The following is a 115343-nucleotide window of genomic DNA, read 5'->3' on the forward strand; positions in this document are numbered from 1 at the left end:
GATCGCCCAAGCGATGCGCGCCATCTTGTTGGCAACGGCAACGGCGACGAGCTTGGCCGGCTTCTTGGCCAGCAGCCTCATGACCCAGGGATGCTTTTGCGGATGGCCGGGCTTGATGCGTTCGATGGCGATGCCGAGCCTGAGCCACCAGACCGAGAGCTTTGAGAGATTGAACAGGGCATTGGGACTGGCAAAGGGCACGCCATTGTCGGAGCGGATGGCAAGCCGCGCTCGCGGAACAGCCGTTCGAAGGCCGTGCAAGCGGTGTCTTCACGGGTCGAATCGAGCGCCTCGCATAACAGCAGGAAGCGCGAAGCATGGTCGGTGACGGTCAGCGGATAGCAGTACCGCCCATTGCCGAGCTTGAACTCGCCCTTGAAGTCGGCGCACCACAGATCAATGGGTCCAGTGCCCGCAGACAGCGGCGTGCCGCGCGCGCGGTGGCGCGGCCCGCCGGCGCGCTTGACCAGGCCATGGCGGTCGAGGACCGCATGGATGGTACTTTTGCCCGGAACCCGGATATCGCCGTCGAGCCTCCTGACCAGCAATTCCCGGATCTTGCGCGCGCCCCAGTGCGGCTTCTCGGCCTTGAGGCGGACAATCAGGCTCTCGATCTGCTCCGGCAGCTGGTTGGCATAGCGCACCGGCCGCCTCGAGCGATCGCTCAGGGCCTCAAGCCCGTGCTCCTTGTAGCGATCGAGAATCTTGTATCCGGTCTTGCGGGACACGCCGAATTCCCGGCACGTCCGTCATAGCCTCCCCGTCGAGCAGGCGGGCGACAAAGCGAAGGCGTTCTTCCATAACCGAACTCGCTTTCCACGGCATCCACACCTCCCGCTTGCAAAAAAGCGAAAAGTGTAACCCATGTGTCCGGTACGAAATGTCACCTATGTCTCGGGCCGCTCACGACATTCCTTGATGGTGGCCATTTGAAGTGTGATCGGTCTTCATTCGACGACCTTTGACGGTGTCGAGTTGGGGCAAGATGTCCTAACGTGACTTGAATTGCCGCGGGGTCATTTGGCAATGGACCTGCGCCGCTCTATTGCGGCGGCGGCGCGGAGAACGTTCTCTTCTCCGCCCCACGGCCCAACAATCTGGACGCCGACAGGAAGTCCGGCCGCGGTGAAGCCGACCGGAACCGACGCCGCAGGCTGTCCCGTCATATTCCAGGGAAACGTGTATGGACACCATCGCCAGTCGTCGTCGGCAAATCCTTCGGGAACATCGTACGCCACAGGCCACGCGGCAGTCGCAACGACTGGACAGACAAGCAGGTCGAAACGATTGAAGAACGCTCGCGACGCGGCGGTTATTTCGAGTCTCTGTTCCATCGCACGCTGATAGGCCGAAATAGTCACCTTCCGCCCGGCTTCCGCGGCCTTCAGGATAGTCGGGTCGAGCAATGACCGCTTCTCCACGGCGAAGCCGTCGAGCGTCGCTGCGCAACCGGCATCCCAGAATATCTGGAAGGGTTCGACGGGATCGACTGGCCATGCTGGATCTTCTGCAAGGACCCGGGCGCCGGCGCGGGTGAGCGGAGGTATCGCCTCGAGCACGAGTTCGTCGACCTCGCGATCTTCCAGCGGAGCCTTGCAGCCCATGCGCGGAGAGATTGCCACGGCCAGCTCACGCAAATCAGGATCAGCCAAGTCGTCCGGCACGAAGAACGGGACGGGCCAGGCGAAAGGATCCCGTCGCTCCGGCCGACACATCACAGCCAACATCACGGCCGCATCCCGCACTGAACGCGACATCGGACCGACGACCGAATGGGGCATGTCGATATCTGGCGGGAAAGCCGGCACGCGGCCGAAGCCCGGTTTCAGTCCAAAGACGTTGGTAAGTGACGCCGGAATACGTATCGAACCGGCTCCGTCGCTCCCGACAGCGAGCGGGCCAAAGCCCATGGCAAGGGCAGCTGAAGCGCCTCCGGATGATCCTCCGGGTGTTTTCGTGAGATCATAAGGATTCAGAGTGACGCCATGCACTGCGCTCCGCGTTACAACCTTGCACCCAGAATCAGGAGTAGCGGTCTTGCCGAGAAGCACCGCGCCGGCTTCGCGCAAACGAGCAACACACGGCGTGTCCTCAGCGCAGGGAGATAGCCCATCAAATGCAAGTGAGCCGCGCCTTCGCGGCCAGCCTGCTATGGATGATAGGTCCTTCACCGTGACCGGAACGCCGTCCAGTGGAGAGAGCACGTTTCCAGCAGCATAACGTCGCTCAGCAGCCCGCGCCATTTCAAGCGTCTTCTCACGGTCGAGATGGACAATCGCATTAATTCGTGAATTGAGCCTTTCGATGCGATCCAATAGCGAACCGGCGACTTCGACCGGCGAGAGGTCACGATTGATGTAGGCTCTGGCGAGAGCGAGCGCGTCGAGAAAGGCGATTTCATCGTCTTCGTGAGTCGCACAAAGAGCCCCGAGAGCGCCCACTGTTTCCGTCTTTGCCATCAATAGAGCTCAAAATACTCGTTTATTTCCGCGGGCGGGATTTCATCTCTTAGGCGCGCCACCTCCTGCCGCTTCATCGAAAGGTACACCTTCACGAATTCCTCACCCAGCATTTCCCGGAGCGCGGTATCAGATTCAAATGCGTCGAGAGCATCGTGCATTTCGGTCGGAAGCTTGGCGTAGCGGTCGTCGTCTTCCTTGGGACCGGTGCCGGCCGGCATCAATTGCCGTTGCTGCTCGATGCCGAGCAACCCCGCTGCTATCGTCGTGGCGGCCACAAGATAAGGATTTGACATGGCCGATGGGACACGGACCTCCATGTGAGTCGATTGGTCACGGCTTGCCTTTACCCGAACGCTGGCGGAACGGTCCTGTACGCCCCAGGAAACATTCGATGGCGCGTAGGTCTTGGGACGAATCCGGCGATAGCAGTTAGGCGTGGGATTCCAAACCGCCATCGCCGCGGGCATATGATCCAGCACCCCTTGAATGAAGCGTTTAAACGTCTCCGACATTCCGTTCTCATCTTCGGGATCGAGGAAAGCGTTCGATCCCGTTTTGCTATCGAGGAGCGAGATATGGAAATGCGAGCAACTTCCCGATAACCCCTTGTAAGGCTTGGTCATGAACGTCGCGAGCAAACCGTGTTTGATAAGATATTCCTTGACGGTACCCTTGAACACGAAAGCCCGGTCGGAAGCGGCAACACCGTCAAGTGCACCGTAATTGATCTCGACCTGACCTGGTCCGTGCTCGACATTGTAAGTGATGATATCGATACCCTGACTCTGCAGAACGCGAATGAGGTCGTCGATCGCCGGCACGTGATGAGTGCGAGACGTCACGAAGATCGGTTGTCCTCCGAATATGGGCTCGCGGGTCTTTGCATCGACAACATAGAACTCGTATTCGTGGCCTATTTTTGCGGTGTAACCGAGCGCCGCCGCAAGGGAGAGCATCTTCTTGAGCAGAAGACGCGGCGAGGCCATTTGAAGCCGTCCGTCGTACCACATCGTATCGCAAATCACGCGGCCGGTTTTCTCCAGCCAGGGCACCGGCGTCAGTGTGTCCTGGTCAACAACCATGACGCAGTCCTGGTAGTTCATTTCTTCATTGTAGCCGGAATCGCGCACAGGAATCGAATAACTGTCGAGAGCGACGGCGCCGCCATAGAGGTTCAGGCCTGATTTCATATATCCGGCTATATGACCAACCGGGATCGTCTTTCCGCGGCTGAGACCAGCCATGTCCGGCAACTCAAAGCGGACGAACTCGAAGCCGCTGGATTTAACCTTTTCGACAAACGCATTTGCTTCCTCCGGCGAGGATAGCGCGAGTGTCGGCATCGCGTGATCGTGAGGTCCTTCTTCGACGACTTTCAGCATGGCTAAACTCCGTATCAGTCTGTCTTCTTCGACGTTATTTGTGAACCGTCGCGACCATGTCCTTCATGACCGCGAATAGATTTTGGCTGAGCAGCTCGGCGGAACCGCGAAAGTCAGGCAACCGCCGTGCGACGACGTCCCCTAGCCTGTCAGCTTCTTCCTCGCCGAGAGCCTGGATCAGACTCGCCTTGTAGGCAGGAATACGCTCCCAGTCGCCGACGGTCGTCGAAACGATCTCGCAATGATACTGAAAGCCGTAGGCATGGGGACCCCAGCGCATCGCCTGCACCGCGCAGGCTCCATTGGACGCGAGAACGACAGCGTCTTGCGGCAGCCGAGAAACTTCCGCGCCATGCCACTGGAAGGTATCAAAGCGCCGGTCGAAACAGGCGAGGAGCGCGTCCTGCCGACCGATCGCGGTAAGCTCGACTTCGGCGATCCCAACTTCGGGGCGCGACATCATCGTAACTTTGCCGCCGAGAGCTTCCGCAAGCAGTTGGTGGCCGAGGCAAATACCAAGATAGGGCCGCCTCAGCTCGACCACCCACCGGTGTATCGCGGCCTTTTCCGGCACCAGCCATGGATGGATATCCTCCTGCCAGACATCCATCGGCCCGCCCATCACGACCAGCAGATCATAAGGCAACAGATCGGGAATCCGGTCACCTTCGTCGAGTTCGATCTGCTTCAGAGAATGGCCGCCTCGCGACCACAGCTCCCGGAATACTCCAGGATGCTCGACGGCGACGTGCTGAAAAACCAAAATGCGCATGACTGCTGTCACCATCCTGTACAGATGGTCGACCGATGGTTAGTGGTCGGGCGCCAATCGGTTGTAGCGTTCTTTACTGCTCTCATCGTTTCCATCATCCTGATCTTGACCTCGGTGCCAGCGGGTTGAAAGGCCGTCTTGAATGTTTGAGGAAAAGCCATCATCGCTGAACGCCTTTGCTTGCTTTCAACCCAGTCGGACGCCGGAGACGGCATCGAAAGCCAGGAGGCCTCGATCGACCAGGTCAAGTCCCACCACATCGCCGGCACCATATCGACCAGCGACATCGGTATCGACAATCAGGCGCATCTCAGACCCCTCGTTTATGACCGTTACCATTGATTTCAGGCCGAGCGGTTCGATGTCGAAAACTCTGGCCTTGATCGGCGCTTCTTCTGGCGGCAACAATTTCAAATGCTCCGGGCGAATGCCGATCTCGAATGGGCCGCCGGCTTTGGGAAGCGCATTTCGCAGTTTTGTCAGCCCGGCGAACGACGCTCCGGCAACCCGGATCGACCCGAGGATTCCGGGTTCATAAAATGCCTTCAGCAGATTGATTTCCGGCGAGCCGACAAATCTCGCCACCTCCCGGTCCGCGGGATCATCATACAGCAATTGAGCCGTCGCGATCTGCACGATGTGACCGGCCCGCAACATGACGACGGTATCGGCGACCGCCATCGCTTCGGCGAAGTCCGGCGTGGCGAGTAGGAATGTCGCACCAAGATCGCGCTGCAATCGCTTGAGCTCGGCGCGCAATTCGATACGCAACATCGCGTCAAGACTGGACAAGGGCTCGTCCAGCAGGAAAAGAGCCGGCTTGCGGATCAGCGCTCGTCCCAATGCTACCCGCTGCCGCTCTCCGCCGCTCATGGTTTTGGGCAGGCGATTGAGCACGTGAGCTATCCGCAACCTGCTCGAGACTTCCGCTACCCGCTGCTCGATCTCTGCCTTCGCCGTGCCGCGAATGGTCAGTGAGCTGGCGATGTTGGCAAATCCTGTCTTGTTCGGGTAAAGGGCGAGGTTGTCGAAGATCATCGCGATATCTCGATCCTTCGGCTCGCACTCCGTCACATCGCGCCCGCGCATCAGAACTCGGCCGGCATTCGGTCGGTCGACACCCGCGATCAAGCGAAGTGTGGTGGTCTTGCCAGCACCTGCCGATCCCAGCAGAACCGTCACCCCCCCCTCGGGAATCGCAAAACCGAGATCGCAGAGGGCTGCCTTGTCTCCAAAGGCTTTGCAAAGTCCGCGGACTTCGAGCGCCGCTGGAGCGAGCATGGAGTCGATGCGCAAGGGCTTCAAACCGGGCTCCCTCAAGACGCAAGCCGGCGACCAGTTTCGCCGCTGAAGAAAACGAACGACGAGGGGTCAGCCAAGAGGCTGATGTCGGCACCTTCCTCGGGCCGCTCGGCGGTAGGGACAACGGCCTTGAGCGAGACGGTGCCGGCTTCAACGGTCACGACGGCTTCCGGTCCACGCGGCTCAACAACCGCTACCTTTCCGCAGATCGTGGCGTTGTTGGCAGCCGCGAGCGTCAGCGATTCCGGTCTCAAGCCAAGAATGATCGGCTGACCGACGTAATCGGTGGCGAGCGCCTCGCTCGAAGGAAGCCGGATAAAAAGCCCGTCACGCCGGAAACCCAACGACGTGCCGTCTCCAATAATCTCGCCACGAAGGAGATTCATCGGTGGTGAGCCCATGAACCCCGCGACGAAGACGTGATCCGGCTTCTTGCAGATAACCGATGTCCGCTCGATTTGCTGCAGCTTTCCGGCATTCATCACCGCAATTCGGTCCGCCAGGGATAGCGCCTCGATCTGATCGTGGGTCACATAGATGATTGTGAGCCCAATCTCCGACTGCAAACGCCTCAGCTCGCGGCGCATTGCGAGGCGCGCCGACGCCTCCAGGTTCGACAAGGGCTCGTCGAGCAACAGGATGGCCGGCTTGGTTACCAGCGTCCGTCCGATCGCCACTCTCTGCAGCTCGGAGCCGCCGAGCTCGGTAGCCGATAGGTTGAGGCTATTCCGCATGTCCAGCAATTCGGCAACGTCGTGAACTGCCTTAGCGATCTCCGCCTTGGGTCGACCACGAATGACCAGACCGAACGCTAGATTTTCGAACACCGTCATGTGGGTAAAAACAGCGTAGTCCTGAAACACCAGACCCACATTGCGCTTGCCGGGAGGAATACCGATGACCGAACGGCCGTCGATTCGGATATCGCCCGAGGTTGGCTGCTCCAGGCCGACGATCATATTGAGCGTTGTCGATTTGCCGCAACCGGAGGGCCCGAGCAGGGCGACGGTTTCGCCGGCCTCGACCGCGAAGTCGACGCCGTCCACAGCCACGAAGGACTCATTGCCAAACAGCTTTCGCAGGTTGACGATCTCAACCTTGGGGACGGTCATCGCTTCACCGCGCCAAACGTCATTCCCCGAGCCAGATGCGACTGGATGAGCAGGCCGGCCAGGATCAGAGGAATCATCGCCAGAACGGCAAGCGCCGCCTGAACACCGTAGAGCGTGCCCGCCGTCGCGGTGACGTATCGAGCGAGTTGAACCGGGATCGTCGTCACGTTGGAGTAGGACAGAACCAGCGCGAACATGAATTCCGACCAGTTCAAAATGAAGACAAACAAGGTCGTCGCCAACAGGCCGCCGCGAATGAGTGGAATGGTGACAAAAACATGCGCCATCAGCCGAGACCGCCCGTCAATCATGGCCGCCTCTTCGATTTCACGAGGCAGGTCATCGACGAAGCTTTTCAGCATCCAGGTCGAAAACGGCAGCGTACCAGCAACGTAGATCGCGATCAGCCCCCGGTACGTATCGATCAATCCCACGTTCGAGTAGATTATGACGAACGGCACCGCAATCGCCGCCGGAGGAAACATCCGTCCCGACAGGATAATCAAAGGCGTCGCCTTTCCCCCATTCGCGTACCGGGATATGCCGATAGCCGCGAAGAGGCCTATCGTCACGGATAGCGCCGTTCCGACAACCGAGGCCAGAAGGGAGCCGAACACTGAATTTGTTGCGGCTTGGCTTACGCCGCCGACGCCATAGGCGCGGATCGCGTCCGGGTCGAACAGCGTCTTGAAATTGACCAGGGTGGGATGCGATGGAAGCCAGATCGCCGGCGAGGCGTTCCAATCCGTCGGCGGCTTAATCGAGGTCATGACGATCCAGAATACCGGAAAAAGACTGACGATCAATGCGCCGAACAATACAAATGCTAGCGGCCAAGTGAGCTTGCGTCCCGTCATCGCCTCACCTCCAGCAGTTGGTTGCGGATCGGCGCAAGCAATAAGTGGATCAAGACAAGGGTACCGAGAAGAACGAGAAAGGCCGCAGCGGCACCGTAGGCAAGTTGAAAGTCCGCGAACGCGAGCTTGTAGATGTAGAGGCTAATGGTCTCGGTCGACGTTCCCGGTCCACCGCGTGTCAGCATGAACACCTCGTCGAACAGTTTTACGATTTCCATCGTGCGTATGACAAAAGCAACGATGATGACCGGCTTGAGCATAGGCAGCACGATCCGCCAGAATACCTGACGCGGCGTGGCCCCGAGGATTACCGCGGCACGCACTGGATTTTCCGGTATTGCATTCAGCCCGGATAGCAGGATCAGAAAGAACAGCGGTGTCCAATGCCAGACTTCCGTGATGATGACCGCCGAGATGGCGAGCGGCGCGCTCCTGAACCATTGCGGCCCTGCCCCTGATCCAAAGACAAGCATCAACAATTGATTGATCGGGCCGTTCGACTGGAACAGCATCCAGAAGGTATAGCCGACCACAACGGGAAGGATCATCATCGGCGTCAGAAAGGCTGAAAACAGGATTGCCTTGCCCCTGAATTCGCGAAGAAACAACACCGCCAACGAAAGACCCAATACGAATTCCAACGCCAAGCAGACCGTCGAGATAAGTAAGGTGCGCACGACCGCCTCAACGAACCTCGTGTCGTAAACCAGCAGTTCCTTGTAGTTGTCGAGTCCCACGAGCGTCGCCTGCCATAACGAGCCGTGGGTTGGCGTCCAGTCGGTGAAGCTCATGTAAAAGGCGACAGCAAGCGGAACGACCAGCACTAATAGCGAGACAATCTGGCCGGGAAGCATCAAAAGCTGTCCAAGCCGGTTGCTAGGCAGGCTGCCGCGCGCCGAGGTAACCTCCTGCACGTCCTCTCGCGTGAGGTCGGAACTGCCCGATGCTACCCGCAACTCGCTCAATTCGTTCACCGTGGCGGATCCGGGTAACGTTCACCGGCGCAAAACGGCACCGGTGAACGTTGTTGATGAAAACTCAGCTCCACTTGCTCGCGCCACTGGCTTTTCTGATCGGCTCGGCGAGATTCTTTGTGAGCGCCAGCCAGGACTGCTTCACCTTGTCCTTGCCGATACGGCGGGTAATGCGGTCAAACGCACGTGAAGCGTCGTCGAGCGCGACCTTCGGCTTCTTGTCTCCGGTCATGCAGGCATGCACCTCCTTGTCGAGTGCGTCCTGGTATTCGAATCCACCCGGTAGACAGAAGTCAGGCACGGTGTTGACCATGTTGTCGTACAGGGTCTGCAGGTATTCCGGCGAATACGCATCCTTCAACCGCTGCGTGGGGGCCAGCATATGGTTCTTGCGGTAGGGATCGGAATAGCCGCCAAGATACGGAATGGCATCAGCTGAGATGGTCGGCGACGTCATCCACTGGGCGTAAGCGTAAGCGAGCTCGGGATTCGCCGAATACTTGGAGACCGCGTAGCCGTAGCCCCAACAGAATAGACCCGCATAGAGCAGACTGCCGTCCTTGAGCTTATCGGCCGGCATGACCGTGGCAGCAATTTTGCCTGTCGTAGCCGGTCCGGTCGACGGCGCCTTCGAATATTTGAAGCCCGACGGCCAGACAATATTCATGAAGCCCTCGCCACGGCCGAACGAATTGTAGTTCGACGACCAGATGAAGCTGAACGCATCGGGATGAAGATACTGATTGACCGCCAGCATATCTTCCAGGGCGGCCAGACCTTCATCCGAATTAAACGTCGGATTCATATCCTGGTCGAAGTACAGCCGTCCCTTCGAGATCAGCCGCTGCATGAACATCCATTTGACATAGTAGCGCGACCGATATTCCAGACTGCCGTAGAACTTGTTGGCGGGGTCATGCATGAATTGTGCAAGATTGTAATACTCACCCCAGGTCTTCGGTACGCCCAGCGGATAGCCGAATTTGTCGGCAAACGCCTTCATTTTGGTCGGATTCTTCAGGTGATCGTCGCGGCACAATAGCGTGATCTGATCACCGTCGTTCAGAAGTCCGGCGACGCGACCGTTATAGAGTTGGGCATGATGACTAGCGGGAAAGACGACTCCCCATTCCTTATCGAAGATTTCGGGGTTGTGCTTCTCGACCCAGTCCGTCAGATCGAAAATGACACCAGAGTCGATCCAGTCCGGATAGGACATCGCCGTCGGCATCATCACGTCGTAGCGGCCGGTCTTGGCAACAGCCTCCTGCATGCCCTTGGTATGAACGACTTCATCGGGCTCCTCGATGAACTCCAGCGTGATGCCCAGCTCGTTCTTCCACTTCTCGACATAGGGCGTCATGTTGCCGATCGAACCGGTCGGGATCAACAACGTCAGCGTCTTCTTGGTTGCCTTCGCGGCCGCTTCCTTGGCGAGCGCCCACGCCCTCTCTTCCGATCCGCCGATGGCTGCGAACGCCTTCGACGCTCCGAGTGGCGACTGCAGCACGGCGTTGGCGACAAACGTCGAGACGCCAAGCATGGTCAGCGAACGCACGAAACTGCGTCGATCGATTTCGCCGGCCTCATACTTTCCAATCGTAGTTTTGATCTCATCAACGTTGCGGTTCATGTCATCCCCTGTCGATAGACTTCCGATAGTGGTTTGCACAACTTAGTGGCAACATGCTCAAATCATCACACATCCCGGCGAATGCGCCCATTTGATTATCCCGGCCGGAACACTTTCGGCCGAGCAACAGCTACGCTTCGGGCGCCGTGCCGGATCGCTCTCGATCAAAGCAAAATAAGTTGCTTGCGACAGGCCCTTAGCTCATCTTGTGAAGTCAACGTTAAGCGAAACAACAAACAGCGAGCAGAGCCATTTTGATTTTAAGATCGGTACCAATCAATTTGTACTCGCCGCCGATTTGCGGGGAAAGCACGATCGACGAGATTGATACGGTGGGATTTTCTTGATGTCTAAGACAGCAGTCACTGGATCGTTGATCGGATTTCAATTGGAAGACGGCTCTGCTCTTCCAAAGTATCAGCAGATCGCCGACCACCTGCGCGGTGCTATTGAGAGTGGACGCATACCGGCCGGCATTAAGTTGCCGTCGACTCGCGTTTTCGCCGAGGAGATCGGCGTATCGCGCAACGTGATCTTGCAGGCGTTCGATCGACTCATCGATGAGGGCTTCTTGTCCAGCCGTATTGGCGACGGGACTTATGTGCTGGAGCCCACCGGCGGGCATGGTCGGTCGCCACTTGAAACAAAGACTTCATCCGTGGGACAACGATATCCGTTCAGATCGTTGTCACGCAGGGGTAAGAGCCTTACGGCGTCGGCCACGGATGCTTTCCCGGAACGTCCCACGACATTCATGCCGGACCTTCCGGATCTGCGCGAGTTTCCGATCAAAACCTGGCTACGCCTGCTAAACGAGACGTCGGGTCGGCTTCGCGGTGAGATTCTCGCCGATACATCCAATGCTGGTTACGAGCCCCTGCGGCGGGCTATTGCGCGGCATCTCAACATCTTCCGCGGTATGACCTGCACGTCTGAGCAGATCATTATCACCACGGGTTCCCAGCAGAGTCTTGATCTGGTCAGCCGCATGCTGTTCGACCCTGGCGATCCGGTCTGGCTCGAAGAGCCCGGGTATGTCGGCACCCGTTCGATTTTTAAGGGCAATGGCGCTTCGCTGTGTCCTGTCGAGGTCGATGACCAAGGCCTCTGCATCGAAGAGGCACTTGCCAAACACCCATCGCCGCGCCTGATTTTTACGTCGTCTTCGCGTCACTATCCCTTGGGCGCAACGCTTTCGCTCCAACGACGCTCTGCCCTCATCGAACTCGCGAGCCGTTGCGGCGCCTGGATCGTCGAAGATGATTACGATAACGAATTTCGTTATGTCGGTCATACCCCAACCTCGATTCACGGGCTGGACATTGGACAACGCACCATCCATCTGGGGACGTTCTCGAAGATTCTGCTTCCGTCATTCCGCTTAGGCTACGTCGTGGTGCCGCCCGATCTTGCCGAACCCTTTGCCAAGGCGCGGGCGGTGGTCGATCGCCACGCCTCGCTCATTGAGCAAATGGTGCTTTCGGAATTCATGCACCGTGGTCTGTTCGTCGCCCATATCCGACGGATGCGGAGCCTTTATAGAGCGCGCCAGGTTAGGCTGATTGGTGGACTAAACGAAATTTTCGACAATGGGCTTCGTCTTTCTTCAACCGACACCGGCATGCACGTCATCATACCGCTCGACCAGGCCGCTGACGATCAGGAGATCGCGCGCAAAGCTATGGACTATGGCGTTGTGCTCCGTCCGCTGTCACCCTACTACGCAGGTCGAACGAAACGTCAGGGGCTTCTGCTTGGCTTTTCAGCTTACAACGTCGACGAAATCGAACAGGGACTCGCGCGCTTGTCCAAACTAAGAACGACAATAAATCCCGTGCTTGCGACTTAATAATGAGCTCGGCATCAATTGGCCCCGTTCATTTTTTGTAAATGGCTCCAAGGGGCGGACCGTGTTCTAGGTATATCAGTTTCGCGGGAATCGGCCCGTGATGGTGGTGTAGAACAAGATGAATGCCAGCAATGAAGCTTCCAAGCCCGTGGAACCATCGAGCGAGCGGACACGGCTGAAGAGGTATCATTGGTTAGCCAAGTACGATCGAGATACGATCAATGCGATTATCGACGCTGGTATCGTCTGCCAGATCGGCTATGTGATCGACTCGATGCCTTATGTGACGCCGACCAATCACTGGCGTATTGATGACTACATTTATTGGCATGGCTCCTCTGCCAGCCGGATGCTGAAAACGCATCAGGAAGGCATTCCAGTCTGCTTCAGCGTCACGCATTTGGATGGGATCGTCTTCTCCCGCGCGGCATTCAACCACAACGTCAATTTCCGTTCAGTGATGGCGTTCGGGAAGGCGGAATTCTGTGAGGACGAGGTCAAGCGTCATGCGCTCGAGATCTTTACCGACAGGCTGGCACCAGGTCTTTGGGACTATGCCCGAAAGCCAGCCGAGCAGGAATGGAAGGCGACCAAGGTGATCCGAATGAAACTGGATGAGGTATCGGCTAAGGTTAGCGACGGTCTTCCCGATGAGGAGCCAGAAGATTGCATTTCCAACAGGTGGGCCGGATCAGTCGGACTGCGGCTGGTACAGCTTCCGCCCGTTCCTGATCCGAAGCTGCGGAAAGGCATCGAAATGCCAAGCTTCATCAAGAACTTTCGCTATCTGAAATAGGCCCTGCCTGACGATTCGACCTTGAAAACAAAAACCCAATAATCCGTTTAGATTGCTGGGTTCTTAGTATCAATCTTGGTTGCGGGGGGACTCGCAACCACCGATACCGACATTCGCTGATGGTAGCCATTTGAGGTAACGGCCGGGGTATATTCAGCTTGGAAGTCTAGAAATATTGTAGTGTTTCAGCGGCCATTCTGACATTTTCGGCATTTTTGGCCCATTGAGATCATTACAGAATTTCCCGTTGTCAGAATGGCGGTTGCAAGCCCGGTGGTCGCAGAACATTCGGCCCGGACGCGAGAAAGGTTCAAATCCCGGACCCGCAACAAACGCCTCCCTAGACTCGCCTCGTAATATCCCTGAGTCTTTGAGAGGGCGCCAACGGTGCCGTGACTCAGGAAATCCCAAGTCGTACGCTGGGGATGTCCGCTTGCCGGCACTTTTCCACGGCAAGCGTCGCCGGCGACCTGCCGCACGTCAGTCGCGCGATACGGACAGCCCCGCGAGAAGCGGAGCGTGCGCGGCGAGACTGCGGGATACGAACTCCGTGAAGAGCCGCACGCGCTTCGTCTTGCGTGTCTCCCCCTGTGTGAGAAGCCAGAGCGTTCCATGCATGTGCAGGTCGGTGCCCGACACCCTCACCAATAGGGGGTCGGCATCTCCGACGAAGCACGGCAGTGTCGTCATCCCGAGCCCTTGCCGTACTGCAACGATCTGCGCCTCGCCGTCCGTGGTCCTGAACGGAACTCCTGTGGCACGAACCTCACCCTCGCGGGCCCATTCCGGGATGCCATAAATGCTTATCACGATCCACCGGATGGGGTCCGGCGCGCCCGCACGCCACGCGGCCAGTCGATCGCGGGACATGTAGACGCCGCCGAACAGCTCCGGTCCCTTCAGGCCATGAAGATTGAGCGGCAGGGTTTTGCGGTCGTAGACGACGCGGATCGCGACATCGGCCTCCCGGTTGGTCAGATTTGCCAACTCGCCGGACGCCAGGATTTCCATCTCGATGTCCGGATGCTGACGCGCGAAATCGGCGAGGTCCGGCATCAGCAGGTGTGTCGCGAGGGTGGGTGCCAATGTCACCCGCAGAAGTCCGCGCACGCTCTGGTCGCGACCCAAGACGCGCGTCTCCAATTTAAGCGACGACGCTTCCATCTGCTTCGCGAGTTCGAGGACCTCCTCGCCCGCAGCCGTCAGGCGGTAGCCCGCAGGCAGCTTTTCGAACATGAGCGCCCCAAGACGTTCCTCAAGCTGGGCGATGCGTCGCAGCACGGTCGCGTGGTTCACACCAAGGCTCTTGGCGGCAGCCCGAACAGAGCCTCCGCGCGAGACGGCAAGAAAGTAGCGAATGTCATCCCAGTCGATCATGGTGCAATCCAGCACCACGCGGTGCGCCTTCCAAAGCCCGTATCTAACGGATCGTATAGCAGTATTGGCGGAAATCATAGCTTGGGGCGACGAGCCCGGCCCAATTCCGACCGGCAACCACCGATCATCGCGGCCGGCATCAATCGTCACCCGGATCGTTTTCGCACCACCGATGTGCGCTTTTCCACACTCAACGCCTGACCCCGGCGGACCTATGTCGAGGTTCTCGGGGGCGTCCCCAAACGATTAGAGACGGAAGCCTGGAAGGAAGCAGTCATGGGAAAGCTTGAAGGTAAGGTTGCAGTCATCACGGGTGGATCGAGCGGCATGGCGCTGGCGAGCGCCCAGCGGTTCGTTGAAGAAGGCGCCTATGTTTTCATCACGGGCCGGAAACAGGAGGCGCTGGACCAGGCCGTCAAACTGATCGGCCGGAACGTGACCGGCGTGCGCGGCGACGCGGCCAATCTCGACGACCTCGACCGTCTGTTCGACACGGTCAAGCGGGAAAAGGGCAGGATCGACATCCTGTATCCTCCCGAAAACAGACGTGTATCGGACGTCGTCCCAAGGTGGGCTTTTCGGATTGGCAGCCGGAAATTTTGCGTATGAACCAGGACCACCGGTCCGCAGGGAAAAGCGCCTAGAGATTTGAGCACCCCACCCCTATTGATTGATGGTCGGCGGCAATATCGCGCGCTTTGTAAGCTGTTCCACAATGCAGGCGATCCCAGCGCCCCTTCGCTTCAATTCGGCTTCAGTGGCCGCGTTCTGAAGCTCCATGTCGAGAGCGTCGACTATGACGGCGTAAATCCAATTATACTCCTCAGGTCAGCTCGTCGAGCAACGCCTTTGTAGCTCTTAGATCGGCGGTTTCGAAGCCCTCAGTGAACCAGCCGAAGGCGGGCGCGAGTAGCGCGCAGGCGTCACTGTGCCGCCCCAGATCATGCCAGAGGCGCGCCAAGTCGCGGGTGGCGCGGAGTTCGAGCGACCTGGCGCCTTGTGTGCGGGTTATCGCTATGGCCCGCGCAAAGCAGGTTTCGATCTCAGTGGCCGATGCACCTTGCACGTGCTTGAGCTCCCCCTCGATGCGGTCGAGCTCACCCTCCCACATGTGTTCGTCATTGGCCGCGACGAGGGCCTTCGCCTCGGCGATGGCGCGCAGCCCCGGTTCGGCCTGCCCAACTCGCGCGTAGGCCGCAGCGAGCATGCAGAGATACCGGGCTTGATACCAACCGACGCCGAGTGCTGCGCGATCAGCAGCATTCTGGCGCATAAGCGCGATGCCTGCCTCTGTGGCACCCTGCTGCACCATCGCCCAGCCGCGAAGAATCAGGCCATTCACGCGCCAGTAGCCCAGGCTGTGCCGATCGGCCAGCTCAACGATCGCTTCGGCATGGGCTCGCACGCCCGGGACATCGCCGAGGAGTTCGTCCAAGCCCGCGCCGGCGAAATTGTGGACGTGCGCTGTTAGGTTCGCCTGATCCAACTCCGCCGCGCGGCGGAACGCCTCGTTACTCGAACGACGCGCTTGTTCGGGAAAGCCGAGGATCCAGAGGACGGGCGCGAGATAGGTGAGCGCCGAGACCTGCGGATCGTGAACGTAGTGCACCGGCTGTGATCGATGCTGGCGCGCGTCGTACAGCTGCAGGATCGCCTCGAACTCGGACCGTGCCTCGGGAAATGCCCCGAAGTGCATGGCCGTGATCCCGGCCAAGCGGTGGCTGGCAAGGCCAATCACCGGATTCGGCAGGCGTTCGGATACCTGCCGAGCCTCATCGGTCAGTCGCCGCATCATGCGATAGTCGCCGCGCACGAAGTAATAGACGAACTCGCCGCTGAGGGGCGCGACGAGAGGCTCCGCCTCGCCGAGACGCTCGCAGAGAACACGTGCCCGGCTGTAGGCGGCGCCCGTTTGCGCCGCGGAGTAGCCGTGCACGGCGATCAGGGGTGTGCCGACCGCGATTTGAAATGAGAGTTCCCGCCGATCCCGCTCTAGGCTTTCCGGAAGCGTTTTCAATGCTTCCAACCCCCTGGTCAGATGCCGGATGGCTTCGAGATTGGCCGAGCGTTCGGCGGCGCGCTCGCCGGCTTTTAGCCAATAGCCGATGGCACGCTCGATCTGGCGAGCTTCCGTCAAATGATGTGCCAGGAGTTCAGGCTCACGCGCGACCCGCTCGGAAAAGCGCCGCTCCACGACTTCGGCGATGCGTGCATGCAGCTGCTGCCGATCGCTGCGCAGAAGCGTGCTGTAGGCGGCATCCTGCACCAGAGCGTGCTTGAAGGTGTAAACGGACTCCGGCGGCGCTCCGCGTTGGAACACCAGTTCGGAAGTGACGAGCCGAGCCAGTTCGCTCTGAAGCTCCCGATCGTTTCGGCCGGCGACGGCGCCGAGCAACTCGTAAGAAAACTCACGGCCGATGACCGCTCCGGTCTGTGCCACCTGTTTGGCAGCCGGCCCGAGCCGGTCGAGCCGCGCCAGCAGGGACGCGTGCAGCGTCGCCGGCAGGGCGAGCGCTGATGTGGATGGCCCAGCGAGCGCGCCTTCGGCGTTGCTTCCGCCCGCGTGGGCCTCCAAAACAGCTTTTGTCAACTCTTCGACAAAGAGCGGCACGCCGTCGGTGCGCGTGACGATCTCTTCCACCGTATCGGCGGGCAGAGCCTTGTTGCCTGCGACCCGCTGCACGAGCATCGCGCCCTGGCGCCGGTCCAGCCGGCTGAGTGCCAACATCGTCACGTGCGATCGTCCGCTCCATGGCGGCTGAAACTCAGGCCGGAAGGTAATCAAAAGCAGCATTGGTAGTCCTGCCGCGCGGTCTATTACGCGATCCAACAGCTCGCGCGAGCTGGGGTCGATCCAGTGCACATCCTCGGAGATCATCAAGACCGGCTGGTGCTGGGCCAAGGCTACGAGTTGCCGGAGCAGCGCCTCGAATGTCTCCTCCTTCTTTCGCTGCGGATTGAGTTGGCGTGGGGCGTACAGATCGCCGCCGGGAATGTTCAGCAATTCGGCAAGGAGGATCACGTCCGCGATTGGCGACGAAGTCCGTGTGAGCAGCGCCTCTAGCTTGTGAAGCTTGGTCTCGGGCGTGTCGTCCCGCTCAAACCCGGCGGCTCGTTCGAGCTGCACGATTGTCGGGTGGAGAGCGCTGTCCTGGTGGTATGGCGAGCAGAAGTAGCGCAATCGGACGTGCGGCTCATCGAGCAGCCGCTCTTCGAGCGCAACGCTCAGGCGCGACTTTCCAATACCCGGCTCGCCCGTGAGCAACACGACCCGCCCTTCACCCTCCTTCGCCTGTGTCCAGCGCCGGAGCAGCAGCTGAATCTCCTCCCCGCGTCCGACGAGCGGGGCGAGGGCGGCGGCCGAATGCAAAGCCTCGAACCGGCTTTCGACTGCGCCTTCGCCTCGTACGCGCCACGCGGCCACTGGCGCGACGAAGCCTTTTAGCTCCACCTCGCCGAGTTCCTCGTACTCAAAGATCTCCCCTGTCAGCTTGTGCGTGCTTGCGGCGATTACGACGCTGCCTGGTTCCGCCAGGGTTTGCAGGCGTGCCGCGAGGTTGGGCGTCTCACCCACAACACCGCGCTCGTGGGCTTCGCCGGCACCGACAAGATCGCCCACAACGACGAGGCCTGTGGCAATCCCGACCCGCACCCGCAGTCTCCCGCCCGGCGCAACCTGCACCAGCCGCGCGGTCGTCACAATTTCCAGACCCGCGCGAATCGCCCGCTCGGCGTCGTCCTCATGTGCCTGCGGGTAGCCGAAGTAGGCCAATACCCCGTCGCCCATATACTTGGCGACGAAGCCATCGAAGCGGCCCACCACCCTCTCAACGTCTTTGTGGTAGTCGCCGATCACCTCGCGCAGGTCTTCCAGATCAAGCCGTGACGCGAGCGCGGTTGAGCCAACGAGGTCGCAGAACATGACCGTGAGTTGCCGACGCTCGGCACCTGGAGATACCGGCTTGGCAGGCGTGCCGACAGCTGATGATCTTTCCGGAAGAGCAGCACCGGTCAAAGGAGCGCCACAGTTGCCGCAGTAACTATTGCCACTCGGATTCTCGCGGCCGCAGGCGCGACAACACTGCGGCAGCGGCGATCCACAGTCCCCGCAGAATCGGCTGCCATCCTGATTGGCGCTTCCGCAGCTCGGGCACTCCATGCTCGCCCTCCCGCTCGGAACATCACAGCAGTCTAGACCAATATGCCGATGGCGGCGAGCATCGCCAAATGGGGTGCGACCGTCAGCGCGCGTCGCAATGCGCCGATGACCCGGGCCTACGCCATGCCGTCCAGTTGCCGTTGACGGTCGGACATCTCGGCCAGGTTCTCACGTTCCGTACAAGAGCCAGATTGAGCTTCGCGCCGCCTCCATGCCGGATGCCGCTTGGGCAGTCTCAGGACATCCCCCAAGCTAATCCCGGAGGAATGGCAATCCCCCGGTTTTGGTATCGCCTAATCCGCTTTCGACACGTCATCAGCGGTTCGCTTGCGCTCGCCTCTCTCAATCATGCCTGCCGAAATCTAGCTTCGACTTTTCCGCAACGTTCACCACCATCGTTTTTGACGACAGCAGCTTGCGGTGGCTTGAGATCAACACCTGATTGCCGACCTCGACGGGCCCTCCTTCATCTCTCATACAGTTGCGCACCGCGCGTGTGGACCGGCGATACTCGTGACACAATGCCATAAGCGGAAGTGGCAAGCCTTTTGATCGCTTCGTCCCCCCTTATTCATCAAACTCGTTGAACATGCGCCGTTCTGCGTAGCAGCCGTCGTCATTCAGGTTTGCTCATCGTCTTAATTGGGCCTTCGTACCCAACCAACTTCAATTTGTTGCCGCAGCTTGGGCACTCAAAATTGCGACGCTCATAGCCCGGAACTATTGGTTCGGCGATGCCGCGCAACATTTCGACGCTGCACTTCGAACAGGTTGGCCGGTCGTCGATGTTAGGGCTCATAGGCATCACTGCATAGGTGGATACCAGCCTGGCTATCTTTCCGTCGGTTCGTTTTCCGACAAATGCCGCTGTGGGTTTCGTTGTCACAGGACGTCACTTAGACATGAATGCGTTGCCGACCGGAGGGATGGCCAGCCGTATCAAGCAGCCGTAAGCAGCGGTTACGTGGATCACGGCGCAAGTCACCCCGATTATCAAAAAACTCCAATGCGAGAGTCGCAAACCGAACTGACGCCTCCGACTTTAGTCAGCCATATCTTGGTCGGACAGGTGCGAGGCGGTTAAGATCGGCACCTCGGAATTAGACCCGTTTCGCAGCTCAATACTTGGCCCGTGGTCTCCCCTGTGAACGCTTCACGTCGGCCCTCGCGGGACGCCGCGCATCACTCGGGGTCGGGGCGTTGGCTAGACCTTCTCCGTGGGGGACTTCCACCTCCTATTCTTTGCCAGCTTCCTGGCGCACTCCGAGTTGGGTCATCAACGGACCCGACCGCCCCGAAATCCAACGTCCGCTTCTACTGAGGACCAGCCCCCGCAATTGCTTCAGCGATTTTTGCAATTGCGTCAAAAAGCTAACTCTACCGAAACATCTCAAAACGTTAAGGCTAGCGCATCGGCAAAATGACTGAGAAGTTCGCTCCGCCACAACCGCGACAGCCAGAAGCGGAAAAAGTTCGGGCTGGCCATAACCGTAAAAGAACAAGCTAGCGATAACCAGCAACTGGATATGAAGCGTTCTAAGCGGCGGGACATAATAGGCCCCAAATACGATACCAACGAATATGCCGAACTGCCAAGATGTAAATGTCATGCCGCCCAAGCGCGCCGGCTGGGACGACTGCTTCCTCCTCGCCACGCTCGGTCATGTGCGATAGCCTTGGGGCAGAGGCGGCCCAAGACACCTGTTTGAACCAAGGCAACGAGAATTCTACGCGGCAGCAGCCTTGGCCGCCACAACCGGCTGAGGCGGGATATTCTGGAGTTGGAGATCAAAACGAAGTCCCGCCACCGAACTTGAATTGCTGCACAATGTCGTATTTGCCCTTCGTGATCGGCACTGCGTAATCGAAACGCAGAGGTCCGAACGGCGATTGCCAGATCAGGCCGACGCCGACGGAGGTGCGGATGACATTGGTATCATCGTACACCATTCCGCACTTACAAGGACTGCCGTTGACCAGACCGTTGACTTCGCCTGTGGCTGCCCAAGTCGTCGGCCCCTGATAGTCCCAAAGCGACCCCGCATCGGCATAGACAGCGCCTTTAAGGCCGACCTCCTTCGGCAGGAACCAGAACGGCATCTGCAATTCAGCAGACGCACCCCAATATTTGGTGCCGCCCAACGCATCGCCGGTCCCGGTATAAGGGAAGAAGGTCAGATCGCGCGGACCTATCCCGTTCGAAGCAAAGCCACGAACAAGATTTGGACCCATCTGGAATTGGTCAAGCATTCGAAGCTGAGTGTTGCCGATACTGTTGAGGATGCCGCTCTGGACGTGAACCAGCCCGACGATATCGGCGACCAGCGGTGCGTAGTATTTCGCGTCGATCGCTGATTTCAGGTAGCTGACGTCACCTCCAACGCCGGCGAAGTCCTGCTTGAAGTCGACGAGCAGACCGTCCGTCGGATTCTTCGTGTTATCCAGCGTGTTGTAGTCGAGCGAATAGCCTAGCGACGAAGTCCATGTCGGACCATTTGCCAATTCCTCCCGAACCGGCAACGAAGACTCACCATCGGACAAACAGCCCGGGAGCAGCCCGGCCTGGGCATTGCCGGTGGGGTCGACGCCACCCAAAACCGAATTGATATACGTCGGCGTCGGTAAAAATGCCGGTCCCGCGAGGTTATTACAATTGCCGAGCGTGGTGGGCAGCGTGATTGACTGCTGATAGAGCGAATACCGAAGCTGCAGCGACAGATCTTCGCGAAGGGCGAATCCAAGCCGCGGGCTGAAGCCCAGCGTCGTGGTGCCGTACGAAATGTAATCGTTGGCAAGCTGCTCGCGATAGGTCACGTCAAGACCAAGCGCGACCCGATAGTCGAGCAGGTAAGGCTCAACGAACGACAGCGAGGCGCCGCGGGCATACTGGCCATAGGTCACCGACGCCTTCGCGAACAGACCGCGTCCGAGGAAGTTGCGTTCGGAAACACTGACCTCGGCCAGCGCGCCGTCGGTGGTCGAATAACCGCCCGACACCGAGAAATCGCCGGTCGACTTCTCTTCAAGCTCGACGTTGAGAATGACCCGATCGCTCGACGAGCCCGGTTCGGTCGCGATCTTCACGCTCTTGAAGTAATCGAGGTTCTTCAGGCGGCGCTCGGCCCGATCGACCAATGCGCGATTGTAGGCATCGCCTTCCGAAATATCGAATTCGCGGCGGATCACGTATTCCCGGGTGCGAGTGTTGCCGCGCACGTTGATGCGCTCGATATAGGTCCGCGGACCCTCGTCGATGGCATAGGTGATGGTAACGGTGTGGTTCTCGAAATTGCGATCGCCGCGCGGGCGCACCACCGCGAAGGCGTAGCCGCGCCGCGACGCCTCGATCTGCATCTCCTCGACCGACTTCTCCAGCGCTTCGGCGTTGTAGGTCGACCCGACACTGACGCGGGAGAAGCTGCGAAGCGTGTTGGCGTCAAAGCTCGGGATGCTGGATTCGAGGTTCACCGCAGCCACGCGGTATTGCTGGCCTTCCTCGATCTTGAAGGTCACCAGAAAGCCCTTTTGCTGCGGATCGTATTCCGTCAGGGCGGCCACCACCTGCACGTCGGCGAAACCGTGCTTCAGATAGAAGCGGCGAATCAGATCGCGGTCGGCTTCGACCCGGTCCGGGTCGTAGACGTCGCCACCGCCGAGGAAGCTCAGCAGATTCGATTCGTGGGTCTTGATGATGTCCTTCAGCCGATACGACGAATAAGCGCTGTTACCGACGAACTCGACCGACCTGACCCCGGTCTTCTGGCCTTCGGTGATCTCGAAGACGAGATCGACGCGGTTGTTCGGTTGTTCAATGATCTGGGGATTGACGCTGACGTCATAGCGGCCGGCATGGCGGTAGATGTCGGCGATGCGCTGGGCGTCGGACTGCACCATGGGGCGCGACAGCGTGCCACGCGGTTTGGACTGCACCTCCGCCGAGAGTTGTTCGTCCTTGACCTTCTTGTTGCCCTCGAAGGCGACGCGCCCGATCACCGGGTTTTCCACCACGGTCACCAGGATGCCGCCGCGGGTCTGGCTGATCTTCACGTCCTGGAACAGGCCGGTCTCGATCAGCGCCTTCAGGCCGTCGTCGATTTGCGCCTGATCCAGGCGCCCGCCGGGACCCGGCTTGAAATAGGACCGGATGGTTTCGATCTCGACGCGCCGGTTGCCGTCAACCTCAATCGAAGCGACAGACTGGGCGACGGCGGGCCAAGATACCAGCATGATGGCCAGCGTGCTGGCGACCGGCATGACGAACATCATCAGGGCAGCCACCAAGCCCCCCCGGACTCCTATTCCAACATTCATCCGCAACTTGCCTTGGTTATTCCGAGTGGCACTTACGGTGCGGATGTGGCTAAAAAACCTCGGAAGTGTTTCGCATCATTTTGAATCGTTGCTCGATGGTACCAAGGCACATTCCGCGTTGGGTTTGCAGGCGGCGTTCTTGATGCCGATCAGTCAGCTACCCGCTTTCCATCCGCTTCTTCACCTTGAAATAGCATTCGAAACCAGGGGAGGGAAAACTATCCGAAGCGTTTCGCCCGTCACTCTACAAGTCCTATTTTGCGGAGACCTTCGAGATATGATTCAGAAAGTCGGGGACCCGCGTAGCATTTGTCGCAGTACTCAAATTCCTTGGAGTTTTTGCCATTTGTGATCTCGGGATTGTAACGGCATATTTCTGACATCGGACCTGTCCTTAATTCTGCCGGAAGCGACCGCGCTGATCGTAATTGCCACCGAGCGAAAACAGGGGAGAGACTTGTTAAGCACAACGTCCGTTCGCGGCATGGGCATCGCCGTGGGGTTGCTTCTCATGGTAGCATCCTATGCGTCAGCACAATCGGCTCCAGCTGGGGACGCCGCCCGTGGCACCCGATCAAGAGACGCCCCGTCGACGAACGGACTCGACACCTGGGACGCCAACCATGATGGCATCTACACTTGCGAGGAGTGGAAAAGTTACCTTGATCGACTCTTTACCCTGGCCGATCGCAACCGCGACGGGCATCTCGATCCATCCGAATTCCCAATAATCCGTCGGGCTGGAACAGCATTCGCCGACGCGGACTTCGGCTACTTTGACGAAAACCAGGATGGAAAGATCACCCGCAGCGAGTTCGTTGACAAGCCGAGTGAGTTTATCTTGCAGTTCGACAAGAACGGTGACTGCCGCGTCACGCAGGACGAAATGAAAGGCCCAAGCACTGATCAGAAGCCGCCGAGCGGCAGAGGCAGGAAATTCTGACAGCGAAAGGCCTGCCGATGCATGATCATCTGGAAACCGAGCACGCGCGAGATTCACGAAATCAACTGATGCCATGGTGCATGGCTTCGAAAAGTTTCATAGCTCGCGCCGGACTCTCGTGCGCACCTGCTCAATGTAGCGTGACATGGAAAGCCCAACGGAAGGGCGCCACCACAGCAATGTTCGGAAGCATACTCACGGACGTGTCAAGTCGCGTCACAGGATTGTAGGTTGGCGTTTATAACGCGCAAGATATACTGAGCGACGGGGAAATGACCCATGACTCCAAAGAGCCCCAATTTGATAATTTGGAAATCATGTCTCGTGAGCGCGGTACGCTTGCCAAAGGAAGCAGACGAATGGAAGCAACTCAGGGACTGATCCGGAAAGAATTGCGGACCCGCTGGCATCATGTTGCCGCGTTTTACGCGTGAAGCGTCGGAAAATACCCGAAAACAAAAATCCTCCGCCGAAACTCCCGAATCACTGACAAAGATCCGCATGGCCATGGCAACGCCGAACATTCTTGTCGTTGAAGACGACCGCAAGACGCGGGCGCTGATCGCGAAATATCTGCGCACCAATTCCTGCTATGTGACGACCGCAAACGACGGACGCGAAATGTCGCGGCTCATGACCGACCATCGCGTCGATCTCCTGATCCTCGACGTCATGCTGCCGGGCGAAGACGGCCTCAGCCTGTGCCGCAAGGTCAGCGCCGAATCGCAGACGCCGATCATCATGCTGACCGCGCGCGGCGAGGACGTCGACCGGATCCTCGGGCTTGAAATGGGAGCGGACGACTATCTCGCCAAGCCGTTCAACCCGCGCGAATTGCTGGCCCGGATCAACGCGGTGCTGCGTGGTCACGCTTCATCCCGTTTGCGTCAGAATGCGCTTCATGGTGCCCCCAATTGATGGAAAGCTTAACGATGCGCCGCCTCGCGCGCGTCAATGAGTTGCGTTTTTTGGAGATGATAGTTCGACCGACAAAAATGGCGACCTGCTTCAAAAACAATGCCTGCCGAAGGCACCCACGTTACCGACCGGACGGTGATTGCGGCATATCCCGTCGTGAAAACTAAGGCTACTTTACTTTTGCGTGCTCTGTAAAGCTGCCCCCTGCGGCTGCTTTACCGCCCAATGACCTCAGTTGTTTCGGGCGGGCGCAAAAATAGCGGCAGTTCTTCGTCGTGGTCCAGCCCGCTAAGTGGCTCAATCTCGGGCTCCGAAATAAGTGGTTCAATATCAGGCTGTGGAATTTTGTAGGACTTGCATTCCAGACGTGCATTGCCTGAGAATAGCTCGGGCAGCGGAGAACCATTTCCTGGCCCCGAACCAAAACCACGACGTCGCAAATCTCGGACGCTGTATGGCGTCGGATGAAAACCTGCGGGGGAGCGAACTTATCAATCATTTGCCGACGCCAAGCGCTACGACCCGTACAATCAAGGCTTGCGTCATGTCGCGGGTGGCGGCTCAATGTCCAGCGCTAGCGGCGTTATATCGAGCGGCGCGGCCGGTTCGTCAACTTTCGATTTAAGATCAGCCGCCTTGTCCATTAGAGCGGCGGAAATCACCCCCGAATTGTCACGAGGCTCTTTTCAGAAACGGGTGGCTGCCTGCTTCTTTCGGCTTTCGTGCCGTTGCCATTGCCGGGTCATTTTGTTTTGCTCTGGCTTACTTAAGCTCGCGCAAAGTCGACGCAATATTCAACGGAAGCGCGAGAACCTGATCGGGCACCTGTTAGCCACTGCCAGCGCGCCGTACTCGTAGGTCTCGAGAGCGATTTTTTGGGCAAGCATTACGTCGCCCACGACTAATGAACCTACTGGCATGAAGCACCAACCGACCGAGGGAAGGTCATCATCGCCAATCTCGTGGACGTTTGTGGTCTCTCCATAGTGAATGCGGTATCGCTTCCCACTGTCACAACCGATTACGTCGAAATATCTTTTGGCATCGAACTGCGCTCGTTGCTCGGGCGATAACCACTCGCGCAGTAGGTTTACGCCGCGCTCTTCACGAGTAGCGAAGCGCGCTCGGTAACGCTCGCGCGCGGCTTGGACTTCACGGAAATATTGAGCCAGCGAAGCACCAACCCGCCGCGACGCGATCAGCAAAGACCGCGCGGACATAGCGAGGACAATCAGCCGCCGACGAGCCGGGGAAAGAATAATGTTTCTTCCGCAGTTGGGTCGAACGAACGAGTTACTGCTGCGTCACCCGGACCGGTGCGGACAGCTGCCGTGAAGCCAGCGCCGGTCAGTTGTCGAAATCGTTCTTCGGCGTCAGCGACCGCCTCCCGGTCAGTCGCGTCGAAATGATGCCGAGCATCGCCACTCTGGTTCATCACGATCTGAGTTGCCATTGCTTCGTTCCTTGGGTTTGGGCCAGCCCCCTCCAACAACCCGCTTGCGCAACGTTTCGTGCCAGATCAGCGTTCCAAACTTTTATCGTATTCTTCGGAATAACCCACGAGCGTGATCTCACGCTCTTGCTGCAGCTCGATAATATGCACTGGCGGCGCGTGGGGAACTGCACAGACAATAGCTTTTCGCGCGTCATTCCCCTGAGCGATAGCTTGTAGCTTCGCTCTTCGATTGCAAAGATTATCCACCCTGGCTCGCATCCTTGCAAGTAATAATTCTGCGGATGACGTGCTGATGCCAGCGCGTCTGAGCATCTCAATCTCGTTTTGCTGGCGACGGTGAGCGACCCGGAACAATCGCGCGGAAAAGAGCCGTGAGCGTCACGTCCTCGCGCCCGTTCGGTAGCAAGGTGCAAAGGTAGAACGCCCTGCCCGCGTCTGGCCTCCCGATCTTTTGAAATGCCGTCAGAAGAAGTTAGCCTCTTCGAGATCGATCTTTCGATAGGCCACGGCATGCGTCCGGTGCATAATAGGTGTATGACTGCCCTCATCTATTTTGGCGAAATGCTAGTGGCGTCCTTGATCGCGATCGTTCTGCTAAGGATGTCGCCACTCGAAATGGGTTCTGCCGCCGCGGTATTCGTCAGCGGTGTAGTCTCTTAGACGCTTGCAGAATACGCAGTCCATCGCTTTGTGCTGCACGATCTCGCCCCAAGAGCACATGGGCTTCATCATGCCAACCCTGACGAGGCGGTCCTCACAATATTTTGGCAAATATGGATTTGTTTCGCTCTGGTCTATATTATAGCCGGAGGTGCCTTCCTTGCGGGAGCGCTAGTTGCCTATGCTTGGTACCTGTTCGTACATCACTGCGCACATCACGGTCCCGATAGGTTCCTTAAGCATCACCGAAGCCATCATCAATTCGCGACGAGAAACTACGGCGTCAGCACGACGCTGTGGGAATCACATATTTGGGACGCTGTTGCGCTAAATAACCCGCGAGGTAGAGCGCCCTCCCCGCGCGAAATTTGGATTTTTTGCGGTAGTCACTGGCCCCAGCGAAAGTACGCGCTTCGCGTTTCATTCTCGCATCCTGCGCTAGTTGTTGCATTTTAGTAACTCCCATTCCGCGAGAAAGCGATATGTTTGGTGCGGGCTGAGGGAGGCTGCATGTTCGACGTGTATCTCAACGAGAAGCGTGATCGCCTATTGGTGATCGCGAGAGGCCAACCGATCCCTGTCGTCGAGAACGCAAGAAGGTGGCGGAAGAAGAAAGCAACTGTAGCTGTAAGCGACGAGATCAAGTCTGCCATTCAAAGAGATGGCTTCTATTGGCGTAGACTGCGTCAGCAACTCGCTGCCGAGTAAAAAACAACATCGCCGTTTGTCGCGCGACCACCTTTCTCGAAGCGAGATCGGGTCCGTGGCAAGTGGAAGCTAGGGTCACCTTCCAGTAGCCGAAGGCTTCATTTGAGAAAATCTTGGACTCAGGGGTTTCCTTGAAATCGAGAAACGTACGGCTAATCCGATCGATGTCCTCGGGTGACAGTTCGCAATTCTTCTTGCCGCGCGCGGCGCGTCGAGCGATCGCGCTCCCGATCTACACGCTGGCGCTGATCCTTGACGTTGCCGCCGCCGGGCTCGGTCGCCTCGCCGCGTGGCTCGCCAGCGACGACTGGCCGCAATAGCCCCTTTGCTGGCTCTACGGAGGCCGCTGGTGAGTCCGGCTTCGGCGGACAGCTGGTCAGTAAATCGATTTTACGAGCTGGTTGGAGTCCCCTAGGGCGTTCATTTGTCTATCCCTGCGGATAGCAAGCGGAATAGAGCACGATCACCCTCAATCTGGGCGCTTTCGCGCGAGGTCTCAAAGCCCGTCATCAGTGGCGTATCGCCTTCGTAAACTCGCCACTCCCATCGCGTTGGCTCCAAGGAGATTACCGTGACTTCAAGCAGGCGTGGGTGGGACTTCTTGGCCATCCAAGGAATATGCAATGTGGATAGTCAACATTCCAGCCCGGAAGTCTGCAACAATCAAACAGATCACTACTAGAACGCCGATCGCGGGCCTGCGGGACTCACCCACGCGGGTCCGGGAGTTGCGGGCTGCTTTGTGCCGGCCGATCGGCGCCGGCCCACAGGCGGACTCGCCTCGGCTTCCGTGAAACCATTTTGGCCGACCCGCGAAGTACTCCGGAAATAGAGGCGGCTTAGGATTGCGCCTGATCAGACAATGGAGTCGATCATGGCAACCTTGCTCAACGCGATTTACCGCGAATTCCTCAGGGCCTCTCTTTCCGGAGCCAAGGTCGCCGGAGGCTGAACTGGTCCGATCAAAAAGATCGCAGCCGGAACCTACGGTAACTAGTTCGGTTATGTTCAGATGATCAGCCCTGTAAACATCGCGATCTACGCGTTCGGCGGCTTTATGCTGTTCGCCCTCGCCATCGGCTTTTTCGCCGCACCGGTTTGAGAGGCGCGAACCTTGAGCCCCGCGCCCTTGGTTATCAGGGCGCTCTATACTGCTGCCCAGGCTCAAGACTTGGCGAACTGGTTGGGGTCTCTAGCGTGTTTGGAGGTCATTTTTCCTCCCGGCCATGTTTCGGCCCGTATTCTCTCTCGGCTTCTCTAGCCTCTTCCTCAGCGTCTTCAAGTGACCCAGCGATGGCGAAGAGATGGCGACGGCCATCTTGCTCGACCCAAACTTCGTAACTTGGACCGCGCCCTGTTATTATGATGCGGGCCTTTCCCATGCTCCCAATATGCGCCCTAGGCCGCCACCCTTTCGAGTGAGGAAGGCTGCCATAATCAAACTAGCCCACTGCCGGAACTAGAGGGCCGATGGCCGGGCCACGCCGATCGATCCGGCTACCCCTACTGTTCGCCAAGCGGGCTTGTCGCAAAGACCTCATTGGGGAAAGCGGAAATTAAAAAGGGATCTGTGACTAAGCTCGGTTTCGATCCTGACGGCATCGTGAACCGAAGCCGCCACCGTGCGAGAAGGGTCAAACGATCAAAACGGGCGGTGCTTAGAGCGGTCTGGCCTTCGCTTTGCTTCTCGCACTTCCCGCAGCCCGCGCCAGATGCCTATCCCCCGTGCAATCACCATCGATGCAACGGCGATCACGGCTAATAAGGTTGCTACGATTTCCAAAGCTCGTCCCATAAACTTCGCGCCGGGCGTCTGTGGCTTCTGGTAGAGCTATGATGCGCAGGGACGGAAAAGGTTCAAAGAAAACCCGCCGGGTTAAAGCGGCGGGCTTGAGGTCTGCACCGGGGGTGTGAGCGCGGGACCGAACCCGAGCTTGGTCATCACCGCCTTCGTCCACGCTAATGCCTCCGCCGCGCGACCGCGGCTGAGGATAACGAAGTCGTCAGCATAGGAGACGACGCGAGCATGGAACGTGTCGTTGCATCTAGTCAAACGCCAATGCTTCAGGAGCCGGTTCATGTAGATGTTAGCCAGCAGCGGACTTGCGACGCCGCCTTGCGGCGTGCCGCGCGTGTTTCCCTTGCCGCCACTCATCCGCCGGGCTCCGTCCGCGTCCCGTTCCTCGATCGGCGCCCTCAGCCACATCTTGATGAGGCGCAGGACGTTTCGATCCACGACACGCCGGGCTACTGACTTCATTAGCTCGGAATGCGGAATCGTATCGAAGTACTTGGACAAATCAGCATCAACTACATCTGCATAGCCCCGGCATAAATGCCGGTGCACTTCCTTGACCGCGTCTACCGCCCCGCGAGCGGGCCGGTAGCCGTAGGCATTGTCCTCGAAGTCAGCCTCGAAGATAGGTTCGATCACGATCTTGGCGGCAGTCTGAATCACACGATCACGAATGGTCGGAATGCCGAGCGGACGCTCGCCACCATTCGCTTTGGGGATCATCACCCGCCGCACCGGATCAGGTCGGTACGTCTTCGAGACCAGTTCCGCGCGCAAGCCCGCCAACCATGCTTCCAGACCCTGCTCCTCGATCTGAGCAAACGTCATCCCATCCACACCCGGTGCACCCGCATTAACGCGGGCGAGCCGATAGGCGTGTAACAGGATGTCATCGCGACAGATCTTGTCGTAGAGCAGATAGAAGCGGAAGGTGGGCTCCGCCTTGGCTTTGCAGTAGAGCTTTCTCTGAAGGCTCCGGATTTTATCAGGCGTTGTCAGGCTCATCACCAATCACCTTCACCTCACCATCTTCAAAAGCGCACCAGAAGTCGGGGCCCTTTGCTCCGCCGGCATTACCCGGCATCAACGCTCCTATTGCCCCGTCCGACTCCCGCCGTGACCACCGCCTGATGCGATGCTGAGGCCGCTACCCTCGTCCGCGACGGGTCTCCCCCTGTAACTACGAACCACCCTACCGACGTGCCGTACCCACTACCCCGGCGGATCGCGTGGGTGCGCGTGTCGATTGCTTCCCCACGCGTGCAGCCTTCCCCAAATGACCGGAGGGTCGGCATCCGCATTAGAACTTTCGAGGCCTGCTCGGGCTTCACTTTGTTACGGCCCATCGGATCGCTCAGCGGCCCAAGGCCGCCTTTGTCGCAGGGCTCCGACCCAGCCAGTTACCCGACCGAGCCGCCTGCCAGCTTCCGGACCAATCGACAATTATCCGGGTGAGACCCTCCCTCACTGATGGTTCGCGCCCTCGGGGCGCACGGTCACTCGCGTCATTTTGACCGCCGACCCGTCACTTCCGGTCTTCGCCGGATAACGTTGCAAAAGTCGAAAGTTGCACCAGTTCAACTTTTTGGTGAAACCTTAAAACGCGAAGCGATCCACGATTCGGATAACCTCAGTCGAGCTACCGAAGTCGCCTATGAGTTTTGCGTGAGGCGACGAGGTCCCTCAGATCCCCACACGAAAACGCGTCTGCGGCCCTCAGAATTTTTGACACCTTCGGCAAGACGACTTTTGCAATACTATCCGCCGATAAGCAGACATGCCAGGCACCCGTCCGCCATCCGCTTGATGGCTTTCCCCGCGGCTAGATGAAAGCCCATCACGGAGATCGATGCGCCCGCGGTCTTTATTCATGGCGTAATCGACCTTATGTTTGCTGCATGAGCATTGAACCACAACAACTTCCCGCTGATTGCCGCCGGGCCAGAGACATCCTGGCGCGGGTCGGTGACAAATGGACAATCCTGCTTCTGATGGTGCTCGGCGACCGCCGGATGCGCTTCACGGAATTGCACCGGGCGATCAATGGCATCTCCGAGCGCATGTTGACCGTTACGCTGCGAAATCTCGAGCACGACGGGATCCTGATCCGGACAGTCTACCTCACGATTCCGCCGCGGGTCGAATACGAACTCTCCGACCGCGGACGCTCGTTCAAGCTTGCGCTGGCCCCGATCGGTAGGTGGGTGATGGAGAACCAGACCGACATCGAAGAGGCGCGCGAGCGAATCCGAGAGCGATCGCCCGAGGATAGCGCCGTCGTCGACGATTAAAGCCGCGACCTCACTTACTGGCGGGTAAGTCACTGCGGAAAAAGTGCGATCTTGCGCCCACCGCGGTTACCGCTACATGGAGGCTTACCAATCGCAGTGTCTACGAAAGCGACTATGCAAAAACGACCCAAAATCGGCATCATCATCAGCACAACCCGTCCCGGGCAGTTCGGCGAAGTCCCGACGAACTGGCTGTTCAATATCGCCAAGGAGCGCAATGACGCCGATTTCGAGATTATCGATCTCCGCGATTATCCCATGCCGTTCTTCGAGGAAAAGGTGCCGTTGCACGTTGCGCCGCCGCAGAACGAAGTTGCACTGCGCTGGGGCGAGAAGATCACCAGCCTCGACGGCTACATCTTCGTCACCGGGGAATACAACCACAGTATTCCGGCCGTGCTGAAGAATGCCCTCGACTATCTTTGGTCCGAGATTCACCGCAAGCCGGCGACCTTCCTGGGCTATGGCGGGGGCGGCGCAGCCCGCGCCGTCGAGCATTTACGGAATATTCTCGCCACGGCGCAAGTGGCCTCGCTCCCGCGCGCCGTTCATATCGGCATGATCGAGATGATGGGCATGATGCGCGAGGGCAAGTCCATGGCGGACTATCCCTACCTCGACGACTACGCCAAGCCGATGCTGGACGAACTCGTCTGGTGGGCCAACACGCTCAAGGAAGGTCGCTCCAGCGACAGGGTCGCCGAGGCAGCCTGAGTTCTGGCCACCATGGGATCGGCAAAAGTGCTACTGTGCTGATCCCGGCATATGGTTCACTGGTCTTTGCCGTTCTCGGCGGCTACGCGGGGTTCCGGGTTGGCCCATGGTGTCTCCGCAAGCAAAAGGCGCGCACCTCCAGAATAGCGCCAAGCGAGTGGCCTTCCGTCTTCGGCGACGCCAAGATGACCAATGCGCTCCTCGACCGGCTCACCCACGAGTGCGACATCGTCGAGACCGGCAACGATAGCTTCATCCCTAGAGCATTTTCCACTTAATTTGCGGCATATCCTGAGTTGCGGAATTAGTCGGCGCATTCATCTGGTTGGAAGGCATCGAGAATGCATGCGATACGACTCCAGAGGCTCTCCACGGAGCGCTCGGCGGCCTACCGTGGAATAAAGGGATTGCTAGTCGGCCAGAAAAGAAGCCTCTGCAACCAAAGCACGTTTGGTCCATTCGCGTTCGACTAGAGGTCGCGCACATGTGGCGCGACCTTGCGCTCTTTAATCTGGCGATAGATAGCAAACTTCGCGCGTGCGATTTCGTCAAACTTCGCATCGGCGAAATATGCTCTGGTGCGAAAGTCCGGGATCGTGCGACAGTCGTTCAAAAGAAGACCGGTCGGCCCGTACAATTCGAAATAACGGAGCGGTTGAGAAACTCCGTTGAAACCTAGTTACCAGCGCTCCGGGCCACTGGCTCCCGATATCTCTTCCCAAGTCGACTTCACGCAAGGCCCCACATATCCACCCGCCAATACGCCCGGCTGGTGCATCGCTGGGTTGAAAGCATCGGCTTAGAGTCGGCGCCTTACGGCACGCACTCGATGCAACGCACGAAGGCCGCCGCCTTCCCCAGAAAAGCGAAGCCCACCCCGGTCGTTAGACCGGGATGGTAAGCGACTTATAATGAAAGTGGTTGCGGGGACTCGCAAGCGCGTTTGTTATAACTCCAGGCCCGGGAGACCTCCGGCGGCCAGCGGCAAGATCGAGAATGCCCATCAACTCGCCGCGTAGGATGGCATGGCTTTCACCCCGCTTCTCGCCGGGAGTTATCACCTTGCCAAGGTCGGGGTCGAGGGTTCGAGCCCCTTCGCCCGCTCCAGAATTTCCTAAAGTGGCGTACGCCAAGCAAAGGCGGCGCTTTCCAAACCCCACCCGGCAACCGCTCCAACCGGAAGCAATCGGAGCAGGTCATGGAGGTAACGAAGGGGCTGAAGCCTTTGATTAGCGTGTCACGACTCCCCACGTCCTATCGAAGCAATATCGACGAAGGTGTCGTGCCGGCGCCGAAATATCTGCATTGTCAAACCCGCTTGGCTTAACGATCGCCGTCTGATCGACCACAAATCTGGGAATTGATATGTCAAAGCCACGCCTACGATTGATCCATTGCTCGAACGGCGTCCAACCGAGACCAAAGCACCGGCAGCACGGTGTCCCTGTCGTAAAGTTAACGTCCCTCGACGGAGGGAGACGCATCAATCGCCCGTGGCGTCGATTACTCACAGGTTCGAGCAGACGGCCATCGCGCTGGTCCACGTGCAGGGCAGGTTCTGATTCGAGAAAGGACGGCAACGATCTCCGTCGCGTACAGGGGACGCTGTCCCTTTTGCATTCCGGTAATGGAAGCGCTGACGGCGCGAGGATCGCGACTCGGCCAGCGCTCGCTTTCGACCTGGGAAAGGAAATCGCCGACGATACGATTGTATTCACCGGCTCTTCAATATTGATGGCATGACCCGCGTTAGGCATCACCACGAGGGCTGCCGATGGAATGCTTTGCTTCATGAGGATGCCCGGCAAAAGGCACGGCCAGTCCTCATCGCCGGTGATAATAAGCGTCGGCAGGATGATGCGCCGCATTTCTTCGACTAGCATATAAAGCGACGGGCGCTCCTTCTGAACACCCTGCTGAGTGTTAGCTGATCTGACCGCGGAATGCACGGCCAGCATCGCTTTAAACTCGGCGTGGCCGCGGGGATCCTTGTTTTCATACTGAACGCGGGTCGGCCCATAAGCGTATCGTTCGGCGAATGCCGGCATGCCGTCGGTCCGTATCATGCCGGCGATCACGTCGGCTTCGGCCCGATCCGGTTTCCTCGAAATACAGGCGCACTCCGTCGTCCGTCGTCGCGTAAGGCATGTTGGTCTCCATCCAGCTATGGCTTGGTTTATCGTTGCGCAGAGTCGGGGCGGCTCGGCGGTCTGGTCCGCTGCAAATAAGTGCCATAGCCTTTTGCGCCGACGAGAACGCCGTCATCGAACACGACGCGCCCGCGGACCATGGTCAGGACCGGCCAGCCCGTCACTTCGAGTCCTTCATACGGCGTATAGTCCGAACCGTCATGGATGAGGTCGTGGCGGATCGTGACCTTTCGTTTCGGATCCCATAGTGCGATGTCCGCGTCCGATCCCACCGCGATCGTTCCCTTGCGCGGATAGAGACCATAGATCTTGGCGTGATTGGTCGCGGTAAGCGCGACGAAAGCGTTGAGGTCAATTCGGCCCTTCACGACGCCTTCCGAGAACAGGATCGGAAGACGTGTCGCCACGCCGGGAATTCCGTTCGGCACCCAGCGGAAACTAGTACGCCCTTTGGGCGCGAGCTTGCCGTGCGGATCGTCGTAGCGGAATGGACAATGGTCCGAAGAAAAGACCGAGAAAACGTTCTGCTTCAGGCCTTCCCAACACGCCTTCTGACTGTCAACGTCGCGTGGCGGCGGCGAGCATACGTATTTGCTTCCTTCCATGTTCAGCTGGTCGAGGTCTTTCTCCGTCAGAACCAGGTATTGCGGGCAGGTCTCGCCCATCACATTGAGTCCGCGTTGCTGGGCGCGGCGGATTTCTTCCATCGCCCCGCGGTTCGATACGTGCACGATCATGATCGGCACGTCGACGAGTTCGGAAAGCGAAATGGCGCGATGCGTGGCCTCACGCTCGACCGGGATCGGCCGCGAGGTCGCATGAAAGCGCGGCGCGGTGTTGCCGGCACGTTCGAGGCGGTCGGTGAGGAAGCGGATGGCATCGAAATTTTCCGCATGCACCATCAGCACCGCGCCGGTCTCGCGCGCGACCGCCATCGTTTCGAGAAGCTCGCGGTCCGAAAGCGCCATGCCTTCATAAGTCATGAACACCTTGAGCGAGGTGTAGCCATCCTGCACCAGCGCCGGCAGTTCCTGCCCGAGCACCTGATCCGTCGGATCGGTGACGATGAGATGAAAGGCAACGTCGACATGACATTCGCCGTCCGCCTGCGCGTGGTAATTCCGCAACGCCTCGCGGAGCGTTTGGCCTTTCTGCTGAAGACAAAACGGCATCCTGCGTGCAGGCAGAGCTTCTGGCGCATGCCAAAGTCGACATCATTGCCTGGAACGGAACATCGGCAAGCTGGCTGGGGTTCGAGCGGGACGAGCGCTTGTGCGAACGTATAACCGAGGCGACCGGCATCCGCGCGTGCACCACCGTGCTCGCCTATCGCGATCCTTCTTAAGGGCCTTGCTTTCCGAATGATCGGCTAGTCCGAATGTAAGCGCCGCGCCGAGTGCAGCGCCGAGAACACCGCCAACTAATCCAGAGAAAAGCGTGGCGACGTTTTCAAAGTAGCCGCGCCGCCTCTCTTCCAACATCACGAGCAACTCTCGTATGTCCTCATCGGGCATTTGCGCTGCATCTCGCGTTCGTTCGAGCAGATGATATAAGGGACCTGATCGCAGAATTGTTTCGTCTTCTTCGATCTCCAACGCGAGCTGGCCTTGGCTAACGCGATTCATTTTCTCGTTCAGCAGAGCTGTAAATACCTCGTCAACTCTGGCGCGATAGCCGCGCCAATGTTGAAACGTCGCCCAGCGCCCTGTTCGCTCGGGTGGTCGAAGTAGTTCGAGCGAACCGTCCGTCACAGCCCGTGCAAGCCGCTGAGCGTAATTCCTTCGCCTTATTACGGTGTAGAAAGCCCGACGAGTGCCGTGATTCTTCGCTACCAACTCAGCCAGCTGCGCGTTAGGTTTGATGGCGACAGTCGGAAAGTACAGCGTCCGGTAACCGCTTCCCGGTTTTGTTAGATCCTTAGGGGCTTCTATCGCGCCCCCCTGCGGTGATTGATCGAGAAAAATGTCCCCATGGAATGGGCTTGGGCCAAGAGACTGGAAGTCCACTTTCGTGTTGTCTCGGAGCTTTTCCTCAAGGTACTGCCGAACGATCATGGCCGCTGTCGAAGGAGAAAAGTCATTTACGTCGGCCTCGCCCCCGGCCACTGTGTAGTGAATGTGGGCAACCGGCATTGGGCGTTTACAAATGATCTTGACGCAGAAGTTTTCAACCGCATCCAATCGAAAATCTAAGGGATTGTACTTCTGTTGAACGCGAACTGGCAGAAAGATATCGAACCCTATATAAAGAGAGTGAAACAACGGGAAAAACTTATTGTACTCGCTGTTCTCATCATCCCCGGGAATTGCAATAAAGTTTTCGTCAGCCTCTATCGTTAAATTCGAAAGGTTTTCGACGCTTTTGGGCGCTCGCTTGATTTCGGCCACATGTGACGTCGGATCAAACGTTTTTTCGAGGTCTCTGTCTCGGCTTGCAAACCACCAACAGCTTATACCGACCGCCTCCATAGTTCTGCTCTCCGTCCCCACGACGCCGGCTCATCCGACAGTTGAGCTCAGGTGTTTTTGATACTGCTGCTGCGAGCAATGTTCCGTTAGGGTATACGTGGCTTCGCTACTCATCATCATCATCATCATCCGGCACCGTGAACCTTTCACGCTCGGGCTGCGGTCCCGGACACGGCTTTTTCGTGTCGGCGTAGCGGGTCGGGGCCATTCCGCACGCAAGGCATTTTGACCCGTCAAAGGGCCATTGGTGGCCGCCCGCGTTCTGATCCATCTTGGTCTGCACTCGCATCCCGGATCTATAGCGCATGGCCGAACGTTTGTCAGCGGCGATCGACCTTGACGCACGTGTCCGAGTGCATCCGGTCGAAAGGGCTTGAGCCATGGCCTTCGCGCTCATCCTTGTTTTCGTTGCAGTGCTCTGTCACGTCACGGGGCAACACGTGAGGCTGCCGCAATGACTGACATCAGCGAAGCCGAGCCGCGGGCGAGGCATCGGTCAAGGAGCTAGAACGTGACTGAACCGCAAATTATTTGTCCGAATTGTAGCCATGAGATCAAGCTGACGGAATCGCTCGCGGCGCCGCTCATCGAAGAGACGCGCAAGCGATTTTCTGAACAGCTGGCAGCCAAAGATGCGGAGGTCTCAAAAAAGGAAGAAGCTCTTCGTGTGCAACAGGGCGAGATCGCCCGAGCTCTCGAGTCGATCGAGGACCAGAACGAAGTGCTACCGATGGCTGGCATCTCGTTCCAGTTTTCGCAGTTAATGCCAAGGCGCAGCGGCCGATTGGCCTCGATCGTGAGATCGAGCACCGGGTAGACAGCCGACCATAGGTTCCACCGCTTGACCCGAAGGTAGTCCGGTGTTGGGAGCGCAACCTCGGCATCGAACTTGGCCTTAGAGGCCGCCAGATGCACCTCCGGCCCCTCCGGGCTTGTGCCATTCGATCTCGACGATTCCATAGAGCTCGTTCTCGGCGAAGGTCTTGGAAGGATCGATCGGGCGGTTGTCTACCTCGGCGAAACGCTCTAGATTCTGGATTCAATTTCGGACTGCAGCGCTTTCCCTTGTGCGAAGCGCGATCTCAACAACACGACGCGGCCGGCGAACTGAGCCGCCCCGCCAGTTTGCTGCGACCGCATCCCGTTCGGCGAGGCCGGCACAACTAATAACCTGCGGGTTGTGCAGATTGGTTGAGCCGCATGAACGGCCGCGCGATGTCTGAAATTGGCACATCGCGACATTTCGCTGCGCTGCAGAATTTGGTCGCTATCGGGGCATAGCGGACATCGAGCAAGCCGTACCAATGCGTCCGGATAATCCGATGGAAAGTTCAGATTCCTAATCTTTGATTTTGCGATGGTACTGTTCGGCAAAGGTCCGTCATCACGCAGCAGCATCAGCCGATTCGTCTCTGCTCGCCAACTAGGCTGGATTAAGTTTACGATAGGGACAGCATTAAAACCAATCTCATCGTGGTCTAATGCGAAAACCTCGCGGGATAGGTGTCTTTCGCAATGTCCATGCATTGGCAGCGCCGATAGATGCGTTCGTAAGGCACGACCAGTTCTTCGACATCCGCCTCGGAGGCCGTCAGCATCGGTTCGATGCGCTCGTGCGCGGCATGAATCTCGCCGATGATCGCATCCTCGTCGATCCGCGTGAGCTTGCCGCCCTGCTCGATCACCTCGCCGTCGACCATCACGAGATCCACCTCGTTTCGGCTGGCAGAATAGACGAGCTGGTTGACGGGGTTATTGAGCGGCGTGAACGAGATCCCGTCGAGCCGGTAGCCGACCAGGTCCGCGATTCGGCCCGCCTCGACCGCGCCGAGCTCATTCGCGCGGCCCAGCGCCTTCGCGCCGCCCATCGTGGCGGCGTGGAACGCTTCGGCCGCACCCACCCAGGTCGTGTGGTCGCCGCGCAGCTTCTGCAGCAGTGCCGCAAGATAGAGAGCGTTCTGCATGTCGGGGCCCTCGATCGAGCCGCAACCGTCGGTGCCCATGCTGACATTGACGCCTGCGTCCAGCAGCGCCCGAATCGGCGCGAGACCAGATCCGACCTTGAGGTTCGAGGTCGGGTTGTGCTGGATCGAGACGCCAGTGCGCGCGAGAATCTCGATCTCGCGCGGGTTGAGCCAGACGCCGTGAATGAAGGCGGTCTTCGGCTTCATGAAACCGATGCGGTCCAGATATTCGATCATGGTCGAGCCGTACCAGAGTTGGCCGGTGACGACCTGCATGCGCGTCTCCTGCACATGGATCATCAGCGGCAGGTCATGATCGTCGGCCATGCGGCGGACCTTCAGGAGAAACTCCTCCGTGCAGCGTTGAGGGGCCGAGGGCGAGGCGATGTAGCCGACCCGGTTCTCCTTCGGGTGCTTCGTCCTGGCCAGATTGGTGACGAAGGCGAGCAACTCGTCGGCCGAATACATCTTGTTGGCGTCGAGCCGGGCGAGAAGGTCCTTGGGGAACTCCTCCTCGACGAACGGGACAGCGCGGAAGAACGGCCGGTCGAACAGGGTGATGCCGACATTGGCGCGGATGCCGATGTCCGTGTAGGCCTGGAAGACCTGCTCGACATGGTCGGGCCGCAGGCGCGGGCTCTGGTTGAAGTCGTCGGAGATAGTGGTCGTGCCGCTCTTCACCGCCTCGATGGCGCCGATCATCGTGCGCAGATAAACGTCACGCGGTGTCAGCTCGATCGGGCGCAGCGGGCGCACATAATTCATCCAGAGCTCGAGCGGCAGGTTGTCCTTGCGGCCTTTGTAGAAGCCTTCGTGGCTGTGGTGATGGCCGTTGATCAAGCCGGCCGTGACCAGGAGACCCTGCGCTGGCACGACGTTGCCTTCGGGCTCCGCCGCGCCGTGCGGGCGGATCTCGCGGATCAGCCTGCCCTCGACGACGATGTCGACCGCTCCGCTCGACGGCAGCGCCCCTTCGCCGAGCAGTGCTCGGCAGCCGACGACGGTCTTCCTCATGCGTGTTCTCCTCGTGTAGCATCGGTTGCCGGCGATGCCGGCAGGCGCCCTTCTTCGGCCGCGTGGCAGGCGACCCAGACCTTGGCCACCTTGTGCGGGGCCGGGCGTTTCGCCTTGCAGCGCGCATTGGCAAGAGGGCAGCGCGTGTGGAAGCCGCAGCCCGGCGGCGGATCGAGCGGGCTCGGCACCTCGCCAGCGAGGGGCGTGCGGTGCCGGGCGCCGCTTTCCGGATCGGGAACCGTGTGGAGCAGCAGGCGCGTATAGGGATGCAGCGGCGTCTCGATGATCTGACGCGCGTCGCCCTGCTCGACGAGTCGGCCGAGATACATCACGCCCAGTTCGTCGGCCATGTGGGCCACGACGGCCAGATTGTGCGAGATTAGCAGATAAGTCAGCCCCAACCGGCGCTGGAGGTCGCACATCAGGTTGAGGATTTGCGCCTGCACGGAAACGTCGAGCGCCGATGTCGGCTCGTCGCAGACGATGAAGGCGGGATTGGACGCGATTGCACGCGCTATCGAGATGCGCTGGCGCTGGCCCCCCGAGAATTGGTGCGGATATTTGCGCGCATCGCCGGGGGACAGCCCGACGAGGACCAGCAATTCACGCACCCGCGCCTCGACCGCGACGCGGCCGGCTAGGATGCGGTGCGTAACGATCGGCTCGGCGACGATCCGCCCGACGCGCCAGCGCGGGTTGAGGCTGGCGTAAGGGTCCTGGAAGACCATCTGGAGGTTGCGCTTGTAGGGAAGGACGGCGCTGCGGCTGCGCAGGCCGGCGATGTCGGCGTCCATGAAGGAGACGGCGCCGGAGGTCGGCCGCTGGATGCCCGCAATGGTCCGGGCGATCGTCGATTTTCCGCAGCCCGATTCGCCGACGAGCGCGAAGGTTGTGCCGCGATCGATCTCGAAGCTGACATCCTCGACCGCGTGGACGGTGCGGCGGGACGCGCGTGTGAAGAGGCGCGTCAACCAGGATGCCGACACGTCGAAGCGCACCGTGAGGTGGTTCGCGGCGAGCACAATGTCACGCATGAGCGGGTAATTCTCCAGACGCTCCATCCGCAACCAGCCAGCAGGCCCCGCCGGAAGGTCCTGCGGGGAAAAAGGGAGGCCGTTCGCGCGCGCATCTTGCTATTGCCACCGGGCAACGCGGATGAAAGGCGCACCCCCGCGGCAGCGCGTCGAGGCGCGGCATCGCGCCCGGGATCATCGGCAGGTCGGCGCGGGCGCGGTCCCGCGCGGCGCGCCGCATGCTCGGGATCGATGCCATCAACCCGCGACTGTAGGGATGGAGCGAGGCGCGCAGCACGTCCATGGTCGGGCCGGTCTCGACCACGCGCCCCGCATACATCACGGCCACGCGGTCGGCGGCCTCCGCGATCACGCCCATGTCGTGGGTGACGAGCATCACGGCCGTTCCGCGCTCGCGGCACATGCGTTTGAGCAGATCGATGACCTGAGCCTGCACCGACACGTCGAGGGCGGTGGTGGGTTCGTCGGCGATGACGACGCGCGGCTCGCAGCAGAACGCCAGCGCCAGGACGATGCGTTGGCGCATGCCGCCGGACAATTCGTGCGGATAGCTGTCGAGCCGCTCGCGCGGAGCCGGAATACCAACTTCCGCCAGCAGCCGCGCCGCGCGCTCGCGGGCGTCGTCGCGCGGTATATCGAGATGCGTGGTGATGGTCTGAACCAGCTGGTAGCCGATCGTCATCAACGGATCGAGACTGGCGAGCGGGTCCTGGAAAACGGCTCCGACCTGCCGTCCGCGCAGCTGGCGCATCTCCTCCTCGTCGAGGTCGTCGATGCGCCGTCCTTCGAGCAGTATCCGGCCGCCGGTCTTGCGGGCCGGCCGTTCCAGCAGTCCGAGGATCGCGTTGCCGGTGATGGATTTGCCGGCCCCGGATTCGCCCACCACGCCCAGAACCTCGCCCTCGCCGATCGACAGCGACAGGTCGTCGATCGCCACGAGGTCGCGATGGCGTGTGGCGATCTCGACGCGAAGGTTCTCGACCTGTAACAACGGCGTCGTCACGAGGCGAGCCTCGGATTGAGCGCGTCGCGCAGCCAGTCGCCGAAGAGGTTGACGCCGAGGGACAGCACGACGAGGAGGCCGCCGGGCATGAGCGAGATCCACCAGTCGCCCGAGAACAGGAACTCGTTGCCGATGCGCACCAGCGAGCCCAGCGAGGGCTGGGCCGGCGGAATGCCGACGCCGAGAAAGGACAGGGTCGCCTCGGTCAGGATCGCCAGCGCGAGGTTGATCGTGGCGATGACGAGGACGGGACCAAGGACGTTGGGCAGGATGTGGCGGATCAGGATCGTCACGGTGCGCACGCCCGTGACCCTGGCAGCGAGAACGTATTCCCGACCGCGCTCCACCAGGACGAGGCCGCGCACGACGCGGGCATATTGCACCCAGAAGGACGCCGCGATCGCCGCGATCAGGATCGGCACTGCCAGGACCTCATGGGTGGCGCGGTCCATCAGCGTGCGGGTGATGCCGTCGATCAGGAGCGCGATCAGGATGGCGGGAAAGCTCGACTGCACGTCGGCCGCGCGCATGATGACAGCGTCGATGGTCCCTCCGAAATAGCCGCCGGCGAGCCCCAGCGCGATGCCGCAGGCCGCCGCGAGCCCAATCGCCCCCAGCCCGACCAAGAGCGACGTGCGCAGCCCGTAAATCATGGCAGAGAGCATGTCCCGCCCCTGTGGATCGGTCCCAAGAGGGTATTGATCACCGAACATTCCGGTGCTGCGCGGCGGCAGCCGCGCGTCGACGACGTTGGCCTTCGCCGGATCGCGAACGTCATAGGGCGCAACGAATGGCGCAAAGACCGCCAGAAGCAGCAGCGTGGCGACGATCGTCGCCGACACGATTGCGACGGGCGAGCGGACAAAGCCATGAACGAAGTCGCCGCGCCACCAGGCCGGCGGATGATCCGGCGCGTCGGCGCCTTCCGGGGTCTCGTCGCTCATGCGTGGCCTCCGCGCGCGAGCTGTGCCGCGCCGACGCGCGGATCGATGACGACATAGAGGATGTCCACGATCAGGTTGATGATCGCGAAGCACAGTGCGACGAGGACGATATAGGCCGCCAGCAGGGGCACGTCGGCGAACTGGATCGCCTGGATCACGAGGAGGCCGAAACCGGGCCATTGGAACACGGTCTCGACGATGACGGAAAAGGCGAAGACATTGCCGAACTGCAGGCCGACGATGGTGATGACCGGCACCAGCGTGTTCCGCAGTCCGTGATCGTAGTTCACCGTCGCGCGCTTGAGCCCCCTCGCGCGCGCGAAGCGGATGAAATCGGACCGCAGGACCTCCTGCATCTCGGCGCGCACCAGCCGCATGATCAGGGTCATCTGGAACAATCCCAGCGTGACGCTCGGCAGCACGAGCGCCTTCAGGCCGCTCGCGGTGAGCAGTCCCGTCGTCCACGCGCCGAAGCTCACGACCTCGCCGCGACCGAAGGACGGCAGCCAGCCGAGCCAGACGGAGAAGACCAGGATCAGCACGATGCCGATCAGGAAGGTCGGCAGTGCGACGCCCGCGAGCGAGGCCAGCATCAGGAGCTTGGCGGAACGGCTGCGCGGGTGCAACGCGGTCCAGACGCCGAGCGGCACGCCCAGCCCGGCAGCCAGCAGGATTGAGACTAGCGACAATTCAAGCGTCGCCGGAAGCCGCTGCAGGAGCAGGTCGGATACGGGCTGGCCGAACCGATAGGACATGCCGAGATCGCCGCGCAGCACGTCACCGACGAAGCGAGCGAACTGGACCGCAACAGGATCGTTCAGACCCAGTTGCGTGCGCATCGCCTCGCGGTCGGCCAAGCTCGCCGCCTGACCGACCATGTTGTTGACCGGATCGCCGACATACCGAAACAGCATGAAGCTCACGAGCGCCGCGACCAGCAGCACGATCAGGGTCTGCCCGAGACGACCGATCATGAAACCCATGGCGCTGCTCCCGCTAGATCACGATGCGCTTGGATTGACACAATCCAAACGCATGAACGCGATCGATTCCGAAACTTGACAGTATGATGTCGCCCGACAACCGCTTCACACTTCATCATGCTCCAGCTCAGTCGACCGTGACCCATTTCAGTTCGAGGCTGTCGTCGGAGCGCTGCACGACATTCACGCCCTTGCGCACGCCCCAGGCGAGGCCGGCCTGATGCAGCGGGATATGGCCGATCTCCGCCTTGTGGATGCCGAGCGCCTCGCTGATCAGCGCCTGCCGCTTGGCCGGATCGGCCTCGACCTCGATCTGGTCGGTCAGTTCGTCGATCTTCTTGTTGGAGAAGCTGCCGACATTGTAGGTGCCGACCTTGTCCTTGGGCGTGTCGATCACGTCCTGCAAGGTGGAGTGTGCGTCGTAGCTCAGGGGCTGCCAGCCGAGCAGCGAGAAGCTGCTGTTGCGGGCGAGGACCTTCTCGAAATACTTCGTGCGGGTCTGGGCGAGCAGGTTCACCTTTAGGCCGACGCGCGCCAGCATGCCGACCACGGCTTGGCAGATGCGCTCGTCATTGACGTAGCGGTCGTTCGGGCAATCCATGCCGAACTCGAAGCCCTGCGGATAGCCGGCCTCCGCGAGCAGCTTCTTCGACGCCTCGGGATCGAAGGGCAGACGCGCGTCGAGCTTCTCGTCATAGCCGTTGATGCCGGGCGCGACCATCGTGCCGGCGATCCGCGAGGTGCCGCCCATCACCCGGTCGCGGATCGCGACCATGTCGATGGCCTGGTAGATGGCCTGGCGCACCCGCTTGTCCTTGAACGGGTTCTTGCCCTTCACGCTGGATTCGAGCAGCTCATCGCGGCTCTGGTCCATGTTGAGGAAGATCGTGCGCAGCTCCGACCCCTGGAGGACGGTGTGCTTGCCGGTACCGTTGATGCGCGCCGCGTCCTGCTGCGGGATCGGGTAGATCATGTCGACTTCGCCCGACAGGAGCGCCGCGACCCGGGTGGTGTCTGACTGAATCGGCGTGAACACGACTTCGGTGAGGTTGTGCTCCTTCTTGCCCCACCAATTATCATTGGGAACGAGGACCGTTTTCACCCCGACCTGCCGCGAACCAATCTTGAAGGGGCCGGTGCCGTTGACATTGTTGCTGGCGAAGTTCTCGACCTTCGTCTTGACGCTCGCCGGCTTCTCGGCGCCGTTGGCGGTCGCCCACGCCTTGCTCATGATGTCGGTCGAAGTGATCTGGACCGGCAGGATCGGGTTGGGCTTGCTCATGACGAGATCGACCGTCAGATCGTCGATCTTCTTGACCTCGGTCACCGACGAGACCGTGTAGGCCATATCGGATCCTTCCATCTTCACCCTCGCCAGCGAGAAGACGACGTCGTCGGCCGTGAAGGGCTCGCCATTCGCGAATTTGACGCTGCTGCGCAGGTGGAAGCGCCAGACATTGGGTGCCGGCTGTTCCCATTTCTCGGCGAGCGCCGGCACCAGTTCCAGCTTCTTGCCCCGGCCGACCAAGGGCTCGTAGACCTGCCCGAGCCAGGACAGCGTGAAGGTCTCGGCCAGGGCGTGCGGATCGAGCGAGGCGGGATCGATCCGGTAGGCATAGCGGAAGGTTTTTGCATCCGCCATCGCGACGGATGTCAAAAGGAACAGAGCGACAAGACCGAACAGGCGGCGCAGCACGATGTGATTCTCCCCACGTGGATAGTAAGAAAAGCAAGCAATATACGTACCAAATTTGGAATTGAATCCCGATGGGACCTTGGTGTTGTCTCCAGCGACATCGCCCGGATTGGCGTCCTTCATCGCGTTAGCCCACTCTCTTCCGATGGCCTTCTCGCACCATGCAATCCCCATATGGTCCGCGGCTATCTGTTGCCGATACTGAAGCGGAACCATCATCGTTCGGAAAGACAGTACGAACGTGACTGTCGCGATTCCCTTCGCGCGCTGATGTCATCTCGCGCTGACCTCAATGGAAAGCGCGACCGGAGCGTCGCTCGCAACGCGGTGCTCGATCCAGTCGCCCAAGGCAGGAGTCAGCCCTTCTGTAGGCTTTGGCCCAGGCCGAGCGAAGCGGCCCGCGTGGGCAGCGCGCGGCTTCAGCCGGGCCAGCGTCTGCGCTTGGCTCACGGCTGCGGCGAGCGGGTCGATAAGCGGCACCGAGACACGATCGGCGATGCGCCCGGCGAGCCCGGTCAGCGGCGCTCCGGCAAGGATGATAACGTCGGCGCCGTCGTACTTCACGGTGCGCTCGGCGAGCGCGATGAGCTCGTTTTCCAATTCGTGCTGAACGGTCGTGACCGACTGGAAGCTAACATCGGGCACGCGGATGCCGGCGCATCGCGCCTCGAGGCCGCACAGCGCGACCGCGTCCTCGTACCAGGCCACGAGCGTCCTGGAAAAGGTCAGGATCGCGAAGCGTTTGCCGAGCATGCAGGCCGTCAGAATGGCGGATTCCGCCATCGCCGTGATCGGCAGCTCGAACAGTTCGCGCGCCGCGATCAGACCTGGATCGCCGAAGGCCGCAATTACGGCCGCATCGGCGCCTGGATGATGCTCGGCAAGCATCTCCAGCGTGATCGCGCCCGCGATCACTGCCTCGGCGCGGCTGGCGATGTAGGGCATGCCGCGCGTCGCCGTGATCGCCACCAGCTCGACGTCGGGGGCGAGCACGTCTGCCGCCGCCCTGACCATGCGCTCCGTCATGTTGGCGGATGTGTTGGGGTTGATCAGCAGAATCTTCATGGAGCGACATTTCCGGTCAAGAGCCCGGCCCAAGCGGAGAGGATTGCGCAGGCGCTTGCCGGCAGGTGGAGTATTCGCAGCACATCAGCCTCCACGGGCCCGCTGCCATAGCGACCGGATCGCCGCATCCGCCTCGCGCCGGATTGCTTCCGCATCCACTTTCGTCGGTTCGCCGTCCGCGACCACGATGTCGCCGTCGACCACCACCATCTCGACATCGCGTCCCTGTGCGACATGCACGAGATTGCCCAGCGGATTGACGTTGGGGGTCAGATGCGGGCGGCGGAAATCGAAGACGACCAGGTCGGCGCGTTTGCCGATGGCTATGCTGCCGATCTGGTCTTCCAATCCCATGGCGCGCGCGCCGGCCATGGTCGCCATCTGGAAAACGGTCGACGGCTGCCAGTCTTCGGTGACCGAGCCGTCCTGGATCCGTCCCACCGCCAGCGCCCAGCGCATAACCTCCACCATGTCGGCATGCATGTTGTCGGTGCCGAGCGTCAGATGTGCGCCTGCGGCGCGCAGTTTCGACGTCGGAGCGATGGTCGCACCCGTCGCGTTGCCTTTGGCGATGTGCGCGACGTTGATGCCGGCCCGGCCCATGCGGGCGATGTCGCTGTCGCTGACGTGGATGCAGTGAACACCAAGCAGGGTATCGGTCAGAAGGCCGACATCATCGAGCAGTTCCGGCGGGCTCCTGCCGTCGCGTTCGCGGATGCGGGCCACTTCCACCTTGCTTTGGGAGAGGTGGGTCGTCACCCGCAGGCCATCGGCCCGCGCGGCATCGCCGATGCGTTTCAGGAACGGCGTCGAGCAGGTGTCGGGGGCATGGGCGGCCAGCTGCACGCCGATTCGGCCATTGCTCTTGCCGTGGTAGCGCGCCGCGAGATCGAGAGCCGCGCCAAGCGTCGCGTCGCCGATCCAGTCCTTGTGCTCCCACCTCCCGGTCGACACGCCGCTGAAATCGACATCGTGGATGCGTCCGCAAGACCAGACCCGCAGGCCGACCTCGGCCATCGCGGGAGTAATGATGTCGGCATGCACGAAGGTGTCGTTGATCAGCGTGGAGCCGAACAGCAAGGCCTCCAGCGCGCCGAGGCGCGAGATCGCATAGGCCTCGTCCGGAGTCAACATGTGACCTTGCGGAATGCCCGGTGTGTAGGCCGGAGCGAATCCCAGGTCTTCGGCCACCCCGCGCACCATGGTGAGGATGGCATGGGTATGGATGTTGACGAGGCCGGGCGTGATCACGCGCCCTTCGAGATGGACGACGCGCCGTGCCTTAGGATGCGGCTTGTCGCGCGCAGCCGCTTCGACCAGCACGAAACGGCCACCCGAAACGCCAACCAGGGCATTCTCGATCAGCGGATTTCGTGGATCGGCGGTCAGAAGCGTCGCGCCGGTCAGAAGAAGATCAAGGGGCGGAAAGTACGACATCAGGGATCACCGATTGAGAACATGGGTCAGGAAGCGCTTGGTCTTTTCCTCGCGCGGAGCCGAGAAGATATCCTCGGGCGGTCCTTCCTCGACGATGTTGCCGTCGGCCATGAAGATCAGCCGGTCGGCAACCTTCCGGGCAAAGCTCATTTCATGTGTCACCACGATCATGGTCATGCCTTCGCGGGCGAGAGCACCTATGACATCGAGCACTTCATTGACAAGCTCCGGATCAAGCGCCGATGTCGGCTCGTCGAACAGGATCAGACGTGGCTCCATGGCCAGCGCGCGGGCGATGGCGACGCGCTGCTGCTGCCCGCCCGACAATTGTGAGGGAAGCTTATCCATGTGGCCAGCCAGGCTGACGCGCGCCAGCTGTTCGGCTGCCCTGGCTTCGGCCGCGGCCTTCGACAAGCCGAGCACTTTGCGGGGGCCGATGGCGACGTTCTGCAATGCCGTCAGATGCGGAAAGAGATTGAAGCGCTGGAACACGAAGCCGAATTTCCGGCGTTGCAAAGCGAGCTTTGTCTCGCTCATCGGCTCCCAGCGCGCGGCTTCGCCGACATAGCTGCCGCCGATGGTGTCGCCGGCAAGCGTGATCTCGCCGCCGGACGGAGTTTCAAGATGGTTGAGGCAGCGCAGGACCGTGGTCTTGCCTGATCCTGACGGGCCGATGAGCACCAGGGTCTCTCCGGCCATCAGGTCGAAGGAAATGCCCTTGAGGATTTCGTGATCCCCATAGCTCTTGCGCAGGTCGCGGACCGAGAGCAGCGGCTTATCGGACGCCGTTATGGGTTTGCTCATGGCGGTCACCATGCCGGCACGCGGCGCTCGATGAGCCGCGAGATGTAGGACAGCGCCGAGATGATGACGTAGTAGTAGATCGCAAGCAGCGCGAAGATTTCCAGTGGGACGAAGTGCGATGCGATGATCGCCTGGCCCGAGCGCGTCAGTTCATAGACGGAAATTACCGACAGCAGCGAGGTGTTCTTGACCAGCGTGATCAGATCATTGGTCAGCGCCGGCATCATCGGCCGGATCGACTGCGGGAGCAGCACGTAAAGCAGGATCTTGCCGCGCGTCATGCCGATCGACTTCGCGGCTTCCGTTTGGCCTTTCTCGACGGACCCGACCGTACCGCGGACGATCTCCGCGATATAGCCCGCGGAGTTCAGGGACAGGGCGATCACGCCCGCCCAGAATTCGCCGAGTCGAAATCCCGTCATGGGCAGGCCAAAGAACACGATGAAGATCTGGATCAGCAGCGGCGTGCCGCGGATGAAATCCACATAGGCCCGCACCGCCCAACGCGCCCAGGTCCAGCCCCCCAGCGAGATCAGCCCGAGCGCGATACCGCCGAGAAGGCCGAAGACCGCGGCAAGAGCCGAGATCCTCAGCGTCGTGACGGTGCCTTCCGCCAACAGCGGGATGGCCATTTCGACGATGGCCCAGTCGATGCTCATGAGGGGCTGTACGCGACGGAGAGATGAGGGAATGCGGGACAAGCGGGGCGCTTGTCCCGCATTTTGATCACGAGAAGGTCGGAACCTGGTCGGCCAGTTGCATGCGCACGCCGAACCACTTTTCCTGCAGCGCGTAGATTTCGCCGCTTGCCTTCAGGGCGGCGATGCGCTCGTTCAGGAACGAGATGATCTCGGCGTCCTCCTTGCGGGTGCCGATGCCGGCCCAGTTGCGCGGACCGATATTTCGGACAATGGCGTATTTGTCGGGCGCGTCCTTCACCACCTGGGTGAGCGTAGCCAGTGAATTGATGACGCCATCTACGGAGCCCTGCGCCAGCGCGAGATAGGCAGCCGGATGATCGTCGTAAGTCTTCACCTCCGCGAAGCCCTTGCCCGTGGCCGACTTAAGCGCCTCCTGGAGCTTCGTCTTCATGGTATCGCCGGCGGAGCCCAGCTTCACGCCGAGGATCTTGTTGGCCATTTCGCTCAGGCCCTTGATCGTCTCGGCGTCGGAAGCGCGGACCAGCATTTCCTGCGTCGCTTCGGTGTAGGGGATCGTGTAGCCCACCTTCTCGACGCGCTCCTTGGTGTAGGTGAGCGACGTCATGATGAGATCGAAGTTGCCGGCATAGAGCGCCGGGATCACGCCGGCCCAGGCGGTATCGACCATCTCGACCTTCACTCCTAGTGGAGCGAACAGGAGGGAGGCGAGGTCAACGTCGTAGCCGACAATCTTGGTACCCTCGCGAAAGGTGAAGGGACGATAGGCCGCCTCGCAGCCCACACGGACGACGCCGGCCTTCTTGATGCTCTCAATGGTCGTCGCGGCCATCGCGCTCTTTGTCAGGGCGGCGACGATCGACGGAACGGCCAGAGTCAACGCGGCCGTCGTGGCCGAAGTCTTCAGGAATTGGCGGCGGGTCGCACCTGAGCCGAGATGCTTTAAGCCCATGACGGTATCTCTTTCAGTCTGCTGTTGTCTGACACGGCGCACCAATCTTTACAATTGCATGCCATCTATAATACCCGTTTATTTACATGAAGTTATATTTTGGCGCATTTTTCGTGTCTACCCCATTACTGGCCATTATCTGTGCGATCTATGCACAAATAATCGCCGCCTGGTGAATCTGACGCCACGAAGGTGCGAGCGGCTTCCCTGCGCGGGCAAGCCTTCGCGAGCCCGCGGCGCCATGCTTTGCTTTCGGAAGGTCGGCTTTCGGAAGATCTGAAACGCTCACGCAAGCCGGCTTATTGCGCCGACGCGCGCGGCCCGATCATGATTTAGGTCAGCGGGGCAGGGCAGCATCTTTCGCCGCAGCCGAACTGCCCGTCTCGCTCTTGAGCACGGCGCATACCGTTTCGCCCGTCCGCAGCAGGTGCCGACGCCAGACAAGCCTCGCCCGTTCCGGATCACGGGCATGGAACGCCGCCATCACCGCCTCATGCTCCTCGACGGACTCCTGCCAACGTAAGGGATCGAGGATCGCCATATATCTCCCGCGACGCGACCTGAGCATCAGGTTGGCGTGGGTCGCGACGAGTACAGGATTGCCGGAGACTCTTACGATCGTATCGTGAATTGAGCTGTTCAGCTCGAAATAGAGATCCTTCTCCCGGCGCTCATAATGCGCACACATCCGCTCGTGCATGTCATCCAGCGCGGCGAGATCGTCGGCGCCGATACGTGTAACGGCCAACTCCGCAGCGAGGCTCTCGAGCCCCGCGATCACCTCGAACAGGTTCTGCGCTTCCGTTTGCGTGAACGATATGATGCGAGCTCCCTTGTTCTGGGAGATCTCGATGAGGCCTTCTGCTTCCAGGAGCTTGAGCGCTTCGCGGAGCGGCGTCCGCGACACCTTGATCTGCTCGCACAACGCCCGCTCGATGATGCGTCCGCCGGGCGGCACCTCGCCGCGGATGATCATGTCCCGCAGCGTATTTGCGACCTGTCTGGCGAAAGGTATCCTTCGGGACAGCGTGGTCCGCGGACGCGGAGCGCACGTTGCCGCCGGCTTCGGCTCAGCGACCTGCTCCATGATCTCTCCTCTTCACCGCATCAAACGTTCGTTGCAATCTAGCGTGACGGCCAACGCATCGCAAAGAAACGCCTTTGCGTCCGCCTGAATGCCAATCGGCGCTAAAGTTTGGCTTTTCTCTATTCGGTAGGTCGAGGTCAAGCACTGCGGCCCTTGTCTGTACCGAAAACCTTATCCGAGTTGATGACGTGATGGAATCACCTAAGCTGGCGGAATGATCGGGCTGCTCTGTTTCGTTCTGGCCATCCTGGCCTCGCCATTCAAGTCGAAGTTGCGGCTTGAAGTTGAGAACGGCTTCGACATCAGTTGATTGTTTTGAGGCGTAGGCTGCATGGTCGCGTCCGGCTCACGAACCATGGAGGGCGACCGCCGATCGACACGGAGCTGCGCGAATTGATCCGACGGATTAGCGTCGAAAGTCCGCTTTGGGGCGTGCCACGCATCCACGGCGAACTGCTCAAGCTCGGGTTTGAGATTGCGCAGTCGAGCGTAGCCAAGTACATGGTCAAACGACGGGGGCCACCCAGCCAGGGATGGGGATGGCGCACCTTACTGCACAACCATGCCCCAGACATTGCCGCCATGGACTTGTTCGTTGTTCCAACTATCGGCCTCGACTTGCTCTACGCCTTCATCATCGTGCGGCTGGATCGCGGAGAACTGGTCTGGATCAACGTCACAACGCACCCGAACGTCACCCACCGTGGCGAGTCAACTCGATCAGGCTCAATAGCCCCTCGATGCCTCAGGACTTTTCCCCGGCTGCGGCGTAAGCAGAAATATCTCGCTCCAGAATCCGGCCTGCCCCCTTGTCGCCGACGATCACTCCATCACGTGCCACAACCTCGCCGCGGGCGATCGTCATCACCGGCCACCCGGTGACCTCGAAGCCCTCCCACGGAGTGTAGTCGGAGCCATGATGCAGATTCTCCTGTCGGATGGTCTCGCGACGGTGCGGGTCCCACAACGTGATATCGGCGTCGAAGCCGACGCCGATCGATCCTTTTCGCGGGTACAGACCGTACATCTTGGCGTGATTGGTAGAGGTTAACTCGACAAACCTGTTCAGCGAAATTCTGCCCGCCGAAACACCTTCCGAAAACAGGATCGGCAGCCGCGTTTCGACCCCGGGAATGCCATTCGGGACCCAGCGAAACGACGTCTTGCCTCTGGGCGTGAGCTTGCCTTCGCTGCTTTGGTATCGGAACGGGCAGTGATCGGAGGAGAAGGTCTGGAACACGCCCTGCTGCAGGCCTTCCCAGATCGCCGCCTGGCTGGCCGCATCGCGAGGCGGCGGTGAACAGACATATTTTGCGCCTTCCATGTTCAGGCCCTCCAGATCGTTCGCAGTCAGCGTCAGATATTGCGGGCAGGTCTCGGCATAAACTTTCAGGCCGCGCTGCTGCGCCCAGCGAATCTGCTCCATGGCCTCGCGACCCGAAACGTGAACAATCATGATAGGCACGTCGATCAGTTCGGCGTGACTGATCGCGCGGTGTGCCGCTTCACGCTCAACCAGCTCCGGGCGGGAGGCCGTGTGAAAAAACGGAGAGGTCTGTCCCGCGCGCTCAAGTCGGTCGGTCATGTACTTGATTGCATCATAGCCTTCCGCATGCACCATCACGAGTGCGCGCTCACGGCGCGCTACCTCGAACACTTCGAGCAGCTGCCGATCGTTCAGCACCAGATCGTCGTAGGTCATAAACACCTTGAACGATGTGTAGCCGGCCTTCAGCAGCGCCGGCAACTCCTGTCCGAGAACCTCAGGCGTAGGATCGGAGATGATCAAGTGAACAGAGACATCGATGTGGCATTCGCCCTCTGCCTGACGCACGTAATCCTCGACGCATCGGCGCAAACTCATGCCGCGCTGTTGCAGGGCGAACGGCATGATGCAGGTGTTGCCGCCGGCGGCGGCAGCGGCCGTCGCCGAAGCGAAATCATCCGCCATCACGACATCGGGGCCGGAGGGCTGGGCGATATGCACGTGGCTGTCGATGCCGCCCGGAAGCACCAGCAGCCGGGAGGCGTCGATCTCGCGGGTCGCTCCCTCGATCTCAGCGGCGACCGCGACGATGCGTCCCGCCCGGATGCCGACATCCGCGCGAAATGTGTCGGAAGCCGTGACAACGGTGCCGCCACGAATGGCAAGATCCAGCTTAGACATTGCGTCTCTCCTGTCGATCCGGGCAAAGCTCAGGCCGCGGTCCATCCACCGTCCACCATCAGATTGATGCCGGTCACAAAACTCGCATCATCGCTGGCAAGAAACAACGCCGCCCGTGCCACATCATCGGGCAGCCCAAGCCGCGGCCATGGTGTGCGCCGATGAGCGCGATCCAGCACATCAGGATCGATCGCACGACCGGTGGCGCCAGTCTGGATTTTGCCTGGCGCTACGGCGTTGCAGACGATGCCCTGGGCGGCGTAATCGGCCGCGATCTGTCGGGTCAGGTAAGCAACCGCCGCCTTCGTTGTGCCATAAGCAATGTCGTCCGGCGCGGCAATGAATCCGTGTTGCGAGGACAAATTCACGATCCGCCCCCGGACCTCGCCGCGCGGCTCCTGAGTGATCATCTGCCCGACGGCCGCGCGGCAACATAGATAGGTCCCCGTCAGATTGACCTTGAGAACGCGGTCCCAATCGCCCTCGTCCATCTCCAGCAGCGGTCTTGCATGACGAATGCAAGCATTGTTGACGATGCCGTCGAGGCGGCCGTAACGGGAGACCGTCTCGGCGACCGTCCCGTCAACCTGTTCTCGCTGCGAGACATCGGTCGGAAGATAGACTGCCTTGCCGCCCTCCGCCGCGATCACATCGACGGTCGGCATGCCTCCTTCGATAACCTGTTGGGTCACATCTGCAACCACCATGCGCGCGCCTTGGGACGCAAATAGCCGGGCGATGGCGCGGCCGATACCGGACGCGGCGCCGGTCACGATCCACACCTGATCGGCGAGCCTGAGGCCGGTCATGACGGCGCCCTCCATGCCTTGGGAACTGGGTCGAATGCTGGACCAAGCCACTGCAGATAATCCGCCAGCGCTTCCGTGAGATTGTAGCGAGGCAGGAAGGCCGTGTCGCCTCGCAGGCGTTCGATAGCCATGGCAGAGCGATCATAGGGCGCGTAATAATCGATGTTGGCCGACTCGCCCTGCTGGGCGAAACGCCATTCGAAGCCGGAGCAGACTTGTTGCAGCCGGGCGCAGAAATCCGCGATCGACCACATGAACCCGGCCGCCAGATTGTAGACCCGATGGCGACGGGTGCGGGCATGCAGCAACTCGAGCACAGCGTCCGCTGCATCCCGCGCATAGAGCCAGTCGCGTAGATGCGAGCGCGGCAGGATCGCCGGTATGCCTGATCGGGCGGCTTGCACGATCTGGTACGGTGCGCTCGGCGTATCCCGCGCGCCGGTTGCATATTCCCATCGGCCGAAACAGGTGCCGAGACGGCCAATCGAGAGGTCGAGCCGATGCAGATCGGCGAGCCGCAGCGCGACCGCCTCGCTGGCCTGTTTGGTGATGCTGTAGAGCTGTTCGGGACGCAGCGGCGTATCTTCCGTAAGCAAGCCAACATCTCGCCCGCTGGTGCCGTAGACCGAGCCCGAACTAAGATGCACCACGCGCCGGATGCCGCAAGCCGCCGCAGCCTCGACAGTGGCGGCCGCACCACCGACGTTGACGCGCACGACCCCGACGGGATTGGCGATCTCACGGCTCGTACCAGCGGTGACCGCGGCAAGATTGAGGACACAGCTCGCATCACTCTGACGCAGCGCGACTTTCAGGCCTTCAGCATCGCAGATGTCCCCCAGGATCTGCTCGAACCTGCCGGGAAGGCCGGCGAACGTCCTCTGCGCATGTTCAGAAATCGGGAACAGATCGAAGCCGATGACGCGCTCACCACGCATCAGCAGCGCTTCGGTCACCGCCAAACCAACAAAGCCCGCCGCCCCCGTGACAAAAGCAGCCATCGGATCAGGCCGCCTTGCGAAACAGCGTGCCCCAGCCGGTGACACGGGACGGGTCGACCCCGGCGATGATCAAGCTTTTCCAGATCACGGTTGCGATGGTGTCGTAGATGGGAATGCCGACTTCCTGCTCCAGACCATCGACAAGCGGCGCCGCATTCAGATTGGTGCAGATCACGGTGATGGCCTGCGGTGCTTCCCTCGCGACCATCCGCGTCATGTCGATGATCTGCTGCCGTGTGACTTCTGAGAACGAAAAATTGTCTTGAAGTCCGAGATGGCGCTCGCCCCGACAGGCGATCCCCAATGCGCCGTAGTTCGACAGAATGCGGTTCTGCACGTCGTCACGATAGGGCGTCACGAAGCCGAGTTGCTTGACCTTGGTGGAGGCAAGCAACTCGTTCAACGCCAGCATGGATGTTGTTGCGGCAATTCCGGTCACTGAGGTGATCCGCTCGCACAGCCTGACGTCGGCTTCGAAACCCAGCCAGCCCGAAGACGTGCCGTTCCAGCCTATGACATCCACCTTTGCATGCGCGAGCAGTTCGGCCGCGCGCAGGATTTCACTGTCGTCAAATTGCGCCAGCGCGCTCGCGGACAACGCGATCTCGGTGACCTTGAAGCGGGAAAAATGCACGCTGACCTCCGGCAGGCCCGCGACCATCGCCTGGGAGATCGGCTCAAGAATGGTGTTGGACGAAGGCGTCAACATGCCGAGGAGAACACGTTTGGTCATGATTATTCCATTGAGACGGGGCCAGCCTCGACCCGTTCGGGCCTTAGCAAGCTCAGGATGTGGCGCTTGATGTCGTTGAACCGCGGGCTGGTGATGTCGCGGGGACGAGGCAGATCGATCGGGATCAACTCGCGGATGCGCCCGGGCCGGGCCGTCATGACCGCAACATGGGTGCCGAGCGTGAGAGCTTCGTCGATGCTGTGGGTGACAAAGACGATGGTGCCGGCGTGCTTTTGCCAGATGCCGACCAGTTCATTTTGCATGTCCATGCGGTTCTGCTCGTCGAGCGCGCCGAACGGCTCATCCATCAAGATGACCTGGGGGTTCATGAGCAATGCGCGGGCAATCCCGACGCGCTGATTCATCCCGCCTGACAGCTCGGATGGATAATGGTTTTCGAAGCCGGTCAGACCCACCATGTCGATATAGCGCTGCGCTGCCTCGCGACGCATCAGCTTCTGGCTCCCGCGCAGCAGGAGGTGGAAGGCAACGTTTTCCCACACTGGCAACCATGGCATCAGGTTGGCGTGCTGGAAGACCATGCCACGATCGGCGCCGGGCGCGGTAATTGCCCGGCCATCGACTGTCACCTGACCTGAGGTAGGCTTCTCGAAACCCGCGATCATATTCTGGAGCGTGGACTTTCCGCAGCCGGAGGGGCCGAGCAGGCAGAGAAACTCGTTCTTCTCGACCGACAGGGTGATGTCGTCGAGCGCAACGACATCGGCCTTGCGCTTCAGGTCACGAAAAGTCTTGCTGACGTTCGATATCTGGATCGTCGCCATCTCAGCCCTCCCCGCCCTGAATCGTGGTGTTGCGCTGCCAGTGCAGGACGCGCGCCATCAGAGCCCGAATTGCCAAGTCGCTGAGATAGCCGAGCAGTCCGATGCTGGCCATGGCGGCGAGCACGAGGTCGTAGCGCAGGAAATAATAGGAATCCCAGAGCACATAGCCGAGGCCGCTCTTCACCGCGACCAGCTCGGCCGTCACGGTCAGCATCCACGCCGAGCCGATACCGATGCGCAGGCCTGCAAATATGCTGGGCAACGCCGCGGGCAGGACGATGTACCGCAGCAATTGCCTCTGATCGCCACCAACCATGGCGCCGGCCCTGATCAGGTTACGGTCGCAACTCTTCACACCATGAATGGTGTCGAGCAGGATCGGGAAAAACGAGCCGAGAAATACCAGGAAGATCGCCGGCTTGTTGGCAATGCCAAACCAGATGATGGCGAGAGGAATCCACGACACCGGTGGTATCGGACGCAAAACCTGTAAGGTCGGCTCGATGATGGTCTCGATCCGCCTGGACCAGCCGATCGTCACGCCCAGCGACACCGCGAGCACGGTGGCTATGCCGAAGCCAGCCATCACCCGGGTGACGCTGGCCGCGGTATCGAAAATCCAGCTACCGCTGTAGGTTTGCGTATTGCCGTCGGTTGCGAACACCCAGTCGGCCCATGACCGCAGCACGGTCGTCGGCGCCGGGAGCAGCGCGGCCGGCAGCGTGCCAGACCGCGAAAAAATCTCCCAGCCCACCAGGATCAGCACTGGAACGATCCATCGTTCCAGCCCCTTGAGACGCAGCGACTTCATAGCGCTGCTCAATAGCCGAGGTCAGACTTTGGCTTTCCAGTCGCAGCCTCGAGAAACCGATAATCCAGATTCTTTTCCACCGCGGCCGAGACATCCGAGTTGATGTATTTCAGATCACGCATCATCACTGCGATCGCAAGGGCCGATGCGCGATACATCTTGGGGTCGGGATAAAGGTTGCCGATCGCATCGGCGGCCACCGCCTTGTCGAGGCCCGTCACCTTGTTGATCACGTCGATCCAGGCCGGCTTGTCACCCGCGATATAGTCGTCGATCTTGACGATCGCCCTCACGGTTTCTTCAAGCGCCTTCGGCTCGGCGGCAATCACGTCCGAGCGGGTCAGCATCAAATTTGTAAGCTTGCCTGCCGCCTGATCATAGGGATGAGTGAACAGCTTGGCAGCGTTCAGCTGCACGATCTGCGTGCCGAACGGCTCGACAGTGCAGATCAGCTCGATTTCTCCTCGCCGCAACGCCTGCAGGTGATCGGATGGATTTGGAATATTGATGAACTGAACGTCCTTGTTGACGTCGATACCCTGCTTGGCAAACGCCCCGCGCATGTGGATATCCTGGGCATTGCCGCGGGAGGCGGCGACGCGGAACGGCTTGCCGTCCGCCTTGTATTGGGCAATCACTTTCTTAAGCGAACCCCAGTCTTCCGGCGTGACGGGCAGGTCGTTGGTCACCAGCATGGCCGATCCGCCATTCACCTGGCCGGATATCGCAACTACGTCGAAACCCTTATCCAGAGCGACCGCGTAATGAAGATACGTAACCTGCCCGACATCGATGCTCTTCGACACCAGCGCCGTGAGCACGTCGTTTCCGGTATTAAAGCCGATCGCCTCGATTTTGACGCCCTTGGCATATTGCGGCAGCAGTGCAAGCGGCGTGCAGTGCGCGCATTTTGCGTAACCGAGCTTAATGGTCGGCTCGGCCTGAGCCGCGGCGGGTACGCCATTCATGCTCAGCACGGCGAGCGAGGCGATGCCCACAATGAGGCAGATCGACTTCTTCATGAGAACACTCCGAACAGGGGGCACCGACGCATCACCTTCACTGCAACTGCCGTGCCAAATTGAATGCGATATGCAAAGCACATTTCTTATAGTATAAGCAACTAGATAGAAGGGCTACCGTTGCCACTTTTATGAGCTGCGCGGGGAAAAACGGATGAATATGAGGCACACCGCTTCGAGATCGACATGACCGAAGCAGCAACGCGCAACCGCGCCCGTCCGCGCTTCAAATCTGCTCGGCTGAAGCTGTCAGTAATGCCGCCGAAGCCCGCCCTGCAACGTTACTCCCTGCACGACCAATTGGTGGCGAAGCTCCGTGAGATGATCTTGAACAGCGAGCTCCGCCCGGGCTCCGCACTGCCCGAAAAAATGTTGTGCGAGAGCTTTGGCGTGTCCCGTACGCCGCTTCGCGAAGCTTTCAAGGTTCTGGCGTCCGAAGGACTGATCGAGCTGCGACCGCACCGCACGCCTCAGGTCACGCTGATTGATCCCGACGAAATCTCGGCGGTGTTCGAAGTTATGGTCGCGCTAGAGCGACTGGTCGGACTTCGTGCCGCGAGTCTCGCGACATCAAAAGAGATCACGGCAATCGACGCGATGCACGCACAACTCGTAGCGCACCATCGCGACGGCTCACGCGCCGCCTATTTTAGCATGAACCAGCAAATCCATGCGGAAATCGCGCGGCTGGCCGGCAATCCGGTGCTGCAAACGACCTGGGCGGCTCTGACAGCCAAAATCCTGCGGGCCAGATCGCTTGCCAACTTCGACGCCAAGCGTTGGGACGAGTCGATCAACGAGCACGAACATTTCATGGCGCTATTACGGGCGGGCGAAGCTGAAGGCTTCGCGGACGCGCTCAGCGAGCACATGCGCCGGACCGGCTCCGCCGTGTGTACCATGCTGACTGCGCCCCGCGACGCACCATGAAGACAACGCACCGGGCACTGCTCGATTAGGAACAATGCCGTATGGGAGGCCAAGCTTTGATTTCCGAATTGAATCACTTCGACCTTTTCCTCACCGGAGCCACTATTCTCACGGGAAACCCGGGCCAGCCCGAGATTCGTGACGGTTCGATCGGTGTCCGTGACGGTAAGATTACGTGGCTGGGACATGGAACACCGCAGAGCGGCCATACCACCAAACGGGTGCTGAAATTGGCCGGTTGCGTGGTGACGCCGGGCTTCGTCAACACCCACACCCACTCGATCCTGACAATGGTTCGCGGCGTAGCTGTCGATGCCGGTTTCGCCCCGTCCTACACGCCCGGTATTCCGAAAGGCCCCGAACTCAATCCGGATCAGGCGCGAGCGTTTGCACGCCTTGGCGCATTGGAAGCCCTGCTATTCGGGTCCACCGTTCTGGGCGACCATTTCGCTCACGCCGACGTCGCCACGGAGTCCATGGCGGAGTTGGGAATGCGGCTCTGCCCGAGCTGGCGCATCCACGATGTCGATTTTGCAGAGGTCGCGCACGGAAGTTGGACCCACCGCCCCGCCATCGGCGCAAAGATGCTGGGAGCCGCGATGGACCTTTACGATCGCTGGAAGGGCCATCCGCGGGTCACGGTGAATTTGGCGGCACATGCCGTGGACACGTGCTCTGACGGTTTTCTTCGCGAGATCGCCGAATTGGCCAGCCGCCACTCCTTGGTCGTCAGCACGCATTTGGGACAGAGCATCGTCGAGCTGGATCGCGTTCGTGAGCGTACCGGCAAGACTTCGACGGAGGTACTCGAAGACGTCGGGCTACTGAATTCCCGCTTGATAGGTGGGCATTGCATCTATCTGACTGACTCCGACATTGCCCGGATGGCGCGGAGCGGTGCTCACGTCGTACATATCCCGAAATGCAACGCTTCTTCCGGCCGGTTTGCTCCGACCCCGAAGTTAAAGCGAGCCGGAATCAATATAGCGCTGGCTACCGATACACAGCACGGCGACATGGTGGAGCTCATGCGCTGGGCGCTTGTGACCGCGCGCGTGCAAACCGGGAGCGTGGACGATGAATGGCAACCGCATCACGTCTTCCACATGGCGACGCTCGGCGGAGCCAAGGCACTCGGCATGGCCGACTCGATCGGCAGCATTGAAGTCGGAAAGCGCGCCGACCTCGTCGTATTTGATTTCCAGCGGCCCCATTTGACCCCTCAGGTCAACCCGCTTGGCAACCTGGTGCACACGGGCCACGGACGAGATGTCGCGATGGTGCTGGTCGATGGCGAAATCTTGGTCGAGGACGGGCGGCCCACGCGCGTCGACATGGATGTCATCTGCCGCGAGGCCGAGAAAGCCGCGCGCGAGGTTTGGAGCGATGTAGGCCGTCAGTACTGGGCGGCGTGATGACGTGTCGCTTGTTTAATGCGCTGCCATGAAGGCCGAATGAGAACATGACAGTTACCGGCTGGCCCATCGCCACGATGTTGCGCGGCCGCTTCGTCGTGCGGGGCGGCAAACTTGTCGGGAGCAAAGGTGATGGGCGCTGTGTCAGCCGCTGAAAGTCTTGTAGACTGCGGACAACGGGTGATGATAGGCGCTTGGTTTGCTGTTTCCGTTGTCACGAAGGAGCAAGACGTTCTCGCTATGACGCACTAAGCCGAGACCGGAATCCGTTGTTGGGCACTTAGCTGAAGTCGGTGTTTTGTCAAACGTCGGCTTTGCCTCCAACAGCAGAGATTCGCCGGTCGGATGTTATGGAACATCCGTCGCATACTGATAGGTTTCCACTCTTTGTTAGCCACTCGATGGTCGCCCGATCACCTCACGTTGCCATCTGATTTGTCCGGCGTCTGTCCAAGTCGCCCGCCTCCCCCGCCCAACTGTCAAAGCTTGCCTACATAGCCGGCCTGCCTCCACCTAGCCTCGAAGCCTTCCGCAACGCATTGCGGGTCCTGAGCGGGCCTAGCGTTAGCCGTGCTCTGGGCGAAATATTACTTGAAGTCCACGTGCGTTCGGAGATTGGTCGGGCGATATAATTCTGTGTGTACCGAAAACTCAAACCCGGACGTAATGGTGATGAAGCCCGCCGAGGATGGAATGCGATTTGATGCTTCCGGGCACTGCACCGGGCGAGAGTCCGATAATCGGCTGCTACGGGTTTGATCACGGCCCTATGTACAGCCCGGCTCCCTGCAGCTTTCCCTAGACGCCATGACAAACGACACAAGTTGACGTTAGTCCACATTATACGTATAGTACAGACTTGATCAATTGCCCTATTCGGAAAGCCCGTCATGGTTCAAACGAGCGCCTTGGAATTCCAACGCAAATTCGGCGAGTTTCAGCACCAAGCTCAGCGAGAGCCCGTCGAGATTACGCGCCACGGCCGACGGGAGTTCGTGCTGATGTCGGCCGAACACTATGACTGGCTAACGGCGGCCGCCAAGCGCACCTACCGAACGGTCGATGCGACCCAGGTGGTGATCGACGCTGTTGAACGGGCCGAGATGGACCCTGAACATGCCGCGCTCAACGAATTGCTCAAGTGAGCCGGCCAAGTGGCCTTTCCTGAGCCTAAGCCGGGCTTCGTTGTCCGCTATGATTATCTTTGGACCCATGAAGCGGCAGTGGGACGTGATCAGGGAAAGGACCGTCCGGCCTGTCTCGTCGCCGCGAGCGACAGTCAGACAAGGCCACGTTTTGTGGTCCTGTTGCCGATCACCCATACACCGCCCGATGGCGATACGATCGGGATTGACATACCGGCAAAGGTCAAACGGGCAATCGGTCTCGACGATGCGCGGAGCTGGGTCATCGTATCCGAGCACAACATCGACGAATGGCCGAACGCCGGTCTTTCACCGGTACCGGGAAAGCCGGGCGTGTTCGGTTATGGCTTTATTCCGCCCGGCCTGTTCGCGCAGATCAAGGCCAGGTTCCTCGAACTGGCTCGACAGAACAAGAGCGGCGCGGTGCGCCGTTGATTGCGTAGGGATGTAAGGGAAGGCTCCGATGACCCGCGTTGCCCTCTATGCCCGCTATTCCTCCGACAATCAGCGCGATGCGTCGATCGAAGACCAATTGCGCATCTGTAGAGAAAAGGCGGAGCGCGAGAATTGGACAGTCGTCAGCACCTACAAGGATGCGGGAATTTCCGGCGCCAGCATGATTTTGCGGCCGGGCATCCAGACGCTCTTGCAGGATGCTCAGCGCCAACAATTCGACGTCGTGTTGGCGGAAGCGCTAGATCGCATTAGTCGCGATCAGGCGGATGTCGCAACGCTATTCAAGCATCTCCGCTTTGCAGGTGTGCCGGTCATCACGCTCGCCGAGGGCGAAATCAGCGAGTTGCACGTTGGGCTCAAGGGCACCATGAACGCCCTATTCCTGAAGGACCTTGCAGCGAAAACGCATCGCGGCCTGCGTGGTCGCGTCGAGGACGGCAAGTCTGGCGGCGGCCTCTGCTACGGCTATCGCGTCGTCAAAAAGCTAGATGAGCGTGGCGATCTAATCCGCGGCGATCGTGAGATCGATGAAGCGCAGGCAATTGTTGCGCGTCGCATTTTTAGGGATTTTGCGTCTGGCATCAGCCCGCGCGCGATCGCCAGAGCGCTAAATGCTGAGGGTATCGTCGGCCCCGATGGGAATTTATGGAATGACTCGACGATCCGCGGACACGTAAAGCGGGGCACCGGCCTCATCAACAATGAGCTGTATGTCGGCCGCCTCGTCTGGAACCGCCAGCGGTACGTCAAAGACCCGAGCACTGGACGGCGCGTGTCGCGCATGAACGCGGAATCAGAGTGGATTGTCGCCGAGGTTCCGGAACTCAGGATTATCGACGATGAACTCTGGCAGGCGGCAAAAACGCGACAGAGCGAAATCGCCGACAAGTATGTCAATGTCACGGAAGCGATACGAGAGGCGCAATCAAATCGGCTGAACGGCTTGCGCCGGCCGAAGGCGCTGTTTTCCGGGTTGATCCATTGCGGCGTTTGCAGTGGTCCCTGCTCGCTGCGCGGTCAGGACCGTTATGCCTGTTCGGCCCGTGTGACCAATGGTTCCTGCGCGAACACCCGCACGATCACACGGAGTGACCTTGAGCAGCGTGTGCTTGCCGGGCTCAAGGATCGGATGATGGCGCCAGAGATGGCCGCCGAGGCAATGCGCTCGTACGCCGAGGAAACGAACCGGCTCAACCGCGAACGCCGCGCCAGCGGCGAAGGCCACCGCTCAGAGTTGGCGAAGATCCACCGCACCTTGAAGCAAATGCTGAGTGCGATTGAAGAAGGCGGACACACCCGCGGCATGACCGAACGCATGCGCGAATTGGAGGCCCGCGAGGACGTGCTCAAGGGACTTCTAGCCGAGGAACCAGCGGATATTCCGGACATCCATCCGAACGTATCCGGCATCTATCGGAAGAAGGTCGAGCGGCTGACGGAAGCGCTCAATACCCCGGAGGATCGCAATGAGGCGGCGGAGGCGATCCGGGCGCTGGTTGAGAAGATTACGCTGCGCCCTGGTCCGAACCGCGGCGAAATCGACGCCACCTTACATGGCGAATTGGGCACGATCCTCGGATGGATCGCAGCACAAGCCGTTGGAAAGACTCGGAAACGCGAAACTCCCGCAGCTTTCGCTACGGGAGTGTCGGTATCGGTGGTTGCGGGGACCCGCAACCATCTCAAATTGCTATTCGAAGAAGCGGCTTGAGCAGCCACTTAATAATGGTGGCAGACGGTATTCAGGTTGGAAGTCTCCAATTTTCTCCAATGTTTTCAAAGGCGGTTCTGACATTTGCGGCTTTCTGGGGGCCATTGAGATCGCTACAGAATTTCTTTCAGTCAGAATGGCGATTGCCAACCCTGCGTTCGTCCTCTCCACCTCAATTACCGACCGGCCATTTGCCGGCGCTCCACGAGCCGACCCGGGGGCGTATCCATGCGCCGCGCGGTTCGAAGGGCCGTCCGCAATCCGCACGCGCCCACAAGGCCATGCTCAAGCTGCTAGAACTGTGGTTAGTAGGACGCTCTCTCAGTTGGAGGCGGGCTTACCTTGCAGCGAGTGAGCTACAGAGACGACGGCTTGCGCCTCTCAATCGCTCACGTCGGAAGTTTGAGCGTACTCTTGGAATAGTCGTCCGAAGTCGTGCGCAGTCGGATTGATACCCAATAATTGGACAGCATCCCAAAATCCCGCGGGAGAGCTGGACACCACGGGCACGCCCAGGACCATCTCTAATACATTGATAATCCCAAGGGTCTTCAGCCCGCCACAGGAAATCAGAACACCCTGCGCGGAGGAATCCAACGCAAAGACGTCCTGCGCTAAATCAATTAACTTCTCTGGCGACACTGTTCCCACATCGATCACATCGGTTATGGCAAGGCCCTTGATGGCGGTGAGCTCAAAGCCCTCCTCTTGCAAAAAAGAAGCGAGCCGAACATTTACGTCGTCAACATAGGCCGTCGCGACCGCCACGCGCCGAACGCCGGTCGCTTTCAGTGCCCTGACGACCGCGTGGCTCATCGTTGTCGATGGTAAGCCTGTCGCATCCCGGATGGCAGACGCAAGCTGCTGCTTAAACGCCGCCCCACGATAGAAGCTAAGCGACGTGCCCATCAGGGAGATCGCCTGCGCGCCAGCCTCGGCCAGCTCCTTGGCTTTATCCGTCACCGAATCGATGATCGCATCATAACCGGCCAGCGTGATCGCCTCGAGCGCCAGCCCCCTGGCAATAAACTGTACACGACCAGGGTACAAAATCGAACCGTCGTCCGGCACGCTTCCGTGAGCAGGCGGAACGATCAGACCGACTCTCGGCAGAGGTTCGGCGTTAACGCTCATAATATCTCCATTGCGGGTTAGGTTGTACGAGCAGTCAGGCGTCCAGACCAGATTGTTGCCCAGCGCCGACCAGCTAAGGGACGCTTCCGACAACTGAAGTCTAAAGCGGGCAAGGATCAAAACATTCCGTTTCCGCTCGCAGTTGTCTCGGGGATAGGCTGCGTAACGTCCCAATGTTCGACGATCTTGCCGTTTTCCAATTTGAAGATGTCGATGAGGGCATTACCTCGCGTGCCCGGTTCGCGGACGGCGTGCGAATGAAGAATCACATAATCGCCGTCAACAAAGGCTCGCTTGATCTCACTGTGCGACTGCGGAAATTTATCTTTGAGAAAGGCGACAAACCTGCGGAAGCCATCCACCCCGTCGGCCGCGACAGGATTGTGCTGGGTATAGTGCGAACCGATGTAGGAAATCGCGGCATCCGCATCCTTCTGATTCAATCCCTTTTCGTAGAATTCAAGCACAACTTGCTTGTTCTTCGCTTCCGTCGCCGTTTCCTGGGCTCGGACTGGCGTGTAGATCGCAATAGAAGCAAAAGCCAAAACGGCAGTTATACGTCGTGATGTGAACAAGTATGTCTCCTCTGTGCCGCTGGTTGACGAACTGAGAAACACGGCGGCCTGTGCCTGTCATAAGCCAAATCCGAACATGTTGGACGGTCAGGTGCACGCATGTTTCCAGCCCTTTGGTACTACCTCATTTAACGGACTAGCCTGGGACAGACGGTTTGCGACGGCCTCCAGCCGTCAGGTCGGCGCAATTCGAATTTCGATCAATGCGTGGGTGCGTCGATTCTTGATATGGCCGATCGCCTCTTTAAGCGCTCCCGGCAGCTCCGGTCCTTTTTCGACCCGAATTGTAAATGCACGGCTTGCTTGCGCGACCTTCGTAAAGTCCGGCGTCGGATCCAGTGAGATCAGGGGCATAGCATTGGTCCGCGATGCATAGCCGTCCGGATATACATCGAGCACGGAACGTCGCACGGCACCCCATTCCGAATTATTCAAGACAAGAATCAGTAGCGGAAGATTGAGGGCTTCCGCAATCTGGTGGCACGCCACGGGATTGCTGAACATGTAAGACCCATCGCCCATGGTAGCGACAATGAGCCTGTCCGGATCGGCAAGCTGCATTCCAAGCGCACATGGAAACGACCATCCCAGACCGCCCGAATGCGGCTCTTGATACCAAGACCCATGTTCATGCAGGGTGAGCGGATCGAGCGGGCAGCCAAGTTCGGAGAGGATCGTCGCGTTTTGTCCATCAACAGCATCTGATAGGCACTGACTGACCCACTCCTTGGTCATCAGCTCTCCGCCACCCGCCTCAGCCCGTGCATGTACCGCAATGCGTGCGGCGCTTGAGGCGTCGGCCGCACGCGCACGCCGCGTATCGCACGATTTCGTTCTGCGTGCGCGCTGAGCCTCCATCGCAGCTGCAAGGCTACAGACGACATCGGCGGTTTCGCCGACAAGAGACAAATCGGCGCGAAAATTACGCACCGGGAAGCGTGAATAAAGTGGATCAGGACCTATCTGGATCACCTTGCAGTGTTCGGGTATTTCGTGAGCCGCCGGCGACCACGGCGCCAATGAATCGATGACCACAATGACGTCGGCATCTTTCAACCATTCTTTAGGATCGCTCCCCACGGACATCGGATGATCTGAAGCGATAGCGAGCTGGACTGCCCAATATTGTACGACCGGGATGCCCCACGCTAACGCCATATCCGCCAGCGCAGCAAAACCCTCCGGCGAACCGGCCCCCCGTTGCGCGATGATGACCGGGCGTTCAGCCCCGGCGAGCATGCTTGCAGCCTCTGCAAGCTTGCTCGACGGTGGCGCCGCGATCACTGGCTTGATGCGGCTCGGTGCACCAAGATTCCCCGAGGGGCAGAGTTCGCACAGGGCTTCACGCGGCAAACTGAGATAAACTGGCCCCTTTGGTGTCGAGCACGCAATCGCATATGCGCGGTCGACGAGATCGAGGGCCTGCTCCGGGAATTTGAGTTCATAATCCCATTTGGTCGCTTCGCGGACGAGCGCCGTCTGGTCGCGCATCTCCTGCCCCCACCCGATCGGCACGGTACGCGAACCTAACCGGCCGCGTTCGGTGACGGGCGTGCGTCCCGAGAACAGGATGACTGGGACGTGTTCGGTGGCGGCATTGATTGCGCCCATTGCGCAATTGGCAAGACCGACGTTGGTATGGGCCATGACTGCCTGCGCCTTACCGGTCGCAAGGAAATATCCGTGGGCCATTCCCATCGCAGCACTCTCGTGCGGAATCACGATTGCCTTCGGTAGCGCGATGTCCTTGGCCGCTGCTTCCGCGAGGCCCTCGATGATGGGGGGAAAATCGGTACCGGAATTAGCGAAGATATAGTCCACGCCGACCGCCTTCAGGCGGCCAAGTATCGCTCCGCCGGCCGTAATCATGTCCTTGTTGTCGTCAGCAGGCATATCGTTCTCAATTTCAGAGGGTCTGGCCATCGCACTATCCGAGCATGCGCTGCGGCAACCAGGTTGCCAGTAGCGGGAACACAATCAGAATAACGAGGCGAATGAGATCGGTGACGACGAAGGGCAACACACCGACGAAGATCGTCGACATGTTGATGTCCTTGATCACGCTCTTGATCACGAACACGTTCATGCCGACCGGCGGATGGATTAGACCGAGTTCGACCGTCATCACGATGATGACGCCGAACCAGATCGGATCGAAGCCGAGCGCCGTGACTACCGGAAACACGATTGGCACAGTCAGGATCACCATCGCCAAAGCGTCCATCAGGCATCCCAGCGCGAGATACATCAGCAGAATCAGCGCCAGCACGCCGTAGGGGCCGACGCCAAGCCCGGTCAGGAATTGAGTCACGTGCTGAGGCGTCTGGGTGATGGTGAGAAAATAACCGAAGCACAGCGCACCGATTAGCACCGTGAGCACCGCAGCAGCGGTTCGCGTCGCCTGCAAGAGCGACTGCAGAATGCCCTCCCCCCCGAGCTTGCCGCGCAGCACGCCGATCAGGAATGCACCGACGGCGCCGACCGCGCCTGCCTCGGTCGGGATGAACAGGCCGCCATAAAGGCCGCCGATCACGAACACGAACAGCAGCAGCGGCGACCAGACGTCGTTGATGGCATTGACGCGCTCCGCCCACGAACTCTTGGCGCCGGTCGGCAAGAAGCCCGGCTTGACCCGGCCGATGATGGCGATGGTGATCATATGCATTGCAATCGCCAGCAGGCCGGGAATGATACCGGCGATGAACAGTTTGCCGATGTCCTGCTGGGTGATGATGCCGTAGACCGCGAGCACCGTCGATGGCGGCAGCATCGCGCCCAAGGTGCCGCCGACCGCGATCACGCCAGCCGCAAAGGACTGCGGATAGTTGAAACGCCGCATCTCCGGGTAGGCGACCGTGGAGAAAGTCGCGGCAGTAGCGACCGAGGAGCCCGAGATCGCGGCAAAGCCGCCGCAGGCGGCAATCGTTGCGATACCGAGCCCCCCGCGCCAGTGTCCGACGAATGTATTTGCAGCACGGAATAGCTCCCGGCTGATGCCGGAGACCGAGACGAATGCCCCCATCAGCAGGAACATCGGGATGACGCCGAAAGTGTAGTCGGTGACCGTGCGCATGGTGGTCTGGCCGACCAGCTTGAGCGCCGGCGCAAAACCAGTGAGATAGCCGAACCCGGTGACGCCGACGAGGCCCATGGCCATCCCGACCGGAACCCGCAGCAACATCAGGACAAAGAGGGCGACGAAGCCGAGAACGGCAACGGTTTCAGGGGTCACTGCCATCACTCCGCTGTCTTGATTTTGGCATCGTGGATGTCTTCCGGATGGAAGATGAGGCGATAGGTCCGGATCGCGATCAGCAGCACCGCTGAGACATCGCCAATCCACGCCACCGCAAAGAACGGCCAGTTCGGAAGTTGCAGGTCATAGGTCAGAACGTTGTCCTGATAGGTCGTGCGGACCTTGTCGAACAGCGTGATGGTCTGCACCGTCACGACAAACAGCAGGACTAGGGTCGCAAACACATCGATCCAGCGCTGGTATTTCGGCGTGACGTTCGCCCACACCAGGTCGACCGTGATGTGCGAGCCGCGATAGCTGGTCGCCGCGATGCCCCAGAAGATGAGGATACCAAGCAGTAGCCGGCCGAAGTCGTAATAGTCGGGGATCGTCACCGCGAAGAACTTGCGCGTCAAGATGGCGACGAACGTGTTCAACGCGACAATCCCGACGAAAGCGGCCGCGATCAGCTCGATCGAATCGATGAACCGATCCATGACGCTTTTCCTGGCACCGCCGTCCGCGAATGGGAGAAGCGGACCATCATTGGATACCTCAGGCTTTGCAATCATGGTTCACCACAGCGGAAGGAGAGGATTGCGACAGTCCATCAGAGCCGGCGCGATCAGTGTTCTTGAGATGCTTCAGAGACCGGCGCCGTGCTTCTTGATAGCGGCCTGCAGATCCGCATCGATCTTGGCCGGATCACCGCCGGCCCTCTTCACTGCCTCAGCCCAGCTCGCATGCAGAGGTTTGATCGCCGTCTTCCATTGCGAGAGCTGATCGTCGGTCAGCTTGTAGACCTCATGATCAGGCAACGCCTTCATCTTGACGCGGCCAGCCGCCTCGAAGTCGGTCCATGGATCGGAGACTTTCGCCGCCCATTCCGGCGTGCAATGGTCGTCGAGCACCTTCTTTTGTGCCGTCGACATCGAATTGTAGGTGTTCAGATTGACGTTGTAGGTGAACACCGTCGTGTAGAGCGGTACGTCCATGTGATATTTCACGACCTTGTCGATGCCGAACAGGAAGATCGATCCCCACGGGAACGCGATCTCGTCGGCTACGCCGCGCTCCAGCGCATCGCGCGATTCCGGCGCCGAAGCCTGGACGTTGTTGCCGCCGAGCAATTTCACCATCTCGGCGATGGTGCTCTGCGCCGGCCGCACTTTTACGCCGTTCAAATCGGAGGGGAGCAGGATCTTCTTCTTGCCGTGCAAAGCCCCTGGATCATGGATAAAGGCGAAACAGAATTTGGTGTCCTTCATCTCAGCCGGGGCGTATTTGCGATACCACTCGTCGACCGCCAGCGTGCCCATCTTGCCATCGCCGAACACGAAGGGAATTTGCCCAGCCGCGACCACCGGGAAGCGGCCAGGCTGGTAACCGGGGTTCACATAGGTCACGTCGGCGATGCCGTCGCGCGCCATGTCGTAGTGGTCGAACGCCTTGCCCAGCTGTTCGGAGGGAAACACCGTGGCCTTGATCGTGCCTCCCGACGCCTTTTCGATATCGGCAGCCCAGGCCTGCGTCGCCGGCACCAATGGATGCGCCGGCGGCACCCACAGCGAAATCTTCAGATTGATAATCTTGTCCTGCGCGAAGGCAGGCGCCGCACTCCCTGCGAATAGCGTCGCGCAAAGCGCTAGTGTGCAAACGCCAGACCGTCCAAATTTCTCCGCAAGAGCCGACCGCGTAGCTGCTGACTGCAATCTCGACATGGTTCCTCCCGTATGTTGTGCGACGACGTTCGTTTTCAGTGTCGTTCATTGCCGCGGCGTCATCTCAATTCCGTTCAACGCTTGCTCGTGAAAGCTGCCGCGGCTTTTCCGAGATGCTTCAATCATCTTCATCAGAGAGCACATCTACAATCCGTCGCAAGGTTGCAACGAATTCTGCCCGATTTTCCTGACCGACGATGCGATTGAGTTGTTGGTCATGCGCGTGGGCATGAACACGAAGTTTCTGCAGTAATTTTTTACCGGCAGGCGTCAGGTTGATGATGTAGCTTCGTTCGTCTGTAGAACTGCGCTCGCGTACGACGAACCCGCGTTGGGAAAGATCCTTTAATGCCGGCGTGAGAGTGGATTTGTCGCGGCCGCACGCGCGGCTGAGGTCGGTCGCAGTAAGGCCTGGGTGCTCTGCAATGATGCTCAGGATCGCATAGCGGCCTGGTTTGAGGTCCGCATTGCCGACCCGCCGCTTGAACGCCTGGAACGATGTCTCCTGTGCAACCCGCAGGTGATAGGCAATAACATTCCAGAGCTCCGTCGAAACAAACGCCTCGCCATCATCCGACGATGGACTCTGCGGCTTCACAAGCTTGATCGTATTCTTCGCCATTCCAGCGACCTCACCAAGTGGACTGCTCAGAACGGATAGTGTTGTGGACCGGTTTCGATGGTGATCCAGCGCAAGTCTGTGAATTCTTCGATCCCGGCCTTGCCGCCGAAGCGCCCATAGCCGCTTCCCTTCACACCCCCGAAGGGCATCTGCGCTTCGTCATGCACTGTCGGACCATTAATGTGACAGATGCCGGAGTCGATTTGCTTCGCGACCGTAAGGGCTCGCGCGATATCGCGTCCAAACACCGCGGCCGAAAGACCATATTGGGTGTCGTTGGCAACCTTGATCGCCTCTTCGACCCCGTTGACACGCACAATGCTGACCACCGGCCCGAACGACTCCTCGGAGTAAATCCGATGCTTTGGCGTGACCTCGTCGAGCACGGTTGCAGACATCACGGTGCCATTGAGATCGCCACCTGCCACGAGCTTCGCCCCTTTTTTGACTGCATCTGTGATAAGATCGGAAATCGACTCCGCAGCTTGCCGGCTCACAATGGATCCCAGCACGACGTTGCCGGAGCGTGGGTCGCCCGCCGGAAGCGAAGTGGCCTTGGCAGCGAACTTCTTCACGAACTCATCGGCGACCGCGTTATCGACGATGATGCGTTCGGTGGACATGCAGATTTGCCCCTGATTCATGAATGCGCCAAATGCGGCGGCCTTCACTGCGGCGTCGATATCGGCGTCGTCCAGCACGATCAGAGGTGCCTTACCGCCGAGTTCGAGCAGCACGGGTTTCAAATGACGGGCCGCCGTTTCCGCGATGATGCGGCCGACCCGGGTCGAGCCGGTGAAGTTGATGCGCCGGACTGCGGGGTGTGCGATCAGCGCCTCAACGATCTTGGGGGCGTCTGCGGGAGCGTTGGTGATGACATTGACGACGCCCTCCGCAAGGCCGGCGTCACGAAGAACTTCGCCGATCAACCGGTGAGTACCCGGGCAGATCTCTGAGGCTTTCAGAACCACCGTATTGCCGCAAGCAAGAGGAAGCGCAACGGCACGAACTCCAAGAATGACAGGTGCATTCCAGGGAGCGATACCGACCACCACACCCGCCGGTTGGCGGATTGCCATGGCAATACAACCGGGCTTGTCAGAGGGGATAACTTCCCCGCCGACCTGCGTCGTCATCGCAGCAGCTTCGCGCAACATGCCTGCCGCCAGCTTGACATTGAAACCGGCCCAGCCGGCTGTGGCTCCCGTTTCCATCGTCATAAGCCGAGTGAACTCGCCGGCTCGCTGTTCCAGGAGATCGGCGGCTCGCGAAAGATGCGCTCTGCGGGCGTTCGGCCCCAGGGCCGACCAGACCGGAAACGCTTCGAACGCCGCGTCACAGGCAGCTTCGGCATCAGCAACGGTTGCCGCGGCTGCGCTGATCGCAACCTCGCCGGTCATCGGGTCGATCCGATCGAAAGTCGCACCGTCGCTGGCAGGACGGTCCTGGTTCTTGGTAAGAAGCTGGATGTTCATCGTTTCGTTCCTGAAGTTGGTGTTTCGTCGGGATCGCGCTGCGCACGAGCCTCTAGCGAGATGTGTTCAGAAGCACAAATGGAGGCGAGCGCGCCGGCTGGGCACGCCGCGGCTCACCAAGATTCGCAGAAGCGATAGGAGTTGATTGAAAACTTCGGGTCCGGATCGGAGCGCACTCCGCTCCGGGTATACCGCCCTTGAAGTCGAAGGCGCATCAGGCGTGCACCAACAAGATGCCGTTCGCGCGGTTCGATCGTATGCCAATGACTGGCCATCGTCACATCCTCCCTTATTTCTCGCAGCGACCTCTCGTTTGGTAACGGGTCGCCTTTCGAGGCCTCGGCCGAGTAAGGCCCTAGTACGATATAGTTTGTCATAAAACTATTTTATGTCAAACCTATATTTGCAATAGGGTCCGTGAGGCCGAGAACCAACCCTGTGGGGAAGGCCATCGCCGAAGAGACTTAGGGGAGAGACAATGCAATCAAGGAGCGAGTTCTTCCAACGCGACCGCGCGATTCATCCCCCGGCCTATGCGCCGGCCTACAAGACCAGCATCACGCGCTCGCCGCGCCATGCTCCTCTGTCACTGCGGAACTCGCTATCCGAAGTAACGGGGCCGGCGTTTGGACACAATGAAATCGGGCCACTCGACAGCAATCTCATTGGCAACTATGCCAAGTCCGGCGATCCGATTGGCGAATGCATTATCGTGCACGGTCGTGTGCTCGACGAGACCAACCGGCCAGTGCCGAATGCGCTCGTCGAAATCTGGCAGGCGAATGCAGGCGGTCGCTACCGACACAAGAAGGACACCTATCTGCACCGGTTGATGCGAATTTCGGGGGCTGTGGCCGCACCATTGCTGATGCCGAAGGGTGCTACCATTTTCATACGGTCAAACCGGGCCCCTATCCCTGGCGCAATTTCATCAATTCCTGGCGCTCAATTTTCTGCGCAACCACGCTCCAGGTTTTTGCGATGAAGGTTGTTGCGTCATGAACGATGAGACTCTTGATAACTTGCCTGCACCGAGCCAACACTTGCGAATTGACCTTGGTCAGATCCAGCACGCGATAGCTGCTGCAGACCATGGTAGTTTTCGACGGGCCGCCGATGCTCTGTCAATCAAACAGTCGACGCTTAGTCGCTCCATTCGACTTCTCGAGCACAGATTCGGTGTGGTCATATTCGAGCGATCTAGCAGAGGAGTACGGCTATCGCAGGCAGGTCGTAGCTTTCTGCGAAGCGCCCGCTCAATAGTTCATCAGTTGGAGACTCTTCTCAGCTCGACGAAAGAGAGCGGCCGCGGCGAGGCCGGCGGACTTGTCGTTGGGTTCTGCACGTCGCTAACCGCGGGTAATCTGCGCGCGGCGTTACTGGAGTTTAGGCGCCGCTTTCCCTCGGTCGAGCTTAGAGCGATCGAACGATCTCGATCGTGGCTTTCAGCCGCCGTCCGAAACGGAATAGTCGACGTGCACTTCACAACAGGAGAAATGCTGCCTTTCGATTGCAGGACAGCCCCTCTCTGGAGCGAGCGCATTCTTATCGTTTTACCGAATGAACATCCCCTATCAACACGAGATGTCGTCTATTGGACGGACCTCCGCGATCAGACCCTTCTACTTAGCTACTTAGCCAATATGATCCGGGAATCGAGTTCGAAACTCTTCTCAATGCGAAGCTGCACGCTGCGAAAAACAGACTCCGGATCGAACGGCACGACGTTAGCCGGGGCGTCATCAAAAGCTTCATCAGCATGGGACTGGGCATCAGCCTTGTGCTGGAGTCCGATACAGGCGCAAACTTTTCTGGCCTTGTTTATCGAGAACTACGGGATGGAACAGGTCCGAGCCGCGTCGGGTTTTCGGCGGTCTGGCGCGAGGACAACGAGAACCCCGCGCTCGCGAACTTCCTGAAACTTCTGTCAGAGCGCTATCCCTTTTTTCCAGAGGGGTGAGGCTGCCTTCGTGACCTTGCAAAGACTCGATCCGTACTAATGAAGCGCGTCAGCATGGGCACTATGAGCCTGACTGGATCGCCAATTGGCTGTCCGCTTTGGTTACCTAGGGCTTCGCCATATGCAACGAGATCGCGATGCAGTTGCGCAGGCAGTTCGAGGCTCACCTTCACAGGCTTATCATCCGGGAGCGCTTCGATCTTGAGTTTCGCCATCCTCTTCACCCTCTATACGGTTCCAAGACGATGTCGCGGTTGACCATCACCCTCACGGGATACCCCGCACGAATCGTAAGCGTCGGCTGGACGTTGAGATTGCGTCGAACGACTTGCTGTCCGGTCTGGTTCAGAGAATTGGCGGTTCCCAAACGCAAAGCCTGAAGGACGGCTGTGTTGGATCCGGTGTCTGCGCCCGATCCGAGCTCCGAGCCGACGCCGAGCAGCGTCGATAGCGCCGCGGCTCCGAGCAGTTCCTTCCTATGATTGTCGACCTCATCCTCAAGACCGGAATATCCGCCCGCGTCCGCTCCCTGTTGACGTTCCAACCCGATGGAGCGACCGTTCGGCATGATTAGACGCGTCCATACCAGCAACACCCGCGATTGGCCGAATGCCACTTGGCTATCATAAACGCCTATCAATCGTGCTCCCTGCGGAATTAAGCGGATACGGCCAGAAGGCGTATCATACACCGTCTCGGTGACCTGCGCGGTGAACCGTGAAGCGTTTCAGGAACGGGATTGCCTGCGCCTCCTCGCCGGTCTCGGCGGCGCGTCGCTTTTCGTCATTCGGCACGAAGCGATCCGCGTAGACGATGGTGGTGCCGCGCTCTCCTTTACGAACGTGGCCGCCGAGCGAGAGCGCCTGACGAAAGGTGAGCCAACTTTGACCGGCAAATCCGCGTTCGATCACGGCTCCCCAGAGGATGAGGATGTTAACGCCACTGTATTGCCGGTTAGTCGACGCGTTCTTCGGCATCGCCAGCGGCGCTTTTGCCGCGGCCGTACCCCAGGGCTGGACCCAGGGCACCCGGCCAGCCTCAAGTTCGGCGATGATTTTGTCGGTGATTTCGTCATAGAGGGTCGCCCGGTCCTGGCCGGCGCGCGCGCGAGCGGTAGGGTTTGACATCGCGGGTCTCCGCGACGGGCGCCGCGAGCCTCTCTCGCAGCTTGTAACCCGTCACGGCAAAACCCGGCCGGCACTCTTACTCTGAGCTTCTTCCGATGTGCCTAGGGCCGTAGGTCTCGATCAGGCGTGCGCCAGGGGCGCATCGCCTTCGAGAAATGGCACCCGCAGGAGCGTGAGCATAGCGACGCCGAAGGCGGCACGCGGGACCGAGTGCAGCGACGAGACCGGTTAAGAGGGCACCCGGGACAGGGGCAGTGATAGCGACGCCGGCATGTTCAATGACGGCGGAACCCTGTCCCGAGTGCCCCCGGCGAGGAGCTCCGTTGTACTAGCGCGAGGGATCGAAGCCGGATGGCCGAGACGCCGACGCGGCTCGGTTCACGAGAGCCCGGTGCGGCACTTGCCGCACGCGCACGGCTACGCTGTGAAAGGCTCAAGCGAACACGATGCTGGCGGGTCCTGCGATTTCCGAGGCTCCACCTCTCCAAGGATGACGCCAAGGCGCTGCGAAATCGTCGCGCGGCAGCCCAAGGATACCCCGCGCCAGCCGGCCGGGCATTTTTCACAATGTTCTCAGAACAAAGGGGAAAAGGGTTGAGTTGTCCTGTTTGCGAATCCCAGCCTTGTGCTAGCAGCCGGAACAAACGAGGGGACACAGAGATTCGTCCTATGAGGAGCTATCTCAATGCTGATGACGACTGAACGAAGGCCGGCGATACGGACGCTACGCGGATGGGCGATCCACGTGCTGCAGGAAGTGGGCGCCATCCGCGAGTGCGAGGAACACGGTTGGATGCAGGATCGCGCCGATTCGCATGCGCGGGAGCGGGCCTTCGATATCGCCCGTCGAGACCCGCCAGCAGGCGTCTCCACGGATGAAGCCGTGGCCGAGGTTCGCGACGTGCTGGACTCGATCGGCGATACCTGCCCGGAATGCCCTGACTAAGTAAATAGTGGACTATTTAAACGCACGAGACCTCTGTCGCATCGCCCCATTTTCGAGATACCCGACCCCGTTTTGGGCCGAGTTGCTGATGAATTCAGCGACAAAGGCGCGCCCGATATCGTCCTGCTCAATCGTGCCGAAACGTCCCGGAATCAGACGCCCCAACCAAGCTGCATAGCGCGGCGTGTGAGCATTGCCTGCGATAATTCCCGGACGAAAAATCGCGAGGCGTTGGAAGCCTATCCCTTGAACCGCCTCTTCTTTCAACCCCATGACCCGCACATAGCGAATCCTGCTTTTCGAGGTGCTTCCAACCGCCGAGAGCAGAGAAAACCGTGTGATACCCCCTGCCTGACAACCGCGGGCAAAGCCACCGACCACGCCAATTTCGAGGGCCTTTAGTTCCTCCTCGCTCCACTTCATGCTGCCTTTACCGACGCCAACGCAGGATGCCCCATAGACAGGATCGCCTCGCGCAACCATGCTTGTTAATAAGCGTCCAAGAGTCACCCCTCCACCGCTCGATACATCAATAGCTTAGCTCGCCGATCGGCGTCGGGACCCTAGGCCGATTAACACTTGCCATTCTTCCACGGTCGAATGTCAATCCCTGACCTCGCCATCGAGAATCTCTCCGAACAACTGCCAGGCCTCACCGTCGAAGCGCATGAGCTGCATCTGCTCGATTGGATAGAAGTCGTTCGGCCCGGTGTTCATTTTGATACCAGGAATTAACATGTCGAGTGTGAAGTCCTTGATGTTGGCGGTCTGCTTCATGATATTGTCGCGCGTTAGATCGTTTCCGCACTGCTTCAGTATCTGGACCATGGTCTGCGCTGTGACATAACCGTAGACATTGGTGCTGTTGAGCTTGTCACCATCTGGAAAATACGTGTCCATGAAGGCGATCCAGGTCTTGGTTGCCGCGTCATCCTTGCAGGCCGGATCGGTGGGATCTTTGATGTAGGCAGCGGAAATCAGGCCCTTCGCATTTTCAAGTCCTGCCGGCTTCAGCACCGTACCTACTGACGTTGCAGTGCTGCTGATGAAATAGTGGGGCTTCCAGCCGAGCTCTGCGACTTTTTTGATTGCTTGCGCCGCTGCTTTCGGAGCCGCCAACGAGATGAAGGTGTCCGCACCAGAGTTCTTGAGCGTCACGATCTGGGAATCGATGGTCGGGTCCGTCACCTCATACGAAGCATCGGCAATGATCATTTTTGCCTTGTCGCCCAACCCATCACGCACGCCTTTGACTTGGTCCTTTCCGGCGTCGTCATTTTGCCAAAATACGGCTATCTTCGAATTCGGGAATTTCTCCAGAATGTACCTTGCCAGGACGCGGCCTTCGCTTTGGTATGTGGGTTGCCACCCCATGGTCCAAGGAAAATTCTTCGGGTCGCCGAATTTCGTGGCACCCGAGCCGACGAACAATTGCGGCACCTTCCTTGAATTCATGTATTTCTGGATGGCCGAATTCGATGGCGTGCCAAGCGACTGGAAAATCAAAAGAACTTCATCGCTCTCCACGAGCTTGCGCGCCTGCTCGATCGCCTTTGGCGGGCTGTACGCGTCGTCGTAGGAGATGAAGTTGATCTTGCGGCCGTTTACGCCTCCTTCGTCATTGATCTTCCTGAAATAGGCCGCTTGCGCCTTGCCGATGGTGCCATACGAGGACGCCGGCCCGCTATACGGCATGATGTTGCCGATCTTGATCTCGGTGTCGGAAACACCAGGGCCGTAATTCTGTGCCTCTGCCGGCGTCGCCATGGCGAGCGTGGCGGCCATCAATGCAACGCCCAGGGCGCAAACTGCGGCGCTTGTGTTTTGCGGTCGTTCTTCAAGACCTTTCTGGTATTCTCGTTTCATCCTTCTTCCTCCTGTTTGTTGTTTCGGTTTTTTGTTACCGCTCAGCCGGCGGCTTTGAACTCGGAAGCAAGTCTGTCGACGAGCGTTGCGACGTCGGTGATTGCGGTAATCCCTGAGACCGAATGGCCCGCGCTCCAAATATCGCTCCAGCGCCTTGGCTCTTGCGAGTTCCCGCCCCCGCCAAACTTCTCCTTCGCCCGCTCTTCGGAGACCTGCTCGTCAAGACGTGATGGATCCAGGCCGGCGGCTACGATCGACGGGCGGAGCATGCTGGCATCCAGGCCGGTAAAGGCCTTGGTCAGGAGAACGTCATCAAGGCTGCTGGCAACCAGCATGTTTCGATACGCATCGGATGCCATGCTTTCCGTGGTCGCGATGAATCCGGTGCCCATGTATGCAAGGTCGCAACCGAGAACGCGCGCGGCCTTTAGGGCGCGTCCATCGAGGATTCCTCCGGCGAGGACGATCGGGCCATCGAACATCGAGCGCACCGCCCGCACGAATGCAAACGGATTGGCCCACCCTGTTTGCCCACCGGCGCCGGCGGTCAGCAGGATGAGGCCATCCGCGCCAGCCTCGATCGCCTTCTCTGCGTGACGCAGAGACGCGATGTCGGCCAGCACGAGGCAACCGATGTCGTGCAGCGGACCCAACGCCGCCTGCGGCGAGCCCACGCTCGTGATTACAAGCTCAACCTGGTGACGGACGAGACAAGCCAGGTCGTCCTTGAATCGCGGCTGTCGAATGATGAGGTTTGGACAATATGGCGCGGCCGGCTTTTCCTCTTCGGCGAGCGCCGTCGCAATTGCCGTCAACCAGCCGTCGAGCTCATCGACCGAGCGTGCATTCGCGGTTGGGAAGGCACCGATCACGCCGGCCCGACAGGCCGCAATGACCAAGTCCGGGCCCGAGACACGCAACATCGGCGCTGCAATCAAGGGCAGGCGTAATCGGTTCGTTATACGCGCAGGCAGCGGCGTTCCTTTGGCGCGCGTCGACATCGACGTCACCGCCCCTTCCAGACCGGTTTGCGCTTCTCGGCGAACGCCTTCAGGCCTTCGCTGCGATCTTCGGACTCGAGCGCGCGACGGGCGATAGGGGTTTGCTTTTGCCACCCTTCCTCGTCGGTCCAATTGGCGGAATTGAAGATGATCTCCTTGGAAGCAGCCAAGGCGGTCGGTCCGTTGACGAGCAGCGAGTTTGCAAGTGCAACCGCCTCATCGAGCGCTCCGCCCGGTTCGACAACGCGATTGATCAGGCCGTGGCGTTCGAAGAAGGCTGCATCCTTGAACTCCCCGGAGAGAGCGAGTTCCATCGCGACATGATAGGGAATTCGTTGCGGCAGCCGAAACAGCCCGCCGCCCATCGCAACCACGTTGTGCCTGACCTCGGGCAATCCCATCTGGGCGTTGCTCGCCGCGACAATAAGGTCGCACGACAGGCAAAGTTCAAAACCTCCCCCCACGGCATATCCCTCGACCGCGGCAATGAGCGGCTTGCGCGACGGCCTGTTGAACATGCCGAACCCGCCTCTTGCCGTTACCGCGCGCTCGCCGCGCGCGACGGCTTTCAAATCCGCGCCCGCTGAAAAATTGCCGCCGGCACCGGTGATGACCCCAACAAAGAGTTCATCCTCCCCGTCGAGCAGGTCCATTGCGGCCTGCATGCCCTGGGCGGAGATCGCGTCGAATGCGTTCCGCGCCTCCGGCCGGTTGATCGTGATGACTAGGACGTGTCCGCGGCGTTCGGTCAGGATGCGCTGGCTGCTGTCGGTCATGTTGTCGTGCCTCACATCGCGAACGAAAAGCCGCCGTTAACGGGATAGGTTTGCCCGGTTATCCAGGGGCTTGCATCGGAAGCAAGGAACAGCACCATGTTCGCGACGTCCGTGGGTTGCCCCGGCCTTCGGATGACGTATTTTTCCATCATCTTCTTTTTCATGTCGGGATTGGCGTTGAGACGGGCTTCGATCGCCGGCGTCATGGTGGCCGCGATCGCCACGCAGTTGGCCGTGATGTGATACCGGCCAAGAGACCGCGCTATCGCGCGCGTGAAGCCGGCAGCTCCTGCCTTGGCTCCGGAATAGACTTCAAGTCCGGCTTCCCCAACGCGTCCGGCATCGGAGATGATGGTGATGATACGCCCGCTGTTGCGCTGGATCATCTGGGGGATCACGGCACTGGAGGCATTGATCACACCGTACAGATTGACGCCGATGAAATTATTCCAGACGTCCGGGGTCGTTTCCCAGAACGGCTTGCGCGCGTCCGGGTCCGGTGTGGCTCCGGCGTTGCCCGCATTGTTCACGAGAACGTCGACCCTGCCGAATTCCTTCTCCGCCTGCTGCACCATCGTCTTTACGGACGCCAGATCGGTCACATCCGCCTGGACCGCGATCGCGCGACCGCCGGCAGACTTGATCTCATCGACAACCTGCGCTGCACGATCCAAAAAATAGTCGTTGACCACGATGCCGCCTGCGTTGTGAGCAGCAAAATGCAACGCAATTTGCCGGCCAACGCCTTGCCCGGCGCCTGTGATCAGCGCGACGCGCCCGCTCAAATCAAGAATCTCACTCATACGTTTCGCTCCCGTCCCTTCCAGTAAGGCTCACGGAGCTCGCGTTTGAGAAGCTTGCCCATCGTGTTGCGCGGCAACTCGCGCATGAATTCGATAGTCTTCGGCCGCTTGTAGGACGCGAGGCTTTCGCGGCAATACGCGATGAGGCTGGTCTCATCGACGTCACGGCCCGGCTTCAACTCGCAGAACGCCTTGACCTGTTCGCCAAACTCTTCGTCAGGAATTCCGATCACCGCCACATCCTGAATCGCGGGATGCTGCAGGATCGCGGCCTCGATCTCGGCGGGATAGATATTGACGCCGCCCGCGATGATCATGTCCTTGGCGCGATCGGTGATGAACAGGTACCCGTCGTCGTCCATCATCCCGACGTCGCCGACGCGAAAGAAGCCGTCCGCGTCAAGAGTGTCCGGGCCAAGCGGCTTTGCGTTGAGATATTGCCGAATGGTCGTCGGCGTTCTGATCCAGATCTCGCCAACCTGGCCAATTGGCAGCTCGCTGCCGTTTTCGTCGCGAATGCTGATGTCGACATGCTTGTGCGGAAGTCCGCTCGATCCAGGCTTTGTTGTTTGCATCTCCGGTGGCAAGAAACTGATCATTCCGACTTCGGTCGCACCGTAGGCCTCGGCCAGGCGGCCGGGACCGAAATAGTCGATGATCCATTTCTTGAGGGAAAATGGGACGGGAGCCGCCCCAACCGCCAGCGCCTTGATAGACGACACGTCGTAGGAGCCAAGCGTTTCGGGAGGGAGGGCCGCGATGCGCTTGTACATTGTTGGCACGCCAGTCCAGTTGGTGATCTTGTGACGCTGGATAAGTTTGAGCACTTCTTCGGGATCGAAACGGCGCATCAGGACGACCGGATTGCCAGCCTGCACCGCACCCCACACATGCGACGGTCCGGCGCCATGGTGCATAGGCAATGTGAGCAGAACGACGCTTCCGGGTACGCTTCGTCGCGTGGATCCGACGTCGCCGAGGTACTCAGCGGTCCTGGCATCCATCTGCGAGCTGGCCTGCAGAACCGATGCCACGCCCTTGGGAAGGCCGGTCGTACCCGAGGTATAGAGAATGAGCGAGGGATTGGCTTTGGCGAAAAGTGGATCGCTGGCACCTTGCAGCAACTCGGAGTAGGCCACGAAATCCGGGATGACCGCATCAATCGAAACCGCCAGCTTGATCGGGAGGCCTTGAAATGCGGATAAAAGGGGCGATGGATCCGGATCGTCGCAAATGATCGCCTGCGCGCCGCTGTTCGACAGGACGTATTTCGTTTCGGTAGGCGTCAGCCGCCAGTTGAGACCGAGCAGCGAACATCCGAGCTTGCCAAGGGCCGCGCTGATGACAGGCCATTCCAGCCTGATTTGCGTGCGCACGACAACAATGTCGCCGGCCTTGATGCCTTTGGCAGCCAGTCCGTGAGCCAGGCGATTTGCCTGCTCGTTCAGTGAACTCCACGTCTGGTAGCGGTCACCTTCGATGACGGCGATCCCGCTGGGCTTATCGGCAGCCCAAAATTCAATGCTGCCCGGCGCGGGTACGCTCATTTTGCCAATCTCACCGTCAGCGATGCTACGAATTCGTCACTTACGCTTGGGAGGTTGATGCGCTTCATGTCGACGACCCATTGCGCAAGGACGCCTCGCAGAGCCGCCAGAATGAGAATGCTCTGCGGCCGCGGGTCCACATCCGCACGGATCTCCCCATTTGCGATTCCCGCCCGGATGTCTGCTTCAAGCGCTGTCGCCGATTCCTTGTTGAGCTTGGCAACGACCGGTGCGAGAGCAGGTTTTGTAAGAGCCCCCACGAGGACCATGTTGAAGGCCCGCATGGTGACAGGGTTTGCCTTCGCAGCTTCGAAGTACAATCGAACGGCACGAACAAGGTGAGGTAATCCCGGCCGTTGAGCATCCTGGGTTCTCAACTGCGCCAGATACAACTCAACGATATGAACCGCGAGCGCCGCGAGAAGATCGTCCTTCGATCCAAAATAATGCGCTGGAAGACCCCGGCTGTACCCCGCCGCCACACCCGCATCGGCGAGCGTGATGTCGTCCAGACCCTTTTCGGCAACTATGCGGGCGGCGGCTTCGAGAATTCGCCTGGGCGCCTCCTCCCGCCGTTCAGCGTGCGTCCGGCGCCTCTGAGGTTCGCCCTTGTCCGAAACACCGCGTTGATCTGAGGGCGCTGCGTTCACTGCATCTTCTCCCTAGCGTTCCGTCCCAATAATTTTTGCTTGTTGTCCAACAAATAATATGTTTGCTTGCTTGTCAACAAAAAATATCCAGGGAGTCATGCATGCCCTCCGAACTGCTTAAGCCCGAGCTTTACTCGACGACCGGCACGCAAGCCCTGCCGGGCCGCCCCGCCCTGCTCGGAGGCAAGTGCGTGTGCGGTTACGTATTCTTCCCAATGCAAACTTACGGCTGCGAGCAATGCGGCCGAGATGGCGACGCCTTGAAAAAGCAACCTCTGTCGGGCCAAGGCACGCTGCTTGCGACCGCGGTCGTCCATATTCACGGCGACAAGGAGCGCCCCGCCCCATTCATCATCGGGAAGATCGCTCTAGACGACGGGCCGGTCGTGCGAACGCTGGTCACCGACAGCCCTTCCGATATCTCGCCGGGTCAGCAAATGGTTACGGTTATGGTGCCCGTCGGAACAACCGAAGGCGGCCAACAGCTCGTGGATCTCAGATTCACACTAACAGCAACACCAAAAGGTTGAGGCCATGCCGAAGGCACTTCGAGAATTGCGTCCGGTCTATGTCGTCGGTGCCGGCTGGCATCGTTATCAGAATCCTTCCGAAACTCCCTACGTCACGCTTGGCTTGACCGCGATCCGAGAGGCCCTTGCGGATGCAAACATTGCGTGGCCGACCGTCGAATCGGCTTACGTCGCAACCGCTCTCCTAGGCATGGCATCGGGGCGGCCGATGCTTCGGCATCTAGGCGCTACCGGAATTCCATTGGCTCACATTGAAAATGCATCGGCATCCGGGTCCACGGCATTCCGTCACGCTTGCATCGAGGTCGCCAGTGGCATCAGTGATGTCGCTGTCGCGATCGGGGTCGATAAGCGCAATCCTGTTCGACGCGACAATACAGGAATCGGTGACCTGGCAGACGATGCTATCGCACCCTTCACCCATTTCGCGCTGCTTACCAACGAGTACGCGCATCGTCACAACGTCAACCTGGACGACATCGCCCGCGTGGCCGTCAAAAACCACAGCAATGGCGCGAAGAACAAGAATGCACAGCGGCAGCAGGAGCGGTCGCTTGAGGAGGTGCTCTCAGGACGAAAAGTCTCTGGCTCCCTCACGGTCTTACAGTGCACGCCGATAGGCGAAGGCGGGGCAGCGGTGATCGTAGCGTCCGAAGAAGGCATTCGACGGCACGGGATCGATATGGCACGCGCAATTCGAGTCACGGCTTCCGTGGGTCGCAGCGAGGGCGTTTACCCCGCGGGTGCCGGCTTCGATGCGGCCCTCACCACGGAAACCGTCGGGATGGCGTTGGCGGAAGCTCAGATAACACCAAAGGATATCGATGTTATAGAACTGCACGATGCCTTTACCATCGAGGAGCTGCAGTATTTGGAGAGCATCGGAGTATGCCCGGAGGGCCAGGCGGTCCAACTGCTCAAGGAAGGTGCGTGGGACATCGGTGGCCGCTGCGCGGTGAACCCGTCCGGAGGCCTGATCGCCATGGGACATCCCATCGGACCGACCGGCATTGGCCAAATCGGTGAGCTTGCGCTGCAGCTACGTGGCGAAGCGGGAGCACGCCAGCAGCCGAATGCGCGCGCCGGCCTGGCGCACATGGTTGGTGTGGGCGCCGTCTGTTATGCTCACGTGCTGCAGCGCCCCTAGCGCCGAGAGCGAGATCCTTTCAACGCAATATCATCCGGTCTACTGAAACAATGAGACGACGCCCTGAACGGCTTAGCCGACCGCCTGGACTTACGAATTGCGTCGAGGACAGGCGCGACGTGATTGAGGTTGTGGTGCGTGCGTTTAGTGTTCTGCGCTGCTTCGAGGACCAAGAAGTGTGTCTAGGCAACGCGGAAATCTCGAGGCGCTGCGCCCTGCCCCCATCAACGGTTTCGCGCCTGACCTACACGCTGACTCGAATGGGCCAGCTAACTTACCTGCCACAAGACCAGAAGTACCGCATCGGCCCAGGCGCGGTTGCTATGAGCGCATCGATGATGTGCGGCAATCCGGCCGGCGCGCAGATCAGATCGCATCTGCGCCAGGTCGCTGAGGGAATCCCAGGCTTCATCGGCCTTGTACTTCCGGATCGCTTTCACCTCGTGTGCCTCGAGTTGGCGAGGGCTACCAATGTGCTCGGCTCCGGTTCGGGTAAGGGCAGCCGGCTGGCCATGGCCAGCACCGCGGCGGGACATGCCTACACGGCCGCCATCGATACGGACGCATGTGATGCTCTTTTGGTCGAAATGGAACGAGAGATTCCGGAGAAGGCAAAACTTCTGCGCTCAAGCATTGACAGAAACCGCCATCTGCTTCGGAAGCAAGGCTACATCGTAGCCTGCGGGCTGTGGAGCCCCAACATCAACGGCATTGCCGCGCCGGTGTGGTCACCCCGATACCAAACATTTGTCGTTACGACGATTGGCCTTTCATCGGCTGCGTACGATGAAGGACGCCTGCACGAAGAGGTCGCTCCCCGACTGTTGAAGCTGAGCGGGTCCATCCGCGGCATCCTGGAAGCTTCCTAAGGCGATCCGGCAGGGGTGCTCGGGACAAGTCTTCGCCGACACAATACCCACGACACCTACTAAAGCCTTAAAGGAGACCTTAGCAGCCGATCAGCGTAGTTAGCGGAAACACGAGCCGAAGGAGCCTCCAGCGAATCCGTCAAACATAAACGCTGGATTACCTTTTAAGCGGGAGGAACAGGAACTGATAATCCCGATCCTTCTATCATCAACCTAGTGTTGTGACTCTAACGCTTGTTTCGCCCGTGCGACCTTTTCGAGGATTTGGCCGGCCGACTTGGTCCACATGAATGGCTTGGGGTCTGCATTGTGGTTTTCCAGGTATTCCATGATGGCGCTTTTGAGCTCCGCGACACTCTTGAAGGCGCCGCGGCGGATACGTTTTCGGGTGATGTCGGCGAAGAAGCGCTCGACCATGTTGAGCCAGGAAGCCGAAGTCGGCGTAAAGTGCAAATGGAAGCGGGGATGGGCTTTGAGCCAGCGCTTTACGGCCGGCGTCTTATGCGTGGCATAATTGTCAACGATGAGATGGAGATCGAGACCAGCGGGGGTCTGCTGGTCGATCAATCTGAGAAAGCGCAGGAACTCGCGATGTCGATGGCGCGGCATGCAAGTCCCGATAACCTTGCCATCCAGCATGTTCAGCGCTGCGAACAGGGTGGTGGTGCCGTTGCGCTTGTAATCGTGGGTCATGGTACCGGCCCGCCCCTTCTTCATGGGCAATCCCGGTTGAGTACGGTCGAGGGCTTGGATTTGGCTCTTTTCGTCGACGCAGAAGACCAACGCCCTGTCGGGTGGATCGAGATAGAGCCCAACCACGTCCTCCACCTTGGCCGCGAAGTTCTTGTCGCGCGAGACTTTGAACGTTTCGACCAGATGCGGCTTGAGCCCGTGCGCACGCCATATCCGCTGGACACTGCTGTAGGAGAGCTCTGCCGCCGCAGCCATGCTGCGCAGGCTCCAGTGGGTCGCATTCGGCGGCTTCGCATGCAGCGTCATGTGGACCACCTGCTTGATCTTCTCGGGCGCCAACGGCTTAACACGCGATGGGCGGGTCGCATCCTTCAACAGCCCGTCCATTCCCTTTGCCACGAAGCGGCGGCGCCAGCGACGGACCGTCAGCAGGCTCTTGTCCACAGCCGCCGCAATCCCCTCCGCTGTCAGGCCATCGCTCGCCAGCAACACGATCCGCGCCCTCCAAACCACCTTCTGCGGCGTGTTTCGGTCCCGAACAAACCGCTCCAATCGTTCGCGATCAGCCGCGTTGATCCCAATCTGCTCGATTTTCCTCATCGGCGCAGACTTGCAGGTTCGCGCCGATTTGTGAATCGTCTGTCAGCAACGGAACACTAGCAAGATCCTGACACGATTCCCGGAACAGCCCATCCGCAGCCAATTCGTGATTCATTAAATTAATTAGCGAGATTTTCAGGGTCTTTCGATTTTGGACTTTTGCAACACTATCCACCGGACAACGGACATCCATCCAACCGACCCGACTGGTCCAGCGGCCGCTTAATTGTCATCCCGTTCGTCTGTGTCTACCGAACACCTTACAGCCGTCCGACGACATCAAGGAGGCGGTCGCGGACGCATCCAGTGCTGCTGCAAAAAGTCTACGAAGGCGCGCACCTTCGGCAGAAGCAGGCGGTTGCGCAGGGTTAGGATGCTCAATGGCGTGGGGGGCCGCTGATAGGCCTCGAGCACAATCCTAAGCCGTCCGTCAGCGAGACAATGTGCAACCTGCCAGGATGGCACCCGGACGAGCCCGGCCCCTGCCAAAGCCGCGCTGACCAACGTCTCGAAGTCATTGGCACAAAGCCGGGTTGGAATGCGCAGAGATCTTCGCACTGCGCCATCTTGGAAGCTCCACTCTGCCACGCCTGGTACATCGCCGAAGGCCAGGCAGTCCTGCTCGACCAGGTCGTCCGGCGTCGCCGGCTCGCCACGCCGGCGCAGATAATCCGGCGCGGCACAGACAACAAGCTGGATGTCGTCGAGCTTGCGGACAATGAGGCCTGAGTCTTCCAGCGGTCCAACGCGAACGGCAACATCGATACCTTCCTCGGCAAGACGTACCGGCCGATCCACCAGCATCAGATCGACCGAGACCCGAGGCTGCTCCGCCAGGAAGCCGGGCAGCATTGCCGCCAACCGCAACCGGCCAAGCAGCGATGGAGCGCTCACCTGCAACCGGCCGGACGCGACCCCCGTCTGCATCGTCAGGCCGCGCTCCATCTCGGCGACCTCCTCCAAAATCTGCTTCGCCCGTTCGTAGTAGAGCCGGCCGGACTCGGTCAGCGAGAGATGGCGCGTCGTCCTCTCGACAAGCGTGGCGCCGACGACCTCTTCGAGTGCCATGAGCTGCCGGCTGACGGAGGTCAGGGAAAGACCCAACTGACGGCCCGCGGCCGACAGGTTCCCAGCATCCGCAATCTTAACGAACACTCGCATCGCCGCGAACTTGTCCATGGGCGCATTATCGCGAAAAACGGGAAGATGTCTCTCGAAATCTCCGGATACTCGCCAAAACCGGGAGACTCTATGTGTCTGTCCTTGGTGACAGAACATAGGATCGAGCCATGAAGATCTGCGTATTCGGCGCCGGGGCGATCGGCGGTTACATGGCGGGGGAACTCGCATTAGCTGGCCACGAAGTGTGTGTCATTGCCCGCGGTGCGCATCTGGCGGCCATTCGAAGGCACGGGCTCAAGCTAATCGTGGAAGGGCAGACGCGCACGGCAGACTTGCCGGCGAGCGACGACCCCGCGGCGTTTGGTCCGCAGGACGTCGTGATCTGCGCGCTGAAGGCACAGCAGTCCCACGCCAGCGCGGGCGCGTTCGCTCCGCTGCTCGGTCCACACACCGCCGTTCTCACAGCGATGAACGGAATTCCCTGGTGGTATTTCTACAGGGAGCGCGGCCCGCTGGACGGCCATCATTTGGAAAGCGTCGATCCCGGCGCCGCGCAATGGAACGTGATTGGACCGGAGCGCGCCATCGGCTGCGTGGTCGATCCCGCCTGCGAGGTCGTGGCGCCCGGGGTGATCGAACATCGTCTGTTCAAGCGCTTCATCATCGGCGAACCCGACGGCTCCACCTCGGACCGCATCGTGGCCCTGCGCGATGCCCTGGTTTCGGCCGGATTCGATGCGCCGATCCGCGATACGATCCGCTGGAACATCTGGCTCAAGCTCTGGGGCAACGTCTGCTTCAATCCGATCAGCGCCCTTACCCTCGCGACCCTCGATCGCGTCACCTCCGAGCCCGGCCTCCGCGCCCTATGCAAGTCCATGATGGCCGAAGCCCAGGCGATAACAGCATCGCTCGGTCTCACCATTCCGGAGCAAATGATGGAGAGGCGGCTGAACGCAGCCGGTTCCGTCGTCGGTCACAAAATTTCGATGCTGCAAGATCTCGAACGAGGCCGATCACTAGAGATCGATGCACTCGTTACCGCCGTCCAGGAAATGGGCCGCCTCGTCAAGATCGCAACACCGACGATCGACGCGGTGCTTGCGTTGGTACAGGAACGTGGCCGGCAGGCTGGACTCTACGGCAATGATGCCCAGCGCTAAGCCCGGGCGTTCCTCCGCCAAATCTGACATAGCTGCTGGCGGCGCTCGGCTCACCGCGTGTATGGGAGGACAACAGTTATGGGTTCTTAACTAAATTCCGTGGCCTGGCGAACGGCCGCTTTGCGCCATAACCGGTCGTTCGCTTAATTCGCCACCGCGGCGTCTGTTCGGCATGCTACGGCACCGCGTCAACGCTTCAAACGCGGTCAGGCTCCGGGCGGGCGGCAGCACGCGTCATGGTCGACATCCCCGCGAAGAGGAACGGAAAGTTCCTGAGCCGTATGTGATTGCTGCGCTTGCGGAGCGATGGTCGGGACTGTTTTCTTATTCAGCCGCCAACGCGGTCGCCCAGCTGAAATCATAATGCGCGCTCAATGCTTTCATCGCGACGTTATGCGTGGCTCGCCGTCAATTGCGCCCCATGGGCCTGAGCAGATACATACATTTTACTGGACGATTTTGGCTCTCTCGGTAGGGCATGGCGTGAGACCGACGAAGCGGGAGCTAATCACGCGGCGCTGGTCCGAAACCTGCTCGACGGGCAATATGAGAATCCAGTCCGCATCGTCGCCTTCAATGCCACCGAAGGCTGGTCGCGTGACGTAACGGTCGATATCGCCGACGAGCTACGACGACGCTATGCCGAATACGACGAGGTGCCCCGGACGGTTCTCGCGTTCATGGAAGCGGCGACCAACCGGCACTGAGGCCAGCTCGCAAAACTGCTGCTGGCTGCCGACGCATCAAACAAAAAGGTAATATTGCTTTGCAAGGGCTGCGCGACCCGAGGCTGACTCCCCAATCATGAAATGCTCACTCTGCGAGGATTGCGGCTGGCTGTGTGAAGGCCACCCGGATCGACCATGGGAAGGCGAGCACGCCTGCACCTGCGGTGGCGCTGGCGCGCCCTGTCCCGAGTGCAACAGGGGCAACGACGAAGACGCGCCGCGAATGCCGAGCGGCTTTCGCACCATTGTTGACCTGAAGGGCTGGCGACATTAGCAACCGTGGCTGGTCTCGCGATTTCGACAATCCGATACCGGTGCCGCGCGGTCGCCAGCTCATGACCCTCCGGGACGCCGCCCTCTACATCACCAAGCTTCCGAAAGCCCAGCACGACGCCCCAGAATGGCAGGCCGCGATGGAAGCCCTGCTTCTCGTTGCCGAGCTTGGCGGCCCGACAATGTTCGCCCGGATCGGCGTCATGCGGGCGTTGAACCGGCATGTTGAGCGGGTATTCAACCCCGACCGCAAGGAGACGCATTGGGGGAAGCGGAAGCTGGCGCGAGATCGGTAATCGGGCTGGCCGTCATCCCGGTTGCCCTGACGAATTGGACGATGGTGCGCTTTGGGGTCAATGCGTCAGCCTGCGCAGGATCGCCTTGATCGCCTCCCTGAACTCTCGCAAGGGGCGGGCATATTCTTCGATGATCCTCCTGCGCTCATCCCCGTTCGGCGGCGTGCTCGCGGCGGTCGGCTTGACCGGAGGATATTTGCTATTGTCGGGGGTATCGGACTTCCCCATGGCGGCGCGCCTCTCACCCCGGAACGCAGAACAGCCGGGAGGCCGCACGCTTGATCTATCTCAAGGGCAACGAAACCAGAGTTCGAGTGGCAGGAGCGTCCGTGTCAGGCATCTGTGCCCATCTTAACGGAAGAAAACTTGCCCCGGACATCCGCCCCGCGCTTGCCGCAGGCCGTGCAGACGAAGCGGTGCGCGATGTCGGACAGCCGGACGTGATCGGGCCATTGGTCTGCGGTCATCGAGATCGAATGGCTGCACCGGTAATCGGCGCAATAGATCAGCACGTCGCGGCGGATGCCCATCTCGCGCATTTCGCCGAAGGTGACGTTTGGGGGGCCATGCCGCTATTGAAGCGCAGGCCGGGATGGGAGGCAAATGAGCAAGAAACGTTCTACAAAACGTTCTACATGCCCCAATCCAAAGAACTTTTATTACTGATATCATTCGTAAATTAGATACCAAAAAACTGGTTTGGCCCCGCTAGGGAGCGCCAGTAATATCAATTGCTTAGCTCCCACCGGGCTGCAACTGTCCAATAAACGGGTGTGGACAGACTTAGACACGATGACAGCGTAGTATTAGTGGCCGCACTGACGGGTTGATGTGCCAAAACCTTTCTCGTGAAGGGTGGCAGTTATCGACGAGAGTCCTTTGATGACTGACGAGCCGCTTTCTCTTCAGGGCCGGCAGCAAACCGCGCAGGCTATGCGCCGGCGCATGGTGATCACTTTGGTTGCCGCAGTAGTGCTCATTGGCGGTGGCTGGATAACCCTGTGGGCCGCAGGCGGTAATTCCTCGGTCGCAACGGCGCCGCACGCTCCCACTGCTTCAGCGGGTAGCCGGCGGCCTTCGGACGAGCTTCTGGAGACCACCAAGGGTCTCCAGGTCACCCAGCAGCAGGCTGTCGACCAACTGCAAGTCGTTCAAGATCAGCTTGTCGCTCAGCAGGCGGAAATGAAAAAGCTCGCCGAGCAGATCACCGCCCTAACCGAGAAACTCGACGCCCTGCAGCAATCGACCCACGCAGCCGGGCCGACACCCAAATCACACTAGGCCCTCTCAGTTGAGATGCCTCTCCATGACGCCGTTCTGTTTCTCACCGTATCCATCATATGAGCCGCGTTGAGGGTCTGCAGGCTCGATCATGATGCGTCATTCCGCGATGCGCTCCTGCGTCACGGTCTGTTCGGAAACCGGCTTACCGAAAGCAACGCGGCTTCCGGTTCGAACGCACATTTTCTCGAGCGTCCGCTCGGCAAGTCCGATCAGCCACATGCAGATAGACATGGCGGTCCATAAACGACTGGAGGCGTTTCGGCTCGATGACTTTGTTGGACTCGGAATAGACCATGAAGATTTCTAAATCTGGGCCGGCGATCGCGGGTTTCTGATCTGCACCGTAGGCGGGCCAGCGTTATAACCTCAAGGAAGCATTGGCAGCAGAACGACTCTGCCGCCAATACCGACCGAGGCCGAGGCCGCGCGCCAGGCGAGCGTTATTTCCGGGGCGGAGCGATATCCACTCCGAGAAACTCGAACGGGGCGGCACTGGCATTTTTCCAGTTGTGAAGCGTGTTGGGCTGGAAGACGATTACATCGTCGGGCTTGTACTTGATCTCGCTGATTGTCGCGCCAGTCTGGTCAACAAGACCAAGCGTTCCCGTACCGCCTATGACATAGAGAATGTATTGCTGACGACCGTCGTGGGTTGCCACGGCCCCACCCGGTTCGACGCGGCCCCTTGCGATCTGAACGCCGGTTCCGGCGAGCTCGAGGGCCGTCGCGTAGGCGAAGCCCTCATTCGGCTTGCCCTCCCCCATGGCCGGCACTGCGGTCAGCACGAAGGCGTCCTTTTTGATGGCCACCGGGGTCTTTCCCGCCGCATTGTCGATGACGTAAACATCGCCCGCCCGGGCCGAAACGGTGCCCAAGGCCAACAAGAACAAGGCAAGCATCAACGGTCCACGCATTCTTGTCCTCCCATTGTATGACATTATCGTAGGGCAACATGATAGCACATCGGCATTCCGGCGCCACCGCTTGCTGCACTCGGGCTGCCTCGAGCTGAAAATTCCCCTCGATCGGGAAGGGTTTCCTCGCTTTTTTGCGGCCGTCGCTCGAGACGAACGAGGGTCTCCGGTTTTCTCCAATTACTGTTCAGAGCAGGATTGCAAGGCTATTTCTCACATTGCTGACCGACAATTTTGTACGACAATAATGCATATATTGCGTTTGCCACAGAATCATTTCCCCCCTATAGGGTGAGCATGTACGTGGGAAGAGCGCGAAAGTATTAGCAGGATGGCAGAAAGTCTTGGACTGATCGTCCCCACTCGCGGCGTGACCGATGCTGTCGATACGCGATCGGAAGGCGAAGGCGCGAGTTTTCCTGACATCGTCGTCAACGCCATTATCCGCGGCGTCCACGCCGGCCGCCTGGTCCCCGGCCAGCGTCTCGTCGAGGCGGATCTGACGCGCAATCTTGGCGTGAGCCGCGGGCCGGTCCGCGAGGCACTGAAACGGCTTGCCGCGGAAGGCATCGTGACGCTGAACCGCCATCGCGGAGCCTTCGTCCGCGCCATGACGCGCGACGAGGTGCGCGATACGCTGATGATCCTGGAAGTTCTCACCGGCTTGGTCGCACGGCTTGCAGCGCAGCATATCGACATGAAAGGGAACCGCGAGGCCTTCACCGCCGAACACGAGAAGCTCATGACGTTCCGGGATCAGGGTGACAGCATTGCATTCCTTGACCAGCGCCGCTCCTACTATGACGCACTCCTTCGCATCGGCGGCAATGGTGAACTGAAACGTTTGATGCCCCTGATGCAGATTCACCTGCTGCGCTTGCAGTTCCAGCCTTATGTGACGGCGCGTCAGCACGAAAAGCAGTTCCAGGACTATGAGGCGATTTCGCGCGCCGTTCTGAGCGGCAATCCTCGCCTGTCGGAACGGGTGATGCATCTTCACATCAGACGCACCCGTCTGGCGCTTGACCGCCTTTCGCAAGAAGCGTTTGCACCGGTCCAGTCCTAGGCCGCTGTGCCCGCTGCTTTTCGAACCGGAATCTTGTTGCGCCCTCCCCAGCAACGAACTCGACCAGTCTCGCGAAAATACGCTGCACTCGATTCACGAAGCGGCAATAGATCCGATCAGACGCCGGGCCGGATCAGAACCTTGATCTGGCCTTTCGGCCTGCGCAAGGCCTCGAACGCGGCCGGCAGTTCATCGAAACCGACGATGTCGGACACCAGCGGCATGGCGTTGATGGCCTTCTTGGCGATCGCATCGAGCACGATATCGAAATCCTCACTGAGATAGCCGAGCACAAACTGGATATCCAGTTCCTTGAGGATCGCCGAGATCGGCACGACCGTGTCCTCCATCATGCAGACGCCGACAACCACGATCTGGCCGCGCGGACGCGACAGGTCGATGCATTGCTGGATGAGGCCGCGCACGCCGACACATTCAAAGATCGCGTCGGGCGGACAGCCCGCGATCCTGACGAAGGCTTCGGCGGTGTCCGCCGATGCCGGATCGATAACCGCGGTCGCGCCCATTGCCATCGACTTCTCGCGCCTTGTCGCGTTCATCTCGCTCACCACGACCTCGCGCGCGCCGGCGAGTCTGGCGAACGCAGCCACCGACAGGCCGATCGGCCCGGCGCCGATGATCAGGACGCGCGCGCCCACGCCGAGCTTGGCCTTGCGCACGGCATGGAGGCCGACGGCGAGCGGTTCGACCAACGCACCCTCTTCATAGGACACCCCGTCTGGCAGCCGGAGCGCCTGCCGCGCGCCGACCTTGACATATTCGGCATAGGCTCCCGGCACATCGACTGCGAGACCGGTAATGCGATTGTTGGGACAGAGAATGCCGAGGTCGTTCTTGCAGGCACCTAGTCGCTGGCAAATCTCGTCGGCACAGGCATTGACAGGAACAGACGTCAGCCGGTCGCCCTTCTTCCAGGCAGCGTCGGCGCTTTTTACAACCTCGCCCGAGAATTCATGACCGAGCACCGTGCCATCCGGAACGACGAACACGCCTTCTGCGGTCGCATGCAGATCTGACCCGCAGATGCCGCAATAAGCGACCTTCAGCAAAACTTCGCCATCCCGGATCTCCGGATCGACGACCGTTTCAATGGCGAGCGGATTTCCGAGCCCGCGAAACACGGCGGCTTTCATGACTTTTCCCTCCCAGGATGACAAAAATTGTTGTGCAATATTGTCATACGATCTAGCCTGATATCAACCACAAAAGCTCGAACTATCGAGCATTTTCACGTCCGCAAACCGGGAGGGACCTATGGCACGGCTGGAAGGAAAGATCGCACTGATAACAGGCGCAGGTTCTGGCGTCGGCCGCGCAGCGATGCAGGTATTCTCGAAGGAAGGTGCGAAGGTCGTCGGGGTCTCGCGCACCCAGAGCGCACTCGACGAAACGTTGAAGCTGGTCGAGGCAGCCGGCGGCAAGGGCGCGGTTGTATCGGCCGACTTGGCTACCGAAGCCGGCGCGGCCAAGGCGATGAAAGCCACCCTCGATGCCTTCGGACGCATCGACATTCTCGTGAACTCCGCCGGCGTCGGCTACAGCTGGATGGAAAAGAGCGAAGGCTCGATGAACGACATTGCAACGACCTCGCTCGACAAGTGGAACGAAGTCATCGGCATTAACCTGACCAGCTGCTTCCTGATGTCGAAACTCGCCGTGCTGGAAATGAAGAAGCAGGGCGGCGGCGCGATCGTCAACGTCACCAGCATTTCGGGCTTTCAGGGCCTTGGCGCGGCACACACCTACTGCGCGGCCAAGGGCGGCTCGATCAATCTGACCCGCGCCATGTGTGTCGCCTACGCCATGGACAATATCCGCACCAACTGCATCGCGCCCGGCTTCATCGACACGCCGATGGTCGCCTCGGTGCTGAACCTGTTTGATGATCCCAATATGGCGGACCGCCTGACGCCGATGCGGCGTCCGGGGACACCGGAAGAAATGGCCTATGGCTGCCTCTATCTCGCGTCCGACGAGGCGAGCTATTGCAATGGAACCGTGCTGGTCATCGACGGTGGTACGACGGCGAGGCAGTAGGTGGAACAGATCAACGCGGGTCGGAGCGATCCGGCCTGCGTTCATCCGGCGATTTCCTCACCGATCAGGATGATCGGCTTGACGTCGGTGAAATTCGGAATGTCGGCCTGGGTGCGCGGACCGTGGGCCGCGAGCGCAGCGTTCGTCGTCTTCAAATCCGAGAAACGCAATTCGGCGACAAGCTGGAAGACCGCGCCGGGGTCGGTGACGATCGGCCGGTAGAAGGTCAGCGATTGCATGCCCATCGGCGCCAGCAGATCCCGGCACAGCGGCAGATGGCTGTTCTGGTAGTAGGCGAGGTCGAATTTCGATTCCGGATCACTGGGATAAAGCACGCTGACGACGATCATGGTCGTGTCCCCCGTTCAATCGTTGCTATGCCAGACGCTCGACCAGTGTGGCGTTGGCCATGCCGCCGGACTCGCACATCGTCTGCAACCCGTATCGTCCACCCGTCTTTTCCAGAGCACGCAGCAGGTTGCCGGTCAGCCGGACGCCGGACGCACCTACGGGATGTCCGAGCGCGATGGCGCCGCCGAACATGTTCACCCGTTCGGGATCTGGCTTCAACTCCTTCTGCCAAGCCAGCACCACAGACGCGAACGCCTCGTTGACCTCGAAGGCGTCGATGTCGCCAATGTCGATGCCGGCTCTGCCCAGCAGCTTCCTGGTTGCCGGAACGACACCCGTCAGCATCAAGATGGGATCGTCTCCCGATACGGCGAAATGCGTGAGTGCGGCGCGCGGCGTCAGGCCGAGACTGCGGGCCGTCCTTTCCTCGGCGATCAGCGCGGCGCCCGCGCCGTCGCTGACCTGGCTCGAATTTCCCGCCGTCACGCTCCAGCGAAGCTGGGGATAGCGCGTCGCCATCTCGGGGTCGTGGAACGACGCCTTCAACTCCGCGAGCTTGGCCACGTTGGTGTCGCGGCGCAGACCCTCGTCGCGAGACACCAGCCCGGCCGGCGTTTCGACCGGCGCGATATCGTGCGCCGTCAAGCCCGCATCCTCGGCCTGTGCTGCAAGCCGGTGCGAGCGTTCGGCAAACAGGTCCTGTGATTTTCGGGAGATATTCCACCGGGCCGCGATCAGCTCGGCCGAGATGCCCTGATGGACAAAACCGTCCGGATAGCGCTGCCTGAGCAATGGCCCAAGATTGTCCTTGCCGAGGCGGTTGGCGCGCATCGGTACGAGACCCATCATCTCGACACCACCGGCGATCACCAGATCATAGGCGCCGGCTATCACGCCCTGCGCGGCAAAATCCATCGCCTGCTGGGCCGAGCCACATTTGCGGTCAAGCGTCACGGCGGGAACGGATTCCGGAAAGCCAGCCGCGAGAACCGCCTGCCTTCCAATATTGGCAGCCTGCTCGCCGACCTGGATCACGCAGCCCGTGATCACGTCTTCGACCAGGGCCGGATCGATTCCCGTCCGCCTAACCAACGCCTTCAGCATATGCGCATAGAGATCGACCGGGTGGCAGGTGGCAAGCACGCCGTTCTCGCGCGCGCGTCCAAACGGCGTACGAACGAGATCGATGATAACAGCGCGGCGCATGGCTCAGACCCGATTTCGCCGGAGGGACAAATTCATCGCCGATGACTTGATCTGGACGACCGGCGCGCGCGCGGTCTGCATCAGCCGCCGCACCTGATCGAGTTCGCTGGACGACAGCAACGGATAGGTCGTGTTGACCGGACCCGCCGCCCACATGCGATCGAGATCGGCTTCAGGCACCAGCGCGCGGAGGATCAGCTCGTCGTCGTTGGTCGTACAGTAGCGCTTGCGCAATTCCTCGATGGTTGGTTGCTCCGGCGGATTGGCCAAGACCTCCTTGGCGCGCGGCGCAGACATAATCTTATCGAGCACGTTCGGATCGATCGGGGCCACCGTTTGGCCGTAAAAGCCCGCAGCATACTGGATCACTTCGTCTGGCACGATCGCATAGCGCTTGCCGGAAACGATATTGAGCACGGCCAGTGTCCCGACCAGCTGGCTGAACGGCGTTGCCATGCCGGGATAGCCGAGCTCGCGCCGGACGCGGGCAGTTTCGGTCAGGACCTCGTCGAGCTTGTCGCTCATGTTGTGCTGGGCGAGTTGCGCCTTCAGCGTGCCGGTCATCCCGCCCGGAATCTGATGCTCGATGGAGAGGATGTCGTACTCGCTATACTGGTTGACGAGGTAGCCCGCCGCCTTCCCGACCGCCTCGAAATGATCGGCAACTGGCTTCAACAAACTGATGTCGAGGTCGTGGGTATGGCCCTTCAGCTCGATGTTCTTCACCATGATCTCGGTGGAGGGAACCGAAGGACCATTGGCCATCGGGCGGCTCGCCGTATGCAAAATCGAAACGCCAAGCTCGATGGAATCAAGATAGGCCTTCGCCGACATGCCGAGGATGTTGTTGGAGTGGAACTCAATCTTCTTGCCGCGCGCATTGGCTACGATGGCCGGAACGAGCGTCGTCAGCCGCTCCTTGTCCAGCGTGCCCGCCGTATCGTAGAGTAGCAATGTATCGATGTCAGGCGAGGCCGACAGCTTGCCGGCCTTGTCGGCGTAATATTCGTCGGTGTGAACGGGCGATAGCGTGTACATGATCGCGCCAGCGACTTCCGACCCGAACTCCTTGGCGACCTTCGCAAGGCGAAGCGTCTTGTCGATGTTGAACAACACGTCATAGATCCAGAACGAACGAACGCCATGACGATTGAGTTGCCTCATCCAGACATCCATTAGCGAATCCGGGGTCACGCCGAACGTCACCGAGGCGTTGGATCGCATGCCACCGCGGATCGGCGTGCGGGGCATCGACTGCACCAGAAGATCCAGCCCTTCCCACGGGTTCTCGCGGCAATGCCGGATCAGCACTTCCATCATCGAGGAACCGGCCAGGTCGATGACACGGAAGCCGGTGCGGTCGATGATCGGAGACACCGGAAGTGCCATGCCTGCGCGCATCCGCATGCCCCACAGGCTTTGCTGGCCGTCGCGCATCGTTTCGTCGAGAAATTCAACATGGGCCATGATGGAACTCCTAAGCTTTAGCAAAGTCCGAAAGACCCTTGTCCTCGAGCCAGCGGGTGGTGATCCGGTTTTCGCGGAAATCGGTATGCGCCGCTACGAAGGAAAGCAGCGGCAGGGTTGTGTTCGGGCCTTCCAGGCGGAAATCGCGGATAGCCTTCAAAATGCGCTCGATAGCCTCGCTGCGGTCCCGACCTTTGGAGATCAGCTTGCCGATCATGGAATCGTAGAATGGGGGCACCAGATAGCCCATGCGGGCGTGGGTATCGAGCCGGATGCCCTCTCCGGAGGGCGGTTTCCAGGCTGTTATCCGGCCGGGAGCGGGCGCGAAGTTGTTGAACGGATCTTCGGCGTTGATCCGACATTCGATGGCATGGCCACGGATATGGACGTCGGCTTGCGAAAGCCCGATCCCGCGGCCCGCCGCGACGTGCAACTGCCGCGCGATCAGATCTTCCCCGGTCACTTCCTCGCTGACGGGATGCTCGACCTGGATGCGCGAATTCACTTCCATGAAATAGAAATCCTCGCGGTCGACGTCATAGAGGAACTCGACCGTTCCTGCGTTCCTATACTTTGCGAAGGACGTGATCCTGATGGCCGCCTCATGCAGTTTTGTGCGCAGACGGACGGGTATCGCCGTCGACGTCGCTTCCTCGATCAGTTTCTGATAGCGCCGTTGCACGGTGCAGTCGCGCTCGCCGAAATGAACGACCTTTCCCTCGCCGTCCCCCACGATCTGAACCTCGACATGGCGCGCACGCTCGACAAAACGCTCCATGTATAGCCGGCTGTCGCCGAACGCGCTTTCCGCCTCGCGCGATGCGCGCTCGAAGAAGCTATCGAGCTCTTCAGCCGAACGCGCCATGAACATGCCACGTCCGCCACCGCCGGCCGAAGCCTTCATGACGACGGGATAGCCGAGCTGTTCGGCTGCGTGCCTGGCGTCGCCGATTGTCGCGATATGGTCCGTACCCGGAACCGTCTGCACGCCCGCTTGCAGCGCCACGGTGCGTGCCGACAGCTTGTCGCCCAGCATATCGATGGTTTCGGGCCTTGGCCCGACGAAAACGATGCCCTCCTCCTCGCAGAGCGTAGCAAGTTTCGCCTTCTCGGAAAGAAATCCATAGCCGGGATGAAGCGCATCGCAGCCGGTCATCCTCGCGGCGTGAACGATCAGGCGTTCATCAAGATAGCTCTTGGCCGAGGGTGCCGGCCCGAGCACTACGGCGCGGTCCGCCATCTCTGCACCCATGCTGTCGCGATCGGCTTCGGATACTCCGATGACGGTCTCAAGACCAAGACGTTTGGCGGTGCGCAGGATGCGCACGGCGATCTCGCCCCTGTTCGCGATAAAGAGCCGGTTCAATGCCATGGTCAGGCCGGTTCGATATAGAACAGCGTCTGGCCGTACTCGACCATTTCGGCATCATCGACGCAGATCTCGCGAATGACGCCGGCTGTTCCCGCACGTACGGATGTGAACAGCTTCATCACCTCGATCAGGCAGATTTCCGTATCGGCCGTTACGCTCTGGCCGAGTTCGACATAGGACGCCGCGCCCGGCTTCGGCGCGCGGTAGAACGTACCGAGATTGGGCGCGTTCACCGCGACGCATCCCTCCGGTGCGCTTGACACTTCCTTGGCCGGAGCTGGTGGAGGTGCGAGATGGCCCATGCCCTGCGGGGTCGTCGCATGCGCGTGAGCAGAAGCCGCAGTATGCGCCACGGTCGGATGCTGCGGCTCCGCCTGGAGCCGGGCCTGTGGATCGGAGGACAGGAAGAGTTCGAGCCCATCGATCTCGAGATGCATCTCGTCCCAATCGGACGCTTCGAACAGCTCGATCAGTGCTTCGATATCTTCAGATTTCACGACCGCTGTCATTTTCTTCTCGTTTTCCGTCATGAATTAGCGGTCTCCGCGGCCAGCATTTCTCCGGTTGCGTTTTCGGTCTGCAAACGGATAGCGGCGATGAGGAGGGGCAGAACCGGTTCGCCAACAACGAATTCCAGTTTTTCCTGCAGCGCCGCCCGGATTCCTTCGCCACTGGCGATGGCCCCGCCCCTCGCCCCGCGATACCCGCGGATGAGACCGCACAGTCGTTTCGGATCCTCGCCGCCTTCGACTGTGTTGAGGTCGATCAAGTTTTCCGATGGCGCTTCCGATGGCCGGTGAATAACGAGCCGGCTTCTGGCTTTCGCCCATCGGGTCAGCACCGTGAGCTGTTCGTCCGACGTCTCGTCCGGAATAACCAGATCAAGCGCGCCTTCGAAGACCCGGCCGAGCGCGCCATCGACGGTAACGATCCGGCCCGAAACCAATTCAAGACTGCCCAAGCCGCAGCCGACCACGCAGGGTAGACCGAGCGCGCGACTGACGACCGCGGCGTGCGACGTCGAGCCGCCCGTCTCGGTAATGATCGCCAGGGCGGCGAGCATGCCGTGCACGTCTTCGGGACTGGTCGTCGGCCGAGCCAGAATGACGGCTTCACCGGCCTTCGCTCGCGCCTCGGCTTCGTCGGAACTGGTCACCACAATGCCGCGTCCGACGCCCGGGCACGCGCCTTCGCCACACGCGATCACCTTGGCTTTGTCCGACTGTCCGCTGGCCAGACGCGGCGCCAGAATCAGCCGTACCTGTTCGGGCGTGATGCGGTCGAGCGCGGTTTCCTCGCTGATCGCACCTTCGCGCGCCATGTCGACGGCGATGCGGACCGCAGCGGCAGGCGCCCGCTTGGCAGAACGGCTCTGCAGCAGGAAAAGCTCGCCCTTCTGCACTGTGAACTCGATATCCTGGACATCACCGTTCTCGCGTTCAAGCGTCGCTGAAGACGCCATTAGGGCTTCATAAGCCGCGGGGACACTGGCCTTCATCGTGTCCAGCGTATCGGGCGTAAACTTGCCCGAGACGATATCTTCGCCTTGCGCGCGGGCCAGATACTCGCCAAACGGTTTGCGATCGCCCGTCGACGGGTTGCGGCTGAACAGCACCCCCGTGCCGCTGCGGTCATCCAGATTGCCGAATACCATGGCCTGCACAGTCACGGCGGTTCCCAGATCGTGCGGAATGTCGTGATGCTCGCGGTACCGCCTGGCGCGGCGCGAATTCCAGGAATCGAATACGGCGCGCACTGCGGCCAGAAGACGCTCGGGAGCCGCGACAGGCAGCGGCGCGCCGGCCGCTGCGGCGACCTGCCCATTCCAGCTTTCGGCGTTGCCGTCCCTCGGGAAATCCTCGACGCCGGTCTTGAGCACGATATGCGCATAGAGATCGAAGAAGCGGCGATGGACATCGCGGGCGAAAGCGGGGTCACCGCATTCGACGGCGAGCGCCTTTTCGGTATCCGGCGTGATGCCGAGATTGAGGATCGTATCCATCATGCCGGGCATCGAGACCGGTGCACCGGAGCGCACGGAAACCAGCAAGGGCCTATCGCCCTTGCCAAAGCTCCGTTCGGTGCGCATTTCCAGATCGGCCATGCCGTCGAATATCTGGGCTTCCAACTCGGAGGAAAACGAGCCGTCGGCGAGGAACGCTTTGCAGGCTTCCGTGGTGACGACGAAAGCAGGCGGCACCGGCAGGCCAAGCGACATCATGCGTGCGACCGACCAGGCCTTGCCGCCGATCAGCGACCGGTCCGGCAACACGCTGCCGTCCAGACTGACCACCCATTGACGTCTGTTGGATCCCATGCACCGAATCCTATTCGACACGTTCGCGGCCGAGCGCACGAAGAAGGTCTTCGTGCAGCTCGAACCACACGGTGTGATAGCTGGCGATGCGGGCGTCGCTCACCCATTCGATCGCACCGTCCTCGGCCTTCTCCAGCGCCGCTGTCAGCATCTCCAAATAGATGCCAAGGCGTGGCAGGCCCGACGCCATCCGCTTCAGGATCGGTTCGGAGCGCTCATGCAGATCGCCGAGCCGGTCGATGATCTTCCCGTCAAGATCCTGGTTCGAATGGTCGTTGGGCAGCTTCTCGCCACCGACATCCATCGTCTGCCAGTCGGTGATGAGCTGCTTCAACAAGATATTGGCCTTCTCGAAATCGTCATAGGCCGCGTTCATCGCGGCGCTGGAGCGCTGCTCGGCATAGACGCGAGAATATTCCGATCGAAGCGCCACCTGCGCCGGCGCCGTCAGCATGAATTTGCCGCCGGCCCGCGCCACGCGCCCCCGACTTTCCGCCTCGGCCAGCAGCGACGCTACCCGCTCGGCATCCATGCCGACGATCTCGGCAATGTCCTTCGGCATCGCGTGCTTCTTTATGGCCAGCCCATGCAAGGCAAGATGCATATCGCTCATTTCAGGAAAATCACCTCTTCACATGTTTCTGCGCCGGTCTTCCCAGCCGAGATGACCCTGTCGCGGATGGTTCGCCGGAGAATCTTGTTGGCTGAACTCTTCGGCAGCTCGGGCCATATCTCAATGCCCTTCGGGCATTTGTAGTTGGCGAGGCTCGCCCGCGAGTGATCGAGCAGGGCGGCGGCGTCGAGGCCCGGCCGGCCTGAGACGACGGCATGGACCCGGTCGCCCCAGCGCTCGTCGGGAAGGCCGATCACCGCCGCCTCGACGACACCCGGAAAAGCCAGAAGCACATCCTCCACTTCGCCCGGATAGACATTGTAGCCACCCGAGATCAGCATGTCGTTCTTGCGATCGAGGATGTAGAAAAAGCCGTCACGGTCCATCCAGCCGATGTCGCCGGTATGCAGCCAGCCGTTGCGAAAGACCTCCGCGGTCTGCTCCGGGCGGTTCCAGTAACAGGCCATGGTCTGCGGGCCGATGCAGACAATCTCGCCCTTCTCGCCGGGCTGCAGGGGCTTGTCGTCGTCGTCGAATATCGCAACATCGACCATCGTGAAGGGCCGCCCGCATGAGCCGACGCGATCGTGATCCTCAGGCTTGAGACAGGTGATGACCATCGGGCTTTCGGCCTGACCGTAGCTCTGGGCAAAGACGCGGCCGAAGCGCCTTTCCGCGCGCTGAAGAAGACTGGGCGAAATAGGAGACGCGCCATAGGCGATGCGCCGAAAATTGAGTTTTGACTTCTCCAATTCCGGTTCTTCCATGATCATCGCGAGCATGGTCGGCACCAGGAAGGTCAGGCTCGCCTTTTCGCTCTCGGCAAGCGTAAGGAATTCGGCCGGGTTGAATTTGCCCATGATCAACGAGCGCGCGCCACGTGCGAGCGCGGGCAAAAAGAAGGCGCCGGAGGCGTGCGCGACCGGCGCGGCATGAAGGAACGTGTCGCCCTGCCCTATGTCGGGTACGAGGTCGGTGAGAAACGCCGTCAGTTCCGCCAGCTCGCCGCGCGTCGTCAGCGTCACCGCCTTCGACTTGCCGGTCGTGCCGCCGGTGTATCCGAGGCGGAGCGGCGCATCGAGCGCACGGTTGATCGCGCAGGCCTCGGTACGACCGTCGCGGATCATCGCGATGAGCGCGTCGGGGCCGATCTCGATCTCAACGCCGAGATCGGAAACGCCGCTGTGGATGACTCCGCGCGATCCACTGTCCTCGATTTTGTAGCGGTGGTTCTCGATCGTCTCGCGGGTGTTCATGGAGACGCGCACAAGGCCGGACTTGGCCAGCGCATAATAGGCCACCAGACATTCAATCGAGTTGGGCAGCAGCACACCAACACGGTCGCCGGGCACCAAACCGGCGTCGAGCAGCGCATTGCCGAGCCGGTCAGTCTCAGCGTCGAATTCGCGGAAGCTGATCGACCTTCTGCCTTCGCTCAAGCATGGCGCATCGCCGAAATGCAAGGCTGCGCGCCTGATGAGTGATCCGATTTGCATAGACTTCAATCCGTATGTCAGTGGCGCGGTCGGCGACCTGGCGGGAGCCAACCTGCCCCCCGCGCGGCAGAATCAACCGCGCAGTTTTTCGATGTCGGCCCGCTTCAGCATCGAGCCCTTACCCTTCAGCCTACGGGAATGCGTCTGGTCGACCTTGTACAGGTCGTCGGCCAACGGGGTCCCGGCGTGGTATTTGATCCAAATGTCACAGAGATAACGGTACTTCTCGGCCAGCAAAGGCGGCACAATTTCCTGGCTGAGCTTGTTATATTCGGCGAGCGTAATCGTGCCGCGCGTGGTGTTGTAGGCGTCCTTCTTTTCGGGAAGGAATGTGACGCCGGGATAGACGGGTCCGCTGGTCACCGTATAGGGCTCTCCCTTAAGTATCGAATACGGAATGCTGGTGTACATCCTGTTCGGTTTGTTCGAGTGCTGCGCCATGGTGTATTCCATGACCTGCTGGCTCGGATGCGACACGAGGCCAACCAGTTCGCCAAGCGCGTCGCGGCTGAATTCGTCGTTGAGCAGCGGACGAAAGCGTTCGGCGCGCTCGTCGATCTTCATCCAGTCATCGACATCATAGACGCCGGCGACGTGGGCCAGATCCTTGATAATGGCGAAGTAGGTGATCGCGCCGGCATCGATCATCTGATCGCGCTTCCATCCGGCGATGCGCTTCCAGAGCTGCGTCGTCGCGTCCTTGATCTTGTCGTTGAGCGATTTGAAGGTCTTGATCAGCTCTTCGCGCGAGTCCATGCCAAGCGGCATGTAGCCATCCGACAGGTTATCGGACGTATAGAGCCCGACGCCAACCAATTGCTCGGCCTTGAAACCCGGCTCCGATTCGAACGAGCCCCAGTCGTCGACCAGATAGAAATGACAATCCTTCACCGCCATTGTCACGGTGATGTTGTTGTGCGGGACACCCTTGGCTACGTCGTCGAGCCAAGGGAAATCGCTCTCGGAAAGATCCATGAAGTCGCGAATGAGCAGCTCGCGGTCGTCGGCAAGCTTGTACGGGCCTGAATTGTGCAGCGAGATCCGGCTTTCGCACGAGATCAGAAAGCCATACTGGGAAGCCGAGGCCATGAAGGCCTGGGCGGCTTGATGCAGTTCGTCGCCATACTTGCAGTCGTAGATGTCGGCATGGAAGACCTGCAGGCGGCTCTCGGGAAGGATCTGAGCACGATGGCCGAATTCCTTGTTGGTGATGTGGCCATCGTTGCGGTGCCAGGACAGCTGGAACCGCTTCCAGAAGTCCATCACATAGATGACGTCCTCGATCGCGTCCGTTGGCTTGAGTAATCCCATATTGATCAGCCATTCGCGGCCGAGCAGGTAGAAGCCAGGCAACGCCCATCCCGTCGATGGGTTCTGGATTTTCATGCCCATGTTACGAGCGCGGTCGCCGATCTCCTCGGCCAGCATGCGGCTCTCGATCTTCCGCAGCAGTGACGGATAGCGGTAGAAGGCCATCAGGTAGCTGAGCATCATGTAAGCGGGAACCGGAAATAGCTTTGATTCCTGAACAGTCCGCGTGACGCAGAGCCAATAGGTTTCGTCCGAACAGGTCTGTATCAGATTGTTGGTTTCCAGAAGCTGCGCATAACTTATGCGGTTCGGCGGCATGGTTGTTCCTCCCGAAGAAACAGAGCTTGTCGTTGGCATTGCTTCTTAGTCAGGCGCTCTCCAGGCGCCAGATGTTCGCGGTCATTTCGACGCCCTTCTGATAGGCTTCGGCGGTTTTGGCCGCGGCCGTGACCTCAATCTCCACGGTATCGCCATTGCGAATGCCGCTAATCTTGGCGTTCATCAGGCACGGCACGCCGTATTCGCGGGTTAAAATGCCCAGATGCGAGCGGGTCGAACCGCCGGCGCAGATGACGCCCTTGAAATGCTCGAGAATCGGTGCTGTCAGCGTGCCGCCGGAATCATCGATCACGGCAATGGCGTCCACCGGGACGCCTTCGGTCAGGTACTTCAGGACCTGGTCGGGTGAACGGATGTAATGTGCGATCCCGACCGCGTTCTTCGGGAATTTCGCGACGTTGTCGCCGATGCCGCGCAATTCACGTCCGTTTTTGTCGGCAGGCGCGGTCTTGGCGTCGGCATGCTCGAACGAGAACGTCTTCAGGTCGGCGTCCGAGGTGCCGGCTGCCGGCTTGTAGATATCCGGCCGTTCGAGCGGCGAAATTGCCGCCGACCAATCGAACTTGTGACCTGCAACGAGCAGCAACTTCTCGACGCTTCGCATGTCATCGGCAGTGATCAGGTCGTAGGATTTGTCGAAAACGAAGGAATCCCAATTGCCGCCGGATTTGGCAAGTTTCGAGCGGACGATGTCCTTGATCGCGCTGTGGAATGCTTCGACGGTCGGCGACGCCGCCTGATAGCCGAATTTATCGGAATCGACGTAAAGCCTTGCCACGGCCTCCTCCCTGGTTTTGCTCTTCTTCCCCGGCCGATCTTTGCAGCGGCCTTGCCATCAGACTGCAAGGGGACGCAGCCGCTGTCAACCTATGTTCATACAAAATTGTCAAACAATCCTACTTTCCTGTATCGTGCCGGGAAAAGGGGAGGAGCAGCCTCGACATGGTTCAGCTTTCAAAACACCGCGTCCTCATTATCAACGATGACGGCATCCACGCGACGGGCATCCTGTTGCTGGAAAAGATCGTCCGCCAGTTCACCGAGGATGTCTGGGTCGTTGCCCCCGACGAGGAGAAATCCGGTGCCTCGCATTCGATTTCCATGAACGTCCCGGTTCGCGTGCGCGAAATCGACAACCGGCATTTCGCGATCAAGGGCACGCCGACCGACTGCGCGCTTCTCGCAATCTACGAAATCATGAACATGCGTCCGACCATTCTTTTGTCCGGCATCAATCGCGGCGCCAATCTCGGCGAGGACATCACCTATTCGGGTACGGCCGCTGCTGCGATGGAAGGAGCTCTGCTGGGGGTACCGTCGGTCGCACTGAGCCAGGTCTTCACGCCGCTCGGCCAGGTACCTTGGGAAACAGCGGAGAAATATACACCGCTCATTCTGGAGCGCCTTCTTGCTGCGGAATGGCAGCCCAACACCTTCGTCAACGTCAATTTTCCCAACACCGCGCCCGACGCCGTTAGCGGCATTAGGGTCGTGTCGCAAGGACAGCGTCCGCCGGGCTCGTTCATTCCCGAAGGGAGAATCGACGGCCGCGGCGTGCCCTACTACTGGATCAAGCTCGCCTACAAGGATGGCGGCTTCGAGCCGGGCTCCGGTCTGGAAGCGATCCGGGACAATGCAGTTTCGGTTAGCCCAATCCAGCTCGATATGACGGCGAACGCTTTCCGCGAGCGACTCGCACGGAGTTTCACTTGACCGGTGATGAGTTTATTCGGTCAGGAGGTCGCGCAAACGAGCACGCCGGGAAGGGCTCACGCCGAGGCTTTGCAACCAGGCTTCCGTGGTACCGAACCGGGCGTCGATCTCGTCGAGCGCGGCTTCGATATATCGCGGATTGGCTGAGGTCAGCGCGTCGATAGTTGGTTTCGAGACAGCGTTCGAGAAGAGATGCCGGATGTCCCGCCGAAAATCGTTAGTCATCGCGTAGTCCTCGACAATGATTTCGCGGGGAACGCCGACAGCCAGTAGCACGGCAGCGGCCGCGAAGCCGGTGCGGTCCTTACCGCTGGTGCAATGCATGAGGAGTGGCAGGCTGTCCTTGGAGAGGATGACCTCGAAAACGCGGCGATATTCAGACGCATGGTCGTTGACGAATTTCCTGTAATGGATGAGCACCTCGCGTTCGACGTCGGCCGGGCCATACTGACCGCGATCAATCGCCGACAACATGTCGAGCGTACCTTCCGGAACGAAGCGAAGCGGGACAACATTGATCCTGTGCCCGCTCGGAAGGCGGTTGGGCTTGCGCTCGCTCTCTTCGGATAGGCGGAAGTCGCAGAGCGTGTTGATGCCAAGTTCCCGGAAACCGCAGACGTCGCTGTCAGTCAGGTCGGAGAGCGAGTCGGACCGGTAGATGGTCCGCCAGCGCATGGTGCGTCCCCCTTCTGCCGGATAGCCCCCCAGATCACGAAAATTGACAGCCCCTTCGAGTTCGATGCGGCGTCGGTTCATTTGGCTCGCCTCCTATCCGTCCTTGCCATGCAGAGATTACGCCAACCTCTGACGAGGATTGTTTTACAATTTTGTTAGGCAAGAATGTTGACGCTTCTGTTAAAACGGGATTACCTGTCGGTAAAGGACGGAGGTCGGCAGCGCCGACCCACTGCCTGAAGGAATTGCGTCGCGCAACCAAAAGGGGGTCTTCACTTGGCGCGGCACGCGTGGGCCTGGAGTGACGCAGACGGCCAGAGGCTGCACGTTGCGTGTGAAAATTAAAAAGAATTGACCAATCAAATCCAGGGAGGAAAAACATGGCTGCCAAGAAGCCTATCTTTATCGTTAGCGCGGCAGCGCTTGCGCTGTCGGCCGCCGCGAGCTTCGCGGCGGACAAACCCAAAGTCGGCATTGTCGCCGTCAATCAGAATTCGCCGACAATCAATCGTATGGTGGTGACCGCGACCGAGGCCGCCAAGGCTAAGGGCTGGACCGTTGAAGGCTTTGACGGACAGGGTGATCAGGTCGCCACTAACAACGCGGCTATGGCCTTCATTGACCGCGGCTTTAACGCCATCATCAATATTGCTTCGCCGAACCCGCAGATGACGGCTGTCATCAATCGTGCTAAGGAAAAGAATATCCCGTTCGTATCGACATTCTCCGGACTCGCGCCGAACATCACGGCCGATATCGGCTCGAACAACACGGCCGACGGCGTGATTTCCGCAACCGAGCTCGTTGGCCGCCTGGGTGGAAAGGGTCACATCGTCAAGCTTAACTGGAACGTGCTTCCGGCCCTGCGAGAACGCGACCATGGCTTCAAGGCTGTCGTCGCGGACTATCCAGAGATCAAGGTCACCGACATCGAGGTCAAGGTTCCCGGCCAGGTCGACGATGCCTATAACCGCGTCACCAATCTTCTTCTGTCCGATCCGGATATCAACGCGATCTGGACAGGCTGGGACGAACTGGTAGCGCCGTCCGTTCGCGCCATCGAACAGGCCGGCAAGCAGAACAGCATCATCGTGGTCAGTCAGGACGGCATCCCGGAAGTGTTCGACCTGATCGCCAGCGGCAGCCCGGCCAAGCTGACCGTTGCCTATGACGTGGATCGCATGGGCACCACGGCCGTCGACGTGACGGCCGCGGCTCTCGATGGCAAAATGCCTGCATCCAAACTCGTCACGCTGGCCCCGTGTCTCGTCACCAAGGACACCGCACCGGCCAAGGGCGGCAAGCCGAAATTCGGCTCTTGCGTCCTCTTCTCTGGCGAAGCTCTCGCCGCGAAGAAGTAGTGTCCTGCTGAAGATATCCCTCGGGTTCCGGGCCTACCCCGGAACCCTTTCGGGCATCTAATGAAACGATCGTAACGGCATGGCCCTCAGCGAAACCCTTACTTCCAGCCCGGGACCGGCTTACGATTTGGCCGTGCCGGTGCTCGAAGTGCGCGGTCTGACCAAGGAGTTTCCCGGGACGCGCGCGCTCGATGGCGTCAGTCTCGACGTCAGGCATGGCGAGATCCATGCCCTCCTGGGCGAAAACGGCGCCGGCAAATCAACACTGATCAAATGCGTCGTTGGCGCGCAACGTCCGACCGCCGGCGACATCCTCGTCGATGGCAAAGCCGTGGAATTTTCGGGCCCGCATGAAGCAGTCGCGGCCGGGATCGCGGTCGTCCACCAGCATTCCAACCTTATTGCCAGCCTAACGATAGAGGAAAACATCTGGCTTGGCGAACCCCTGCCCCGCATCGCCGGCATACTGGTCGACTGGCGCGCGGTCCGGACACGGGCGGTTGAGGTCATGAAATATGTCGGTCTCGACATTCCGCCTGACGCGTCAGTGGGTGAACTGCGCCCCGATCAGCGCGCGATGATCTCGATCGCCAAGGCTATTGCGAGCAAGGCAAGGCTTATCATCCTCGACGAGCCAACGACGGCGCTACTGCCCCACGAAGTGGACATGCTTTTCGGCCAGATGCGCCGGCTGTCGCGCGAAGGCCACGCCTTTCTTTACGTCAGTCACCGGCTAACCGAAGTCTTCGATATTGCCGATCGCGCCACCGTGCTGCGTGACGGGCGCAACGCCGGCACCTTCGAGCGCGCCACGATGGATCGTCACGCCGTGATCTCCGCGATCGTTGGTTCGCAAAAATCGCTGCGCAAGGGCCGCCCGGCCGCAGTGACTACGGAACGTGTCGTCGTGACCGTCGATGGCCTTAGCGGCTCACGAGTTGACAAGGTCGGGTTCGACTTGCGGCAGGGAGAAATTCTCGGCATTGCCGGCCTTCCGGGAAGCGGGGCGGACGAAACCATCGATCTTCTGTTCGGACGCACCCATCGCAGTGGCGGCACAATCAGCGTCGACGGCCAGCCGATTCGTCTGCGCCACCCCAAGGATGCAATCGCGGCCGGCATTGTGCTTGTGCCCAAGGACCGGCTCGCCGAGGCGATCATTCACGGCTACTCGGTGCGCGAGAATATTTCACTTCCTTCGCTCGCTAATTATATCCGGGACCCGATCCTGCGCTTCATCAATCGCGGCGCCGAGGATCGTGCCGCCATGGATGTCGTCGAGCGTATGCGCGTGCGCGCACGCTCTATCGAAACACCTATTGAATCGCTCTCAGGCGGCAACCAGCAAAAGGCGGTCCTCGGCCGCTGGTTGACCACCGGCGCCAGGATCTTCCTGCTGAATTCGCCGACCGCGGCGGTGGATGTTGGCGCGAAGGCCGAAATCTACGAACTAATCCGCACGCTCGCGTCAGAAGGAGCCGCCATCATCTTCACTTCGGCCGAGGTCGAGGAATTCCCGGCGCTGTGCGAGCGCGTTCTAATCTTTTCGGGCGGCATGATAGCTGGTGAGTTGACCGGAGACAGCGTCACGGAAGCCAACATCATGACAATTGCGGTAGGAGGGACCATTGGTGGCCACCGGGATTGACGTCAGGGGAGGAGTTCGAACCGCCCGCTTCGACATAATCGCATTCCTTGCGCGCTACGGGACGATACTTTCCCTGGTCCTGCTTCTGGCGATCTTCAGCTTCGCCCGTCCGGACGTGTTTCCGAGTGTGCGCAATTTGCTCAATATCCTCAACCAAGTCTCTATCCTTGGCATCATTGCGATCGGTTTGACCGTTTGCCTCGTCATTGGCCAGTTCGATCTATCCATCGGCGCGCTGGCCACCTTCGGCGGCTATTTCGCTACCCGCATGCTGATGGAAACCGGGATCGATACTGGGTACGCCGTCTCTCTCGTCTGCTGCCTTGTGCTGATCCTAGCGATGCTGATCGGCGTCCTGAACGGCGCGCTGGTGTCCTATCTCGGCATATCGGCGATCGTCGAGACGCTGGCGATGGGCTTCATTGTTAACGGCGTTATTCTCGGCATCTCCGGCTCACGCACCATCTCGCCCTCTGAAATCCCCGCTGCCTTCAAGGTCATCGGCCAAGGCACGATTTTCGGGGTTCCCAATCCTGTGCTCGTCATGATCGCAACCGGGGTCATCCTCTGGCTGTTCCTCGAACATACCCAACCCGGCCGGAACATGTATGCGATCGGCGGCAACAAGGAGGCAGCGAGGCTCTCAGGCATCCCGGTCAAGCGCTATGCACTAGTCGCGATGGGCATCTGCGCGGCCTGTGCTGCGCTGGGCGGTATGGTCGCGGCCGCAAATCTTGGCGCCGGCCGGCCGCAAGGTGTCGGTGAAACCTATTTGCTCAACGCCTTCGTTGCGGTCTTCATCGGCGCATCGACGCTTCGGCCAGGCAGATTCCATGTTATCGGCACCGCGATCGGCGTTCTCCTGATTGGCGTCATCAACAACGGCCTGTCGACACTGGGCGTCCAGACCTATTGGCAATATATCGTTCAGGGCGTGCTGCTCATCCTCGCACTGATCAGCGCCAGCATGGTGACGCTGCAGCGGCGCTGAGGAGACGCGCACCCCGGCCAGACGGCAAGCCTGTAGCGAGACCGATAGCCACAGCAGGAAACGGTTAGAGAAGGACCATGACCAGCAAGCGCGTCCGCGTGCTCTTGTTGCGCCAGCCGTGCGAAACGTCGGGGGCGAAGGTTATCGTATCGCCGCTGGCATAGGTTATGTCCGGCTGGCCTTCGACCAGTATCGCGCCCTCGCCTTCCACTATGTAGCAGACGGAACGCTCGGGCTGCGAATGCATCGCGATGAAGCCATTCGCTTCGATATCGACGAAGAGGACCTGCGCTTTTTCGTCTGTGATGTCGGCCGCCAGCCGCACGCCCTTGTTGGCAGCACCGTTGATTTCATCGAGGTCCTGCCAGGCAGGATCGGTGCGCGACAGGCCTTGATTGGTGACGAAGACAGCCATGGCGGCACCAACTCTCAGTACTGGTGGAGAATACGGAACGTTTCCGGGTAGAGATCATCCATGGTCCCGTGCATCACTTGCGACACGCTGAGAGGCGCCAACCGCGTGACCGGATCGTCAGACTTGTCGTCGAAAACGAACGTGCCAGGACCGGCCTGGAAATCGAGATTCTCGAACAGGGACGTCGTGGTGATGAGGCGGCCGACATCGCGGCTGCCACCGTCCAGGCTGGGGATCTCCTTGTAGAGGATGATAGGAAGGAAATCCATTTGCTTAATCTTGTCGCCGGCGACGGTTGCGGTCACCTTGATAAGGTGGCGTCCGTTGCGAAACAGGCTGGCCCGTACCCGGCCTTGCACTTCGTCGATGGTGACGTGCCCGAACCGGGCCGGCCAACCCTGTACTTCGCGATAGCAGGTCAGACTCTCTTCCGTGCTGGTGTAGAGATAGGGGACATACTGCCCCACGAAATCACCGTATTTCACCGGAATGCACGGCATCGCGAAACTGTGCGCTCCGATATTGGGGACATCGGGACAGATAAAGAGGCACCAGACGACGAGATTGCCGTCCAGCGGCTCTAACTCGCGCGGCAAGACCTCGCGAATGGCGTCGGCTGCAGCGTCCGCCACCACGATCACGCAGCGGTTGTCGCGATATTGGTACGGGCCGGGGTGATAGAGCGGCGCGAAGGCCGGAACGCCAGCCGGCGGCTTCTTCGAAAGGTCGAGCTTACCAGCGCGCTCGCTGATCGGATGCGTCATGGTCCCCTCCACTATACAATTTTGTCTTATTGTATTGTCCTACAAATTATACTTACAGTCCCTTGTCAAGCTCGTTTGGCACGCTGAGGTCGCGCACCTTGCCGAAATACATCAGTTCCCAGATGGCAAAATCGTCGAAACGCTCCGCTTCCGCGCGGACCGCGAGCCGAACAAGCAGCTTGCGTTCGGCTATGGCGCGGATCTTTGCCTGGGCCAGCACCTCGCCAAGATGGAGATGCGCATCCTGTACGAGGAACTCCTCCGCGGCTGAAATCGGTCGAACTCGCCGGCAAGCCGACGATGTCGGAGGCCCTGTTCGCCAACGGGCCGAAGAGCTTGCCGATCCGGTTCGAATTCTCCTAGGCTCGGCACGCGTTTCGAACCCAAGCCGAAGGTGCTTCGGCCGG

100 protein-coding genes and 13 pseudogenes (1 of these 113 cut by a window edge) are annotated in these 115343 nt (G+C 60.0%); 37 read left to right on the forward strand and 76 right to left on the reverse strand.

The window, feature by feature from the left end:
* The 10 genes and pseudogenes from B5525_RS44810 to B5525_RS34045 form a co-directional block, all read right to left on the reverse strand.
* A pseudogene (locus B5525_RS44810) lies at positions 1-72 on the reverse strand (IS110 family transposase) (its annotated part extends 51 nt beyond the left edge of the window); the annotation flags it as partial.
* A gap of 5 nt (positions 73-77) precedes the next feature.
* Complete coding sequence (locus B5525_RS34005; protein ID WP_244567675.1) at positions 78-728, reverse strand: helix-turn-helix domain-containing protein; 651 nt, start codon at positions 726-728, stop codon at positions 78-80.
* 288 nt (positions 729-1016) lie between these two features.
* A complete protein-coding gene (locus B5525_RS34010; RefSeq protein WP_079570199.1) occupies positions 1017-2459 on the reverse strand; it encodes an amidase family protein in 1443 nt (480 codons plus the stop codon).
* Entirely contained in the window at positions 2459-3844 is a 1386-nt protein-coding gene (locus B5525_RS34015) for a glutamine synthetase family protein (RefSeq protein WP_079570201.1), read from the reverse strand. The genes B5525_RS34010 and B5525_RS34015 overlap by 1 nt, the downstream gene beginning before the upstream one ends.
* A 34-nt stretch (positions 3845-3878) precedes the next feature.
* Complete coding sequence (locus B5525_RS34020) at positions 3879-4616, reverse strand: type 1 glutamine amidotransferase (protein ID WP_079570202.1); 738 nt, start codon at positions 4614-4616, stop codon at positions 3879-3881.
* Positions 4617-4802: 186 nt separating this feature from the next.
* The gene (locus B5525_RS34025; RefSeq protein WP_244567676.1) at positions 4803-5921 is read right to left on the reverse strand and encodes an ABC transporter ATP-binding protein; all 1119 of its coding nucleotides are present in this window, start codon (positions 5919-5921) and stop codon (positions 4803-4805) included.
* An 11-nt stretch (positions 5922-5932) separates the two neighbouring features.
* Positions 5933-7030, reverse strand: a complete 1098-nt coding sequence (locus B5525_RS34030) for an ABC transporter ATP-binding protein (RefSeq protein WP_079570204.1) — start codon at positions 7028-7030, stop codon at positions 5933-5935.
* Positions 7027-7887: a carbohydrate ABC transporter permease gene (locus B5525_RS34035; RefSeq protein WP_079570206.1), complete on the reverse strand. Its 861-nt coding sequence runs from the start codon at positions 7885-7887 to the stop codon at positions 7027-7029. The genes B5525_RS34030 and B5525_RS34035 overlap by 4 nt, the downstream gene beginning before the upstream one ends.
* Positions 7884-8861 (reverse strand): carbohydrate ABC transporter permease, encoded by a 978-nt coding sequence (locus B5525_RS34040; protein WP_244567677.1) that lies wholly within the window; start codon positions 8859-8861, stop codon positions 7884-7886. The genes B5525_RS34035 and B5525_RS34040 overlap by 4 nt, the downstream gene beginning before the upstream one ends.
* Positions 8862-8925: 64 nt before the next feature.
* Positions 8926-10494 (reverse strand): ABC transporter substrate-binding protein, encoded by a 1569-nt coding sequence (locus tag B5525_RS34045; RefSeq protein WP_079570210.1) that lies wholly within the window; start codon positions 10492-10494, stop codon positions 8926-8928.
* 346 nt (positions 10495-10840) lie between these two features.
* Between B5525_RS34045 and B5525_RS34050 the strand changes: the two genes are divergently transcribed.
* Positions 10841-12343 carry a PLP-dependent aminotransferase family protein gene (locus tag B5525_RS34050; RefSeq protein WP_079570211.1) on the forward strand — a complete coding sequence of 501 codons (1503 nt, stop codon included), beginning with the start codon at positions 10841-10843 and terminating at the stop codon, positions 12341-12343.
* A gap of 118 nt (positions 12344-12461) precedes the next feature.
* Positions 12462-13139 carry a pyridoxamine 5'-phosphate oxidase family protein gene (locus B5525_RS34055; protein WP_079570213.1) on the forward strand — a complete coding sequence of 226 codons (678 nt, stop codon included), beginning with the start codon at positions 12462-12464 and terminating at the stop codon, positions 13137-13139.
* A gap of 480 nt (positions 13140-13619) precedes the next feature.
* On the opposite strand, the gene B5525_RS34060 is transcribed toward B5525_RS34055, so the two are convergent.
* Complete coding sequence (locus B5525_RS34060) at positions 13620-14516, reverse strand: LysR family transcriptional regulator (protein WP_079574156.1); 897 nt, start codon at positions 14514-14516, stop codon at positions 13620-13622.
* 276 nt (positions 14517-14792) lie between these two features.
* Between B5525_RS34060 and B5525_RS34065 the strand changes: the two are divergent.
* Positions 14793-15047: pseudogene (locus B5525_RS34065) on the forward strand (SDR family NAD(P)-dependent oxidoreductase); the annotation flags it as partial.
* A gap of 292 nt (positions 15048-15339) precedes the next feature.
* On the opposite strand, the gene B5525_RS34070 reads toward B5525_RS34065, so the two are convergent.
* The 3 genes and pseudogenes from B5525_RS34070 to bamA form a co-directional block, all read right to left on the reverse strand.
* On the reverse strand, positions 15340-18438 hold the full coding sequence (locus B5525_RS34070; protein WP_244567678.1) for an adenylate/guanylate cyclase domain-containing protein: 3099 nt from the start codon (positions 18436-18438) through the stop codon (positions 15340-15342).
* A 159-nt stretch (positions 18439-18597) separates the two neighbouring features.
* Positions 18598-18675: pseudogene (locus tag B5525_RS48015) on the reverse strand (zinc-ribbon domain-containing protein); the annotation flags it as partial.
* Between the two features lie 1788 nt (positions 18676-20463).
* A complete protein-coding gene (bamA, locus tag B5525_RS34075) occupies positions 20464-22986 on the reverse strand; it encodes an outer membrane protein assembly factor BamA (protein WP_079570216.1) in 2523 nt (840 codons plus the stop codon).
* Between the two features lie 511 nt (positions 22987-23497).
* On the opposite strand from bamA, the gene B5525_RS48020 reads away from it, so the two are divergent.
* From B5525_RS48020 to B5525_RS34090, 3 genes and pseudogenes are all read left to right on the forward strand, one after another.
* Positions 23498-23929, forward strand: coding sequence for an EF-hand domain-containing protein (locus B5525_RS48020; RefSeq protein WP_425305333.1), 432 nt, complete (start codon positions 23498-23500; stop codon positions 23927-23929).
* A 272-nt stretch (positions 23930-24201) separates the two neighbouring features.
* On the forward strand, positions 24202-24363 hold the full coding sequence (locus B5525_RS44815; protein WP_154073611.1) for a hypothetical protein: 162 nt from the start codon (positions 24202-24204) through the stop codon (positions 24361-24363).
* A gap of 67 nt (positions 24364-24430) precedes the next feature.
* Positions 24431-24838, forward strand: a pseudogene (locus tag B5525_RS34090) (response regulator); the annotation flags it as partial.
* A gap of 803 nt (positions 24839-25641) precedes the next feature.
* On the opposite strand, the gene B5525_RS34095 reads toward B5525_RS34090, so the two are convergent.
* The 3 genes from B5525_RS34095 to B5525_RS45605 form a co-directional block, all read right to left on the reverse strand.
* Positions 25642-26049, reverse strand: a complete 408-nt coding sequence (locus B5525_RS34095; protein WP_425305334.1) for a hypothetical protein — start codon at positions 26047-26049, stop codon at positions 25642-25644.
* Between the two features lie 29 nt (positions 26050-26078).
* A complete protein-coding gene (locus tag B5525_RS34100; protein ID WP_079570220.1) occupies positions 26079-26300 on the reverse strand; it encodes a hypothetical protein in 222 nt (73 codons plus the stop codon).
* Between the two features lie 66 nt (positions 26301-26366).
* Positions 26367-26615, reverse strand: coding sequence for a hypothetical protein (locus B5525_RS45605; protein WP_172899786.1), 249 nt, complete (start codon positions 26613-26615; stop codon positions 26367-26369).
* A gap of 378 nt (positions 26616-26993) precedes the next feature.
* On the opposite strand from B5525_RS45605, the gene B5525_RS48025 reads away from it, so the two are divergent.
* The 3 genes from B5525_RS48025 to B5525_RS44820 all read left to right on the forward strand — a co-directional run bounded on the left by B5525_RS48025 (position 26994) and on the right by B5525_RS44820 (position 27991).
* Positions 26994-27419, forward strand: coding sequence for a hypothetical protein (locus B5525_RS48025; protein ID WP_425305228.1), 426 nt, complete (start codon positions 26994-26996; stop codon positions 27417-27419).
* A gap of 54 nt (positions 27420-27473) precedes the next feature.
* Positions 27474-27671: a hypothetical protein gene (locus B5525_RS34115; RefSeq protein WP_079574162.1), complete on the forward strand. Its 198-nt coding sequence runs from the start codon at positions 27474-27476 to the stop codon at positions 27669-27671.
* Positions 27672-27835: 164 nt separating this feature from the next.
* Positions 27836-27991, forward strand: coding sequence for a hypothetical protein (locus tag B5525_RS44820; protein WP_154073612.1), 156 nt, complete (start codon positions 27836-27838; stop codon positions 27989-27991).
* A 1556-nt stretch (positions 27992-29547) separates the two neighbouring features.
* Here the strand turns inward: B5525_RS44820 and B5525_RS34125 are convergent.
* Positions 29548-30471, reverse strand: coding sequence for a reverse transcriptase domain-containing protein (locus B5525_RS34125; protein ID WP_244567680.1), 924 nt, complete (start codon positions 30469-30471; stop codon positions 29548-29550).
* Positions 30472-31364: 893 nt separating this feature from the next.
* On the opposite strand from B5525_RS34125, the gene B5525_RS34130 reads away from it, so the two are divergent.
* The 3 genes and pseudogenes from B5525_RS34130 to B5525_RS44825 all read left to right on the forward strand — a co-directional run.
* Complete coding sequence (locus B5525_RS34130) at positions 31365-31757, forward strand: winged helix-turn-helix transcriptional regulator (RefSeq protein WP_079570226.1); 393 nt, start codon at positions 31365-31367, stop codon at positions 31755-31757.
* Between the two features lie 114 nt (positions 31758-31871).
* Complete coding sequence (locus tag B5525_RS34135; protein ID WP_079570227.1) at positions 31872-32471, forward strand: NADPH-dependent FMN reductase; 600 nt, start codon at positions 31872-31874, stop codon at positions 32469-32471.
* A gap of 155 nt (positions 32472-32626) precedes the next feature.
* Positions 32627-32749, forward strand: a pseudogene (locus B5525_RS44825) (ATP-binding protein); the annotation flags it as partial.
* Positions 32750-33700: 951 nt separating this feature from the next.
* On the opposite strand, the gene B5525_RS45930 reads toward B5525_RS44825, so the two are convergent.
* Together B5525_RS45930 and hydA (B5525_RS34155) are read right to left on the reverse strand one after the other, a co-directional pair.
* Complete coding sequence (locus tag B5525_RS45930) at positions 33701-34549, reverse strand: alpha/beta fold hydrolase (protein WP_197687865.1); 849 nt, start codon at positions 34547-34549, stop codon at positions 33701-33703.
* 98 nt (positions 34550-34647) lie between these two features.
* Positions 34648-35793, reverse strand: a pseudogene (gene hydA, locus B5525_RS34155) (dihydropyrimidinase); the annotation flags it as partial.
* Positions 35794-35804: 11 nt separating this feature from the next.
* Here hydA (B5525_RS34155) and B5525_RS46785 point away from each other — a divergent pair.
* Positions 35805-35957, forward strand: a pseudogene (locus B5525_RS46785) (Asp/Glu/hydantoin racemase); the annotation flags it as partial.
* A gap of 1643 nt (positions 35958-37600) precedes the next feature.
* Positions 37601-37906, forward strand: coding sequence for a hypothetical protein (locus B5525_RS34165; protein ID WP_079570231.1), 306 nt, complete (start codon positions 37601-37603; stop codon positions 37904-37906).
* A gap of 661 nt (positions 37907-38567) precedes the next feature.
* Here B5525_RS34165 and B5525_RS34170 read toward each other — a convergent pair.
* From B5525_RS34170 to B5525_RS34260, 19 genes are all read right to left on the reverse strand, one after another.
* Positions 38568-40067 (reverse strand): amidohydrolase family protein, encoded by a 1500-nt coding sequence (locus B5525_RS34170; protein WP_079570232.1) that lies wholly within the window; start codon positions 40065-40067, stop codon positions 38568-38570.
* Positions 40064-41101: an ABC transporter ATP-binding protein gene (locus B5525_RS34175; protein ID WP_079570233.1), complete on the reverse strand. Its 1038-nt coding sequence runs from the start codon at positions 41099-41101 to the stop codon at positions 40064-40066. Before B5525_RS34175 ends, B5525_RS34170 begins: the two co-directional genes overlap by 4 nt.
* Positions 41094-42104: an ABC transporter ATP-binding protein gene (locus B5525_RS34180; protein ID WP_079570235.1), complete on the reverse strand. Its 1011-nt coding sequence runs from the start codon at positions 42102-42104 to the stop codon at positions 41094-41096. Before B5525_RS34180 ends, B5525_RS34175 begins: the two co-directional genes overlap by 8 nt.
* A complete protein-coding gene (locus B5525_RS34185) occupies positions 42101-43048 on the reverse strand; it encodes an ABC transporter permease (protein ID WP_079570236.1) in 948 nt (315 codons plus the stop codon). The genes B5525_RS34180 and B5525_RS34185 overlap by 4 nt, the downstream gene beginning before the upstream one ends.
* On the reverse strand, positions 43045-44031 hold the full coding sequence (locus B5525_RS34190) for an ABC transporter permease (RefSeq protein ID WP_079570238.1): 987 nt from the start codon (positions 44029-44031) through the stop codon (positions 43045-43047). Before B5525_RS34190 ends, B5525_RS34185 begins: the two co-directional genes overlap by 4 nt.
* A 127-nt stretch (positions 44032-44158) precedes the next feature.
* Positions 44159-45673 (reverse strand): ABC transporter substrate-binding protein, encoded by a 1515-nt coding sequence (locus B5525_RS34195; protein ID WP_079574166.1) that lies wholly within the window; start codon positions 45671-45673, stop codon positions 44159-44161.
* A gap of 327 nt (positions 45674-46000) precedes the next feature.
* Positions 46001-46792, reverse strand: coding sequence for an aspartate/glutamate racemase family protein (locus B5525_RS34200; protein ID WP_079570239.1), 792 nt, complete (start codon positions 46790-46792; stop codon positions 46001-46003).
* Positions 46793-46876: 84 nt separating this feature from the next.
* A complete protein-coding gene (locus B5525_RS34205) occupies positions 46877-48229 on the reverse strand; it encodes an amidohydrolase family protein (protein WP_079570241.1) in 1353 nt (450 codons plus the stop codon).
* A gap of 6 nt (positions 48230-48235) precedes the next feature.
* Complete coding sequence (locus B5525_RS34210) at positions 48236-49033, reverse strand: amino acid ABC transporter ATP-binding protein (protein WP_079574168.1); 798 nt, start codon at positions 49031-49033, stop codon at positions 48236-48238.
* Between the two features lie 5 nt (positions 49034-49038).
* Positions 49039-49692, reverse strand: coding sequence for an amino acid ABC transporter permease (locus B5525_RS34215; RefSeq protein ID WP_079570242.1), 654 nt, complete (start codon positions 49690-49692; stop codon positions 49039-49041).
* 67 nt (positions 49693-49759) lie between these two features.
* On the reverse strand, positions 49760-50644 hold the full coding sequence (locus B5525_RS34220) for a transporter substrate-binding domain-containing protein (protein ID WP_079570244.1): 885 nt from the start codon (positions 50642-50644) through the stop codon (positions 49760-49762).
* A gap of 337 nt (positions 50645-50981) precedes the next feature.
* Complete coding sequence (locus tag B5525_RS34225) at positions 50982-51620, reverse strand: GntR family transcriptional regulator (protein ID WP_197687866.1); 639 nt, start codon at positions 51618-51620, stop codon at positions 50982-50984.
* An 856-nt stretch (positions 51621-52476) separates the two neighbouring features.
* Positions 52477-53898, reverse strand: a complete 1422-nt coding sequence (gene hydA / locus B5525_RS34230; protein ID WP_079574170.1) for a dihydropyrimidinase — start codon at positions 53896-53898, stop codon at positions 52477-52479.
* A 29-nt stretch (positions 53899-53927) separates the two neighbouring features.
* Positions 53928-54671 carry an SDR family NAD(P)-dependent oxidoreductase gene (locus tag B5525_RS34235; RefSeq protein WP_244567681.1) on the reverse strand — a complete coding sequence of 248 codons (744 nt, stop codon included), beginning with the start codon at positions 54669-54671 and terminating at the stop codon, positions 53928-53930.
* A 32-nt stretch (positions 54672-54703) separates the two neighbouring features.
* On the reverse strand, positions 54704-55708 hold the full coding sequence (locus B5525_RS34240) for an NAD-dependent epimerase/dehydratase family protein (protein ID WP_079570247.1): 1005 nt from the start codon (positions 55706-55708) through the stop codon (positions 54704-54706).
* 4 nt (positions 55709-55712) lie between these two features.
* Complete coding sequence (locus B5525_RS34245; RefSeq protein WP_079570248.1) at positions 55713-56441, reverse strand: maleate cis-trans isomerase family protein; 729 nt, start codon at positions 56439-56441, stop codon at positions 55713-55715.
* A 2-nt stretch (positions 56442-56443) separates the two neighbouring features.
* Entirely contained in the window at positions 56444-57226 is a 783-nt protein-coding gene (locus tag B5525_RS34250) for an ABC transporter ATP-binding protein (RefSeq protein ID WP_079570250.1), read from the reverse strand.
* Position 57227: 1 nt separating this feature from the next.
* Positions 57228-58037 (reverse strand): ABC transporter permease, encoded by an 810-nt coding sequence (locus B5525_RS34255; RefSeq protein WP_079570252.1) that lies wholly within the window; start codon positions 58035-58037, stop codon positions 57228-57230.
* Positions 58038-58045: 8 nt separating this feature from the next.
* Positions 58046-59005 carry an ABC transporter substrate-binding protein gene (locus B5525_RS34260; protein ID WP_425305335.1) on the reverse strand — a complete coding sequence of 320 codons (960 nt, stop codon included), beginning with the start codon at positions 59003-59005 and terminating at the stop codon, positions 58046-58048.
* A 240-nt stretch (positions 59006-59245) separates the two neighbouring features.
* Here B5525_RS34260 and B5525_RS34265 point away from each other — a divergent pair, with 240 nt between their 5' ends.
* The 5 genes from B5525_RS34265 (at position 59246) to B5525_RS34285 (ending at position 64716) form a co-directional block, all read left to right on the forward strand.
* On the forward strand, positions 59246-59989 hold the full coding sequence (locus B5525_RS34265; RefSeq protein ID WP_079570255.1) for a GntR family transcriptional regulator: 744 nt from the start codon (positions 59246-59248) through the stop codon (positions 59987-59989).
* 56 nt (positions 59990-60045) lie between these two features.
* Positions 60046-61404: an amidohydrolase family protein gene (locus tag B5525_RS34270; RefSeq protein WP_197687867.1), complete on the forward strand. Its 1359-nt coding sequence runs from the start codon at positions 60046-60048 to the stop codon at positions 61402-61404.
* 890 nt (positions 61405-62294) lie between these two features.
* Positions 62295-62549, forward strand: a complete 255-nt coding sequence (locus tag B5525_RS34275) for a type II toxin-antitoxin system prevent-host-death family antitoxin (protein ID WP_079570258.1) — start codon at positions 62295-62297, stop codon at positions 62547-62549.
* Between the two features lie 78 nt (positions 62550-62627).
* Positions 62628-62984 (forward strand): hypothetical protein, encoded by a 357-nt coding sequence (locus B5525_RS34280; protein ID WP_244567682.1) that lies wholly within the window; start codon positions 62628-62630, stop codon positions 62982-62984.
* Between the two features lie 28 nt (positions 62985-63012).
* The gene (locus B5525_RS34285; protein WP_079570261.1) at positions 63013-64716 is read left to right on the forward strand and encodes a recombinase family protein; all 1704 of its coding nucleotides are present in this window, start codon (positions 63013-63015) and stop codon (positions 64714-64716) included.
* 381 nt (positions 64717-65097) lie between these two features.
* On the opposite strand, the gene B5525_RS34290 is transcribed toward B5525_RS34285, so the two are convergent.
* The 8 genes from B5525_RS34290 to B5525_RS34325 all read right to left on the reverse strand — a co-directional run bounded on the left by B5525_RS34290 (position 65098) and on the right by B5525_RS34325 (position 73478).
* The gene (locus B5525_RS34290; RefSeq protein ID WP_079574174.1) at positions 65098-65850 is read right to left on the reverse strand and encodes an aspartate/glutamate racemase family protein; all 753 of its coding nucleotides are present in this window, start codon (positions 65848-65850) and stop codon (positions 65098-65100) included.
* 116 nt (positions 65851-65966) lie between these two features.
* Positions 65967-66380, reverse strand: coding sequence for a nuclear transport factor 2 family protein (locus B5525_RS34295; protein ID WP_244568108.1), 414 nt, complete (start codon positions 66378-66380; stop codon positions 65967-65969).
* A 219-nt stretch (positions 66381-66599) separates the two neighbouring features.
* Positions 66600-68348, reverse strand: a complete 1749-nt coding sequence (locus B5525_RS34300) for a thiamine pyrophosphate-requiring protein (RefSeq protein ID WP_244567683.1) — start codon at positions 68346-68348, stop codon at positions 66600-66602.
* Between the two features lie 4 nt (positions 68349-68352).
* Positions 68353-69606 carry a TRAP transporter large permease gene (locus tag B5525_RS34305; RefSeq protein WP_425305336.1) on the reverse strand — a complete coding sequence of 418 codons (1254 nt, stop codon included), beginning with the start codon at positions 69604-69606 and terminating at the stop codon, positions 68353-68355.
* Positions 69607-69662: 56 nt separating this feature from the next.
* Positions 69663-70157: a TRAP transporter small permease gene (locus tag B5525_RS34310; RefSeq protein ID WP_244567684.1), complete on the reverse strand. Its 495-nt coding sequence runs from the start codon at positions 70155-70157 to the stop codon at positions 69663-69665.
* Positions 70158-70304: 147 nt separating this feature from the next.
* Positions 70305-71381 (reverse strand): TRAP transporter substrate-binding protein, encoded by a 1077-nt coding sequence (locus B5525_RS34315; protein ID WP_079570268.1) that lies wholly within the window; start codon positions 71379-71381, stop codon positions 70305-70307.
* Between the two features lie 118 nt (positions 71382-71499).
* On the reverse strand, positions 71500-72003 hold the full coding sequence (locus B5525_RS34320; protein WP_079570269.1) for a MarR family winged helix-turn-helix transcriptional regulator: 504 nt from the start codon (positions 72001-72003) through the stop codon (positions 71500-71502).
* A 26-nt stretch (positions 72004-72029) separates the two neighbouring features.
* A complete protein-coding gene (locus B5525_RS34325) occupies positions 72030-73478 on the reverse strand; it encodes an aldehyde dehydrogenase (protein ID WP_079570270.1) in 1449 nt (482 codons plus the stop codon).
* A gap of 478 nt (positions 73479-73956) precedes the next feature.
* On the opposite strand from B5525_RS34325, the pseudogene B5525_RS34330 reads away from it, so the two are divergent.
* Positions 73957-74423: pseudogene (locus tag B5525_RS34330) on the forward strand (protocatechuate 3,4-dioxygenase subunit beta); the annotation flags it as partial.
* Positions 74424-74476: 53 nt separating this feature from the next.
* Positions 74477-75397 (forward strand): LysR family transcriptional regulator, encoded by a 921-nt coding sequence (locus tag B5525_RS34335; RefSeq protein ID WP_338075240.1) that lies wholly within the window; start codon positions 74477-74479, stop codon positions 75395-75397.
* 16 nt (positions 75398-75413) lie between these two features.
* On the opposite strand, the gene B5525_RS34340 is transcribed toward B5525_RS34335, so the two are convergent.
* The 3 genes and pseudogenes from B5525_RS34340 to B5525_RS34350 all read right to left on the reverse strand — a co-directional run.
* A complete protein-coding gene (locus B5525_RS34340) occupies positions 75414-75653 on the reverse strand; it encodes a DUF2274 domain-containing protein (RefSeq protein ID WP_079574177.1) in 240 nt (79 codons plus the stop codon).
* A 5-nt stretch (positions 75654-75658) separates the two neighbouring features.
* Positions 75659-76156 (reverse strand): annotated as a pseudogene (locus B5525_RS34345) (TrbI/VirB10 family protein); the annotation flags it as partial.
* Positions 76125-76565: pseudogene (locus B5525_RS34350) on the reverse strand (ArdC-like ssDNA-binding domain-containing protein); the annotation flags it as partial. The pseudogenes B5525_RS34345 and B5525_RS34350, both read right to left, overlap by 32 nt.
* 685 nt (positions 76566-77250) lie before the next feature.
* Here B5525_RS34350 and B5525_RS34355 point away from each other — a divergent pair.
* Positions 77251-77511: a hypothetical protein gene (locus tag B5525_RS34355; RefSeq protein WP_079570271.1), complete on the forward strand. Its 261-nt coding sequence runs from the start codon at positions 77251-77253 to the stop codon at positions 77509-77511.
* Positions 77512-77523: 12 nt separating this feature from the next.
* Here B5525_RS34355 and B5525_RS34360 read toward each other — a convergent pair whose 3' ends face one another.
* The 7 genes from B5525_RS34360 to B5525_RS34390 all read right to left on the reverse strand — a co-directional run bounded on the left by B5525_RS34360 (position 77524) and on the right by B5525_RS34390 (position 84154).
* Positions 77524-77934 (reverse strand): hypothetical protein, encoded by a 411-nt coding sequence (locus tag B5525_RS34360; protein ID WP_197687868.1) that lies wholly within the window; start codon positions 77932-77934, stop codon positions 77524-77526.
* Positions 77935-78114: 180 nt separating this feature from the next.
* Positions 78115-79296 carry an ABC transporter substrate-binding protein gene (locus B5525_RS34365; RefSeq protein ID WP_244568109.1) on the reverse strand — a complete coding sequence of 394 codons (1182 nt, stop codon included), beginning with the start codon at positions 79294-79296 and terminating at the stop codon, positions 78115-78117.
* Between the two features lie 122 nt (positions 79297-79418).
* Positions 79419-80378, reverse strand: coding sequence for an NAD(P)H-dependent flavin oxidoreductase (locus tag B5525_RS34370; RefSeq protein WP_079574179.1), 960 nt, complete (start codon positions 80376-80378; stop codon positions 79419-79421).
* 5 nt (positions 80379-80383) lie between these two features.
* Positions 80384-81154 (reverse strand): crotonase/enoyl-CoA hydratase family protein, encoded by a 771-nt coding sequence (locus B5525_RS34375; RefSeq protein WP_079570274.1) that lies wholly within the window; start codon positions 81152-81154, stop codon positions 80384-80386.
* A gap of 11 nt (positions 81155-81165) precedes the next feature.
* The gene (locus B5525_RS34380; protein WP_079570275.1) at positions 81166-81957 is read right to left on the reverse strand and encodes an SDR family NAD(P)-dependent oxidoreductase; all 792 of its coding nucleotides are present in this window, start codon (positions 81955-81957) and stop codon (positions 81166-81168) included.
* Entirely contained in the window at positions 81954-83504 is a 1551-nt protein-coding gene (locus B5525_RS34385; protein WP_079570277.1) for a class I adenylate-forming enzyme family protein, read from the reverse strand. The genes B5525_RS34380 and B5525_RS34385 overlap by 4 nt, the downstream gene beginning before the upstream one ends.
* On the reverse strand, positions 83501-84154 hold the full coding sequence (locus tag B5525_RS34390; protein WP_079570278.1) for a TetR/AcrR family transcriptional regulator: 654 nt from the start codon (positions 84152-84154) through the stop codon (positions 83501-83503). Before B5525_RS34390 ends, B5525_RS34385 begins: the two co-directional genes overlap by 4 nt.
* A 101-nt stretch (positions 84155-84255) precedes the next feature.
* On the opposite strand from B5525_RS34390, the gene B5525_RS34395 reads away from it, so the two are divergent.
* The 3 genes and pseudogenes from B5525_RS34395 to B5525_RS34405 all read left to right on the forward strand — a co-directional run.
* On the forward strand, positions 84256-84684 hold the full coding sequence (locus B5525_RS34395; RefSeq protein WP_079570280.1) for a Zn-ribbon domain-containing OB-fold protein: 429 nt from the start codon (positions 84256-84258) through the stop codon (positions 84682-84684).
* A 4-nt stretch (positions 84685-84688) separates the two neighbouring features.
* Positions 84689-85831 carry a thiolase family protein gene (locus B5525_RS34400; protein ID WP_079570282.1) on the forward strand — a complete coding sequence of 381 codons (1143 nt, stop codon included), beginning with the start codon at positions 84689-84691 and terminating at the stop codon, positions 85829-85831.
* Positions 85832-85881: 50 nt separating this feature from the next.
* Positions 85882-86697 (forward strand): annotated as a pseudogene (locus tag B5525_RS34405) (IclR family transcriptional regulator); the annotation flags it as partial.
* Positions 86698-86913: 216 nt separating this feature from the next.
* On the opposite strand, the gene B5525_RS34410 reads toward B5525_RS34405, so the two are convergent.
* On the reverse strand, positions 86914-87993 hold the full coding sequence (locus tag B5525_RS34410) for an IS630 family transposase (RefSeq protein WP_079570285.1): 1080 nt from the start codon (positions 87991-87993) through the stop codon (positions 86914-86916).
* Positions 87994-88272: 279 nt separating this feature from the next.
* Positions 88273-89172, reverse strand: a complete 900-nt coding sequence (locus tag B5525_RS34415) for a LysR family transcriptional regulator (RefSeq protein ID WP_079570286.1) — start codon at positions 89170-89172, stop codon at positions 88273-88275.
* Between the two features lie 110 nt (positions 89173-89282).
* Here B5525_RS34415 and B5525_RS34420 point away from each other — a divergent pair, with 110 nt between their 5' ends.
* Both B5525_RS34420 and B5525_RS34430 read left to right on the forward strand, forming a co-directional pair.
* Positions 89283-90278, forward strand: a complete 996-nt coding sequence (locus tag B5525_RS34420; protein ID WP_079570288.1) for a 2-dehydropantoate 2-reductase — start codon at positions 89283-89285, stop codon at positions 90276-90278.
* A 1063-nt stretch (positions 90279-91341) separates the two neighbouring features.
* The gene (locus B5525_RS34430) at positions 91342-91575 is read left to right on the forward strand and encodes a hypothetical protein (protein ID WP_079570289.1); all 234 of its coding nucleotides are present in this window, start codon (positions 91342-91344) and stop codon (positions 91573-91575) included.
* 57 nt (positions 91576-91632) lie between these two features.
* Here B5525_RS34430 and B5525_RS44830 read toward each other — a convergent pair whose 3' ends face one another.
* Positions 91633-91803, reverse strand: a complete 171-nt coding sequence (locus B5525_RS44830; RefSeq protein ID WP_154073614.1) for a hypothetical protein — start codon at positions 91801-91803, stop codon at positions 91633-91635.
* A gap of 50 nt (positions 91804-91853) precedes the next feature.
* Between B5525_RS44830 and B5525_RS47625 the strand changes: the two genes are divergently transcribed.
* Positions 91854-92258 (forward strand): hypothetical protein, encoded by a 405-nt coding sequence (locus B5525_RS47625; protein ID WP_154073615.1) that lies wholly within the window; start codon positions 91854-91856, stop codon positions 92256-92258.
* 199 nt (positions 92259-92457) lie between these two features.
* Positions 92458-92856 (forward strand): hypothetical protein, encoded by a 399-nt coding sequence (locus B5525_RS34440; protein ID WP_154073616.1) that lies wholly within the window; start codon positions 92458-92460, stop codon positions 92854-92856.
* A 26-nt stretch (positions 92857-92882) separates the two neighbouring features.
* On the opposite strand, the pseudogene B5525_RS34445 reads toward B5525_RS34440, so the two are convergent.
* Both B5525_RS34445 and B5525_RS34450 read right to left on the reverse strand, forming a co-directional pair.
* Positions 92883-93081 (reverse strand): annotated as a pseudogene (locus tag B5525_RS34445) (acyl-CoA dehydrogenase family protein); the annotation flags it as partial.
* A gap of 218 nt (positions 93082-93299) precedes the next feature.
* A complete protein-coding gene (locus tag B5525_RS34450; protein WP_172900032.1) occupies positions 93300-93773 on the reverse strand; it encodes a cupin domain-containing protein in 474 nt (157 codons plus the stop codon).
* Positions 93774-94104: 331 nt separating this feature from the next.
* Between B5525_RS34450 and B5525_RS48030 the strand changes: the two are divergent.
* Both B5525_RS48030 and B5525_RS34455 read left to right on the forward strand, forming a co-directional pair.
* A pseudogene (locus B5525_RS48030) lies at positions 94105-94317 on the forward strand (GntR family transcriptional regulator); the annotation flags it as partial.
* 27 nt (positions 94318-94344) lie between these two features.
* A complete protein-coding gene (locus B5525_RS34455) occupies positions 94345-94839 on the forward strand; it encodes an FCD domain-containing protein (protein ID WP_244567686.1) in 495 nt (164 codons plus the stop codon).
* 116 nt (positions 94840-94955) lie between these two features.
* Here B5525_RS34455 and B5525_RS34460 read toward each other — a convergent pair whose 3' ends face one another.
* Positions 94956-95993 (reverse strand): zinc-binding dehydrogenase, encoded by a 1038-nt coding sequence (locus B5525_RS34460; protein WP_079570297.1) that lies wholly within the window; start codon positions 95991-95993, stop codon positions 94956-94958.
* A 121-nt stretch (positions 95994-96114) separates the two neighbouring features.
* Between B5525_RS34460 and B5525_RS34465 the strand changes: the two genes are divergently transcribed.
* Positions 96115-96897: an SDR family NAD(P)-dependent oxidoreductase gene (locus B5525_RS34465; protein WP_079570298.1), complete on the forward strand. Its 783-nt coding sequence runs from the start codon at positions 96115-96117 to the stop codon at positions 96895-96897.
* 41 nt (positions 96898-96938) lie between these two features.
* On the opposite strand, the gene B5525_RS34470 is transcribed toward B5525_RS34465, so the two are convergent.
* From B5525_RS34470 to B5525_RS34515, 10 genes are all read right to left on the reverse strand, one after another.
* Complete coding sequence (locus B5525_RS34470) at positions 96939-97247, reverse strand: EthD family reductase (RefSeq protein WP_079570300.1); 309 nt, start codon at positions 97245-97247, stop codon at positions 96939-96941.
* A gap of 25 nt (positions 97248-97272) precedes the next feature.
* Entirely contained in the window at positions 97273-98454 is a 1182-nt protein-coding gene (locus tag B5525_RS34475) for a thiolase family protein (RefSeq protein WP_079570301.1), read from the reverse strand.
* A 3-nt stretch (positions 98455-98457) separates the two neighbouring features.
* Positions 98458-99921 carry a pyruvate carboxylase gene (locus B5525_RS34480; RefSeq protein ID WP_079570303.1) on the reverse strand — a complete coding sequence of 488 codons (1464 nt, stop codon included), beginning with the start codon at positions 99919-99921 and terminating at the stop codon, positions 98458-98460.
* 10 nt (positions 99922-99931) lie between these two features.
* Positions 99932-101293 (reverse strand): acetyl-CoA carboxylase biotin carboxylase subunit, encoded by a 1362-nt coding sequence (locus B5525_RS34485; RefSeq protein WP_079570304.1) that lies wholly within the window; start codon positions 101291-101293, stop codon positions 99932-99934.
* 2 nt (positions 101294-101295) lie between these two features.
* Positions 101296-101802: an acetyl-CoA carboxylase biotin carboxyl carrier protein gene (locus B5525_RS34490; RefSeq protein ID WP_172900033.1), complete on the reverse strand. Its 507-nt coding sequence runs from the start codon at positions 101800-101802 to the stop codon at positions 101296-101298.
* 17 nt (positions 101803-101819) lie between these two features.
* Positions 101820-103610: a pyruvate, phosphate dikinase gene (locus B5525_RS34495; protein WP_079570307.1), complete on the reverse strand. Its 1791-nt coding sequence runs from the start codon at positions 103608-103610 to the stop codon at positions 101820-101822.
* 10 nt (positions 103611-103620) lie between these two features.
* Positions 103621-104223 carry a hypothetical protein gene (locus B5525_RS34500; RefSeq protein ID WP_079570309.1) on the reverse strand — a complete coding sequence of 201 codons (603 nt, stop codon included), beginning with the start codon at positions 104221-104223 and terminating at the stop codon, positions 103621-103623.
* Positions 104220-105662, reverse strand: coding sequence for an AMP-binding protein (locus tag B5525_RS34505; protein WP_197687869.1), 1443 nt, complete (start codon positions 105660-105662; stop codon positions 104220-104222). The genes B5525_RS34500 and B5525_RS34505 overlap by 4 nt, the downstream gene beginning before the upstream one ends.
* Positions 105663-105791: 129 nt before the next feature.
* Positions 105792-107348 (reverse strand): hypothetical protein, encoded by a 1557-nt coding sequence (locus tag B5525_RS34510; protein WP_079570312.1) that lies wholly within the window; start codon positions 107346-107348, stop codon positions 105792-105794.
* Between the two features lie 49 nt (positions 107349-107397).
* The gene (locus B5525_RS34515) at positions 107398-108147 is read right to left on the reverse strand and encodes a PEP-utilizing enzyme (protein ID WP_079570313.1); all 750 of its coding nucleotides are present in this window, start codon (positions 108145-108147) and stop codon (positions 107398-107400) included.
* Between the two features lie 164 nt (positions 108148-108311).
* On the opposite strand from B5525_RS34515, the gene surE reads away from it, so the two are divergent.
* Positions 108312-109082, forward strand: coding sequence for a 5'/3'-nucleotidase SurE (gene surE / locus B5525_RS34520; RefSeq protein ID WP_079570315.1), 771 nt, complete (start codon positions 108312-108314; stop codon positions 109080-109082).
* Positions 109083-109094: 12 nt separating this feature from the next.
* Here the strand turns inward: surE and B5525_RS34525 are convergent, their stop codons facing one another.
* Positions 109095-109838 (reverse strand): tyrosine-protein phosphatase, encoded by a 744-nt coding sequence (locus B5525_RS34525; protein ID WP_079570316.1) that lies wholly within the window; start codon positions 109836-109838, stop codon positions 109095-109097.
* A 299-nt stretch (positions 109839-110137) separates the two neighbouring features.
* Between B5525_RS34525 and B5525_RS34530 the strand changes: the two genes are divergently transcribed.
* The 3 genes from B5525_RS34530 to B5525_RS34540 all read left to right on the forward strand — a co-directional run bounded on the left by B5525_RS34530 (position 110138) and on the right by B5525_RS34540 (position 113757).
* Positions 110138-111118, forward strand: a complete 981-nt coding sequence (locus tag B5525_RS34530) for a sugar ABC transporter substrate-binding protein (RefSeq protein WP_079570318.1) — start codon at positions 110138-110140, stop codon at positions 111116-111118.
* Positions 111119-111197: 79 nt separating this feature from the next.
* Positions 111198-112766, forward strand: a complete 1569-nt coding sequence (locus tag B5525_RS34535; protein ID WP_079570319.1) for a sugar ABC transporter ATP-binding protein — start codon at positions 111198-111200, stop codon at positions 112764-112766.
* A complete protein-coding gene (locus B5525_RS34540; protein WP_172900034.1) occupies positions 112750-113757 on the forward strand; it encodes an ABC transporter permease in 1008 nt (335 codons plus the stop codon). Before B5525_RS34535 ends, B5525_RS34540 begins: the two co-directional genes overlap by 17 nt.
* A gap of 64 nt (positions 113758-113821) precedes the next feature.
* Here the strand turns inward: B5525_RS34540 and B5525_RS34545 are convergent, their stop codons facing one another.
* On the reverse strand, positions 113822-114172 hold the full coding sequence (locus tag B5525_RS34545; RefSeq protein ID WP_079570322.1) for a cupin domain-containing protein: 351 nt from the start codon (positions 114170-114172) through the stop codon (positions 113822-113824).
* A 14-nt stretch (positions 114173-114186) separates the two neighbouring features.
* Positions 114187-114936: an acetoacetate decarboxylase family protein gene (locus B5525_RS34550; RefSeq protein ID WP_079570324.1), complete on the reverse strand. Its 750-nt coding sequence runs from the start codon at positions 114934-114936 to the stop codon at positions 114187-114189.
* On the opposite strand from B5525_RS34550, the gene B5525_RS48035 reads away from it, so the two are divergent.
* Positions 114935-115207, forward strand: coding sequence for a cytochrome P450 (locus B5525_RS48035; protein ID WP_425305230.1), 273 nt, complete (start codon positions 114935-114937; stop codon positions 115205-115207). The genes B5525_RS34550 and B5525_RS48035 overlap by 2 nt on opposite strands.
* Positions 115208-115343: the final 136 nt, after the last annotated feature.

Source organism: Bradyrhizobium erythrophlei (genome assembly GCF_900129505.1).
GTDB lineage: Bacteria > Pseudomonadota > Alphaproteobacteria > Rhizobiales > Xanthobacteraceae > Bradyrhizobium > Bradyrhizobium erythrophlei_D.

What these genes read in the sequence shown, in the direction of transcription:
- B5525_RS34010 (WP_079570199.1), bottom strand. Translation starts at nt 2,459, where the DNA reads ATGGCAAAGACGGAAACAGTGGGCGCTCTCGGGGCTCTTTGTGCGACT.
- B5525_RS34015 (WP_079570201.1), bottom strand. Translation starts at nt 3,844, where the DNA reads ATGCTGAAAGTCGTCGAAGAAGGACCTCACGATCACGCGATGCCGACA.
- B5525_RS34020 (WP_079570202.1), bottom strand. Translation starts at nt 4,616, where the DNA reads ATGCGCATTTTGGTTTTTCAGCACGTCGCCGTCGAGCATCCTGGAGTA.
- B5525_RS34030 (WP_079570204.1), bottom strand. Translation starts at nt 7,030, where the DNA reads ATGACCGTCCCCAAGGTTGAGATCGTCAACCTGCGAAAGCTGTTTGGC.
- B5525_RS34035 (WP_079570206.1), bottom strand. Translation starts at nt 7,887, where the DNA reads ATGACGGGACGCAAGCTCACTTGGCCGCTAGCATTTGTATTGTTCGGC.
- B5525_RS34045 (WP_079570210.1), bottom strand. Translation starts at nt 10,494, where the DNA reads ATGAACCGCAACGTTGATGAGATCAAAACTACGATTGGAAAGTATGAG.
- B5525_RS34050 (WP_079570211.1), top strand. Translation starts at nt 10,841, where the DNA reads ATGTCTAAGACAGCAGTCACTGGATCGTTGATCGGATTTCAATTGGAA.
- B5525_RS34055 (WP_079570213.1), top strand. Translation starts at nt 12,462, where the DNA reads ATGAATGCCAGCAATGAAGCTTCCAAGCCCGTGGAACCATCGAGCGAG.
- B5525_RS34060 (WP_079574156.1), bottom strand. Translation starts at nt 14,516, where the DNA reads ATGATCGACTGGGATGACATTCGCTACTTTCTTGCCGTCTCGCGCGGA.
- B5525_RS34070 (WP_244567678.1), bottom strand. Translation starts at nt 18,438, where the DNA reads ATGTTCTGCGACCTCGTTGGCTCAACCGCGCTCGCGTCACGGCTTGAT.
- bamA (WP_079570216.1), bottom strand. Translation starts at nt 22,986, where the DNA reads ATGAATGTTGGAATAGGAGTCCGGGGGGGCTTGGTGGCTGCCCTGATG.
- B5525_RS48020 (WP_425305333.1), top strand. Translation starts at nt 23,498, where the DNA reads ATGGTAGCATCCTATGCGTCAGCACAATCGGCTCCAGCTGGGGACGCC.
- B5525_RS44815 (WP_154073611.1), top strand. Translation starts at nt 24,202, where the DNA reads ATGACCCATGACTCCAAAGAGCCCCAATTTGATAATTTGGAAATCATG.
- B5525_RS34100 (WP_079570220.1), bottom strand. Translation starts at nt 26,300, where the DNA reads ATGGCAACTCAGATCGTGATGAACCAGAGTGGCGATGCTCGGCATCAT.
- B5525_RS45605 (WP_172899786.1), bottom strand. Translation starts at nt 26,615, where the DNA reads ATGCTCAGACGCGCTGGCATCAGCACGTCATCCGCAGAATTATTACTT.
- B5525_RS34115 (WP_079574162.1), top strand. Translation starts at nt 27,474, where the DNA reads ATGTTCGACGTGTATCTCAACGAGAAGCGTGATCGCCTATTGGTGATC.
- B5525_RS44820 (WP_154073612.1), top strand. Translation starts at nt 27,836, where the DNA reads ATGTCCTCGGGTGACAGTTCGCAATTCTTCTTGCCGCGCGCGGCGCGT.
- B5525_RS34125 (WP_244567680.1), bottom strand. Translation starts at nt 30,471, where the DNA reads ATGAGCCTGACAACGCCTGATAAAATCCGGAGCCTTCAGAGAAAGCTC.
- B5525_RS34130 (WP_079570226.1), top strand. Translation starts at nt 31,365, where the DNA reads ATGAGCATTGAACCACAACAACTTCCCGCTGATTGCCGCCGGGCCAGA.
- B5525_RS34135 (WP_079570227.1), top strand. Translation starts at nt 31,872, where the DNA reads ATGCAAAAACGACCCAAAATCGGCATCATCATCAGCACAACCCGTCCC.
- B5525_RS34170 (WP_079570232.1), bottom strand. Translation starts at nt 40,067, where the DNA reads ATGAGGAAGACCGTCGTCGGCTGCCGAGCACTGCTCGGCGAAGGGGCG.
- B5525_RS34175 (WP_079570233.1), bottom strand. Translation starts at nt 41,101, where the DNA reads ATGCGTGACATTGTGCTCGCCGCGAACCACCTCACGGTGCGCTTCGAC.
- B5525_RS34185 (WP_079570236.1), bottom strand. Translation starts at nt 43,048, where the DNA reads ATGAGCGACGAGACCCCGGAAGGCGCCGACGCGCCGGATCATCCGCCG.
- B5525_RS34190 (WP_079570238.1), bottom strand. Translation starts at nt 44,031, where the DNA reads ATGGGTTTCATGATCGGTCGTCTCGGGCAGACCCTGATCGTGCTGCTG.
- B5525_RS34195 (WP_079574166.1), bottom strand. Translation starts at nt 45,673, where the DNA reads ATGGCGGATGCAAAAACCTTCCGCTATGCCTACCGGATCGATCCCGCC.
- B5525_RS34200 (WP_079570239.1), bottom strand. Translation starts at nt 46,792, where the DNA reads ATGAAGATTCTGCTGATCAACCCCAACACATCCGCCAACATGACGGAG.
- B5525_RS34205 (WP_079570241.1), bottom strand. Translation starts at nt 48,229, where the DNA reads ATGTCGTACTTTCCGCCCCTTGATCTTCTTCTGACCGGCGCGACGCTT.
- B5525_RS34210 (WP_079574168.1), bottom strand. Translation starts at nt 49,033, where the DNA reads ATGAGCAAACCCATAACGGCGTCCGATAAGCCGCTGCTCTCGGTCCGC.
- B5525_RS34215 (WP_079570242.1), bottom strand. Translation starts at nt 49,692, where the DNA reads ATGAGCATCGACTGGGCCATCGTCGAAATGGCCATCCCGCTGTTGGCG.
- B5525_RS34220 (WP_079570244.1), bottom strand. Translation starts at nt 50,644, where the DNA reads ATGGGCTTAAAGCATCTCGGCTCAGGTGCGACCCGCCGCCAATTCCTG.
- B5525_RS34225 (WP_197687866.1), bottom strand. Translation starts at nt 51,620, where the DNA reads ATGATCATCCGCGGCGAGGTGCCGCCCGGCGGACGCATCATCGAGCGG.
- hydA (WP_079574170.1), bottom strand. Translation starts at nt 53,898, where the DNA reads ATGTCTAAGCTGGATCTTGCCATTCGTGGCGGCACCGTTGTCACGGCT.
- B5525_RS34240 (WP_079570247.1), bottom strand. Translation starts at nt 55,708, where the DNA reads ATGGCTGCTTTTGTCACGGGGGCGGCGGGCTTTGTTGGTTTGGCGGTG.
- B5525_RS34245 (WP_079570248.1), bottom strand. Translation starts at nt 56,441, where the DNA reads ATGACCAAACGTGTTCTCCTCGGCATGTTGACGCCTTCGTCCAACACC.
- B5525_RS34250 (WP_079570250.1), bottom strand. Translation starts at nt 57,226, where the DNA reads ATGGCGACGATCCAGATATCGAACGTCAGCAAGACTTTTCGTGACCTG.
- B5525_RS34255 (WP_079570252.1), bottom strand. Translation starts at nt 58,037, where the DNA reads ATGAAGTCGCTGCGTCTCAAGGGGCTGGAACGATGGATCGTTCCAGTG.
- B5525_RS34260 (WP_425305335.1), bottom strand. Translation starts at nt 59,005, where the DNA reads ATGAATGGCGTACCCGCCGCGGCTCAGGCCGAGCCGACCATTAAGCTC.
- B5525_RS34265 (WP_079570255.1), top strand. Translation starts at nt 59,246, where the DNA reads ATGACCGAAGCAGCAACGCGCAACCGCGCCCGTCCGCGCTTCAAATCT.
- B5525_RS34275 (WP_079570258.1), top strand. Translation starts at nt 62,295, where the DNA reads ATGGTTCAAACGAGCGCCTTGGAATTCCAACGCAAATTCGGCGAGTTT.
- B5525_RS34285 (WP_079570261.1), top strand. Translation starts at nt 63,013, where the DNA reads ATGACCCGCGTTGCCCTCTATGCCCGCTATTCCTCCGACAATCAGCGC.
- B5525_RS34290 (WP_079574174.1), bottom strand. Translation starts at nt 65,850, where the DNA reads ATGAGCGTTAACGCCGAACCTCTGCCGAGAGTCGGTCTGATCGTTCCG.
- B5525_RS34300 (WP_244567683.1), bottom strand. Translation starts at nt 68,348, where the DNA reads ATGGCCAGACCCTCTGAAATTGAGAACGATATGCCTGCTGACGACAAC.
- B5525_RS34305 (WP_425305336.1), bottom strand. Translation starts at nt 69,606, where the DNA reads ATGTTGCTGCGGGTTCCGGTCGGGATGGCCATGGGCCTCGTCGGCGTC.
- B5525_RS34310 (WP_244567684.1), bottom strand. Translation starts at nt 70,157, where the DNA reads ATGGATCGGTTCATCGATTCGATCGAGCTGATCGCGGCCGCTTTCGTC.
- B5525_RS34315 (WP_079570268.1), bottom strand. Translation starts at nt 71,381, where the DNA reads ATGTCGAGATTGCAGTCAGCAGCTACGCGGTCGGCTCTTGCGGAGAAA.
- B5525_RS34320 (WP_079570269.1), bottom strand. Translation starts at nt 72,003, where the DNA reads ATGGCGAAGAATACGATCAAGCTTGTGAAGCCGCAGAGTCCATCGTCG.
- B5525_RS34325 (WP_079570270.1), bottom strand. Translation starts at nt 73,478, where the DNA reads ATGAACATCCAGCTTCTTACCAAGAACCAGGACCGTCCTGCCAGCGAC.
- B5525_RS34335 (WP_338075240.1), top strand. Translation starts at nt 74,477, where the DNA reads ATGAACGATGAGACTCTTGATAACTTGCCTGCACCGAGCCAACACTTG.
- B5525_RS34340 (WP_079574177.1), bottom strand. Translation starts at nt 75,653, where the DNA reads ATGGCGAAACTCAAGATCGAAGCGCTCCCGGATGATAAGCCTGTGAAG.
- B5525_RS34355 (WP_079570271.1), top strand. Translation starts at nt 77,251, where the DNA reads ATGCTGATGACGACTGAACGAAGGCCGGCGATACGGACGCTACGCGGA.
- B5525_RS34360 (WP_197687868.1), bottom strand. Translation starts at nt 77,934, where the DNA reads ATGAAGTGGAGCGAGGAGGAACTAAAGGCCCTCGAAATTGGCGTGGTC.
- B5525_RS34365 (WP_244568109.1), bottom strand. Translation starts at nt 79,296, where the DNA reads ATGGCCGCCACGCTCGCCATGGCGACGCCGGCAGAGGCACAGAATTAC.
- B5525_RS34370 (WP_079574179.1), bottom strand. Translation starts at nt 80,378, where the DNA reads ATGTCGACGCGCGCCAAAGGAACGCCGCTGCCTGCGCGTATAACGAAC.
- B5525_RS34375 (WP_079570274.1), bottom strand. Translation starts at nt 81,154, where the DNA reads ATGACCGACAGCAGCCAGCGCATCCTGACCGAACGCCGCGGACACGTC.
- B5525_RS34380 (WP_079570275.1), bottom strand. Translation starts at nt 81,957, where the DNA reads ATGAGTGAGATTCTTGATTTGAGCGGGCGCGTCGCGCTGATCACAGGC.
- B5525_RS34385 (WP_079570277.1), bottom strand. Translation starts at nt 83,504, where the DNA reads ATGAGCGTACCCGCGCCGGGCAGCATTGAATTTTGGGCTGCCGATAAG.
- B5525_RS34395 (WP_079570280.1), top strand. Translation starts at nt 84,256, where the DNA reads ATGCCCTCCGAACTGCTTAAGCCCGAGCTTTACTCGACGACCGGCACG.
- B5525_RS34400 (WP_079570282.1), top strand. Translation starts at nt 84,689, where the DNA reads ATGCCGAAGGCACTTCGAGAATTGCGTCCGGTCTATGTCGTCGGTGCC.
- B5525_RS34410 (WP_079570285.1), bottom strand. Translation starts at nt 87,993, where the DNA reads ATGAGGAAAATCGAGCAGATTGGGATCAACGCGGCTGATCGCGAACGA.
- B5525_RS34415 (WP_079570286.1), bottom strand. Translation starts at nt 89,172, where the DNA reads ATGGACAAGTTCGCGGCGATGCGAGTGTTCGTTAAGATTGCGGATGCT.
- B5525_RS34420 (WP_079570288.1), top strand. Translation starts at nt 89,283, where the DNA reads ATGAAGATCTGCGTATTCGGCGCCGGGGCGATCGGCGGTTACATGGCG.
- B5525_RS34430 (WP_079570289.1), top strand. Translation starts at nt 91,342, where the DNA reads ATGACCCTCCGGGACGCCGCCCTCTACATCACCAAGCTTCCGAAAGCC.
- B5525_RS44830 (WP_154073614.1), bottom strand. Translation starts at nt 91,803, where the DNA reads ATGGGGAAGTCCGATACCCCCGACAATAGCAAATATCCTCCGGTCAAG.
- B5525_RS34440 (WP_154073616.1), top strand. Translation starts at nt 92,458, where the DNA reads ATGACTGACGAGCCGCTTTCTCTTCAGGGCCGGCAGCAAACCGCGCAG.
- B5525_RS34450 (WP_172900032.1), bottom strand. Translation starts at nt 93,773, where the DNA reads ATGCGTGGACCGTTGATGCTTGCCTTGTTCTTGTTGGCCTTGGGCACC.
- B5525_RS34460 (WP_079570297.1), bottom strand. Translation starts at nt 95,993, where the DNA reads ATGAAAGCCGCCGTGTTTCGCGGGCTCGGAAATCCGCTCGCCATTGAA.
- B5525_RS34465 (WP_079570298.1), top strand. Translation starts at nt 96,115, where the DNA reads ATGGCACGGCTGGAAGGAAAGATCGCACTGATAACAGGCGCAGGTTCT.
- B5525_RS34470 (WP_079570300.1), bottom strand. Translation starts at nt 97,247, where the DNA reads ATGATCGTCGTCAGCGTGCTTTATCCCAGTGATCCGGAATCGAAATTC.
- B5525_RS34475 (WP_079570301.1), bottom strand. Translation starts at nt 98,454, where the DNA reads ATGCGCCGCGCTGTTATCATCGATCTCGTTCGTACGCCGTTTGGACGC.
- B5525_RS34480 (WP_079570303.1), bottom strand. Translation starts at nt 99,921, where the DNA reads ATGGCCCATGTTGAATTTCTCGACGAAACGATGCGCGACGGCCAGCAA.
- B5525_RS34485 (WP_079570304.1), bottom strand. Translation starts at nt 101,293, where the DNA reads ATGGCATTGAACCGGCTCTTTATCGCGAACAGGGGCGAGATCGCCGTG.
- B5525_RS34490 (WP_172900033.1), bottom strand. Translation starts at nt 101,802, where the DNA reads ATGACAGCGGTCGTGAAATCTGAAGATATCGAAGCACTGATCGAGCTG.
- B5525_RS34495 (WP_079570307.1), bottom strand. Translation starts at nt 103,610, where the DNA reads ATGGGATCCAACAGACGTCAATGGGTGGTCAGTCTGGACGGCAGCGTG.
- B5525_RS34500 (WP_079570309.1), bottom strand. Translation starts at nt 104,223, where the DNA reads ATGAGCGATATGCATCTTGCCTTGCATGGGCTGGCCATAAAGAAGCAC.
- B5525_RS34510 (WP_079570312.1), bottom strand. Translation starts at nt 107,348, where the DNA reads ATGCCGCCGAACCGCATAAGTTATGCGCAGCTTCTGGAAACCAACAAT.
- surE (WP_079570315.1), top strand. Translation starts at nt 108,312, where the DNA reads ATGGTTCAGCTTTCAAAACACCGCGTCCTCATTATCAACGATGACGGC.
- B5525_RS34525 (WP_079570316.1), bottom strand. Translation starts at nt 109,838, where the DNA reads ATGAACCGACGCCGCATCGAACTCGAAGGGGCTGTCAATTTTCGTGAT.
- B5525_RS34530 (WP_079570318.1), top strand. Translation starts at nt 110,138, where the DNA reads ATGGCTGCCAAGAAGCCTATCTTTATCGTTAGCGCGGCAGCGCTTGCG.
- B5525_RS34535 (WP_079570319.1), top strand. Translation starts at nt 111,198, where the DNA reads ATGGCCCTCAGCGAAACCCTTACTTCCAGCCCGGGACCGGCTTACGAT.
- B5525_RS34545 (WP_079570322.1), bottom strand. Translation starts at nt 114,172, where the DNA reads ATGGCTGTCTTCGTCACCAATCAAGGCCTGTCGCGCACCGATCCTGCC.
- B5525_RS48035 (WP_425305230.1), top strand. Translation starts at nt 114,935, where the DNA reads ATGGTCCCCTCCACTATACAATTTTGTCTTATTGTATTGTCCTACAAA.
- B5525_RS34550 (WP_079570324.1), bottom strand. Translation starts at nt 114,936, where the DNA reads ATGACGCATCCGATCAGCGAGCGCGCTGGTAAGCTCGACCTTTCGAAG.